Annotated in this window: 103 protein-coding genes and 2 pseudogenes; 37 read left to right on the top strand and 68 right to left on the bottom strand. The window is 68.2% G+C overall.

Translation table 11 applies throughout. The features are described from left to right. Window positions 1-20 precede the first annotated feature (20 nt). From ACIRRA_RS20375 to ACIRRA_RS20355, 5 genes are all read right to left on the bottom strand, one after another. Window positions 21-1,025: an aminotransferase class I/II-fold pyridoxal phosphate-dependent enzyme gene (locus ACIRRA_RS20375; protein WP_357001527.1), complete on the bottom strand. Its 1,005-nt coding sequence runs from the start codon at window positions 1,023-1,025 to the stop codon at window positions 21-23. A gap of 13 nt (window positions 1,026-1,038) precedes the next feature. After that, window positions 1,039-2,049 (bottom strand): 3-oxoacyl-ACP synthase III family protein, encoded by a 1,011-nt coding sequence (locus ACIRRA_RS20370; protein WP_402770115.1) that lies wholly within the window; start codon window positions 2,047-2,049, stop codon window positions 1,039-1,041. A gap of 2 nt (window positions 2,050-2,051) precedes the next feature. Beyond that, on the bottom strand, window positions 2,052-2,711 hold the full coding sequence (locus tag ACIRRA_RS20365; protein ID WP_402770113.1) for an SRPBCC family protein: 660 nt from the start codon (window positions 2,709-2,711) through the stop codon (window positions 2,052-2,054). After that, window positions 2,708-4,456, bottom strand: coding sequence for a thiamine pyrophosphate-binding protein (locus ACIRRA_RS20360; protein ID WP_402770110.1), 1,749 nt, complete (start codon window positions 4,454-4,456; stop codon window positions 2,708-2,710). The genes ACIRRA_RS20365 and ACIRRA_RS20360 overlap by 4 nt, the downstream gene beginning before the upstream one ends. A 232-nt stretch (window positions 4,457-4,688) precedes the next feature. After that, the gene (locus ACIRRA_RS20355) at window positions 4,689-5,900 is read right to left on the bottom strand and encodes a serine hydrolase domain-containing protein (protein ID WP_402770107.1); all 1,212 of its coding nucleotides are present in this window, start codon (window positions 5,898-5,900) and stop codon (window positions 4,689-4,691) included. A gap of 227 nt (window positions 5,901-6,127) precedes the next feature. On the opposite strand from ACIRRA_RS20355, the gene ACIRRA_RS20350 reads away from it, so the two are divergent. Both ACIRRA_RS20350 and ACIRRA_RS20345 read left to right on the top strand, forming a co-directional pair. After that, complete coding sequence (locus tag ACIRRA_RS20350) at window positions 6,128-7,351, top strand: MFS transporter (protein WP_402770104.1); 1,224 nt, start codon at window positions 6,128-6,130, stop codon at window positions 7,349-7,351. Between the two features lie 11 nt (window positions 7,352-7,362). Further along, window positions 7,363-8,565: an amidohydrolase gene (locus ACIRRA_RS20345; protein ID WP_402770102.1), complete on the top strand. Its 1,203-nt coding sequence runs from the start codon at window positions 7,363-7,365 to the stop codon at window positions 8,563-8,565. Window positions 8,566-8,819: 254 nt separating this feature from the next. On the opposite strand, the pseudogene ACIRRA_RS20340 reads toward ACIRRA_RS20345, so the two are convergent. From ACIRRA_RS20340 to ACIRRA_RS20320, 5 genes and pseudogenes are all read right to left on the bottom strand, one after another. Next, a pseudogene (locus ACIRRA_RS20340) lies at window positions 8,820-9,227 on the bottom strand (GtrA family protein); the annotation flags it as partial. A gap of 69 nt (window positions 9,228-9,296) precedes the next feature. Continuing rightward, window positions 9,297-10,364, bottom strand: a complete 1,068-nt coding sequence (locus ACIRRA_RS20335) for a 2Fe-2S iron-sulfur cluster-binding protein (RefSeq protein WP_402770099.1) — start codon at window positions 10,362-10,364, stop codon at window positions 9,297-9,299. Further along, entirely contained in the window at window positions 10,361-11,254 is an 894-nt protein-coding gene (locus ACIRRA_RS20330) for an SDR family NAD(P)-dependent oxidoreductase (RefSeq protein WP_402770096.1), read from the bottom strand. The genes ACIRRA_RS20335 and ACIRRA_RS20330 overlap by 4 nt, the downstream gene beginning before the upstream one ends. 47 nt (window positions 11,255-11,301) lie before the next feature. After that, window positions 11,302-12,183 (bottom strand): metal-dependent hydrolase, encoded by an 882-nt coding sequence (locus ACIRRA_RS20325; protein ID WP_402770093.1) that lies wholly within the window; start codon window positions 12,181-12,183, stop codon window positions 11,302-11,304. Window positions 12,184-12,213: 30 nt separating this feature from the next. Beyond that, a complete protein-coding gene (locus ACIRRA_RS20320) occupies window positions 12,214-13,074 on the bottom strand; it encodes a metal-dependent hydrolase (RefSeq protein WP_402770090.1) in 861 nt (286 codons plus the stop codon). 124 nt (window positions 13,075-13,198) lie between these two features. Between ACIRRA_RS20320 and ACIRRA_RS20315 the strand changes: the two genes are divergently transcribed. Beyond that, complete coding sequence (locus ACIRRA_RS20315; RefSeq protein WP_402770087.1) at window positions 13,199-13,903, top strand: TetR/AcrR family transcriptional regulator; 705 nt, start codon at window positions 13,199-13,201, stop codon at window positions 13,901-13,903. Here the strand turns inward: ACIRRA_RS20315 and ACIRRA_RS20310 are convergent. Next, window positions 13,893-14,435, bottom strand: a complete 543-nt coding sequence (locus tag ACIRRA_RS20310) for a TetR/AcrR family transcriptional regulator (RefSeq protein WP_402770084.1) — start codon at window positions 14,433-14,435, stop codon at window positions 13,893-13,895. The two genes, ACIRRA_RS20315 and ACIRRA_RS20310, sit on opposite strands and share 11 nt — an antisense overlap. 432 nt (window positions 14,436-14,867) lie before the next feature. Between ACIRRA_RS20310 and ACIRRA_RS20305 the strand changes: the two genes are divergently transcribed. Continuing rightward, window positions 14,868-16,667 carry an alkyl/aryl-sulfatase gene (locus ACIRRA_RS20305; RefSeq protein ID WP_402770081.1) on the top strand — a complete coding sequence of 600 codons (1,800 nt, stop codon included), beginning with the start codon at window positions 14,868-14,870 and terminating at the stop codon, window positions 16,665-16,667. 242 nt (window positions 16,668-16,909) lie between these two features. Here the strand turns inward: ACIRRA_RS20305 and ACIRRA_RS20300 are convergent, their stop codons facing one another. After that, window positions 16,910-17,866 carry an oxidoreductase gene (locus ACIRRA_RS20300; RefSeq protein ID WP_402770078.1) on the bottom strand — a complete coding sequence of 319 codons (957 nt, stop codon included), beginning with the start codon at window positions 17,864-17,866 and terminating at the stop codon, window positions 16,910-16,912. Window positions 17,867-18,322: 456 nt separating this feature from the next. Here ACIRRA_RS20300 and ACIRRA_RS20295 point away from each other — a divergent pair, with 456 nt between their 5' ends. Together ACIRRA_RS20295 and ACIRRA_RS20290 are read left to right on the top strand one after the other, a co-directional pair. Continuing rightward, entirely contained in the window at window positions 18,323-19,030 is a 708-nt protein-coding gene (locus ACIRRA_RS20295) for a hypothetical protein (RefSeq protein WP_402770076.1), read from the top strand. Between the two features lie 294 nt (window positions 19,031-19,324). After that, window positions 19,325-20,281: an oxidoreductase gene (locus ACIRRA_RS20290; protein WP_402770073.1), complete on the top strand. Its 957-nt coding sequence runs from the start codon at window positions 19,325-19,327 to the stop codon at window positions 20,279-20,281. A gap of 233 nt (window positions 20,282-20,514) precedes the next feature. Here the strand turns inward: ACIRRA_RS20290 and ACIRRA_RS20285 are convergent, their stop codons facing one another. Both ACIRRA_RS20285 and ACIRRA_RS20280 read right to left on the bottom strand, forming a co-directional pair. Further along, on the bottom strand, window positions 20,515-22,239 hold the full coding sequence (locus tag ACIRRA_RS20285; protein ID WP_402770070.1) for a GMC oxidoreductase: 1,725 nt from the start codon (window positions 22,237-22,239) through the stop codon (window positions 20,515-20,517). A gap of 32 nt (window positions 22,240-22,271) precedes the next feature. After that, window positions 22,272-22,415 (bottom strand): annotated as a pseudogene (locus tag ACIRRA_RS20280) (NAD(P)-binding protein); the annotation flags it as partial. 425 nt (window positions 22,416-22,840) lie between these two features. On the opposite strand from ACIRRA_RS20280, the gene ACIRRA_RS20275 reads away from it, so the two are divergent. Together ACIRRA_RS20275 and ACIRRA_RS20270 are read left to right on the top strand one after the other, a co-directional pair. Beyond that, window positions 22,841-22,990 carry a hypothetical protein gene (locus ACIRRA_RS20275; RefSeq protein ID WP_402770067.1) on the top strand — a complete coding sequence of 50 codons (150 nt, stop codon included), beginning with the start codon at window positions 22,841-22,843 and terminating at the stop codon, window positions 22,988-22,990. A gap of 52 nt (window positions 22,991-23,042) precedes the next feature. Continuing rightward, a complete protein-coding gene (locus ACIRRA_RS20270) occupies window positions 23,043-24,146 on the top strand; it encodes a YeiH family protein (RefSeq protein WP_402770373.1) in 1,104 nt (367 codons plus the stop codon). Between the two features lie 52 nt (window positions 24,147-24,198). Here ACIRRA_RS20270 and ACIRRA_RS20265 read toward each other — a convergent pair whose 3' ends face one another. Beyond that, window positions 24,199-25,356, bottom strand: coding sequence for a lipase family protein (locus ACIRRA_RS20265; RefSeq protein WP_402770064.1), 1,158 nt, complete (start codon window positions 25,354-25,356; stop codon window positions 24,199-24,201). A 226-nt stretch (window positions 25,357-25,582) separates the two neighbouring features. Here ACIRRA_RS20265 and ACIRRA_RS20260 point away from each other — a divergent pair, with 226 nt between their 5' ends. After that, window positions 25,583-26,152 carry an NADPH-dependent FMN reductase gene (locus ACIRRA_RS20260; RefSeq protein ID WP_402770061.1) on the top strand — a complete coding sequence of 190 codons (570 nt, stop codon included), beginning with the start codon at window positions 25,583-25,585 and terminating at the stop codon, window positions 26,150-26,152. Between the two features lie 146 nt (window positions 26,153-26,298). On the opposite strand, the gene fadD32 is transcribed toward ACIRRA_RS20260, so the two are convergent. Continuing rightward, window positions 26,299-28,179, bottom strand: coding sequence for a long-chain-fatty-acid--AMP ligase FadD32 (gene fadD32, locus ACIRRA_RS20255; protein WP_402770058.1), 1,881 nt, complete (start codon window positions 28,177-28,179; stop codon window positions 26,299-26,301). Window positions 28,180-28,343: 164 nt separating this feature from the next. Continuing rightward, complete coding sequence (locus ACIRRA_RS20250; RefSeq protein WP_402770055.1) at window positions 28,344-29,588, bottom strand: KasA/KasB family beta-ketoacyl-ACP synthase; 1,245 nt, start codon at window positions 29,586-29,588, stop codon at window positions 28,344-28,346. Window positions 29,589-29,888: 300 nt separating this feature from the next. Between ACIRRA_RS20250 and ACIRRA_RS20245 the strand changes: the two genes are divergently transcribed. Continuing rightward, window positions 29,889-30,887 (top strand): acyl-ACP desaturase, encoded by a 999-nt coding sequence (locus tag ACIRRA_RS20245; RefSeq protein WP_402770053.1) that lies wholly within the window; start codon window positions 29,889-29,891, stop codon window positions 30,885-30,887. A gap of 99 nt (window positions 30,888-30,986) precedes the next feature. Here ACIRRA_RS20245 and ACIRRA_RS20240 read toward each other — a convergent pair whose 3' ends face one another. The 5 genes from ACIRRA_RS20240 to ACIRRA_RS20220 all read right to left on the bottom strand — a co-directional run bounded on the left by ACIRRA_RS20240 (window position 30,987) and on the right by ACIRRA_RS20220 (window position 36,644). Further along, complete coding sequence (locus tag ACIRRA_RS20240) at window positions 30,987-32,348, bottom strand: MFS transporter (protein WP_402770050.1); 1,362 nt, start codon at window positions 32,346-32,348, stop codon at window positions 30,987-30,989. Between the two features lie 297 nt (window positions 32,349-32,645). Then, window positions 32,646-33,416 (bottom strand): ArsR/SmtB family transcription factor, encoded by a 771-nt coding sequence (locus tag ACIRRA_RS20235; protein WP_402770047.1) that lies wholly within the window; start codon window positions 33,414-33,416, stop codon window positions 32,646-32,648. 56 nt (window positions 33,417-33,472) lie between these two features. Continuing rightward, entirely contained in the window at window positions 33,473-34,306 is an 834-nt protein-coding gene (locus tag ACIRRA_RS20230; RefSeq protein WP_402770045.1) for a DUF72 domain-containing protein, read from the bottom strand. A 33-nt stretch (window positions 34,307-34,339) separates the two neighbouring features. After that, window positions 34,340-35,854: a glycerol kinase GlpK gene (gene glpK / locus ACIRRA_RS20225; protein WP_402770043.1), complete on the bottom strand. Its 1,515-nt coding sequence runs from the start codon at window positions 35,852-35,854 to the stop codon at window positions 34,340-34,342. A gap of 25 nt (window positions 35,855-35,879) precedes the next feature. Further along, window positions 35,880-36,644 carry an IclR family transcriptional regulator gene (locus tag ACIRRA_RS20220; protein WP_402770040.1) on the bottom strand — a complete coding sequence of 255 codons (765 nt, stop codon included), beginning with the start codon at window positions 36,642-36,644 and terminating at the stop codon, window positions 35,880-35,882. Between the two features lie 172 nt (window positions 36,645-36,816). Here ACIRRA_RS20220 and glpK (ACIRRA_RS20215) point away from each other — a divergent pair, with 172 nt between their 5' ends. The 3 genes from glpK (ACIRRA_RS20215) (at window position 36,817) to ACIRRA_RS20205 (ending at window position 41,212) form a co-directional block, all read left to right on the top strand. Further along, complete coding sequence (gene glpK, locus ACIRRA_RS20215) at window positions 36,817-38,343, top strand: glycerol kinase GlpK (RefSeq protein WP_402770037.1); 1,527 nt, start codon at window positions 36,817-36,819, stop codon at window positions 38,341-38,343. A gap of 54 nt (window positions 38,344-38,397) precedes the next feature. Next, window positions 38,398-40,074, top strand: coding sequence for a glycerol-3-phosphate dehydrogenase (gene glpD, locus ACIRRA_RS20210; RefSeq protein ID WP_402770034.1), 1,677 nt, complete (start codon window positions 38,398-38,400; stop codon window positions 40,072-40,074). A gap of 310 nt (window positions 40,075-40,384) precedes the next feature. Then, window positions 40,385-41,212, top strand: coding sequence for an MIP/aquaporin family protein (locus tag ACIRRA_RS20205; protein WP_402770031.1), 828 nt, complete (start codon window positions 40,385-40,387; stop codon window positions 41,210-41,212). Window positions 41,213-41,227: 15 nt separating this feature from the next. On the opposite strand, the gene ACIRRA_RS20200 is transcribed toward ACIRRA_RS20205, so the two are convergent. Both ACIRRA_RS20200 and ACIRRA_RS20195 read right to left on the bottom strand, forming a co-directional pair. Next, window positions 41,228-41,731: a PaaI family thioesterase gene (locus ACIRRA_RS20200; protein WP_402770028.1), complete on the bottom strand. Its 504-nt coding sequence runs from the start codon at window positions 41,729-41,731 to the stop codon at window positions 41,228-41,230. Between the two features lie 222 nt (window positions 41,732-41,953). Then, entirely contained in the window at window positions 41,954-44,563 is a 2,610-nt protein-coding gene (locus tag ACIRRA_RS20195; protein WP_402770025.1) for an ATP-dependent Clp protease ATP-binding subunit, read from the bottom strand. 196 nt (window positions 44,564-44,759) lie between these two features. Between ACIRRA_RS20195 and ACIRRA_RS20190 the strand changes: the two genes are divergently transcribed. Beyond that, window positions 44,760-46,040, top strand: coding sequence for a M20 family metallopeptidase (locus tag ACIRRA_RS20190; RefSeq protein WP_402770022.1), 1,281 nt, complete (start codon window positions 44,760-44,762; stop codon window positions 46,038-46,040). Between the two features lie 73 nt (window positions 46,041-46,113). Here the strand turns inward: ACIRRA_RS20190 and ACIRRA_RS20185 are convergent, their stop codons facing one another. Then, window positions 46,114-46,341: a hypothetical protein gene (locus ACIRRA_RS20185; RefSeq protein ID WP_354841370.1), complete on the bottom strand. Its 228-nt coding sequence runs from the start codon at window positions 46,339-46,341 to the stop codon at window positions 46,114-46,116. Between the two features lie 270 nt (window positions 46,342-46,611). Between ACIRRA_RS20185 and ACIRRA_RS20180 the strand changes: the two genes are divergently transcribed. Next, entirely contained in the window at window positions 46,612-50,226 is a 3,615-nt protein-coding gene (locus ACIRRA_RS20180) for a BTAD domain-containing putative transcriptional regulator (RefSeq protein WP_402770018.1), read from the top strand. A 120-nt stretch (window positions 50,227-50,346) separates the two neighbouring features. Here the strand turns inward: ACIRRA_RS20180 and ACIRRA_RS20175 are convergent, their stop codons facing one another. The 4 genes from ACIRRA_RS20175 to ACIRRA_RS20160 form a co-directional block, all read right to left on the bottom strand. Further along, complete coding sequence (locus ACIRRA_RS20175; protein ID WP_040860441.1) at window positions 50,347-50,694, bottom strand: Lsr2 family protein; 348 nt, start codon at window positions 50,692-50,694, stop codon at window positions 50,347-50,349. Window positions 50,695-50,829: 135 nt separating this feature from the next. Continuing rightward, a complete protein-coding gene (locus ACIRRA_RS20170; RefSeq protein WP_402770015.1) occupies window positions 50,830-51,177 on the bottom strand; it encodes an Rv3235 family protein in 348 nt (115 codons plus the stop codon). 404 nt (window positions 51,178-51,581) lie between these two features. Then, window positions 51,582-52,280 (bottom strand): hypothetical protein, encoded by a 699-nt coding sequence (locus tag ACIRRA_RS20165; protein ID WP_402770012.1) that lies wholly within the window; start codon window positions 52,278-52,280, stop codon window positions 51,582-51,584. A 31-nt stretch (window positions 52,281-52,311) separates the two neighbouring features. Then, on the bottom strand, window positions 52,312-53,808 hold the full coding sequence (locus tag ACIRRA_RS20160; RefSeq protein WP_402770009.1) for a flavin-containing monooxygenase: 1,497 nt from the start codon (window positions 53,806-53,808) through the stop codon (window positions 52,312-52,314). Between the two features lie 70 nt (window positions 53,809-53,878). Between ACIRRA_RS20160 and ACIRRA_RS20155 the strand changes: the two genes are divergently transcribed. Beyond that, window positions 53,879-54,889 (top strand): AraC family transcriptional regulator, encoded by a 1,011-nt coding sequence (locus ACIRRA_RS20155; RefSeq protein WP_402770006.1) that lies wholly within the window; start codon window positions 53,879-53,881, stop codon window positions 54,887-54,889. Between the two features lie 112 nt (window positions 54,890-55,001). Then, window positions 55,002-55,229: a hypothetical protein gene (locus ACIRRA_RS20150; RefSeq protein WP_402770003.1), complete on the top strand. Its 228-nt coding sequence runs from the start codon at window positions 55,002-55,004 to the stop codon at window positions 55,227-55,229. On the opposite strand, the gene ACIRRA_RS20145 is transcribed toward ACIRRA_RS20150, so the two are convergent. After that, window positions 55,226-56,032 carry a nuclear transport factor 2 family protein gene (locus ACIRRA_RS20145; protein WP_402770000.1) on the bottom strand — a complete coding sequence of 269 codons (807 nt, stop codon included), beginning with the start codon at window positions 56,030-56,032 and terminating at the stop codon, window positions 55,226-55,228. The genes ACIRRA_RS20150 and ACIRRA_RS20145 overlap by 4 nt on opposite strands. A 57-nt stretch (window positions 56,033-56,089) precedes the next feature. Further along, complete coding sequence (locus ACIRRA_RS20140) at window positions 56,090-56,956, bottom strand: LLM class F420-dependent oxidoreductase (RefSeq protein ID WP_402770370.1); 867 nt, start codon at window positions 56,954-56,956, stop codon at window positions 56,090-56,092. Between the two features lie 126 nt (window positions 56,957-57,082). On the opposite strand from ACIRRA_RS20140, the gene ACIRRA_RS20135 reads away from it, so the two are divergent. Both ACIRRA_RS20135 and ACIRRA_RS20130 read left to right on the top strand, forming a co-directional pair. Then, on the top strand, window positions 57,083-57,628 hold the full coding sequence (locus ACIRRA_RS20135; protein WP_402769997.1) for a YdcF family protein: 546 nt from the start codon (window positions 57,083-57,085) through the stop codon (window positions 57,626-57,628). 105 nt (window positions 57,629-57,733) lie between these two features. Next, the gene (locus ACIRRA_RS20130) at window positions 57,734-59,329 is read left to right on the top strand and encodes a GMC oxidoreductase (RefSeq protein WP_402769994.1); all 1,596 of its coding nucleotides are present in this window, start codon (window positions 57,734-57,736) and stop codon (window positions 59,327-59,329) included. Window positions 59,330-59,393: 64 nt separating this feature from the next. Here the strand turns inward: ACIRRA_RS20130 and ACIRRA_RS20125 are convergent, their stop codons facing one another. The 9 genes from ACIRRA_RS20125 to ACIRRA_RS20085 are packed head-to-tail and all read right to left on the bottom strand — an operon-like array spanning window position 59,394 to window position 68,026. Then, on the bottom strand, window positions 59,394-59,975 hold the full coding sequence (locus tag ACIRRA_RS20125; RefSeq protein ID WP_402769991.1) for a hypothetical protein: 582 nt from the start codon (window positions 59,973-59,975) through the stop codon (window positions 59,394-59,396). 23 nt (window positions 59,976-59,998) lie between these two features. Then, the gene (locus tag ACIRRA_RS20120; RefSeq protein WP_402769988.1) at window positions 59,999-60,955 is read right to left on the bottom strand and encodes an MlaD family protein; all 957 of its coding nucleotides are present in this window, start codon (window positions 60,953-60,955) and stop codon (window positions 59,999-60,001) included. Next, a complete protein-coding gene (locus ACIRRA_RS20115; RefSeq protein WP_402769985.1) occupies window positions 60,952-62,127 on the bottom strand; it encodes an MlaD family protein in 1,176 nt (391 codons plus the stop codon). Before ACIRRA_RS20115 ends, ACIRRA_RS20120 begins: the two co-directional genes overlap by 4 nt. Continuing rightward, a complete protein-coding gene (locus tag ACIRRA_RS20110; RefSeq protein ID WP_402769982.1) occupies window positions 62,124-63,206 on the bottom strand; it encodes an MlaD family protein in 1,083 nt (360 codons plus the stop codon). Before ACIRRA_RS20110 ends, ACIRRA_RS20115 begins: the two co-directional genes overlap by 4 nt. Next, on the bottom strand, window positions 63,206-64,216 hold the full coding sequence (locus ACIRRA_RS20105) for an MlaD family protein (protein ID WP_402769980.1): 1,011 nt from the start codon (window positions 64,214-64,216) through the stop codon (window positions 63,206-63,208). The genes ACIRRA_RS20110 and ACIRRA_RS20105 overlap by 1 nt, the downstream gene beginning before the upstream one ends. Before the next feature lie 29 nt (window positions 64,217-64,245). Then, the gene (locus tag ACIRRA_RS20100; RefSeq protein ID WP_402769977.1) at window positions 64,246-65,298 is read right to left on the bottom strand and encodes an MlaD family protein; all 1,053 of its coding nucleotides are present in this window, start codon (window positions 65,296-65,298) and stop codon (window positions 64,246-64,248) included. Beyond that, window positions 65,295-66,323 (bottom strand): MlaD family protein, encoded by a 1,029-nt coding sequence (locus ACIRRA_RS20095; RefSeq protein ID WP_402769974.1) that lies wholly within the window; start codon window positions 66,321-66,323, stop codon window positions 65,295-65,297. The genes ACIRRA_RS20100 and ACIRRA_RS20095 overlap by 4 nt, the downstream gene beginning before the upstream one ends. A 3-nt stretch (window positions 66,324-66,326) precedes the next feature. Continuing rightward, window positions 66,327-67,190, bottom strand: coding sequence for an ABC transporter permease (locus tag ACIRRA_RS20090; protein ID WP_402769971.1), 864 nt, complete (start codon window positions 67,188-67,190; stop codon window positions 66,327-66,329). Then, complete coding sequence (locus tag ACIRRA_RS20085; RefSeq protein ID WP_402769968.1) at window positions 67,190-68,026, bottom strand: ABC transporter permease; 837 nt, start codon at window positions 68,024-68,026, stop codon at window positions 67,190-67,192. The genes ACIRRA_RS20090 and ACIRRA_RS20085 overlap by 1 nt, the downstream gene beginning before the upstream one ends. A gap of 383 nt (window positions 68,027-68,409) precedes the next feature. On the opposite strand from ACIRRA_RS20085, the gene ACIRRA_RS20080 reads away from it, so the two are divergent. Then, entirely contained in the window at window positions 68,410-68,640 is a 231-nt protein-coding gene (locus ACIRRA_RS20080; protein WP_402769965.1) for a nuclear transport factor 2 family protein, read from the top strand. On the opposite strand, the gene ACIRRA_RS20075 is transcribed toward ACIRRA_RS20080, so the two are convergent. Continuing rightward, window positions 68,641-69,726: a calcium:proton antiporter gene (locus tag ACIRRA_RS20075; RefSeq protein WP_402769963.1), complete on the bottom strand. Its 1,086-nt coding sequence runs from the start codon at window positions 69,724-69,726 to the stop codon at window positions 68,641-68,643. A gap of 105 nt (window positions 69,727-69,831) precedes the next feature. Between ACIRRA_RS20075 and ACIRRA_RS20070 the strand changes: the two genes are divergently transcribed. Beyond that, on the top strand, window positions 69,832-70,572 hold the full coding sequence (locus tag ACIRRA_RS20070) for a VIT family protein (RefSeq protein ID WP_402769960.1): 741 nt from the start codon (window positions 69,832-69,834) through the stop codon (window positions 70,570-70,572). Here the strand turns inward: ACIRRA_RS20070 and ACIRRA_RS20065 are convergent. The 3 genes from ACIRRA_RS20065 to ACIRRA_RS20055 all read right to left on the bottom strand — a co-directional run bounded on the left by ACIRRA_RS20065 (window position 70,569) and on the right by ACIRRA_RS20055 (window position 72,786). Beyond that, a complete protein-coding gene (locus tag ACIRRA_RS20065) occupies window positions 70,569-70,997 on the bottom strand; it encodes a hypothetical protein (RefSeq protein ID WP_402769957.1) in 429 nt (142 codons plus the stop codon). The two genes, ACIRRA_RS20070 and ACIRRA_RS20065, sit on opposite strands and share 4 nt — an antisense overlap. Window positions 70,998-71,030: 33 nt before the next feature. Then, window positions 71,031-71,585: a hypothetical protein gene (locus ACIRRA_RS20060; RefSeq protein ID WP_402769954.1), complete on the bottom strand. Its 555-nt coding sequence runs from the start codon at window positions 71,583-71,585 to the stop codon at window positions 71,031-71,033. Between the two features lie 157 nt (window positions 71,586-71,742). Further along, on the bottom strand, window positions 71,743-72,786 hold the full coding sequence (locus tag ACIRRA_RS20055; RefSeq protein WP_402769951.1) for an NAD(P)-dependent alcohol dehydrogenase: 1,044 nt from the start codon (window positions 72,784-72,786) through the stop codon (window positions 71,743-71,745). Between the two features lie 132 nt (window positions 72,787-72,918). Here ACIRRA_RS20055 and ACIRRA_RS20050 point away from each other — a divergent pair, with 132 nt between their 5' ends. The 3 genes from ACIRRA_RS20050 to ACIRRA_RS20040 all read left to right on the top strand — a co-directional run bounded on the left by ACIRRA_RS20050 (window position 72,919) and on the right by ACIRRA_RS20040 (window position 75,853). Beyond that, window positions 72,919-73,716, top strand: coding sequence for a helix-turn-helix domain-containing protein (locus tag ACIRRA_RS20050; protein WP_402769948.1), 798 nt, complete (start codon window positions 72,919-72,921; stop codon window positions 73,714-73,716). 85 nt (window positions 73,717-73,801) lie between these two features. Next, on the top strand, window positions 73,802-74,464 hold the full coding sequence (locus ACIRRA_RS20045; protein ID WP_402769945.1) for a PadR family transcriptional regulator: 663 nt from the start codon (window positions 73,802-73,804) through the stop codon (window positions 74,462-74,464). A gap of 189 nt (window positions 74,465-74,653) precedes the next feature. Next, window positions 74,654-75,853, top strand: coding sequence for an FAD-dependent oxidoreductase (locus ACIRRA_RS20040; RefSeq protein WP_402769942.1), 1,200 nt, complete (start codon window positions 74,654-74,656; stop codon window positions 75,851-75,853). Window positions 75,854-75,906: 53 nt separating this feature from the next. On the opposite strand, the gene ACIRRA_RS20035 is transcribed toward ACIRRA_RS20040, so the two are convergent. After that, window positions 75,907-77,943, bottom strand: coding sequence for a DHA2 family efflux MFS transporter permease subunit (locus ACIRRA_RS20035; RefSeq protein ID WP_402769939.1), 2,037 nt, complete (start codon window positions 77,941-77,943; stop codon window positions 75,907-75,909). A gap of 96 nt (window positions 77,944-78,039) precedes the next feature. Further along, window positions 78,040-78,696, bottom strand: coding sequence for a TetR/AcrR family transcriptional regulator (locus ACIRRA_RS20030; protein ID WP_402769936.1), 657 nt, complete (start codon window positions 78,694-78,696; stop codon window positions 78,040-78,042). Between the two features lie 121 nt (window positions 78,697-78,817). Here ACIRRA_RS20030 and ACIRRA_RS20025 point away from each other — a divergent pair, with 121 nt between their 5' ends. From ACIRRA_RS20025 to ACIRRA_RS20015, 3 genes are all read left to right on the top strand, one after another. Then, complete coding sequence (locus ACIRRA_RS20025; protein WP_402769933.1) at window positions 78,818-79,693, top strand: oxidoreductase; 876 nt, start codon at window positions 78,818-78,820, stop codon at window positions 79,691-79,693. A 99-nt stretch (window positions 79,694-79,792) separates the two neighbouring features. Beyond that, on the top strand, window positions 79,793-80,251 hold the full coding sequence (locus ACIRRA_RS20020) for a transcriptional regulator (protein WP_402769930.1): 459 nt from the start codon (window positions 79,793-79,795) through the stop codon (window positions 80,249-80,251). A gap of 47 nt (window positions 80,252-80,298) precedes the next feature. Further along, window positions 80,299-80,664 (top strand): DUF3817 domain-containing protein, encoded by a 366-nt coding sequence (locus ACIRRA_RS20015; protein WP_402770367.1) that lies wholly within the window; start codon window positions 80,299-80,301, stop codon window positions 80,662-80,664. Window positions 80,665-80,888: 224 nt separating this feature from the next. Here ACIRRA_RS20015 and ACIRRA_RS20010 read toward each other — a convergent pair whose 3' ends face one another. From ACIRRA_RS20010 to clpS, 10 genes are all read right to left on the bottom strand, one after another. Continuing rightward, window positions 80,889-81,497, bottom strand: coding sequence for a non-canonical purine NTP pyrophosphatase (locus tag ACIRRA_RS20010; RefSeq protein WP_402769927.1), 609 nt, complete (start codon window positions 81,495-81,497; stop codon window positions 80,889-80,891). Continuing rightward, a complete protein-coding gene (gene rph / locus ACIRRA_RS20005) occupies window positions 81,494-82,264 on the bottom strand; it encodes a ribonuclease PH (protein ID WP_354850219.1) in 771 nt (256 codons plus the stop codon). Before rph ends, ACIRRA_RS20010 begins: the two co-directional genes overlap by 4 nt. A gap of 151 nt (window positions 82,265-82,415) precedes the next feature. Further along, window positions 82,416-83,180, bottom strand: coding sequence for a cyclic nucleotide-degrading phosphodiesterase (locus ACIRRA_RS20000; RefSeq protein WP_402770364.1), 765 nt, complete (start codon window positions 83,178-83,180; stop codon window positions 82,416-82,418). A gap of 68 nt (window positions 83,181-83,248) precedes the next feature. Then, on the bottom strand, window positions 83,249-83,953 hold the full coding sequence (locus ACIRRA_RS19995) for a rhomboid family intramembrane serine protease (protein WP_402769924.1): 705 nt from the start codon (window positions 83,951-83,953) through the stop codon (window positions 83,249-83,251). A 155-nt stretch (window positions 83,954-84,108) separates the two neighbouring features. Continuing rightward, the gene (locus ACIRRA_RS19990) at window positions 84,109-85,071 is read right to left on the bottom strand and encodes a PLP-dependent cysteine synthase family protein (protein WP_402769922.1); all 963 of its coding nucleotides are present in this window, start codon (window positions 85,069-85,071) and stop codon (window positions 84,109-84,111) included. A gap of 2 nt (window positions 85,072-85,073) precedes the next feature. Then, window positions 85,074-85,352: a MoaD/ThiS family protein gene (locus ACIRRA_RS19985; RefSeq protein ID WP_357001706.1), complete on the bottom strand. Its 279-nt coding sequence runs from the start codon at window positions 85,350-85,352 to the stop codon at window positions 85,074-85,076. 26 nt (window positions 85,353-85,378) lie between these two features. Beyond that, window positions 85,379-85,810, bottom strand: coding sequence for a Mov34/MPN/PAD-1 family protein (locus ACIRRA_RS19980; RefSeq protein WP_402769918.1), 432 nt, complete (start codon window positions 85,808-85,810; stop codon window positions 85,379-85,381). 115 nt (window positions 85,811-85,925) lie between these two features. After that, on the bottom strand, window positions 85,926-86,993 hold the full coding sequence (locus ACIRRA_RS19975; RefSeq protein WP_402769915.1) for a P1 family peptidase: 1,068 nt from the start codon (window positions 86,991-86,993) through the stop codon (window positions 85,926-85,928). Window positions 86,994-87,026: 33 nt separating this feature from the next. Beyond that, a complete protein-coding gene (locus tag ACIRRA_RS19970) occupies window positions 87,027-87,596 on the bottom strand; it encodes a DUF2017 domain-containing protein (protein ID WP_379387911.1) in 570 nt (189 codons plus the stop codon). Window positions 87,597-87,618: 22 nt separating this feature from the next. Then, window positions 87,619-87,975: an ATP-dependent Clp protease adapter ClpS gene (gene clpS / locus ACIRRA_RS19965; protein ID WP_379400645.1), complete on the bottom strand. Its 357-nt coding sequence runs from the start codon at window positions 87,973-87,975 to the stop codon at window positions 87,619-87,621. Between the two features lie 138 nt (window positions 87,976-88,113). Here clpS and ACIRRA_RS19960 point away from each other — a divergent pair, with 138 nt between their 5' ends. Then, window positions 88,114-89,424 carry a nicotinate phosphoribosyltransferase gene (locus ACIRRA_RS19960; RefSeq protein ID WP_402770360.1) on the top strand — a complete coding sequence of 437 codons (1,311 nt, stop codon included), beginning with the start codon at window positions 88,114-88,116 and terminating at the stop codon, window positions 89,422-89,424. On the opposite strand, the gene ACIRRA_RS19955 is transcribed toward ACIRRA_RS19960, so the two are convergent. After that, the gene (locus ACIRRA_RS19955; RefSeq protein ID WP_402769912.1) at window positions 89,354-89,605 is read right to left on the bottom strand and encodes a hypothetical protein; all 252 of its coding nucleotides are present in this window, start codon (window positions 89,603-89,605) and stop codon (window positions 89,354-89,356) included. The genes ACIRRA_RS19960 and ACIRRA_RS19955 overlap by 71 nt on opposite strands. Window positions 89,606-89,746: 141 nt before the next feature. Here ACIRRA_RS19955 and ACIRRA_RS19950 point away from each other — a divergent pair, with 141 nt between their 5' ends. Beyond that, window positions 89,747-90,316 carry an isochorismatase family protein gene (locus tag ACIRRA_RS19950; protein ID WP_402769910.1) on the top strand — a complete coding sequence of 190 codons (570 nt, stop codon included), beginning with the start codon at window positions 89,747-89,749 and terminating at the stop codon, window positions 90,314-90,316. A 104-nt stretch (window positions 90,317-90,420) separates the two neighbouring features. Then, entirely contained in the window at window positions 90,421-92,472 is a 2,052-nt protein-coding gene (locus ACIRRA_RS19945) for an ATP-dependent DNA helicase (RefSeq protein ID WP_402769907.1), read from the top strand. A gap of 159 nt (window positions 92,473-92,631) precedes the next feature. On the opposite strand, the gene ACIRRA_RS19940 is transcribed toward ACIRRA_RS19945, so the two are convergent. After that, the gene (locus ACIRRA_RS19940) at window positions 92,632-93,150 is read right to left on the bottom strand and encodes a DoxX family protein (protein ID WP_402769904.1); all 519 of its coding nucleotides are present in this window, start codon (window positions 93,148-93,150) and stop codon (window positions 92,632-92,634) included. Between the two features lie 160 nt (window positions 93,151-93,310). After that, on the bottom strand, window positions 93,311-94,672 hold the full coding sequence (locus ACIRRA_RS19935) for an NCS2 family permease (protein ID WP_402769902.1): 1,362 nt from the start codon (window positions 94,670-94,672) through the stop codon (window positions 93,311-93,313). A gap of 270 nt (window positions 94,673-94,942) precedes the next feature. Between ACIRRA_RS19935 and ACIRRA_RS19930 the strand changes: the two genes are divergently transcribed. After that, window positions 94,943-96,997 (top strand): AMP-binding protein, encoded by a 2,055-nt coding sequence (locus ACIRRA_RS19930; RefSeq protein WP_402769900.1) that lies wholly within the window; start codon window positions 94,943-94,945, stop codon window positions 96,995-96,997. A gap of 3 nt (window positions 96,998-97,000) precedes the next feature. Here the strand turns inward: ACIRRA_RS19930 and glgP are convergent, their stop codons facing one another. After that, on the bottom strand, window positions 97,001-99,568 hold the full coding sequence (gene glgP, locus ACIRRA_RS19925; RefSeq protein ID WP_402769897.1) for an alpha-glucan family phosphorylase: 2,568 nt from the start codon (window positions 99,566-99,568) through the stop codon (window positions 97,001-97,003). Between the two features lie 219 nt (window positions 99,569-99,787). Between glgP and ACIRRA_RS19920 the strand changes: the two genes are divergently transcribed. The 3 genes from ACIRRA_RS19920 to glgB are packed head-to-tail and all read left to right on the top strand — an operon-like array spanning window position 99,788 to window position 104,641. Next, window positions 99,788-100,447 carry a PaaI family thioesterase gene (locus tag ACIRRA_RS19920; RefSeq protein ID WP_402769894.1) on the top strand — a complete coding sequence of 220 codons (660 nt, stop codon included), beginning with the start codon at window positions 99,788-99,790 and terminating at the stop codon, window positions 100,445-100,447. Between the two features lie 22 nt (window positions 100,448-100,469). Beyond that, window positions 100,470-102,473, top strand: a complete 2,004-nt coding sequence (locus ACIRRA_RS19915) for a maltotransferase domain-containing protein (protein WP_402769891.1) — start codon at window positions 100,470-100,472, stop codon at window positions 102,471-102,473. After that, window positions 102,470-104,641: a 1,4-alpha-glucan branching protein GlgB gene (gene glgB / locus ACIRRA_RS19910; RefSeq protein WP_402769889.1), complete on the top strand. Its 2,172-nt coding sequence runs from the start codon at window positions 102,470-102,472 to the stop codon at window positions 104,639-104,641. Before ACIRRA_RS19915 ends, glgB begins: the two co-directional genes overlap by 4 nt. A 56-nt stretch (window positions 104,642-104,697) precedes the next feature. Here the strand turns inward: glgB and ACIRRA_RS19905 are convergent, their stop codons facing one another. Beyond that, window positions 104,698-105,318: a TIGR03086 family metal-binding protein gene (locus ACIRRA_RS19905; RefSeq protein WP_402769886.1), complete on the bottom strand. Its 621-nt coding sequence runs from the start codon at window positions 105,316-105,318 to the stop codon at window positions 104,698-104,700. 119 nt (window positions 105,319-105,437) lie between these two features. Here ACIRRA_RS19905 and ACIRRA_RS19900 point away from each other — a divergent pair, with 119 nt between their 5' ends. After that, entirely contained in the window at window positions 105,438-106,799 is a 1,362-nt protein-coding gene (locus tag ACIRRA_RS19900; protein ID WP_402769883.1) for a TrpB-like pyridoxal phosphate-dependent enzyme, read from the top strand. A gap of 72 nt (window positions 106,800-106,871) precedes the next feature. Here the strand turns inward: ACIRRA_RS19900 and ACIRRA_RS19895 are convergent, their stop codons facing one another. From ACIRRA_RS19895 to ACIRRA_RS19885, 3 genes are all read right to left on the bottom strand, one after another. Further along, complete coding sequence (locus tag ACIRRA_RS19895) at window positions 106,872-107,732, bottom strand: tetratricopeptide repeat protein (RefSeq protein WP_402770358.1); 861 nt, start codon at window positions 107,730-107,732, stop codon at window positions 106,872-106,874. Window positions 107,733-107,784: 52 nt separating this feature from the next. Beyond that, complete coding sequence (locus tag ACIRRA_RS19890; protein WP_379387895.1) at window positions 107,785-108,156, bottom strand: DUF3817 domain-containing protein; 372 nt, start codon at window positions 108,154-108,156, stop codon at window positions 107,785-107,787. Between the two features lie 138 nt (window positions 108,157-108,294). Continuing rightward, entirely contained in the window at window positions 108,295-109,479 is a 1,185-nt protein-coding gene (locus ACIRRA_RS19885) for an acetyl-CoA C-acetyltransferase (protein ID WP_402769880.1), read from the bottom strand. A 113-nt stretch (window positions 109,480-109,592) separates the two neighbouring features. Between ACIRRA_RS19885 and mce the strand changes: the two genes are divergently transcribed. Both mce and ACIRRA_RS19875 read left to right on the top strand, forming a co-directional pair. Beyond that, window positions 109,593-110,063, top strand: coding sequence for a methylmalonyl-CoA epimerase (mce, locus tag ACIRRA_RS19880; RefSeq protein WP_402769877.1), 471 nt, complete (start codon window positions 109,593-109,595; stop codon window positions 110,061-110,063). Window positions 110,064-110,149: 86 nt separating this feature from the next. Continuing rightward, window positions 110,150-111,121 (top strand): hypothetical protein, encoded by a 972-nt coding sequence (locus tag ACIRRA_RS19875; RefSeq protein ID WP_379387898.1) that lies wholly within the window; start codon window positions 110,150-110,152, stop codon window positions 111,119-111,121. Window positions 111,122-111,246: 125 nt separating this feature from the next. On the opposite strand, the gene ACIRRA_RS19870 is transcribed toward ACIRRA_RS19875, so the two are convergent. The 4 genes from ACIRRA_RS19870 to ACIRRA_RS19855 all read right to left on the bottom strand — a co-directional run bounded on the left by ACIRRA_RS19870 (window position 111,247) and on the right by ACIRRA_RS19855 (window position 113,576). Next, on the bottom strand, window positions 111,247-111,714 hold the full coding sequence (locus ACIRRA_RS19870; protein ID WP_402769874.1) for a hypothetical protein: 468 nt from the start codon (window positions 111,712-111,714) through the stop codon (window positions 111,247-111,249). Between the two features lie 110 nt (window positions 111,715-111,824). Further along, on the bottom strand, window positions 111,825-112,130 hold the full coding sequence (locus ACIRRA_RS19865; protein ID WP_402769872.1) for an ATP/GTP-binding protein: 306 nt from the start codon (window positions 112,128-112,130) through the stop codon (window positions 111,825-111,827). A 10-nt stretch (window positions 112,131-112,140) separates the two neighbouring features. Next, a complete protein-coding gene (gene nucS / locus ACIRRA_RS19860) occupies window positions 112,141-112,818 on the bottom strand; it encodes an endonuclease NucS (RefSeq protein ID WP_357001757.1) in 678 nt (225 codons plus the stop codon). Window positions 112,819-112,841: 23 nt separating this feature from the next. Then, on the bottom strand, window positions 112,842-113,576 hold the full coding sequence (locus ACIRRA_RS19855; protein WP_402769869.1) for a rhomboid-like protein: 735 nt from the start codon (window positions 113,574-113,576) through the stop codon (window positions 112,842-112,844). Window positions 113,577-113,797 lie beyond the last annotated feature (221 nt).

Here is a 113,797-nt window from a genome sequence, read left to right as displayed (position 1 = left end):
GGAAGGCGGATGTTCGTGCATTACTGCACTGTACTGCGGACCGTGGCGAGCACGGCGTCGGTGGCCGCGCGATCGCCGACGGTGATGCGGATACCGGTGGGATAGGCCTTGACGTGGATGTCCGCGCCCGCCAAAGCCGTTGCCACTCGATCGGCCTCGGCGCCGGACAGCGTGAGGTAGGAGAAGTTGGCGTAGCTGTCGGGAACGCACAGGCCGAGCTCGCGCAGCCCGGCGGTGAGATGAGCGCGATGTTCGCCCAGCACCGCCACCCGCGCCGCGATCTCGTCTTCCGCCTCGTAGCAGGCCCGCACCGCCACCTCGGCCAGCGCGGTCATGCCGAACGGCAGTTGCCAGCGGGCGATGCGCTCGATGAGCTCCGGCGCACCGAGCGCATAGCCGACCCGCAGGGCCGCCAGGCCGTACGCCTTCGAAAAGGTGCGCAGTACGAGCAGATTCGGGTGCCGGTCCAGCAGGGCGAAGACATCGATCCGGTCCGCCTCGGCGACGAAATCCACGTAGGCCTCGTCCAGGACGACGGTGACCGCCGCCGGGATCTCGTGCAGGAAGGCCTCGAATTCCCCTGCCGGCACCAGGGTTCCGGTCGGATTGTGCGGGCTGCAGACCACCAGCAGCCGGGTCCGTTCGGTCACCGCGGCGGCCAGTGCCGCCAGGTCCTGGCGGCCCGAGCCGGTGAGCGGCACCGTGACGGGCCGCCCGCCCGCCATGCTGGTCAGGATCGGGAACCCGTCGAAGGTGGGCGTCGCCATCACGACTTCGGCCGCGCCGGAACCGAATTCCTGGACGATGTGCATGATCACGCCGGTCGCGCCCGCGCCCACCACGATGCGATCGGGGTGGCAGCCGAGCCGGGCGGCGATCAGCCGCGGCAGCCGCTGCGGCAGGAATTCCGGATAGCGATTGGCCGAGGCCAGGGCGGCGCTCAGCGCCTGCTGGACCGAGGGCGGCGGTCCGTAGGGAATCTCATTGAGCTGCAACCGATGTCCGGCCGTGATCAGCGGACTCATCGCGGCCCGCCCCTCAGCGCCCGCCCCAGCGGACGGCGGCGGCCCCGGCGAAATCACCCGCGTGCGCGAAGCCCGCGAACATCACCAGCGACCCGGCCGGCACCCGGCCCTCGTCCACCGCCCGGTCGAAGGTGACGGGAATCCCCGCGCCGAACAGGTTTCCGCACTCGTCGAAGGTGTCCGGGTGCCGTTCGGGCGGCAGCTGCAGGGCATCGCGCCAGTTGCGCAGGAAGGCGCGGTTGGGCTGATTGGTGACCAGCAGATCAAGCTCCTGCGCCGACACCCCGATGCGACCGCACACCGCGTTCGCGACCTCGGGCACCAGCCGGTTGCCGCGCTGCAGCACCTTGGCGATCTTCGATTCGGTGAAACCCACGTGCATCTGGCCGGATCCGGCCTCCCAGTAACGGCGCGGCGGGTCGGCGATGACAGTCATCTGCCCGGCGAACTCCGGCAGGTGCCGGGTCTCGACATCCAGGATCGGCGAAGCATCGGACTTCACCAGCAGTCCCGCGCCCGCACCGTCGCCCGGTATCGCGGCCTGTGCCTTGCCGCGCACCTGCTCCTGGGTGAAGACCTGGCCCGCGACATTCTGGATGGTCACCACCAGCGCGGAGCGGGCGTCGGACGAGAGCAGGATCTGGCGGGCCAGCTTCATGCCGTACACGAAGGACGCGCAGCCGCCGTTGTGCAGGTCGATCAGCCACTCGGGCGCGATGCCCAGGCGCGCGGCCACGTCGCCGCCGCTGCCCACGATGCCGATGTCCGGGAGCTGGGTGTGCACGATGAGAACATCGATGTCGCGCAACGCATCCCGGCCCTGCCGGGCCAGGATCGGGGCCACGGCGCGCTCGGCCATATCGGCGGGCGTCTCACCGGGCGCGACATGGTGGCGGAACTTGGGGGCCTTGAACATGATGTTCGAGGTGACCTCGTCCGGATCCGCGTACTGCGCGAAATAGTCTGCCGGGACGATGTTCTCGGGCAGGTATCCGGCGACGTCGAGCAGGCTGACGGTGCTCATGATCAGGCCATCCATTCCGGCTTGATCGGCTGCCCGGCGGCGTGCCGATGTTCGCAGATCGCTTTGAGATTGCGCAGTTCCAGCAGGTGCCCGGCGGCGAAGAGGTGCCAGAAGTCGCCCACCCAGACCGGGCGGCCCTCCGGCTCGGTCTCGGGATAGCCGTTGTCCTCGTAGAAGGGGTGATGGCAATTGGTCCAGGTGACAACGGATCCCGGCTTGTTCAGCACGAGTTGCGCGTCGACGACCCGCATCAGGTAGATCATCCACAGGTGGTCGGCCTGATCCCAGGCGCAGTGGTAGTCCACGGTGCGGGCGTCGGGGTTGGCGACGGTGCGGGTGTAGATGCGGGTGTGCGAGCCGATCCGATCATCCGACACCCAGATCTCGGGATCGCCGGTGCGCTCGAAACCCCGCATGCTGTATGTCCATTCGCACAGGCTGCGCGTGTCGGCCAGATATCCGTACACCTCGTCCGGCGGGGCGGCGATGAATTCGGTGACGGTGCAGTAGTCCCCGTAGATCTGGTCGTGCGGGTACACGGCGCGGGTCATGTCGAGTACCAGCGGCATGCCCTCCTTGAGGGCCATGGTCTCGATGCGGTACACGCCCGGGATATCCAGCTCCGGGACTTCGATCGGCGCGTCGGTGACGGTCTCGGTCATGCGAGGGACTCCTTCAGGAAGGGGGCGAACGGTGGGATTTCGTCTGGGTCACACTGCAGTTCGATGAACGCGGGCCCCGCTACCGCCCGCGCCTTGTCCAGCGCGTTCTCGAATTCGGACAGCGTGCGCGCGGTCCAGGCGGGCAGCTCGGGAAACATGGCCGCGACCCCCGCCCCGATCTCCGCCGCCCGGAACCGGTTGAAGCTGTACTCGCCGGAATAGAAAACCTGCTCCCGCGTCACGCACATGGCGTGCGCGTTGTTGTTGAACACCACGAAGGTCACCGGCACCTGGTACTCGACGGCCGTGTGCACCTCGTGGCCGTGCATGAAGTACGCGCCGTCCCCGGCGATCACCACGGCCCGCCGCCCCCGCCCCAGCGCACACCCGATCCCCGCCCCGAACGAATACCCCATTCCGCCCATGCCGAGCGCGATGAGAAACCGTCCGTGCTCGGGGACCCGCAGGTAGTGCACGACAGCGGCACCTGTGTTCCCGGCATCCACGACCACATCGACCCCAGGCTCGAGCGCCGCCTCGATGGCCGCGACGGCCGGGCGATATCGCACACCCGGCCCGGACGCGGGCGGGACGGTCAGCTCGTGCGGTGGGCGGGGATTCGATTGCACACCACTCGATTCCAAGGTGGACACCGTGCCACCAGCCATCACCGAGGCACCTTGCGGGACGGCCGATTCCGCCAGGAGAGCACGCAGTTCCCCGAGCGATGCACCCAGCGGCCCTGGCGCCCCGGCATGGACCGGCACGAACGGCTGTTCCGCTCCCAGATACACCACGCGCGGACAGGCGGCCAGCGCCGCATCCAATCCGGCCCGGGCGGTCATCGACAGTGGTGCCCCCACCAGCAGGCACAGCTCCGCCGCCGCGACGAGCCCGGCGGCATCGGGGTGCCCCATGACCCCGACGACCCCGGCGAAGCGGTCATCCCGATTCGAGAAGGCATCCTTGGCATCCGGGGTGACCAGCACCGCCGCATCCAGCACACGCACCAACTCCGCAAGCTCGGCCCGTGCATCGGCCGCGGCAACCTCGGGTCCGGCAATGACGACCACCCGGCTACCGGAAGGCATATCGGCAAGCAGCGCCGCGATGTCCGCCGGCATTTCCTCCGAGCTCGCAATCGGCTCATCCCGGCCCACGTGGGCGGGTTCGTATCGCAGATCGGCCTCCAGGGTGGAGCCGCTGGATATCAGGGTTGCTTGAATGTCCTTGGGGAGCAGTAGGACTGCTGGGCCACCGGACAGGGCCGCGGCGATGGCACGATCCAGTGCGGCGGAGATGTCCTGGGGCCGAGCGACTTTGGCGCAGTGGCGGGAGACTGCGGTGAAAATGCGCTCGGCATCGAGGCGGCCGGGGTGGCCGCTGGTGTCCTGGAAGGCGCCGCGGCCTTCGAGGGTGGTCGGGGGCTGACCCACCAGGGCCAGGACCGGGACCCTGGAGTCGAAGGATTCGGTGAGGGCGGCGAGGAGATTCATGGCGCCGCCGCCGGAGGTGGCCGCCACCACGCCGAGGCGGGTGGTTGCGCGGGCGTAGCCGTCCGCCATGGTGGCCGCGCCGAATTCGTGTTTGGCGATGATGCCGGTGAGGCCGGGGTGCCGGTGGAGGGCGTCGTAGAGGTCCTCGATATTGGCGCCGCCCACGCCGAAGACATGGTCGGTGTGTGCCGCGATCCGCTCGGCGATGAGGTCGGCCACGGTTCGGAATTCGGGCTTTCTCTCGGGCACGATCCCCCGCTTCTCATTGCCTTGTCCACGATATATCGCACACAAGGTATCCATCCGGAGCGAACTCGATCAACGTGTCCCAAGTCACATCTAAGTCGGAAGATGCTGTTGGGAAGCACAATTAGCCACGCGAAGACCCCGCCGGGGATGCCTCGGCGGGGTCCCGGTCCGGACGCAGGGGGAGAACCGGACCGCATCTGGATGGCTACCGGCGTGGGGCCGGTCTATCCAGTCAACGATCGGCGGCCGGCCGGGGTTCAGTGCGAGCACCCGATCGGCGTGTCGGCCTTCCGAAGGCCGCGCGGGCCAGCCGGAGGCAACGCCGGTCGCCGTTGAGAGTGAGCCCGAGGCGGTTGGGAACGTAGGCGAAGGAGAGCCCGGTTTCCGGATCGGCGAACCCGAGCGAACCACCCATACCGGGCGTTCCGAAGGCGCGGTGGCCGGGCGAACCAAACGGGAAGGCCGGGCAGGACTTTCGGAATCCGAGGTGGAATCGGGTCGTGGTCTTGAGCACGGCATCGGGTGCGGGCACCGGCCCCGGATCGGCGATGCGGGCGCGCACATCGTCCGCGATCGACAGCTCACCGGTCAGCCCGGCCGCATAGATCCGCGCCAGGCCGCGCGCCGAGCCGACGCCATTGCTGCCCGGCAGCTCCACCGACATGATCTCGGGTCGCACGAAGTCCTCCGGCATGCCCAGGTCCGGAACCGTCAGCGCCCGGAAGAGCGGGCCCCGGCGCAGCAGCGCCGGAACCGCCTGATTCCAGGGCAGATTCCGCTCGTGGCGCAGGTCCAGCCCGGAAGTGCGGACCAGCCGGGCGATTCGCTGACCCCCGAGATCCGCATCCAGCCCGATCGTGAAATCGACGCCCAGCGGACCGGAGATCTCCTCGGCGATGAACCGCCGGATGCTGCGCCCGGCCGGATCGGCGCGACGCACCAGCTCATTGATGTACAGCCCGATGCTGACCGGGTGATAACCCTGCCGCGTACCCGGCGTCCACCCCGGCCGCTGTGCCGCCAGCACGCCGGCAACGCGATCCAGATCGAACAGGTCCGCCAGGGTCATCCGGGTATCGCGCAGAATGTGGAGGCCCACCTGATGATCGATCAGCTGCCGGACGGTGACCTCGGCCTTGCCTCGCGCAGCGAATTCGGGCCAGTACCGCGCCACCGGCTCGTCGTAGTCCAGCTGCCCGCGCGACACCAGCATGGCAAGCGACAGCGCCGCAATACCTTTCGTCGACGAGAACACCGGGGCGATGGTGTCCTGCTCCCACGGCAGCCGCCGGACCGCATCCCGCCAGCCGCCCCAGAGGTCCACCACGGGCGTGGCGCCATCGAACACCGCCACGGCCGCGCCGATCTCCCCGTGCTGGAAGTTGCGCCGGAACGCGTCCGCAACGCGCCCGTACCCGTCGGCCACATACCCGTGAACAGTCATATCCCTCATCGGACGCGAGACTACGACACGCCTAGCGCGACGCCGTACGCCACGGGTGCGGGCCGTGACTCGCGTCTCGAACCCCCGCCAGCCAATTGCAGAGCGTTCACCAACCGCGATCAGGGCGTCACCTCCTCGCATGGCGGCTCTCAGCAATTGCGCCGTATGCTCGGGCATCGGCACGAACGTGGCACCCAGCCACTACTCCCGCTTTTGAAGGGGCCTGGATGCCACGCACCACCCGGATAACCATCATGCTGCTGTTCGCGGCATGGGTGGTCGATTACATCGATCGGACCGTGATCAATTTCGCGCTGCCCTCGATCGGCGACGACCTGGGTCTCGACCACACGCGACAGGGTCTGCTGGTGTCGGTGTTCTTCATCGCGTACGCGCTCATCCAGGTTCCTGGAGGTTTGCTGGCCGATCGGTACGGGGCCCTGAAGGTCGGCATCGTGGGTCTGACGGCCTGGTCGATCTTCACCGGATTGACCGCGGTCGCCTGGTCTTTCGCGGTCCTGCTGGCCATCCGGTTCCTGTTCGGTTTGGTGCAGGGTGTTTTTCCGGCGGCCGCCATCAAGGCGCTGGCGGAACGCAGTCTGCCCGAGCAGCGGACGACCGCGGCGGGCTGGACGAACTCCTCGAACGCGGCCGGCCTGCTGCTGGCCGCGGTGATCGCGGGGGTCATGCTGCCCACGGTCGGATGGCGGGTGATGTTCGGGGTCATCTCGGTGCTCGGGGTGGCGGTCATCCTGGCGTGGCGGTGGTGGATGCCGGAACCGCTGGTGCAGGACGAGATTCCGGTCGCGAACGCCGGCACGAAGGCCGAACGCCGCGCCGTGCTGCTCTCGCCCGCACTGATCGGCTTCGCGGTCATCTTCTTCGGCTACGACATGCTGGTGTGGGGTGTCACGGCGTGGACGCCGACCTTCCTGCACGAGCAGCGCGGAATCTCCATGGGCGGCATCGCCATCGCCGCGGTGCCGACCACGCTGGCCGCGGCGGCCGGCGTCGTGCTGGGCGCCCGGCTCTCCGATCGGATCGGCGGGCGGCCTCGGGTGATCGTGGTGCCGGCCATGGCCTTCACCGCCGCCATGCTCTTCGCCCTGCCGCGAGCCGATTCCTTCCCGCTGTTCGTGCTGCTGGGCACGATGATGAGTCTGGTCGCCGGGATGGCCTACATGCCCGCGTTCTCGGTGCCGCTGCGGTCGCTGCCGAGCGCCTACATCGGCGCGGCCACCGGGGTGATCATCTTCGGCGGGCAGCTGGCGGGGGTGGCGAGCCCGCTCGCCTTCGGTGTCATCACCGATCATGTCTCGTACACAACGGCTTTCGAAGCCATGGCCCTCGGACCGCTGCTGGCGCTGCTGGCAGCGGCCGTGGTCCCGCAAACCGCCGACGCGTTCCGGGCGACGCTGGCCCGCCGCACCTCGGCGACCGTCCCGACGTAGGAGAGTCTCACATGACCGATCACTGGCAGCAGGTCTACCGCCATCTGCACGCCCACCCGGAGCTGTCGGGCCAGGAGCACGCCACCGCTCGCCTGGTGGCCGATGAGCTGCGCGCCCTGCCCGGCTGGGAGGTGACCGAAAACGTCGGTGGCACCGGCGTTGTCGGCGTGCTCCAGAGTGGTCCCGGGCCGGTGGTGTGGCTGCGCGCGGATATGGACGCGCTGCCGGTGCAGGAGGAGACCGGGCTCGACTACGCCTCCACGATCCCCGGCGTCATGCACGCCTGCGGCCACGACGTACACGTCACGGCGCTGCTCGGCACCTGCGCGGAACTGTCGGCGAATCCATTGCCCGGCACGGTGGTCGCGCTGTTCCAGCCCGCCGAGGAGACCGGTGCGGGCGCCCAGGGCATGATCAATGACGGTCTGCTGGAACGCTTTCCGCATCCGCGCATCGTGCTCGGCCAGCATGTGAGCCCGCTGCCCGCGGGCATCGTCCTGAGCCGGCCAGGCACCCTGATGGCCGCCTCCGACTCGGTCCGGATCACCTTCCTGGGCAAGGGCGGCCACGCCTCCCAGCCGCACACCGCCATCGATCCGCTGCTCATGGCGGCCTCCCTGGTGGTGCGGCTGCAATCGCTCACCGCCCGACAGACCGCCACCGCCGCCAGCCCGGTCCTCACCGCAGGCGCACTGCACGCGGGCACCCGGCCCAACATCATCGCGGACACCTCCGAGGTCCTGCTCAGCCTGCGTACCTTCACCGACAGTTCGCGCAACCACATGGTCGAGGGCATCCAGCGCATGGCCGAGGCCGAGGCGGCCGCCGCCGGCGCACCCCAGGAACCGAAAGTCGAGTTCTACGACCATTTCCCGGTCACCGAGAACACCCCCGGCGACACCGAACGGGTCCTGGCCACCCTCACCGCCGCCGGCCTCCCCGTCATGCCCATGGACAACCCCATCACCGGCAGCGAGGATTTCGGCGCCTTCGGCACCGCGGCCCACGCCCCCTCCGTCTTCTGGCACATCGGCGGCATGAACCCCGCCCGCTTCACCGAGGAGGACCAGGCCTACATGCTCACCGAAGGCGCCCTCCCACCCCACTTCCCGTCCAACCACTCCCCCCGATTCGCCCCCGACCCCGCCCAAGCCCTCCCCGCCGCCATCACCACCATGCTCACCGCCACCCGAGCCGAACTCACCCGCGCCTGAAAGCCGACCGATAGCAACACATACCGCGACAGGGCCGACGCGAGTTCAGCGTCGGCCCTGTCCTTTCGGGGACGATCGATACGCAGTAGTGGGCTGCCGAGGGGTTGGGAGTTACGCCAATATCGGCGCCATTGGAAAGGTCGACCGGGCGTCGCCGCTGGGCCGCGAATACCGAGGCCGTCTTCGGATTCCGTGGAATGACTTTCTCCGCGCTCCGCGGGGGATGCGGCGGACCGCGATCCGAAGACGAAGCCGCGCAGGGCCAGGAAGCGGAGGCCGCCGATGGCTGCGGTGAGGACGATGACGGCGGCCGCGCGGGTCAGGGGGCTGACGCCGGGCGCGTAGGAGTCGAGGGCGGCCAGGGCGGCCGTGCTGATCAGGAGGCCGATCACGGCCAGTCCGCCGCCTTCCCACTGGGCGGTGAACCAGGTGACGCGGCCGGCGGCGCGGAAGGTGAGGTGACGGTGGAGTTCGTTGGCGATCACGGTGCTGAGGATCGACCCGGCGATATTGGCGATCAGGGGGCCGGCGCTGTTCAAGGTCAGGAACAGTAGGAGGTAGGTGATATTGCTGGCGCCGCCGACCAGGGCGAAGCGGATCAGCTGGGCGAAGACGTGATCGCCGCGCAGGTAGCGCAGTCCGGGATCGGCGGTGCTGTTCACCTGATCACCGTCGCCGGCGCGACTGACATCGACCTGACGTCGACCTGACGCGCGGCTTGCGTCCGGCGCTCACTGGTCGAAGGCGATGTGGAGGTCGTCCGATTCGGGCAGGGTCTGGCAGGCGAGGGTCAGGCCCCGCGCCAGTTCCTCTTCGATCAGGGATTCGTTCAAGAGCATGCGGGTGCGGCCCTGCTTGACGCTGCAGACGCAGGTGGCGCAGGCCGATTCGCGGCACACGTAAGGGGCGTCGATGCCGTGGTTCAGCAGGACATCCAGGAGTTTCTCGGATCTCGGCCACGGCAGGGTGTGGGTTTCGCCGTCGATGTCGACCCGGACGGTCGCGACATCCGCGGCAGCCGCGTCCCGGGCGGTCGCCACGGCCCGCGTGGATTCGGATGCCACCGGGGTGTGATGCTCGAACGGGTTGCCGGTGAGCGAGCGGTAGTTCTCCCTGTGGATGGCCCGGCCGGGAATGCGCAGCTGACCGAGGCCCTGCTCCACCGAGGACGAGAAACCCGCGGGGCCGCACACGTAGACGTCATGACGCCGGTAGGGACGTGCCCACAACGCGAAGACACGCGCGGACGGCAGCCCCCGCTCGGATTCGAGCCAGTGGGTCACTGTCAGGCGGCGCGGGTAACCGCGGGCCAGCTGCTGCAGCCGATTCGCGAAGATGATCGATTCCCGGTCCCGGTTGGCATAGAACAGTGCGATATTGCCGCGACCGATGGCGAGCGCCGATTTGAGAATGGACATGACTGGTGTGATGCCGCTGCCCGCCGCGCAGAGCAGTAGATCCCGGTCCCACGCGCGCGGCACGAAAATGCCCGCCGGTTCGAGGACGGTGAGGATGTCGCCCGCGGAGACGTTGTCGCACAGCCAGTTCGAGCCGTAACCGCCCGGCGTGCGCTTGACCGTCACGGTGGGCCGGTCGTCGCAGTGCGGGCTGCTGGACAGGGAATAGCAGCGGGCGACCGAGCCGGTGCGTTCGCTGGGAACGCGCAGGGTGAGGTATTGGCCCGGCGCGTAGGCGAAGCGGCGGGTCAGGTCGGTGGGGATATCGAAGATCAGCGAGACCGCGTCGGCGGTCTCGCTGATGACTTCGCGCACCTTCAGCTGGTGGGCGCGTGCGTTCACCAGGGTCCTCCCCGGCCGAACGCCAGCTCCCCCAGGGACTGGATGCGCTCCATCGAAAGCGGTTGCGTCATCCGGCGATTGACGCCCGGCGCGATGCGCAGCATGAAGTAGCCCAGCCACGCCTCGGCGCGTACCGGAACCACCGCCAGGTCGTAGCGGACGGCGCGCACCACGGCCCGCGCCACCAGATCCGGGCTCAGCGGCGAGAACGGCAGCCGCTCGGCCAGTTCCTGAATCTGCGCGGTGAGCTGCTGCCCGCGCTCCAGCAGCCGCGGATCGACGCCCACGGCGATCGCGTGCCGGGCGATATTCGTATTGATCACGCCGGGACAGATCGCGCTCACCCCAACGCCTTTGGGCGCGAGCTCCAGCCGCAGGCACTCGGTGAGCATCTTCACCCCGGCCTTGGACACCGAGTAGGCCGACATCACCGGAGTAGGCGTGAACGCAGCCGCCGAGGCGATGTTCACGATGTGCCCGCGCTTGCCCTCGTCGATCATGAGCCGCCCGAAGGCGCGGCAGCCGAATACCACGCCGAGCAGGTTCACGCTCAGCTGATGCTCCCAATCCTCGGGCTCGAGATCCAGAAACGCCCCGCTGACCAGGATTCCGGCATTGTTGACCAGCACATCCGGCACCCCGTGATCGGCGTGCACGTCCCGGGCGAAGGCGGCCCACGCGTGCGGGTCGGTGACGTCGAGCTGCATGGCGACCGCCCGCTGACCCTGCGACTGGATGACGGCCACCGTCGACAGCGCCGCGTCCTTGTCGATGTCCGACACGATCACCCGGGATCCCATGCGCGCGAACCGCAGGGCCGTGGCCCGCCCGATCCCGCTGCCCGCACCGGTGACGACCACCAGCTTCGGATCGACACTGTTGAGTTTCACGAGACCTCCCGGCGCACCCTGTCACTGGCTCTCACGTCGCCAACCCCTCAGCCGATGCGGTCGAGCAGTTCGCCGTCCGTGCCGAACAGCTCCCGCCGCCACCGTTCGAGCAGCACGGTGGTGTCGATGTCGTCGGGATGGAACCCCGGCCGCAGGTAGGGCCGCATCTCCTTCAGCAGCCCCTGCACAATCGGCCCGCGGTACAGCCGAATCGACTGCCGCACCACCTGCAGGGGCCGCCAGCTGCGTGGATCACTGAGGATCGAGGCGAGCACGCCGAGCGAGACCACCGGAATGGTGAAGACGTACATCCCCGCCATCACACCGATGCGCACCATCTCGGTACCGCCGGTGCTCCGGAACACGTCGAAGGCCACCGACTTGTGCTCGAGTTCCTCGAAAGCGTGCCAGTTCAACAGATTCCAGACCTCCGGATCGCCCGGAATGTCCTGGATCTCCGGGGTGCCCAGTACTCGCTTGGCGAGCGTCGCCGTGTAATGCTCGGCGGCGGCGGTCACCGCCAGATGCACCTGCCGCGGCACCGCGTTCTCGATCGCGACCACGCCCTTCTCCCGTAGCGCGCCGGGCGCGAAGGTGAACAGGCGGACGATGGGGAAGCCGTTCTCGATGAGCTGCTCGTTCAACCGCCGATGCTGCTGCCCGTGCACCGCCTCCTGACCGATGAATCCGGCCACCCGCTTCTTGAGCACGGGATCGGTGATCTCACCGGAGAATTTGCGCACCGAGCGGATGAAGGATTCCTCGCCCGGCGGAAAGGCCGCCGAGAGCACCGCAATCAGGTGGGTGAGGGGGATGTCACCCTGGACGAACTGATGCGCCATCGGTTCGGGCTCGCCGAACCGGAATCGCATGCGCCGCACCTTCGGATAGGGCATGAGGGACGTGCTGTCCTGCCGACCGATCGCCATTGGCCGGTCCTTTCTTGCCATGGGTTGTGATCACTTCACGTGGTCGACGAGCTGACCGTCCGGCCCGAAAAGCTCCTGCTGCCACCGGGACAGCAGTGCCGCGGTGTCGATGTCGTCGGGGTGGAAGCCGGGCCTCAGGTACTTGCCGAGTTCCGGCATGAGCCCGCGGAAGATGGGGCCGGTGAACAGCCGATATGCCTCGCGCGCCACGCGGATCGGCTGCCGGCGCGCGGCCGGGTCGCGCCCGACGGACAGCGCCAGGCTCACGTAGGTCAGCGGCAGCGTCAGCGAGTACATGGCGAGCATGACTCCGATGCGGGTGCGCTCGGTACCGCCGGCCGCGCGGAACACGTCGAAGGCCACCGACTTGTGCTCGAGTTCTTCCAGCGCATGCCAATTCAGCAGATTCCACACTTCCGGATCACCGGGAATGGCCTGGATCTCGTCGCTGGACAGCACCCGCTGCGCCAGCACGGCGGTGTAGTGTTCGGCCGCCGCGGTCATGGCCAGGTGTACCTCGGGCGGGACCCGCTCCTCGATCCAGAGCATGCGCTCCCTGGCCCGCTCGGAGTCCAGCCAGGCGATGGGATAGCCCAGCTCGACCAGCTTTTCATTGAGTTTGCGATGCTCCTGGCCATGCATGGCCTCCTGTCCAACGAAACCGGTCACCCGCTTCTTGAGCATCGGATCGGTGACCCGGTCGGCCACCCGGCGCACCGAACGAATGAAGGACTCCTCCCCCGCCGGGAAGCCGCCGGACATGCCGGCCACGAAATGGCTGTAGACCATGTCGTTTTCGACGAAGTACTTGTCGCTGGAAGTGCGCTGATCGAATCGGAACCTGATGCGGCGGGCCTTGGGATAGGTCTGCGCCGGAAGGACATTCGCCATCTGGACCATCCTTGATGCAACACGAAGTACCTGGTACTGCATGTTCGATGTGATGCCCAGTGTAGGATTGTCCCAGACAGCATGCAAGACGTGCGCCGTAACGGATCGAATTACAATCTGCCGCATGGCCTCCCACCCGCGTCACGACCGCCCGGGCGAGAGGAAGGGCGATGCGCGCTACGACCGCTGGCACTCGCACCGCACCTCGGTCCGAACCGAACTCATCGAGGCCACCATCCGCGCCATCGACGCCCACGGCCCCGATCTGTCCATCGACGATGTGGTGAAAACCGCTGGTATAACCCGCCCCAAGCTGTATCGATTCTTCGGCGACAAGGTGGAACTGCTGGCCGCGGTGAGCGGGAGCGTCCAGCAGCTCATCGTCGAGCGGGTCACCCCGCACCTGAACCCCGCCGGACCGGTCCGCGACGGCCTGCGCACCGCCCTGACCGCCTACATCGACCTGGTAGCCGAGCGCCCCAACCTGTTTCGCTTCATTGTCAGCTCACATGTGGTCGCGGCCTTCGGCGCGACCCGCCTGATCGAGGATGGCCGTCCACTGTCCGATACAGTCGCGGACTTCTTCTCCGGCGTACTGCGCCTGCGCGGCGCGAACGGCGACCACACCCAGTTCGCTGTGGATGCCATGCTCGGCGCGATCGGGCTGGGCGTACTGCGCTGGCTCAACGAACCGGCAATCACCGCAAAGGAACTCGCCGAGGAGCTGACCGCCTTCGCCTGGGGCGCGCTCGCGGCCACCGCCGCCGCCCGCGGCCTCACCCTGGATCCGGACGCGCCGCTGCTGCCGCTGCCCCAGCTCAGCGAATGAAGCGCTCCACCATCCGCCGCTCGCTGGCGACATCGGCCAGGGGCCAGGTCAGCAACGACAGCACCATGCGCACAATCCATTGCGCCGCTTCGTCATCCGGCGCGATCCCGGTGAGCAGGGTGGCGATCCGCCCCAGCTCCGGCGAGCTCGCGAAGGCACCGTCACTGCCGCCTGCCCCGGTGCCCGCGAATCCGTTGGCCAGCACCGGATCCGAGCGTACCGCCGCCACCGACGCCAAGATCGCCTCCACGATCCGGCGCGAGCCCTCGTACCGCCGCACCGCCGCGGCCACCCGCTCCGCCACCGCGATCGCCGATTTGGCCATCACCGCGTCGAACAGTGCGGCCTTGCCGGGAAAGTGCCGATACAGCGTGGCCCGCGAGCATCCGACCGCGCTCGCCACCTCGTCCATCCCCACATGGTCGAACCCGCGCGCCTGGAACAGCTCCGACGCGACCCCGACGATCCGGTCCGCGGCGACCGACCGCCGCACGCCACCCGCCAGCCAGTCCACGCGCTGCTCGGTCACCATGCCCACTCCTCATCGATGAAGATCAGGTCTCATCCTGAGATGTGAGTCCGGATTCGTCCAGGGTCAATGCGGACATCCCGGGGTGCCCACTGGATATCCAGTGGATAGCTGAATATCCGCAAATGCACCAAATCACCTCGGATATCGATCTACAACAGACCCATCTCAAATTGCTGGAAGTTCACCTGTTCTGTGTGAGGCTGGCGGAAGACGTGGCGTGGACGGTGTCCGCGTACGGGCTCGAGAAACATGCGTACTGGATCGGGGATTGCGGTGGCAAACGGTCGGCGAGGAGACAACGCGCGGAGAAGAGGGTGGCGCGGCTCGGGCGCAAGCTCGACTACTACCGCCAATATTCGGGCCGGTCTCCAAGGCCGTCGACCTTGGAACCAACTGGATCGAGAGCCGGAAAGCCCAACAGTGAGGTGACACATGACAGTAGAACCTGCGGATCGCACCGATTTCGACAATGCCGAGCGCGGCTTCATCGCCCGCCTCTCTCCCGCCGTGATTCCCGGGAAGAACGGCGGCGTGGCCTACGACGCGGACTCCTTCGACTTCCTGAAGGCCGATGGCGCGGCCACCGTCCCCCCGAGTCTCTGGCGGCAGTCCCAGCTCACCGCGATGCACGGCCTCTACGAGGTGTGCGAGAGCGTGTATCAGGTTCGCGGCCTGGATATTTCGAACATGACACTGATCGAGTCGGACAATGGTGTCATCGTGGTCGACCCGCTGGTCAGCGCGGAGACCGCGGCCGCCGCGCTGGCGCTGTACCGCGCGAACCGCGGCGACCGCACGGTCACCGCGGTGATCTACACCCACCCGCACGCCGATCACTTCGGCGGCGTCCTCGGGGTGGTCGAACCGGACACCACCGTGCCGATCATCGCACCCGAGCACTTCATGGAACACGCCATCTCGGAGAACGTGTACGCCGGTACGGCCATGCTGCGCCGTGGCATGTACTACTCCGGCGCGAATCTGGCGCGCCACCCGAAGGGACTGGTCGGCATGGGACTGGGCCCGGTCGCCTCGGCGGGTGAATTCGGGCTGCTCGCACCGACACTCGACATCACCGACACCGGCCAGGAGGAAGTGTTCGACGGGGTGCGGATCATCTTCCAGATGACGCCCGGCACCGAGGCGCCGGCCGAGATGAACTTCCTGCTGCCCGACCGCAATGCGCTGTGCATGGCCGAGAACGCCTGCCACACCCTGCACAACATCCTCACGCTGCGTGGGGCACAGGTTCGCGATGCCCGCATGTGGTCGCGGTACATCGCCGAGGCGATCGAGATGTTCATCGACCGCACCGATGTCGTGTTCGCCTCACATCACTGGCCGACCTGGGGCCGGGACAACATTGTCGAGTTCCTGATCCAGCAGCGCGACACCTACGCCTACCTGCACGACCAGACCGTGCGGCGAATGAACCGGGGCGAGATCGGAATCGAGATCGCCGAGGACTTCCCGCTGGCCCCGGAGCTGGCCGCACAGTGGAACAACCGCGGGTACTACGGCTCCATCAGCCATGACGTGAAGGCCGTCTACCAGCGCTATCTCGGCTGGTACGACGCCAATCCGGCGCACCTGTGGCCGCACCCGCCGCAGGAGCAGGCCACCCGGTACGTGCAGCTGCTCGGTGGCGTGGACGCGACCGTCGCCAAGGTGAAGGAGTTCGTGGACCAGGGCGATCTGCGCTTCGCGGCCGAACTCGGCAGCCACGCGGTCTTCGCCGACCCGTCCCACGCCGAGGCCAAGGAGACCCTGGCGGCGGTGTTCGAGCAGCTCGGCCTCGGCTCCGAGAACGCGACATGGCGCAACTGTTTCCTCACCGGCGCACAGGAACTCCGCCGGGGTGTCACCCCCACGGCGATCGCCGCCAGCCAGGCGGTAGCCCTCGCCATGAGCATCACCCAGCTGTTCGACACCCTGTCGCTGAACATCGTCGGGTCCAAGGCGTGGGACGAGAAGTTCAGCATCGCTTGGCATTTCACCGACAGCGGCGAGAACTACCGGATGGAGCTGAGCCACGGCGCGCTCATCCACCATCCGGCCACCCGCAAACGGGATGCCGATCTCGACATCACCCTCACCAAGCTCGGCCTGCTGCAGCTGATGGCGACCGGTTCGTTCGACGGCCTGCGGACCAAGGGCGACGCCGGGGTGTGGAAGCGGCTCACCGGCCTGCTGGACAAGGCCGATCCCAATTTCACGGTCGTCGTTCCCTGACGCTCGGGAGACCGCCGGACCGCATCGGCACCCGCCGAGGCGGTCCGGATTTGCGCTACGGCCGGCGCGTCTACCGCAAGATCCGCGCCGCCGAAAAGAGACTCGGCTGGAGGCCGTCTCGCGCTGCACGGTGGTCGTGATCTCGGACGCGGTCAGGATCATGGCCGCCAGGAAGTCGATGAGCTGGGCACGGTCGATATGGAGCTCATCGCGCAACCATCGTTCACGCTACGGCCGATTTGTCAATTTCTAGCGGTCGGGTCGAAGTCGAACACGACCCCGGTAAGCCGTTCGGATGCCTCCCACAGCCCTGCGGCCAGCGTCAGATCGTGGGCCTGCTCCCCCGCCCCGCTCAGCACCGGATACCCCGTCACGCGTCCGGCAGGACCGAAGTACTCACCCCCGCGCACCGCGGGGTCGGTGGCCGCCCGCAGTGTCGGTAGCGCGCCCATTTCCGCGCTCTGAACGAACGGCCGTAGGAGCTTGTCCAGTAGCGGCGCCGTCAGCACCCGTCGTAGGGCCGGACTCAGATTGCGGCTGAAGTCGGTATGAGCGACTCCCGGGTAAGCCGCGACCGCGACCAGGCGGGTGTCGATGTCGTTGAGGCGCCGCTGCAGCTCGAACGCGAACAACAGGTTCGCCAGTTTCGACTGCCCGTAGACCCGCAAGGCTCGATATGCACGCCGCTCGTAGTGCAGATCGTCGAGATCGAGCTTGGTAGTGCGGTATCCGGAGGTCCCGCTGCCGACGGTCACCACGCGTCCGTCCGGCGCGGCCATGAGCAGGCTCAGGATCAACCCGGTGAAGGCGAACGGCCCGAGATGATTCGTGGCGAGGACAGTTTCGAAACCGTCCGCGGTAACCGACCGCGCCCGCGCGAGCGTCCCCGCGTTGTTGATCAGTAGATCGAGGTGCTCGTATCGCGCGTGCAGCCGATCGGCCGCCTCGCGTACCGACCGCTGAGATGCCAGATCCAGGCGCAAGATCGGCAACTGGGCCGCCGGCACCGCCTGTCGTATCGCCGCCGCCGCCGCGGCGGCGCGTTCGGTGCTTCGGCAGGCCAGTATCACCTCGGCACCACGTTCGGCGAGCAGCCTGGCCGTTTCGAGGCCGAGTCCCGCGCTCGCGCCGGTGACCACGGCCGTTCGCCCACGTAGGTCCGGGATATCCGCAGTCGTCCACGGTGTTGTTCCGCCCATCCTGCAATAGTGCAGGGCGCCTCGGCCTTTCGCAGACCAATCGCCGTCGGGGGAAGGCTCGGGTCGGTCCATGCTGGCGTTGAAGCCGCCCGGTCTCGACCACGACCGGGACGAACCACGATTGCCCCCACCGAATCGAACACCGCTCTCGTAGCGCGCCCGGACGACACATACCGCACGTGCGTCGTGCGGCGGCGAACACTCGGCGCTCCGACATCCGGTCCGGCCGTGTCGAGGCCCGTGTTCCCAGCTGGACATCGTCGACAATCGGGCATGCACCGATCACTGATCCGGCGGAGACCGCCGCCGGCAACGCGTCCCCGCAGGTACCGGCATTCGAATTGGGTTGGCCTTCACAACCATTCGGCCCACGATGATCCGCGACCGGACGTAATGACATCGGAGCCGCTGCGGTAGGGTCTCAAGCCGGCAACGCTTGAGATCGGAGTGAGATTCATGGATAGGGCGACTCCCGCGCCGACGCCGACACGAACTGTTCTCGGGTCACTCAACAGCAACTCGGTATCGTCGTCGAATGCCGTCACCGATGGCAAGCCGCGACGACCTCGACAGAAATGGGCCTTGATTGCCGGAGCCGTCGTAGTGGCAGCCGCGATCGGCGGTGGCACGGCAATTGCTTTGCACGGCAAGGATTCCGATCCGACTGCCACGGGGCCGACCTATCAGAGCCCGACCGACGAATGCGCGCTGATCTCGCCGGCAGTACTCACCACGTACACTCCCGGCGCGGCGTGCAAACACACCCCGACGGTCCCGATGGCACAGGGCGAATTCACCCGATCGCCCAGCTGGACAGTCGATTCTCCGACTCGCCCCGCGCGTATTCAGGTGGATCTGCGTATCACCTCGACTGCGGCGAAAAGCTATGCCAGCGCGAAGAGTTCGTTCCTGGACAGCTACGGTCCACAACTCACCAATCCGAAGTCGGCCGATATCAACCCATCCGACCTTGGGCCACAAGTTCAGGAAGCCTTCGTGATCAGTGGTGCTTCCGTGGGTTTCCCCGGCCGCGCCGACAGCCGGCTGATCATGCGAGCCGGAAATGCCGTCGCCGAAGTCGCGTTCAACGACTGGACCAGCCCTGATGCGTCAGAGGCCGCAGTCAAGGCGATCGCGGCCGACCTGATCACCAACCTGCGCTGATCCAAACCGGTCGTCCGCCGCCACACCGGCCGTGGTCGGTGTTCGATACCGGCGAGGGCCGTGATGCTGCTCCCGGGGGCAGGCCCACATCAAAGCCCCGCTGAAGTCGTCGAAGGCCCGCGGGCTTTTGGCGCCCTATCGCCCCGGCGGGCCGATCGCATGGTCCTGGCGGCGGTCCGACCCAGCGGGACGGCCCGTCCCACAGTGAGGTTCGCGACGCAGCTGGTACCCGCGTACAACTCGATCTAGGCTCCCTGGCGGGAAGTACTGGATCTGAGTAGTCAGGATCGCACCGTGGGTAGCTCAACGATGCCGTGGACCGCCGACGACATTCCGGATCTCAACGGGCGCACCGCGATTGTCACCGGGGCCAGCGCGGGGCTGGGGCTGGAGACCGCGCGGCGGCTGGCCGAGCGTGGAGCCCGGGTGGTGCTGGCCTGCCGGAATGCCGAGAGGGCCGCGGCGGCAGCGGAAGTCATTCGGGAGAGTGCGCCCGATGCCGAATTGCCGTTCGTGGAGCTGGATCTGGCGTCGCAAGAGTCGGTGGGGAAGGCCGCGGTGTGGGTGCACGACGAGTTCGAGCGGATCGATCTGCTGGTGAACAATGCGGGGACGCTGAACCGGGAGCGGTCGGTCACCGCGGACGGGTTCGAAAGCACCTTCGCGACAAATCATCTGGGACCGTTTGCGTTCACCGGCCTGGTGCTGGATCTGCTGCAGGCCGCGCCGCACGGGCGAGTGGTGACGGTGACCAGCGGGCTGTCCGCGCGGCAGGGGACCTCGTTCGAGCTCGACGATCTGTTCTACGAGCGGCGCAAGTACAAGGGGCTGTCGGTCTACGCGCAGTCCAAGCTGGCCAATGCGTTGTTCGCGTTCGAATTACAGCGGCAGCTCAACGGCACCGGGTCGAGGCTGATCTCGGTCGTGGCGCACCCGGGGGCGGCGGAATCGGACTTCGCCCAGAACCTCGGTCCCACAGTGGCTTTCCTGTCCCAGCCGCCGATCCGGTGGATGTTCCGGATCTTCATGCAGACCGTCGAGATGGGGGCGCTGCCGACGCTGCGCGCGGCCACCGATCCGGGGGTGCGCGGCGGGGAGTTCTTCGGGCCCAGCGGTGCCAGCAAGGGCTACCCGGTCGAGAACAAGATCGGCGAGCAGGCGTGTGACCCGGAGCTGGCGGCCGAACTGTGGGCCGAGTCCGAGCGGCTCACCGGGGTCACCTACCGGTTCGACGACGACATCGCGGAGTAGCCGAAGCATGCCGGGCGGATGTGCACCGGCGTCAGCCGCATCCTCGGACAGTCGAGAGACTCAGTGGTCCGCCGCTCCCATCGGGCACTCTCTCCCACGCACCCGTGGACGCCTTTCCTCGCGTCGGGCCGGGGGCGTCGGTGGCGTGTTCCTGCGCGCAGCTCGGTACGGGGTTCGCCGCGGCCCGCCGGTGGCGGGCCGGTCAATTCTCGGCCGCCGGATCGGCGGCCGGATCAGTTGTTCGTGTGTGTCTTCGAACCGTCGATGAAGCCGACCAGTGGGAGCCGCAGGGCTGCCGGGGCGGTGGGCGGGACAACGGGGTTGCGGGGCGGAATCGGGGGTACACGGCGGTAGGCCGCGCCGATCTCCGGGCGGGGGTCGGGCTCACCCTTGTTGGGCCACAACGAGAGTGCGCGTTCGGCCTGGGCGGTGATGGTGAGCGACGGGTTGACGCCGAGATTGGCCGAGATGGTGGAGCCGTCGATGACGTGCAGGCCGGGGTGACCGTAGAGCCGGTGGTAGGCGTCGACGACGCCGGTGGCGGGCGAGTCGCCGATGGCGCAGCCGCCCAGGAAGTGTCCGGTCATGGGGATCTTCAGGATGCTGGAGCTGGCGCCGATGGGGATACCGCCGATGGCATCCGCCATCCGGCGGGCGACCTCGTGCCCGGCGGGTACCCAGGTCGGATTGGGTTGGCCCTCACCCTGTTTCGTCGTCATGCGGCGGCCGAACAGGCCACGCCTGGTATGGGTGGTGATGGAGTTGTCCACCGACTGCATGACCAGCAGGCCGATGGTGCGCTCGGACCAGTGTCGCGAATTGTGCACCCGGACCGCATCGCGAGGCCGACGTCGGGCCGCTCGCAACCAGAGCCGCCAGCGCGGGGTGTCGCCCTCGTCGTCGACCATGAGGGTGCTCATCACGCCGAAGGCATTGCTGCCCTTGCCATAGCGGACCGGCTCGACATGGGTGTCGTGGTCGGGGTGGATCGAGGACGTGATCGCCACGCCCTTCGTGTAATCCGCGTGCTCGTCACGGCTGCGCACGCCGAGCAATTCCTCGGAGTTGGTGCGTGACAGATAGCCGAGGCGGTCCGAGATCCCGGTGAGCGAGCCTTTGTCCCGCAGCCGATGCAGCAGCCGCTGGGTCCCGAGCGAGGCGGCGGCGAAGATCACGTGCTCGGCCGTGAATTCGCGACGCTGCTTCCCGACCACGCGCCCGGTACGGACGGTCTCCACCGCGTAGCCGCCGCTCAGCGGTCGCACGTCGGTGACGGTGGTGAGCGGATGCACTGCGGCACCGGCTTTTTCGGCCAGGTACAGGTAGTTCTTGACCAGCGTGTTCTTGGCGTTGTGCCGACAGCCGGTCATGCATTCACCGCAGTGGGTGCAGGCACGCCGGTGCGGCCCCGCACCGCCGAAGAACGGATCCGGCACGTCCTCGCCCGGGCGGTGGCCGGGTCCGCCGAAGAAGACGCCGACCGGAGTGGGCCGGTAGGTGTCGCCGATTCCCATGCCATCGGCCACGTCTCGCAGCACGCGATCCGCCGGGGTGGTCGCCGGATTGGCCGTCACGCCCAGCATGCGCTTGGCCTGGTCGTAGTGCGGGGCGAGCTCGTCCTTCCAGTCCGTGATGTGACCCCACTGCGGGTCCGCGTAGAACCTGTCCGGCGGCTCGTAGAGGGTGTTGGCGTAGACCAGCGAGCCGCCGCCGACACCCGCACCCGCCATCACGAAGGTGTCCTTCAGTAGCGCCAATCGCTGAATTCCGAAGCAACCCAGGGCCGGGGCCCACAGATACTGTCGCAGCCGCCACGAAGTCTTCGCGAACTCGTGGTCCTCGAAGCGGCGGCCCGCCTCCAGCACGCCGACGCGATAGCCCTTCTCGGTCAGTCGCAAGGCGCTCACGCTGCCGCCGAAGCCGGAACCGATGATGAGGACGTCGTAGTCGAATCGCATTGCTACTCCTGGGATTCTGCGCCGACGACCGGTGTGTTCTCGCGCCACGCCACGCCGACATCGCCGCCGCGCTCGAGGATGACGAAGTCGTCGATCCCGGCGCGCGCCAGCTCGAGTGCCATGCCGAGGCCGCCGAAGCCGGTGCCGATGATGACGATCGACGAGCTGGTGGTCATGCGTCCCTCTCCTCACCTCGATGTTCGGTTCCGACGCTACGACCTGCGCATATCCGGCCATGAAAGAGCGACGGCCACAAAATCAATACTTTCGGCCATAATCGGTCCATCAGTACGGTCGAGGAGCCGGAGGTCCGGCGTGCGGCCACGGTTCGACTGCCCGCACACCGTTTTCGGTATCGACCCCGACCTGCTGGCCCGGCCGCTCCCGCAGGCCAACCAGCCCACCTGGGCCCTGTGCGTGGCCCAGTGCCGCGACCGGCTGCACCGCCGCAGCGCCCGCACCGGCATTGCTGGGATCAACACGACCGAGCCGAATCAGCACGGCGGAACTGGAATCAGACCGATTCCAACGCTGTCCGAAATCCGCCGGGCACCACATAGTGCAGACCTGCTGTACTGCGTGATTTCCCTGGAGGCCCCTGGTGAACAGTCCCAATCCCGCGCCCGCCGGTGCCCGATCGTCGAGGCTCAACGCTCTTGGGCGGCTCGGCGCCGACTGGTGGTCCGTGATCGTGTCGGGCATGGTGACCGTGCTCGCCGTGCTCGACGTGCTGCCGAAGATTCCGTGGTGATGACATGGGTGACACCGCCGTGAATCTCGGCAGGAACGCCGAAACAGATTCCATGACAACCGACTTCGACGAGTCCTCAGGTCCGCTCACCGTTGCCCGCCTGCTCGGCTACGTCCCCGGCATCCTGCTGCTCATCGCAGTCGGCGTGCTCGGCAAGTACGCGCAGATCTGGTGGAACGCCGCCGCCAGACATCAGCACTGGACCGTCCCCGATATCGAATACGTGCTGTGGGCCATCCTGATCGGCCTGCTCATCACCAATACCGTTGGCCTGCACCCGATCTTCCGGCCCGGTGTGGGCACCTACGAATTCTGGCTCAAGATCGGCATCGTGGCGCTCGGCTCGCGCTTCGTGCTCGGCGACGTGGCGAAGCTGGGCGGCACCAGCTTCATTCAGATCCTGGTCGACATGACCGTGTCGGGCGCGATCATTCTGGCGGTGGCGCGCCGGCTGGGCCTGTCCGGCAAGCTCGGATCGCTGCTGGCCATCGGCACCGCCATCTGCGGGGTATCGGCCATCATCGCGGGCAAGGGCGCGGTCCGGGCCCGCAATTCCGATGTCGGCTATGCCATCGCGGCCATTCTGGCACTGGGCGCGGTCGCGCTGTTCGTGCTGCCGCCGCTGGGGCACGCCATCGGGCTCAGCGATCACGAGTTCGGGCTGTGGGCGGGCCTGGCCGTGGACAACACCGCCGAGACCACCGCCACCGGCTATCTGTTCTCCGATGAGGCGGGCAAGGTCGCGGTGCTGGTGAAGTCCACCCGCAATGCCCTGATCGGGTTCGTGGTGCTGGGCTTCGCGGCCTACTGGGCGGCGCGCGGCGAGGCCGAGGCCATCGCGCCCGGGCTGCGGGCGAAAGCGGTGTTCGTGTGGTCCAAGTTCCCGAAGTTCGTGCTGGGCTTCCTGGCCGTGTCCGCGGTGGCGACCTTCCACTGGCTGAGCAAGCAGCAGGTCGCGAACCTGGCCAATGTGTCCAGATGGGCCTTCCTGCTCACCTTCGCGGGCGTCGGGCTCAATACCAATATTCGCGAGCTGGCCCGCACGGGCTGGCGGCCGCTGGTGGTCGCCGTGGTCGGCCTGGTGACCGTAGCGGTGGTGTCGCTCGGGCTGGTGCTGTTCACCTCACGCGTCCTGCATTGGGGTGTCGCGGGCTGAGATTCACCAGAAAGGGCCGGGATCCAACGGGATCCCGGCCCTTCGCCGATGATTACGCGCCGCGGCGCAACGCCGGAGCGTCGGCCTGCTCGGTGAGACGCTCGGAGAGGAATCGCATGGCCGGTCCGGCGAAGGCCATTGCGCCGCCGATGTGTTCGCGTCCCCGCATGGTGTGCATGGTGACGTCCGCGCCCACCGCCTCCCACTCCTCCGCGAGGCACACGGCCTGCGGATACGGGATGACCTGCTCGCTGGTGCCACCGGCGACCAGAACCGGTGCGGCGGGTGCGATTCCGCCCAGCCGGTTCTCCAGCAGCCGGGCCTTCACCTCGGGCACGTCGAACGGGGGCCGGTGGCAGAAGGTCGAAACTCTGGTGGGCACGATCAGACCCGCACCGATCCCGAGCACGGCCGCCGCGGCGACATGGGTGCGGCGGAACAGCGCGGCCAGGGCGCGGCCCTGCGGCTTGAGGTGCTGGAGCACATTCAGTTCCGGATAGGCGGCCTCGATGCCGAGCACACCGTAGAAGAGCAGGAAGGCGTAGGGCGTGCCGTCCAGGAACTTCACCATCTCGACCATGTCGGCGGGCGCCGAGCCGACCACGCCGCCGGCGAGCTGCAGGTCGGGGGCATAGTCGGGCTGCAACTGCAGCGCCCAGCCCGCGGCATTGCCGCCCTCGGAGTAGCCATAGACGCCCAGCGGGCCATCGGGATCCAGGTCCGCCTCGGGCAGCCGGCGCGCGGCCCGCATGCTGTCCAGGACAGCCGGGCCCAGGGCGCGGCCCATGACGTACGGGTGCAGGCCCGGACTGCCGAGGCCCGGATAGTCGGTGATGGCGAGCGCCCAGCCGCGGCGCAGCGCGGCGCGAAGGAAGATCGATTCGTATTCCAGCCCGAACCGCAGCTGCCAGGACGCGGCGGCGACCGTGCTCGCCAGACCCTGCGTGCCGACCGCGTACCCGACCAGTGGTCGCGAGCCGGGTCCGCGCCACGGCGTGTTCGGCACCAGCACGGTGCCGCTGACCTGCGTCGGAGCCCCGGCGGCGGTGGTCGAGGTGTATTTGATGCGCCAGGCCCGAGCAGGCAGCGGAACTCCGGGCAGCATCCGTGCGGTCATCGGTTCGGCGGCCAGCAGCCTGCCGGGTTCGAACGCACCGGGATGTCCGGCACCGACCGCCGCCTCGTCGAGGCGGTTGGTGTTCGCAGTCATCGTTGCCTGCCCTTCTAGCACATACTCGCGTTATGCAGTTGTCGCACAACCGGATCCGAGGGGAGGCGTCAGCTGTCCCGGACAGTCCGGTTGAACGAAACCATACCCACTATGAGAGATGGCGACACTTTTTGTCACAACAACTCCCATTCGGTGGGACGGCGCATAAGAGACAACAGCTCCGTGACGTCGAAATACTCCCGGCCCCATCCCCGTTGGCGCAGTTGTGACCATTCTCCGCATCCTCTTGATTTCGGGCAGCACTCGCGAGGGCTCGACGAACACCGCAGCGCTGCGCTCGATCGCCGCCGACGCCGGGCTCGATTTCGAGGCCGTTCGATACCAGGGCCTACTCGACCTGCCCGCTTTCATCCCCGGTGACGAGCCCGAGCCAGCCGTGGTCGAGTCCCTGCACCGGCAGCTCGCCGAGGTCGACGCGGTGCTGTTCTGCACCCCCGAGTACGCGGGCATGATCCCCGGCAGCCTGAAGAACCTGCTGGAGTGGACGGTCGGCAATGCCGATCTCGCCGACAAGCCGGTCGCCTACGTGAACGTCGCCTACGAGGGCCGCGGCGAGGCCGCCGTGGCCACCCTGCGCACCGTGCTCGGCTACGTCGGGGCCGAGCTGGTCGAGGCGGCCTGCGGCCGGATCACCGTACTCCAGAGCGGTATCGGTCCGGATGGCCTGGTTGCCGACGCCGATGCGCGTGCTCGCCTGAATGCCGCCGCGCGCACCCTGGCCGCGCACGCCGCCCACCCCGCCGAGCCACTCACCGCGGTACAGCTCGACAATTGACACATTGCACGTCGAAAAGAGCAGACAGACCGGGCGATTGCTAAATATTCGCTGAAGTCAGGTCCTCCGCCGCGGGCACTGACCCGAAACGTCGAGTGGCACAGCTCCGAGGTCTCTGAAGATGCGCCACGCGCCGAGGGACTCTGTCAGTCGGCCTCGTCCGGGAACGCCTGCTGGCGGTGGCCGCCGCGGAGGGTGCCCTCCAGATAGGCCGCCTTGCAGGCGCGGCGGGCGATCTTGCCGCTGGAGGTGCGGGGAATCGATCCGGCGGGAACCAGCAGCAGGTCTCGCACGGTGACACCATGGCGCTTGGCGATGGCCGCCCGCACGGTCTCGGTGATCGGCTCCGGGTCGAGCTTGGCCGCGCCGGTACCGCGTTCGGCCACGATGACCAGTTGCTCGCCGGCGGAGGCGGACGCGGCGGTGTCGACCGTGGCCACCTCGACCGGGAGCTGATCCCCCGCGACCGAGAAGGCCGCCACGAAACCCGGGCGCAGGGCGGTGCTGGACTCCTGGGCGGAGTACTCCAGATCCTGTGGATAGTGGTTGCGGCCGTCCACGATCACCAGGTCCTTGACGCGGCCGGTGATGAACAGCTCGCCGTCGTAGTACACACCGTAGTCGCCGGTGCGCATCCAGTTCCCGTCCGCCGCTGCGCCTTCCGCGTGGCTCGCGGGCTGCCGGGAGGTGAGCCTGTTGTGGAACGTCGCAAGGCTCTCCTCCGGACGGCCCCAGTAGCCACGGCCGATGTTCGCACCGTGCAACCAGATCTCACCGACCTCGCCCTCGGCCCTCTCCGCGCCGGTGTCCGGGTCCACAATGGCCGCCCACTGGGACTTCGCCACATAGCCGCAGGACACCTGGGCCACAGCGTTTTCCGCGTGCTCGTCGACCTCGACCATGTGCCCGGCATTGAGCTGGGTCCGGTCCACCCAGACCGTGCGGGCCTCGTCCTCGCGCTTGGTGGCGGAGACGAACAGCGTGGCCTCGGCCATGCCGTAGCAGGGTTTGATGGCGGTCTTGGGCAGGCCGTATGGGGCGAAGGCGCCGTTGAACTTCTTCATCGAGGTCACCGACACCGGCTCGCTGCCATTGATCAGTCCGATGACATTGGACAGGTCCAATTCCTCGCCGGCCTTGGGCAATCCGCGGGCCGCAGCGTGCTCGAAGGCGAAATTCGGTGCGGCGGCGAAGATCTCGGCACCGTCCTCCTGGGCGGCCAGCTCCTTGATCCAGCGAGAGGGTCGGCGCACGAAGGCGCTGGGCGACATGATGGTGATGTATTTGCCGCCGATGGTGGGCAGGATGACCGTCAGCAGCCCCATGTCGTGGAACAGCGGCAGCCAGGTGACGCCGCGGGCCTTCTCGGTGATGCCGATGGCATCGATCATCTGCAGCAGGTTGGTCCCGACGGCCCGGTGCGTGATCTCCACGCCCGCCGGGGTACGGGTGGAGCCGGAGGTGTACTGCAGGTAGGCCACATCGTCCATCTGCAGGCGCGGCCGCGCCCAGCTCTCCCCCACGCCGTCCGGGATCGCCTCGACCGCGATGATGCGCGGACGCTGCTGCGCCGGTAGGTGTTTGAAGATCTCGCGCACTCCGGAGGCAGCCGCACCGACCGTCAGGACGGCTGCGGGCGTGCAGTCCTCGAGTACGGCGTGCAGCCGATCGGTGTGGCCCTGCTCGTCCGGATCGAACAGCGGCACCGCGATATTGCCCGCGTACACCGCGGCGTACATGGCCACGATGTAGTCGAGTCCCTGTGGAGCCAGGATGGCGACCCGGTCGCCCGGCTGCGTGACCTGCTGCAGCCGGGCGGCTACGGCGCGCAGCCGGACGCCGAAGCGATTCCACGTGATGTCGTGGTACTCGCCGTCGCGTTCGCGTGAATAGTCGATATAGCGGTAGGCGAGCTCGTCCCCGTTGGCCGCGGCGTGCTTGTCGACCAGGTCGACCATGGTCTGGTTGTCAGGGATTTTGATGTTGCCGTGCTCGTCCAGATAGTCATCGAAGGTCTCGCCGATCATTCCCTATCCTTTTTCAACTCACAGCCGTCAGAACTGTGCAGTGACACCGAACAAAGATCGACACGAAAGCCCGAATGTTGCTGGGGGCTGGGGAACTCTAGCAGGTGCCGGAATCCCGCGTCACTGTCTACGGCCGATGGAGGTACCGCGTACGGCCGGAGCGATCAGTAGCGGCCGAAGGCAATGGCCACGTTGTGCCCGCCGAAGCCGAAGGAGTTGTTCAGGGCGTAGTCGTAGCGACCCGGCCGGGCCTGGCCTTTCACCACGTCGAGGTCGATCTCGGGGTCCTGATTCTCCAAATTCAGTGTGGCGGGGATGATTCCGTCCCGCACACTGAGAACGGTGATGACCGACTCCAACGCGCCGACCGCGCCGATGGAATGCCCGAGGGCGGACTTCGGGGCGTACACCGCAGCGTGATTGCCGACGGCTTGCTTAATGGCGTTCGCCTCCGCGGTATCGCCGATCGGCGTGGCGGTGGCGTGCGCATTGATGTGCGTGACATCGGATTTGGACAGGCCCGCGTACTCCATGGCGCGGGACATGGCCCGGGCCGCGCCGGTGCCCTCGGGGTCGGGGGCGACCAGGTGGAAGCCGTCGGAGGTGACGCCCGCACCCATGATGCGGGCGTGGATGGTGGCGCCGCGGGCCTTGGCGTGCTCCTCGGTCTCGATGACCATGAGCGCTCCCGCCTCACCGAAAACGAAACCGTCACGGTCCAGGTCGAACGGCCGCGAGGCGCCCTTGGGGTCGTGGTTGCGGGTGCTCAGGGCACGCATCATGGAGAACCCGGCGATGGGCAGCGCCTGGATGGAACCCTCCACGCCGCCGGTGACCACCATGTCGGCATCGCCCATGACGACCATGCGCCAGGCATTGGAGATCGCCTCCGAACCGGACGAACAAGCCGAAACAGGCGTGGACACACCAGCCCTCGCGCCCAACTCGACTCCGACGCAGGCGGCCGCGCCATTGGGCATCACGGCCTGCACGGTGTGCGGCACCACCTTGCGGTAACCGCCGTTGACCAGCTTGTCGCGGGCGGACATGAGCACCTCCGCGCCGCCGAGGCCGGTGCCGATGGAGACGCCGAGACGATCCTGGTCCACCTCGGGGCTGCCGGCATTGACCCACACCTCACGGCCCAGCACCACCGCCATCTGCTCGACGTAGGCCAGGCGCCGGGTCTCGGCCTTGGTGAGCTGGCTGGTGGGTGAGATCTTGAGGTGACCACCGATACGGACCGGTAAGCCGAGATCGTCGAGGAAGCTGTCCTCGAGGACGTCGATCCCGCTCTCCCCATTGAGTAGTCCCTTCCACGTCGAGTCGACGTCTCCCGCGATCGAGGTGGTCGCCGCGAGCGCGGTGACAACGACACTGGGGTACTGCCGGCGGTGGGGCGTCTGCATGTTCACTCTCCGTAGCAACGATTAGGCGAACCAGTGTGCGATCCGCATGGCTGTCAGGGACTGGTTTGGAACTACCGAGTGAGCCCGGCCGTGAACACATCGGCGGGGTTTTGAGCCAATATTCGGCGAACTGAGCTAGATTATCCGAGGCGGAGCCGACCAGTCTCATTAAGCGACACGCGAGCATCCCTTTTCAACTCCACGGATCCCTCTCGCCGCGGCGGCGATCGCCGGATCTCCAGCATTCTCTCCTACATCATTCCCCCAGCACCGAGCCATTTCGAGGGAGGGCAAAGGATCGTGGCCAGGAGTCTCACGCAGTTGGAGCTACTCATCGAGCTGGAGCCGATCGCCGAGCAGAACGTGAACCGTCACCTATCGATGGCCAAAGACTGGCACCCGCACGACTACGTGCCTTGGGATCTAGGTCGCAACTTTGCAGCTATGGATGGTGTGGACTGGGACCCGGAGCAGTCGAAGCTCAGTGAGGTCGCCAAGGCGGCCATGGTGACCAATCTTCTCACTGAGGACAATCTTCCCAGCTATCATCGCGAAATCGCCGAGAACTTCTCCCAGGACGGGGCTTGGGGCACCTGGGTGGGCCGCTGGACGGCCGAGGAGAACCGGCACGGCATCGTGATTCGCGACTATCTGGTGGTCACCCGGGGTGTGGATCCGGTGGCGCTCGAGCAGGCGCGAATGATTCACATGACCGAGGGGTACAACCCGGCGCGTCTGATCAAGAAGTACTCGAACACCGAGTTCATTCAAGCCGATGCCGGATTCATGCATTCCGTCGCTTATGTGACATTCCAGGAATTGGCGACCCGTGTGTCCCACCGCAATACCGGCAAGGTCTGCAATGATCCCGTCGCGGACCGCATGCTGCAGTGCATCGCCGCCGACGAGAACCTGCACATGATCTTCTACCGCACCCTGTGCGCCGCGGCCCTGGACCTCTCGCCCGACCAGGCCATGGACGCCATCACCAATGTCGTGACGAGCTTCCAGATGCCCGGCCTGGGCATGCCCAACTTCCGCCGCAACGGCGTGCTGATGGCCAAGCACGGCATCTACGATCTGCGCCAGCACCTCGACGAGGTGCTGGTCCCCAACCTCAAGAAGTGGAACATCTTCGAGCGCACCGACTTCGGCCCCGCCGGCGACCGGCGCCGCAATGAGCTCGGCGAATTCCTCGACAAGCTCCGCAAGGACGTGGTCCGCTTCGAGGAGCAGCGCGACCGCGCCCTCGCCCGCGAAGCCCAGCGCGCCGGCAAACCGCCGGTCCTCGTGGGCTGACTCAACCGGTGGCGCACGGTGGAATACGGGCCGGGCCCCGCATTCCACCGTGTGCCGTTCGGGCCGGCCCTGCCGCATTCAGGGACGACCGTGCCGCACTCAGGGACGACCCTGCGACGGGAGGAACGACCTGGCCAGGGCGGCGGCGACGAGGTAGACCGCGGCGGCGATCGCCAGCGGGATGGCGAGCGAATCGGGGGCGAGTGGAATCAGCGCGCCCAGGACCGCGACACCGAGCGCCGAACCCAGCTGCCGGGCGGCATTGAACGCGGCAGCAGCCAGCCCCGCGTTCGCCGGGCCCGCGGCCGAAACGGTGACATTGGTGGCCGCGGGCATGGTGTAGGCCATGCCGAAACCGATGAGCAGCAAGGGTATCGCGACCATCGGATACGGCGTGCGGGCGCTGATGCAGGCGAGGCCGATCAGGCCGGCCGCGCCGACCGTCAGGCCGGTGACGATGACCGTGCGGGGACCGCGGCGCGCGGCGTGCCTGCCGCCCAGGGCGGAGGCCAGAATGCCGACGGCCATTTCGGGCAGCAGTGCCGCACCGGCCAGCGCGGGTGAATAACCCAGGTGCCGTTGCAGGTACAGGCTGACCGCGAAGAGCTCGCCGTAGAAGCCGAAGTTCTGCGCCAGGCCGATCATCGCGCCGCCGGTGAAAGCACGTTCACGACGAAGTCCCCTGGGCAGCAAACCTTTACCCGCGCGTCCCGCCGCGGATCCCAGCAGCAGACCCGCCGATGCCACCACCACGGTGACCGTGAGCAGCTCCGGGCGTACGGGACGGGCACCGGCGAGAATCACGAAGGCGGTGACTCCCGCCATGGCGACGACGGCCGCGACGTGCCCGGACACCGGAATCGGCTGCGCCACTCCGGGTACAGATGGTGCCGCCCGATGGATCAGCACCGCCGTCACCGCGCATACCGGCACGTTGATGACGAAAATCGCGGGCCAGCCCAGGGTTTCGGACAGCACGCCGCCCAGCACCGGCCCGCAACTGGCCGCCGTCGACCCGATCGCACCCCAGATCCCGGTGGCCCTCGCCCGCGCCGCCGCATCCGGATACGTGAACCGGATCAATGCCAGCGACGCCGGGATCAGTAGCGCCGCACCGATTCCCTGCACCACGCGGGCCGCCACCAGCACCCCGACCTCCGGCGCCACCGCACACCCCACCGAGGCCACCGCGAAGAACCCCAGCCCCGCCTGGAACGAGCGCCGAGCCCCGAACCGATCCGCCAGCCCGCCACCGAGCATGAGCAGCGCCGCGACGGTGACGGTATACCCGTCGACCACCCACTCGAGTCCCGTCACCGTGGTATGCAGCCCGACCGCCATCCGATCCAGCGCGATGTTCACGATCGTGGCATCCAGAATGACAACGAAATATCCGGCGGAAATCGCCGCCAGCGCCAGCCCACCGCTCCCGGTCCGTGCCACTTCCAGTGTTCGAGTCATGCCCTCCACCCTGGCCCGCAACAACTTCGGCCCGGACCGAACCATCCCCGGCGTCGATCGACCGCCGCTGAGTTGATCGTCCGGCGCGCAGCCCGGACGCTGTTCTCGAGTTTCCTGCCCGAGAAAAGCCGTTACTCTCCGCTCGCTGCCGGATCGCCGCGGAGGCCTCCCGACCGCGTCGAAATCGCATCGGCCCCAATGAGTCACGACTTACCGCTGCAGTACGGACGCGGCGTTCGGGCTGACCGGTGTGCGCATCCCGGCAGCACTCCGTTTCAGGCGCGGCGGCTCGTTTCTTCATGCGCCGCGGGAAACGGCCGCTGCGGGGGCTCGGGTGGCGGTTCCGGGGATCTCGGAGCTGATGGCGGTCTTGTCGATACCGGCCGTGCGGCTGAGTGCCACCCAACCGGCGGGGGTGAATGTCATTGCGCGGGGGGTGGTTCCGGGGACACACCAGTGGTTGTCGAGCATGCGGCGCAGCATCAGTGCGCCGAGGCCGCCGGCCAGGTGGTAGCGGCGTTCGGACCAGTCGAGGCAGACCTTGACCGGTGGGCGGCGGCCGAAATGGCGGAGATCGGTTGGGGTTATGGCCAATTCGTCGAGGAGGGGGTGGGAGTGGTCGGCTGCGGTCCAGTGGCCGCCGATCACGTTCAGGAGGGCGGCGTCGTGCAGGGCGTCGAAGATCGCTACCCCGACGGCTCCGGCGAGGTGGTCGTAGCAGGTGCGGGCGAGCTTCAGGTCGCGGTTGGCGCGGGCGCCGCGTAGCGAACGGACCGGTTGGACCGGCGAGATCAGGGAAATGGCTTCCAGGACCTGGACCACCTCGGGGAGAGCGATGCGGTAGTAGCGATGACGGCCCGCCTTCTCGACGGCCAGCCAGCCCTGATCGACCAGCTTGCCCAGGTGCTCGCTGGCGGTCGCGGCCGTGACGCCCGCCGCCCGGGCCAGTTCACCGGCCGGCTGGGCGCGGCCGTCGGCCAGAACGGTGAGCATGCGGGCCCGGGCCGGGTCCGCCAGGAGGCGGGCGGCGCCGGAGATGTCCACATCGCCGTCTCTGATCGGTTCCATGGGTCCAGTGTCCCGCCGCCATCCTTCGGCCTGCGCCGAACCGTCCGCGGGTTCGGTCAGAACAGGGTCATGGGGTCGGTGGGGATGGGGTCCGGCAGGGGTTCCAGGTCGGGGAGGTGGGCGCGGACCTCGGCGTGGAATCGGCGCGCGAGGGTCCGGGCCGAGGCATTGTCGGGCGTGTGGATGAACACGGTCGGGGAGCGGCCTTCGCGCAGCCAGGCGACGGTGGTGTCGATCCAGGGCTGCCAGCCGGCGACGGTGGTGGCGATGTCGTCGCGGCCGTGATATCGCACGATCGGGAATGCGGTGAGGGCGCGGGTGCGGCGCGGGTTGTTGGGCTTCTTGGAGCGGGCCTCGTACTCGGCCGGGCTGGCGGGCGGGCCGTCGAACAGGACGGTGGTGTCGAACGGGATCCACTCCGCACCCGCTGCCGTCAGCACCTGTTCGAGTTGGGCGGTGGCGCGGGGGTTTTCGAAGAAGGCGGGATGGCGCACCTCGACGGAACAGCGGTAGTGCGACGGCAGGCCGGCGAGCAGCTCGGCGAGGGCGGGCAGATTGGTGAAGGAGGCGGGCAGCTGCACCCACAGCGAGTGCAGGCGGCGACCCAGCGGTTCGATGGCGTCCAGGAACGCCGCCATCTCGTCGTCGATGCCGGTGAGGCGGCGGTCGTGGGTGATGGTGCGGGGCAGTTTGATCACGAAGCGGAAGTCGGGATCGGTTTGGCGGGCCCAGGATTGGACGGTGCGCCGCTGCGGGACCGCGTAGAAGGTGGTGTTGCCCTCGACCGCATTGCACCAGGAGGAGTAGGTGCGCAGCCGTTCGGCCGGAGGTAGCGGCTTCTCCTGCCAGTCCGGGTGTGTCCACATTGCGCAACCGACGTAGAGCCGCATACCTGCCACGTTAGGTCAACGACTTCCGCGTCGTCAGGACACGGGCTTGTTGGGCCGCAGCCACCCGAAGGTAAGCTCCACGGCCCGCTTCCAGTTGTCGTACTCCTCGGCGCGCAGGTCCGCGTCCATGCGCGGCAGCCACTGCGCCGCGACGCGCCAATTGTGCCGCAGGCCCTCGAGATCCGGCCAGTAGCCGACCGCCAGGCCCGCCGCGTAGGCCGCGCCCAGCGACACCGTCTCCGCCACGATCGGACGCATGACCGGTATGTCGAGTACATCGGCGATGATCTGCATGAGCAGGTTGTCCGAGGTCATCCCGCCCGCCACCCGCAACGCCCCGGCCTGCAGTCCCGAGTCGGCGTTCATGGCCTCCACCACATCGCGCGTCTGCCAGGCCGTCGCCTCGAGCACCGCACGAGCGATGTGCCCCTTGGTGATATACGAGGTGAGCCCGATGAGCAGCCCGCGCGCATCACTGCGCCAGTGCGGTGCGTACAGCCCCGAGAAGGCGGGCACCAGATAGCAGCCGCCATTGTCCTCGACTGTGCCCGCGAGGGTTTCGATCTCCGGCGCACTGGCGATGAGCCCGATATTGTCCCGCAGCCACTGCACCAGCGAGCCGGTCACCGCGATCGGCCCCTCCAGCGCGTACACCGGTTCCGGCCCCACCTGATACCCGATCGTGGTGAGCAGTCCGTGCTCGGACCGCACCAGCTCCCGCCCGGTGTTCATGAGCAGGAATCCACCGGTGCCGTAGGTACATTCGGTCTCGCCGGGCGCGAAACAGGTCTGCCCGAACAGCGCCGCGTGCTGATCGCCCAGCGCCGCCGCGATCCGCACTCCCGGCAGCACTCGCCGCGCCGTGCCGAACTCACCGGTCGAGGGCTGGATCTCGGGCAGCATGGCCTTGGGAATATCGAAGAACCGCAACAGTTCTCGGTCCCATTCCAGGGTGGACAGGTTCATCAGCAGTGTCCGGCCGGCATTGGAGACATCGGTGACGTGCACCCCGTGATCGGCTCCTCCGGTGAGATTCCAGATGAGCCAGGTCTCCATGGTCCCGAACAGCACGTCACCGCGCTCGGCCCGCTCCCGCAGTCCCGGCGTGCGATCCAGCAGCCATCGCAGCCGCGGCGCGGCGAAGTAGGTGGCCAGCGGCAGGCCGCACAGCTCTCGAATCCGTTCCGCCCCGGGCGATTCCCGCAGTCGCTCGACGAGCTCCTCGGTGCGCACGTCCTGCCATACGATGGCCCGCCCGATCGGCGTCCCGGTGCGCCGGTCCCACACCACCGTGGTCTCGCGCTGATTGGCGATCCCCACCGCGGCCATCTGCTCCAGGGTGACCCCCGAATCCCGCAGTGCCGCGGGCACGATGCGCTCCACATTGCGCCAGATCTCGAGCGCGTCCTGCTCCATCCACCCCGGCCGCGGATAGTGCTGCCGGTGCTCGCGCTGCGCCACGCCGGTCAGGCGCGCGCGCTGATCGAAGAGGATGGCCCGGGTGGAGGTGGTGCCCTGGTCGATGGCGACCACGTAGCGTTGCGTCATCCGAGCCTGCTCCTGTCCAGGAAAATCATTGCGCACCACCGAGATCCCGCGACACCGCGGCGGCGGCGTCGCGCACCTGGGCGATGGGCGCGGACCGGAACCGCAGCTGCCCGTCGCAGAGCCGGTCGACCGGCCCGGTGATGCCGATGGCACCGACCACCAAACCACCCCGAGAGCGAATCGGCGCGGCGACGCCGGCCTCACCGGAACGGTATTCGCCGATATCCCCGGCCCAGCCGGTGCGCCGTACCTCGGAGATGGCCCGCCGCAGCTCCGCCGGATCGGTGAGGGTGCGGTGCGTGATCGCGGGCAGCCGGCCGTCGCGTGCCGCGTCGGCGAGCTCCCCGTCGTAGGCCAGCAGCACCTTGCCCAGAGCTGTTGCGTGCGGCGGCAATTCCTCACCCACCGCCAGTTCCTGCTCGGTATTGTCGGGCCGGAAGACGTGGTGGATCACCACCACTCCCCCGTTCACGGGCGCGGCGATCCGCACCGATTCCCCGCTGCGCGCGGCCAGCGCGTCGGCGCGATTGATGGCACGGGAACGCAGTTCATTCGCGTCCAGGTGCCCGGACCCGAGATCCTGCAGCGCCGGACTCAGCAGATACTTGCCAGTCACGGGATCCTGATCGACGAATCCCACCCCTTGCAGCGTCCGCAGGATGCCGTGCGCGGTGGGCTTGGCCAGCCCCAGCGCCGCGGCGATCTCCCCCACTCCCATCCGCCCGGGCCCGCGCGCGAGTAGCCGCAGAATGGCCGCGGCGCGCTCGATGGACTGAATCGGACCCGGCATGCCCGTAACCTACCAGCTAACCGTTCGGCATTGTCGAACGCACCCTCTGCCATACGCACGTTCCACTTCGTAGCGTGGAGCTCGGTCCGGGCCGGTCCCGGTCCCACCTCCCGCCAGCTGTCTGGGGACCCAGGCAAACGGACTCAATGACGAGCTTCCCGGAAGGACCGTGATGACGCAGTACGTCGGAGCCATCGATCAAGGCACGACCTCCACGCGATTCATGGTGTTCGACCACGGCGGCAGTGTGGTTGCCCGCCATCAACTCGAACACGAGCAGATTCTCCCGCAGGCCGGCTGGGTGGAACACAACCCGGACGAGATCTGGGAGCGCGCCCGCACCGTCATCAAGAGCGCCCTGGCCGGAGCCGGACTCACCGCGAGCGACCTGGTCGCCGTCGGCGTCACCAACCAGCGCGAGACCACCATCGTGTGGAATCGCCACACCGGACGCCCCTACTACAACGCCATCGTCTGGCAGGACACCCGCACCGACCGCATCGTCGCCGAGGTGGAGAAGGCCGGCCACGGCGATCTCATTCGCGAACGCGCCGGACTGCCGCCCGCGCCGTACTTCTCCGGCGGCAAGCTGAAGTGGATCCTCGACAATGTCCCCGGCGTGCGGGCGGACGCGGAGAACGGCGACGCCCTCTTCGGCACCTCCGACAGCTGGATCATCTGGAACCTCACCGGCGGCGTCCACGGCGGTGTGCACGTCACCGACCCGACCAATGCGTCGCGCACCATGCTCATGGACCTCGAAACCCTGGACTGGGACGACGAATTGCTCGCCGTGTTCGGGGTGCCGCGCGCCATGCTGCCGCGCATCGCGCCCTCGTCGAATCCCGAGGGCTTCGGCACCACCTACCCCGACGGCCCGTTCAAGGGCTCGGTGCGGATCGCGGGCGTGCTCGGCGACCAGCAGGCCGCCACCGTCGGCCAGGTCTGCTTCCGGCCTGGCGAGGCCAAGAACACTTACGGCACAGGGAATTTCCTGATGCTGAACACCGGCACCGAGATCGTGCACTCCAAGCACGGCCTGCTGACCACCGTCGCCTACCAGTTCGGCGACGACAAGCCGGTGTACGCGCTGGAGGGCTCGATCGCCGTCACCGGCTCGGCCGTGCAGTGGCTGCGCGACCAGCTGGGGATAATCTCGGGCGCGGCAAGGGTCGAGGCCCTGGCTCGTCAGGTCTCCGACAATGGCGGCGTCTACTTCGTGCCCGCCTTCTCGGGGCTGTTCGCGCCCTACTGGCGCGCGGATGCCCGCGGGGTGATCGTCGGCCTGTCCCGTTTCAGCAACAACGCCCACATCGCCAGGGCCACACTGGAATCCATCTGCTACCAGACCCGCGACGTGGTCGAGGCCATGCAGCAGGACTCCGGGGTGAAGCTCGACACCCTGCGCGTCGACGGCGGCGTCACCACCAACGAGCTCGCCATGCAGATCCAGGCCGACTTCCTCGGCGTGCCGGTCTCCCGGCCGGTGGTCTCCGAGACCACCGCCCTCGGCGCGGCCTACGCCGCCGGTCTTGCCGTCGGATTCTGGCGCAGCACAGACGAACTCGTCGCCAACTGGCGCGAGGACAAGAACTGGCAGCCCACCATGACCGACGAGCAGCGACACCGCGGTTACGCGCGCTGGCAGAAAGCCGTCTCGCGCACCCTCGACTGGGTTGATCTCGATGACGAGGACTGACCGGTGACCGCTGCACCCCACCAGCCTGAAAACACCGATAGCAAGGAGTATTTCGTGTCCGCACAACTGGATCCCGCCTACCGCGCCCGGGCGATTGATTCGCTCGGCGACACCGAAATCGACGTTCTCGTGATCGGTGGCGGAGTGACCGGAGCGGGCGCCGCCCTCGACGCCGCCTCTCGCGGACTGTCCGTCACCCTGGTCGAGGCGCGCGACTTCGCCGCCGGTACTTCCAGCCGGTCCTCCAAGCTCATCCACGGCGGCCTGCGCTACCTGGAACAGTACGATTTTGCCCTGGTCCGTGAGGCTTTGAAGGAGCGCGGCCTGCTGCTGAACAAGCTGGCCCCGCACCTGGTGCACCCGGTCTCGTTCCTGTTCCCGCTGCAGAAGCACTACGAGCGCTTCTATATCGGCGCCGGCATCGCCCTCTACGACACCATGGGCGGCGCGCGCTCGGTGCCCATGCACAGGCACCTGAGCCGTTCCGGCGCACTGGAATTGGCCCCGGCGCTCAGGGAAGACGCCATGACCGGTGCCATCCGCTACTACGACGCCCAGGTCGACGACGCCCGGCACACCATGATGATCGCCCGCACCGCGGTCCAGCACGGCGCGACCGTGCTGACCCGCACCCGGGTCACCGGGCTGCTGCGCGACGGCGAGAAGGTCGTGGGCGCGAAGGTCATGGATCTGGAAACCGGTCTGGAGCACAGCATCCGGGCCAAGACCGTGATCTCGGCGACCGGCGTGTGGACCGACGACATGATCAAGATGACCGGCGTGGACTTCCCGTTCCACGTGCGCATGTCCAAGGGCGTGCACATCATGGTCCCGCGCGAGAAGCTGGACCTGAACACCGGCATCGCCATGAAGACCGAGAAGTCCGTCCTGTTCGTCATCCCGTGGGCCGAGCACTGGATCATCGGCACCACCGACACCGACTGGTCGCTGGACAAGAACCACCCGACCGCCACCGCCGCCGATGTGCAGTACATCCTCGACCATGTCAATTCGCTACTGCGCGAACCGCTCACCCGCGCCGACATCGTCGGCACCTATGCGGGCCTGCGGCCGCTCATGACCGGCGCGTCGAAGGAGACCTCCAAGCTGTCGCGCGAGCACGCGGTGGCCGAACCGGCCCCGGGCCTGTTCGTCATCGCGGGCGGCAAGTACACCACCTACCGGGTGATGGCCGCCGACGTGGTGGACGCCGCCGCCGAGCGCCTCGGCAGCGATGTCGCGCCGTCGGTGACCGCGACCCTGCCCATCCTGGGTGCGGTCGGCTACCAGGACATGCTCGACACGATCGCCGAGGTGGCGGCGCGGGCCGGGCTGCCGGTCGAGACCGTGGCGCATCTGCTGGGCCGCTACGGATCGCTGACCGCGGAGATCTTCGACCTCATCGCCGCGGTTCCCGAACTGGGCCAATCGATTCCGGGCGCCGAAGACTATCTTGCCGCCGAGGCCGTCTACGCCGCCACCCACGAGGGCGCGCTGCACCTGGACGACCTGCTCACCCGCCGCACCCGCATCTCCATCGAGGTGCCCGACCGCGGCCTGCGGGCGGCCCCGGAGATTGCCCGACTCATCGCCCCGCATCTGGACTGGGACGATGAGCGCACCAATGCCGAGATCAACCGCTACTTCGACCGCGTGCACGCCGAATTGGCGGCCAACGAGGAGAAGGACGACGAGGCCGCCAACGCGGCCCGCATGGTCGCCCTCGGCTGACCCCCTCACCTGAATCGGGAGCGGTTCGAGGGCCCAGCCCTCGACCGCCCGGAGAACAGCGATCGGCTGTGGTTCGCGCGCCGCGGAGCGATTTTCCGCGACGCGTCGGAGCCATATTCGTTTCACGAAAAGCGCCGTGCCGGAATCAATTCCGGCACGGCGTTGGTGTTTTCCAGGTCACGAATTCACCCACCTGTCGGCCTTGTTTCCGATGTCCGCCTACCTCTAGCGTGTTTCTAGAGATTTGCTGGACGAGAGACCTCAGAGTCTGGTTCAGAGTTGCACCGACGGCCGATCGAGAGGCGAATCAATGGACTTCAGCTCTATTTTTATCAGCGAGGCATTGGGCACCGGGATTTTGATCCTGCTGGGCGCAGGGGTGGTAGCCAATGTTGTGCTGGCCAAATCGAAGGGTTTCGATGGCGGGTGGCTGCTCATTACCTTCGGGTGGGGTATCGGCGTATTCGCGGGCGTTTACGTCGCTTACAGGACCGGTGGCCACCTCAATCCCGCGGTCACCATCGGCAATCTCTTCGCCGGCGTGGAGGAATACGCCCCCGGCATTCCGGTGAATCTCACCGATACCGTCGCCTATCTCTCCGGCCAGCTGATCGGCGCGTTCCTGGGCGCGTGCGCCGCCTACATCGTCTACAAGCGGCACTTCGACGAGGAGCCCGACGAGGGCAAGAAATTGGGCGTTTTCGCCACCGGCCCGGCCATCCGCTCCTACACCTGGAACTTCCTCACCGAGATGGTTTCGACCTTCGCCCTGGTGTTCGTGATCCTCGCCCTCGGCAAGACCCCCAGCGGCCTGGGCCCGCTGGCCGCGGCCCTGCTGGTGGTCGGCATCGGCGCCTCGCTGGGCGGCCCGACCGGCTACGCCATCAACCCCGCCCGCGACCTCGGTCCGCGCATCGCCTACGCCCTGCTCCCCACCCGCCGCACGGCCAACGTTCTCCCACAGCGGATTCCAGCCGAGGTGACGGCGGGCGGCGTCCGCCCGGTCATCGACGAGAGCCCCGGCGCACCCCTGCCGTCCACGAAGAAGAACGCCGACTGGGCCTACGCCTGGGTCCCGGTTCTCGGTCCCCTCGCCGGTGGCGCGCTCGCGGGCCTCGTCGCCCAGTGGTACCTGTAGCCCCGCCGCGCCAGGTCACAATCCGATGCTGGGCATCTCCCCGAGGGTCGCTCCGAGACTCAGGAAGTGCTCGGCGGCGACCTCGACGAAAATCGCACGGCCGGTGGCGATCACGGTGTCGCCATCGGTCAGCGTGGTGTCGATGTAGAGTTTGCGGCCCTCCCGGGCGGCGAGCACCGCGGTGACCACGAATTCGCGGTGCAGGCGGGCCGGGGCACGGTAGGTGACGTCGAGTTTGACGGTGACGGCGGGCTGACGCAGGGGGACCAGGATCGCACCGCAGGCGTCGTCCAGGGCCGCGGCCACGACACCGCCGTGGGCAACGCCGGGCGCGCCCTGGTGCCGTTCGTCCATGGTGAAGGTGCCGCGCACAGTATCGCCCAGTCGTCCGAAGGCGATCTGCGGGGAGGCCGGATTGGCGGGGCCACAGCCGAAGCAGCCGGGGTGATGCGGCGGGAAGGGCCCGTCGGCGACGAGGTCGCCCAGAGGTAGCGGCACAGCGTCGCGATTGTGGTCCATGCTCAGAAGTTAACGCACATTCAGAACCGACTCGCAACCACCCCAAAGCCGACATGCCGCACTACCCCGCCGGCGCCGGCGGCCTTCCCGCTCGATCGCCACACCATCGGCCACTGCCGCATGACCGTCATCGCCCAGCAGCAACCGGAACCGCACCGTAGCCCGGACAGCAGCGCCGCGCCGGAATCGGCTCCGGCGCGGCGCTTTTCGTGTGCGACGTGCTCAGTCCCCGGCCGAGGAAGCCTTGCCGCCCGATGCCTTCGTGCCGTGCTTGCCGTGGCCATTTCCGCTGGCGTGCTTGGCATCCGGCTTGTCGGACTTGACCTTGCCGCCCTTGCTGACGGTCATGACCGATTCCTCGGTGATCTTGGCGTCGGTCTTCTTCCCGCCGGTGTGGTGGATCGCCTCGATCTGCAGACCGCTGCCGTCGGCATCGATGCGCACCGTGTCACCAGGCGCCAGCGCGCCCTCGAGCAGCTTCTTCGACAGCGCGTTGTCCAGCTGCTTCTGCACGGTCCGGCGCAGCGGACGGGCGCCGAACTCGGGCTGATATCCGTTCTCCGCCAGCCAGTCCATGGCCCGGTCCGAGACATCCAGATCGATGTCCTGGGCGTGCAGCCGCCGCTTGGTGCCGTCGAGCACCAGGCCGACGATATTGCGCAGCTGCGACCTGTCGAGCCGGTGGAAGATGATCTGCTCGTCGAGCCGGTTGAGGAACTCGGGCCGGAACTGCTTGCGCAGCCTCTCCTCCAGCTGCGGCGTGATCGAGTCCAGGTCGCCGTCCTTCGCGGACAGGATCAGATCGGAGCCGATATTGCTGGTCAGAATCACGATGGTGTTCTTGAAATCCACCGTTCGACCCTTGGCATCGGTGACCCGGCCGTCGTCGAGCAGTTGCAGCAGCACATTGAACACATCCGGATGCGCCTTCTCGACCTCGTCGAACAGGATCACCGAGTACGGCTGCCGGCGCACCTTGTCGGTGAGCTGGGCGGCGTCGTCGTAGCCCACGTATCCGGGCGGCGCGCCCACCAGCCGCGAGACCGTGTGCTTCTCCTGGAACTCGCTCATATCGAAGCGGATGAGCCGGTCCTCGTCGCCGAAGACGGCCTCCGCCAGGGCTTTCGCGAGTTCGGTCTTGCCGACGCCGGTGGGGCCCAGGAACAGGAACGAGCCGATGGGCCGGTTGGGATCCTTGAGCCCGGCGCGGGCGCGGCGCACCGCCTCGGCCACCGCGACGATGGCCTCGTCCTGGCCGACCACCCGCCGGTGCAGATCCTGTTCCAGCTTCAGCAGTTTCGCCCGCTCCTCGGTGGTGAGGTCGGCGACCGGGATGCCGGTCTGCCGCGACACCACCTCGGCGATATCGGTGATCTCGACCGTCGGGATCTCGGTGCGGTCCACCTCGTCGGCGGTCTTCCGCTCCAGCTTCGAGATCTCGGCCTTGATCTTGTTGGCCCGCTCGTAGTCCTCGCCGGCGACCGCCGCGTCCTTCTCCCGATTCAGGTGCGCCAGTTTCTCTTCCAGCTCACGCACCTTGGGATCCGGTGTGCGCGTTCGCAATCGAACGCGCGCGCCCGCCTGGTCCACCAGGTCGATGGCCTTGTCGGGCATGAAGCGGTCGGTGATGTAGCGGTCGGACAGCTCGGCCGCCGCGATCAGCGCCTCGTCCAGGTAGCGCACCTGGTGGTGCTCCTCGTACACGTCGGAGAGCCCGCGCAGGATCTCGATGGTGTCGACCACCGACGGCTCGGACACCATGACCGGCTGGAAGCGGCGCTCCAGGGCCGCGTCCTTCTCGATGTACCTGCGGTACTCGTCGATGGTGGTGGCGCCGATGGCATGCAGTTCGCCACGGGCCAGGGCGGGCTTGAGCATATTGCCCGCGTCCATGGAGCCCTCGCCACCGCCGCCCGCGCCCACGATGGTGTGCAACTCGTCGATGAAGACCACCAGTTCGTCGGAGTGCGCGCGCACCTCGTCGAGCACCTTGGTGAGCCGCTCCTCGAATTCGCCGCGATACTTGCTGCCCGCCACCATCGAGCTCACGTCCAGCGCGATGACGCGGCGGTCGGTCAGGGTGGCGGGTACGTCGCCATTGACGATGCGCTGGGCCAGACCCTCCACGATGGCGGTCTTGCCGACGCCTGGATCACCGATGAGCACCGGATTGTTCTTGCGCCGCCGCGACAGGATCTCCACGGTCTGCTCGATCTCCTCGGCGCGGCCGACCACCGGATCGACCTTGCCGGCCCGGGCCTCCGCGGTGAGGTCGCGGCCGTACTCGTCGAGGGTCGGGGTGTCGGATGGCTCCTTGGCGGTCTGGGCGGCGGGCATCTTCGCACCCGAGAGGGCCTGGGCGGCCGGGCTGTCGTGCACGCCCGCGATGCCGAGCAGAATGTGCTCCGGCCCGATGTAGCTGCTGCCCGCCTCCGCGGCGCTGCGCTGCGAATTGCGCAGGGCCAGCTTGGCGCCCGGACTCAGGACCAGGGCGTGCTCGCTGCCGTGCGCGCCGACGCCGCTGCCCGCGGCGGTGCGCATCTGCTTGCGCAATTGTTCGGGGTCCCTGCCGATTTCGGCGATGATGCGCTGGGACGGCTCGATGGCGGCGGCCGCGTAGAGCAGGTGCTCGGGGGTGATCTCGGCGCTGCCCCATTCGTGGGCGGCCTGCCGGGCGGAGTCCACGACCTGTTTGGCGCTCTCACTCAGCAAACGACTCAGGTCGATGCGCTGCACCGGCGGCTGGCGGGACATTCCGGATCCGAAGAATCGGTTGAAGATGTCGTCGAAGGAATCGAAGGAACCCATCGAACTGGGCCAACCCTGGGTCATGGTCACCTCGTAGCTTCGGGTGACGCTCGGAAGGACTCGGGTTCGCAACGAGCCTGCCGACGCGTCAGTTAACGGATGGCGAACTCGGGGTCCACAGTAGTAGCCTCGGCGCGGACGGCAAATGGCCGTAACGACTTTGTTTTGGATCGGTTCGGCCCTTGCCCCGTCGTCGGAGTACCGACCGAACGGAGTCCTGATGCGTGCGATCCACGACGAACTCGACGCCCGCGCGGCTGCGGTGGCCGGACAGGTGGTGCACTGGCGGCGGTATCTGCACGAGCATCCGGAGCTCTCCAATCGCGAGGTGAACACCGCGGCGCTGATCAGCGATCACCTGAAAGCATTGAGCCTGGACGAGGTTCGCACCGGCATCGCCGGGCACGGCGTGGTCGGCGTGCTGCGCGGCGGGCAGGCAGGCGACCGGGTGGTCGCGCTACGCGGAGATATCGACGCGCTGCCGGTGCCGGACCTGTGCGGGGTACCGTTCGCCTCGCACGTGGTCGATCAGCAGTACCCCGGCGGGCCGTTCCCGGTGTCACACGCCTGCGGGCACGACTGCCACACCGCCATGCTCATGGGCGCGGCCACGGTCCTGGCCGGCGTCCGCGAAAAACTGCCGGGCACCGCGCTTTTCGTGTTCCAGCCCGCCGAGGAGGGCCCGCCGGTGAACGAAAAGGGCGGTGCGCGTGAGATGCTCGCCGAGGGAGCGCTAGACGATCCCGCGCCGACCATGGTGTTCGGATTCCACGTCACGCCATATCCCAAGGGCTACATCGGATATCGGGTCGGGAACCAGTTCGGGGCGTCCTGCCTGACCAGGATCACCCTCGCCGGCCAGCAGGTGCACGGATCCATGCCGTGGATGGGCATCGACCCGATGCCGGCGGCCGGGGCGATCCTGACCGGGATCGGGCAGCTCTACCGGCAGGTCAGCGCGTTCGACCCGATCACCGTGAGCATCGGACACGTCGAGGACGTCGGGCGGTTCAATATCATCGGCCAGACCGTGACGCTGTGGGGCACCATCCGCTGCGCGGTCGAACACGACATGGGTACGGTGCAGACGCGGCTGCGGAAACTCGCCACCCACACCGCGGCTGCCTACAACTGTTCGGCCGCAGTGGATTTCCTTCAGGACGTGCCCGCGGTGCACAACGAGCAGGCGTGGATGGATGCCGGGCTGTCCACCTTCCGCCGGGTGGCCGGGGACGACCGGGTGGTACCGACGGGGGCCACGCTCGGATACGACGACGTCTCGGAGTTCGTCAACAGGTATGGCGGGCTGTACGTGACGCTGGGTGTGCAGGACGCGCAGCTCGACGCGGCGGGTCTGCCGACGCCCATGCCCGGCGGGCGCGGGCTCTTCATGAACCACAACCCGCACTTCTACGCCGACGACGACACCCTCGTCACCGGCGTGCGACTGCACGCACAGGTGGCCTACGACCATCTGAGCGGCGCGCTGGCACCCGAATAGATTGTGCCGCAGTCAATTCAGCTGCGGGCGGCAAGAGTGGGGTGCGCCGCGATCACCCTCGCGGCGGAAACCGTCAGCGCCCGGCGACGACCGGCATGAACGGTGCGTAGTCGCGGACGTGGCCCTCGGTCCAATCCCAGAGGGACTTCGGGTCCACGGACACGCCGCGCTGCAGGATCAGCCGCCAGCCGTCGTCCTGCTTCTCCCAGATATCGCCGTCACGGTCCACGTACATGCCGGTGCTCTCGGGCTCGATGCCGGTCTCTCCCAGACCTCTGGGGAAATCCACTGGCTTCGTCACACCAACCACCCCTTCAACTTCAAGGTTGCTTCCAGTCAGAAGTATTCTCCCCGCCTACTCTTGCGATCCACTTCCGGCGGGGTTGTGTGACGCATTCGCACTGTTAGCATTGGAAACAAAATTCCGTACCACACGGTCTTCTTTATGGCGGCGATCGGCCGTAACTATCCGACAACCATTTGGCTACCTTTTGGCATCTTCAGTTTTTTGAGGGATAGTGCACTTCTTGCGGCGAATGACCAGTTCGCTTCCAGTCGCAGGAGGACACCGATGGCAGGCGCGGAGCTGAGAGTGCTCGGCCCCCTGCAGCTGTCCGTCGACGGTCGCGACATCCCCTTGGGCACCCCCATGCAGCGCGCCGTCCTGGGCCGCCTCATCGTCGGACACGGCCAGGTCGTGAGCACCGAACGGCTGATCGACGACCTGTGGTCCGGACATCCGCCACCGAAGGCCACCGCCGTACTGCAGGTGCACATCCACAATCTGCGGCGACTGTTCGAACCGCAGCGCCCACGGCGTGCGCCCTCCCGCTTCATCGTGTCCGAGTCGCCCGGGTATGCCCTGAAGATCCCCGAGAACGCCGTGGACGCATGGCATTTCGAGCAGCAGTTGCGGACCTATCAGGAACTGGTCAGCAACCCCGAGATCCACACCGACCCCACCGAACGCAATGCCCTGCTGGAGGCCGCCCTCTCACTCTGGCACGGTCCCGCCCTGGAGGCCTTTGCCGAGGCCGACTGGGCCGTCGCCGAGGCCGACCGGCTCACCGACCTCTACCTCACCGCCGTCGAACTCAATGCCCGCACCGAATTGGAACTGGGCCGCTCCGGCGAAGTGGTCCGCGAACTCCGCCAGCTCTTCGAGGACAATCCCGGCCGCGAGGAAATCGTCCGCCTGCTCGCCCTGGCGCAATACCAGCTGGGCCAGCAGCTCGAGGCGCTCACGACCATCCGGCGCTCGCGCGAATTCCTCGGCGGACTGTTCGGTGTCGATCCCTCCCCCGCGCTGCGCCAACTCGAAATAGCGATTCTCAATCACTCCGCCGGCCTCGCCCAAACCCCGCCCTTGCCGGCTCACCACCGCCACCCCACCGGCCCTGCCGCACCCCCGGCCACCACCACGAGTACGGCCGCTCCAGCGCCGGTCTCCAGCCCGGGCATCGAGACGGCGAGAACCAGCACCGCCCGCGAGGCCGCCGACGGGTTCCATTGCGCTACCGGCTATCTCACGGAGTTGTCGGAGCTGCTGAACGCCGCCGAGGCGGCGCGAGCCGGGCAGTTGCGGGTCGCCTGGGTCGCCGGGGAGGCGGGAATCGGCAAGACCGTGCTGGCGGAGGCAACCCTCGCCACGCTGTCCACCGCGGGCTGGACCGCGGCGACCGGAACCTGCCCGGAGATCGACGGCGCGCCCGCGGCCTGGGCCTGGACCGAAATCAGCACCGCCCTCGACGTGACCGAGCCGAGCCGGGCTGCGGCCGCACAGCTTTCGGAGGGCACGGTCGGCGCACCGGGCACTCCCGCCGCGGCAAGGCCGGATACCGGCTCCTCCCAGCCGATTTCACCGGTCGCAGAGCAGCCGAGCGCGATCGACGCGGGGACGCCGGCCGAGGACACATTCACGCTGGCGCGGGTCATCGCGGAAAAATGTAGGCGCGCGGCCGGTTCCGCGCCGGTGGCACTGCTGCTGGAGGATGTGCAGCGGGCCGATCCGGGGACCTTGCAGGTATTGCGGCAGGTGGTGAGCTGGCTGCGGGACGAGCCGGTATTCGTGCTGGTCACCATGCGGCGATCGGAGGCGGGGCAGGGGGCCCACAACACGGTCGCGGCGCTGGCCCAGCATACGGGGGCCTGGCTGGAGCTCAATGGACTGGACGCGGAGGGGACGCGGCGAGCCGCGGCGGCCGCCGGGTTGACGGGGATCGAGGCCGAGGCGCTGGAGCAGCTGCAGCGGCGGACGGGCGGGAATCCGCTGTTCGTCCGGGAGGTGGCGAAAGCGGCTGCTGCACAGGGGAGTTTGGACGATGTGCCGGACTCGATCCGGGAGCTGATCGAGGATCGGGTGGCGCAGCTGCCCGACGGGGTCGCCGAGGTGCTGCGGCAGCTGTCCATCTGGGGTGAGAGCGTCGATCTGGCGATCCTCAGTGCGGCGGCGGGGCTGGCCGAGGACACCGTGATCGATCTGGTCGCGGCGGCCGAGGCGGCCGGACTGGTGGGCTCCGGGAGCGGCGGGAGTATCCGGTTCGCGCACGGGCTGATTCGCGACGCCGTGTATCTGGGCATACCGCCGCTGCGGCGGGGCCGGATGCACTGGGCGGCACTGGAGCTGCTGGAACAGCGTGCCGACGCCTATCCGGCGGTGGCGCGGGACCCGGATGTGCTGGCCCGGCACGCCCTCGCGGGCGCGACTGCCGAAACCGCCTCGCGCGCTATCGAATACGTGGAACGGGCGGCCGAGCGGCGCACCAGCCGCGGGATGCGCAGTGCCGGTGTGCGGCTGCTGCGCTCGGCGGTGGACCTGCACCGGCTGGCCCGCCACGACGCCGACCACGCGCCCGCCGGCGACCGCATCGCACTGCTGCGCACCCGCTGCGCGCTGGTCACGGCGCTGGCCTACGACAATCGGCATCGGGAGGCCCGCGTCGAACGCGACCGGGCCCTCACCCTCGCCGAGCAGCTGGGCGATCCGAACCTGGTGGTCCGGGCGCTGACCTGCTGGCGCGCCCCGATCATCTGGGCGATTCGCAACTGGCGCAGGCCCGATCAGCACATGAGGCGGGCGCTGGCGCGCGCCCTGGCCCGGCACGGCGTCGGCGCGTCCACCCTGGCCCTGCTGGTGAGCGAGGTCCCCGACCCCTCGGTACCGGCCGTTGATGACCCGAATATCGTTGCGGTGCAGGATGATTCGAACAATGTGGCAGATGCCGATCTGGTGCGCCTGCTGGTCGCGGCGACCTTCGAGACGGGACTGGTGGAGTCGGCCGCCGGGCGGCGGCTGGCCCGGCTGGCCCTCGAGGCGGCGCGGCGCACCGGCGATCCCGAATTGCTGTGTGCCGCCATCAATGCGGTGACCTATCTCGCATTCGAGTACGACACGGAGTACTCGGCACTGGTCGACGAACTGGAGCGGCTGGCCACCGCCGCCGGCCTGGCCGAGTACCGGGCGCTGGCGCATTATCTGGGATATCGGGCCGCGGTGGCCCGGGCGGATCTGCGGGAGGCGGGGCGGCGGGCGACGGCCGCGGTGGAGTTCGCCGACGAGGGCCAGTTGCAGCCGCTGCTGGATATGGTCAGCTGTCTCGCCGCGACCATGGAACTGCTGCGCGGGAACATCGACGCGGCCGAGGAGCTGTACCACCGGTTCACGGCCCGCACCCGGCTTTCCGGCGTGGCCAATCACGCGGAAGCGGAGTTGTTCTGCGCGCTCTCGATCGACTGGGCGCGAGGCGAGCTGGGCGGCCTGACGGATCGGCTCGCGAACGCCTATGCGGCTCTGCCCGCGGCCGCCGCCCCGGCCTACACGCTCGCGCTGCTGCAGAGCGGACAACGCGAGCGCGCACGCGGCGTGTACGAGGACTCGGATCCGATTGCGGCGGGCTTCTATCCGGTCCTCATGTCGGCATTGCGGGCGGTCGCCGCCATCGAACTTGGCGACACTCCAGCAATTCAACGGCTCTACGAATACCTGGCACCGTACAGCGGCACCCTGATCGGCCTCGAAACCGGGATGACCGAGTTCGGCCCGATGGACTCGATCCTGGCGGCGCTGGCCGCCGCCCAAGGCGACACCGAGGCGGCCGCGGCGCATCGCGACCGCGCCGAACGCCTGCTGGAAAGGATTCGAGCCGAACTTCCCGAGTGCGGCGCCGCACTACTGCGCGCGGCTTGACGCACGAGAAATCCGGATCGAGTCATTGGCCTGAAATGTCGCTCCGCCTCCCCGCGCTTGGAGCCGATGCCCGCAGACTCTCGACTCCCAGCGAATTTCCAGCGCCTTGATTTACGCTGGTTAATTCTTGGCGCGCTGGTAAGCGTCAACGATCTCGGCCGGGATACGGCCGCGCGAGGAAACCTGGTGCCCCTGAGCGCGCGCCCATTCGCGGATCGCGGTGCTCTCCTCGCGGTCCACCGCCGGACGGGTGCGGCCGCCCGCGGCCACCTTGCCGGTCCGCTTGGAACGACCGACCTTGCGGGCCTTATCGGTCCACGGTTCCAGGGCCTCCCGCAGCTTGCCGGCGTTCTTGTTCGACAGATCGATCTCGAAGTCGTTGCCGTCGATCGAGAAAAATACCGTCTCGTCGGCCTTCGATTCGCCGTCGTAGTCGTCAACCAGAGTTACGGTGACTTTCTTCGCCATGGACTGCCCTTCCACGTGTGAGGTGCCGCTATTCGCCGAAATGTTAATGCCGCGCGATGCAGGATTCAAACCAGGCGCGAATCGAATTAGGGGCAACCAGACTATTCTGCTATTACCGCAGAGACCGTCCGGTCTTCAGCACACCCGGAATGCGGCCAAACGCCACCCGGAACGACCATGGACAATACGGGCGGCGAGCGCGAAACGCCGCCCGCCGCGGTCGTAACCCGCGCAAACTTCCGCCTGCCCCGGTCCGGCCATGATCACATCCACCCTGGTGAGGGTGGCGGTGCCGAGCTCCCGCCCGGGTAGCCGGCCCGCCCCCGCCAGGGTGCGCATCGCGGCCGCCACCGCCGGCTCGGCGAGCGGGCCCAGCTGCCTCACCGGACGGCGGCCGTCCAGCACCTCGAGCGCCAGCCGCAGCGCGGTCCCCGCGAATTGCCTTGCCGCAGTGTTGCATTCATCAGCACCCCGGGTTTTCACAGGGTGCGAAGAACGCAGAAACCGTTGCAGGCCGACCGATCCGGGCACAGCAGAAACCGATCGGCGATCCACTCGATTCCGGCATCCCGGCGATCGGTTCGCGGCGGCGGCCGGCCACTGATCGGGCCGCGGAACCCGGCCGCCCATCCCTGGTGCCCGGCGGCCCGCCTCTGGAGCGTGGCGGACCGGCCCCGGCTTACGACGACACTGCTCCAACGGCGGCTCGAATCGTGGTGCGGGCAGCAGGAATCCGCCCGCCGCCGTCCTCGAGTCGGCCGCCGTCCTCGAGTCGGCCGCGGCCCGCGACTCGACCACTGCTCTCGTCTCGACTCGTCCCATGGCGCGAAAGCATGGCAGCCCAGCCGGGCGCGGGCGGCAGGAAATCGGGGTTCGCACCCCTCGGGCTACTTCAGCAGCGCGAGCCGCCCCAGCAGGTCGGTGGGCAGGTAGAGCAACCGGCTGGTGGTCCACAACTGCCCGGACCGGGGGTCGTACTGATCGGGCATGGCGACACCGGCCGGGGCGAAGGCCCGGAAACCGTGTCGGGCGGTCGTTCTGGTGGCCCGCCACTGATGGTCCGCGAAGGCCACCACCGCCGCTGCGTCGTCCGCGATCGCCGCGCCCCGGAGGGCGGCGACCTGCGCGGCCACCCCGTCGGTGGACAGATAGATCAGGGTCCCTTCGGCATTGCGCACCGGATCGATGGACACCACATCGGTCATGCCGTACCGCGAGGAGAGCACCTGGGCGATTTCGGTCTGCGCGTACACCGGGAGGTCGCGATCGCCGCGCGTGGCGACCACGGCCGCGGCGAGGGCCTCGTTGACCGGTCCCGGATCGCCGATGGTGCGCGCCGGATCCGCGCCCGCCGGAATGCGATTGCCGAAGCTGTAGGCCACGATCAGCGTGGCCGAGTCGGCGGGCGCGGTGGGGATCGTCCAGAGGCCCTGCGGCGCTTGCTCGCTCGCCGACGGCTCGGCCGGCGACGGCGCGGCGGCCGCCTGGGTGCACAGGCCGCCGGCCACCGCGAGCAGGGCCGCGGAGACCGCCGTCACCGCCACTCGCACCGACCGCATCGGACCACTGAACCGCGTGGATGTCATGGCGGCCATGCTAGCCAGCAGCAGGCGAATTTCAGTGGACCGGTTCGAGCAGCTTTGCGGCCGCGACCGGCCGCAGCGTCTTGCCGAGGTCGGTGCGCATGACCGTCGCGGTGTCCAGCAGGTAGTTCTGCCGTACCTGCCACGGGTGCCGATCGCCCTGGCGCGGGAAGTCGCCGATCGAGCGCTGGACGTACCCGGAGGCCAGATCCAGCAGTGGCCGCTCCTGCAGGGTGTGCTGCGGCTGCGGGACCACCGCCCGGTAGCCGTTGCGGTCCATGTACCCCAGCACCTTGCAGACCAGTCGCGAGGTGAGGTCGGCGCGCAGCGTCCAGGAGGCATTGGTGTAACCGATGCACACCGCGAAGTTGGGCACGCCGGTCAGCATGGTGCCCTGCCAGACGAACTGCTCGGACAGCTCCACCGGCGCGCCGTCGACCACCAGGTCGACGCCGCCGAAGGCGAGCAGCTGCAGGCCCGTGGCGGTGACCACCACATCGGCCTCGAGCACCTTGCCGGACTTCAGCCGGATGCCCTCGGGCACAAAGGTTTCGATGTGATCGGTGACCACCTCGGCCTTGCCCTTGCGCATGGCCTTGAAGAAGTCGGCGTTGGGCACCGCGCACAGGCGCTGATCCCACGGGTTGTATTCGGGCGTGAAATGCTCGGCGACCAGCTTCTCGTCCTTCAGGATTCGCGTGGTGAGCCCGGTGAGCAGCTTGCGGGCGGCCTCGGGCCGACGCCGGCAGTACTGGTAGAAGCCGATGTTGAACAGGATGTTCTTGGTGCGGATGAGCCGGTGCGCCAGGTTCGGCGGCAGCAGTTCGCGCATCCGGTCGGCCACCTTGTCGCGGCCGGGGACCGCGGAGATCCAGGTGGGGCTGCGCTGCAGCATGGTCACCAGTTCGGCCTGCTCGGCCATGGCCGGGACCAGGGTGACCGCGGTCGCGCCGCTGCCGATGACCACCACGCGTTTGCCGGTGTAGTCGAAGTCCTCGGGCCAGAACTGGGGGTGCACGACGGTGCCGGCGAAGTCGGCGATGCCGGGGAACTCGGGCTCGTGGCCGTGGTCGTAGTTGTAGTAGCCGGAGCAGGAGTAGAGGAAGCCGCAGGTGAGCGTGCTGCGCTCGACACCGTCGGCACTGCGCCGCTCGACCGTGAGGGTCCACCGCGACTCGCCGCTGTCCCATTCGGCGCCAACGACTTTGGTGCCGTAACGAATGTGCTTGTCAATGCCGTTCTCGGTGGCCGTCTCGGTGATGTAGCGCAGGATGGCCGGCCCGTCGGCGATGGACTTGGCGTCACGCCAGGGCTTGAACGGGTAGCCGAGGGTGAACATGTCGCTGTCGGAGCGGATGCCCGGGTAGCGGAACAGGTCCCAGGTGCCGCCGAGCGCGTCGCGCGCCTCGAGGATGGCGTAGCTGCGGCCCGGTTGTTCGGCCTGCAGGCGGTACGCCGCGCCGATGCCGGAGAGCCCGGCTCCGACGATGACGACGTCGAGGTGTTCGGCAAGTGGTTGCGCGGCGTTCATGACTTCCAGTCTGTTGGGCCTGCCATCCGGTTTCTTGACTCTGTGCGACAAGTATTTGATTCTGGACGACATGTCGGTGATCAGATCCGCGGGCTTGCGGGGCTTCCGAGCCACCGTAGCCGAGCTCGGCGGGGACGCCGAGGAGCTGGCCGCCGCCTGCGGACTGCCTCTCGCCGCCCTGGACACCGACGATCTACTGGTCCCCGACCACGCGGTCGGGGCGGTGCTGGAGCTGGCGGCGCATCGGCTCGACTGCCCGGATCTGGGACTGCGGATGGCGTCGCGGCAGGACCTCGACATGCTCGGCCCGCTGGCGTTGGCCATCAGGAACGCCACCACCCTGGCCGCCGTGCTGGAGTGCACCTCGCGGTATCTGTTCGTGCACGCCCGCTCGCTGAGCCTGACCTTGGAGCCCGACCCGTACGGCGATCGCGGCGTCCTCGCCCTGCGCTACGGCATCACCGCGCCCGGCCTGCCCACCCCGGTGCAGGGCACCGATCTCGGATTGGCCTTCGTGCACAGGACGATTCAGCGTCTGGCCGAGGAGCGCTACGGGTTGCGCTCGGTGGAGGTCCCGTACCGGCCCGCCGCCCCGATCCAGGCGTACGAGGAGTTCTTCGGCGCGCCAGCGCGAATCGAGCGCCCGGCCGCGCTGCTGCGGATACCGGCCGCGCTGGGCAATCGGCCGCTCTCGGGCGGCGACGAGAACCTGCACCGGCTGGCCATGGCGTTCCTGGCCGAGCAGTCCGGCGGCGCGGCCACGGCCATCACGCCGCGCGTGCGGACCACCCTGCAGAAGCTGCTGGGCACCACCGCCCCCGAAATCGATGCCGTGGCACGGCTGCTCACCATCCATCCGCGCACCCTGCAGCGACGGCTGGCCGCCGAGGACACCACCTTCGCGGCGATTCTCGACGAGGTCCGGCGCACCGAGGCGCGGCGCTACCTGACCACGACGGATATGCCGATGAGCCAGGTCGCCTCGCTCATCGGATTGTCGGAACAGTCGGTATTCACACGTTGTTGCCAGCGCTGGTGGGGTGCAACACCGACTGCGGTGCGCAAGGGCAAAGCGGGCTGACCACACTGGATGTCAACGGGGTGCTGCCGAGTTCCGATGGGCCCATTGGCAAATCACGCACGGCGAGTCACTCATGACACGCCCGCGATTTGCGGGTCACCGCGTGTCGATCATGGTCAATCGACGCTCCCGCGTCCAGGATGTCCTGATGATCGCCGAATGCCCTTCCTGCGCTTGGCCCTCTCCCACAGCTGTCTCCTCCCACCGCGGGGTGCAGTACCTGCGCTGCGTGTGCGGCCAGTGGCTGATCAGCGTGCACGGGAAGGTGGTCGGCGCGGCCGGGGGCACCACATTCAGCGGGAACAATCCCCTGGCGGAGATCGCCGGGATCCGGGATTAGCTCGCCGGCACGAAGATTCGCGCCGACTCGATGCGCAGCCCGCGGTCGGCGAAGTCGAGTTCGGCGATGCCGCGGCCCTCGCGGGTCTCCACCGACACCGTCACCGAGTGCCCGGCGGCAATGGCCTTGCTCCAGCGCAGGCCCTTCACCCGGGTGGTGAAGTCCTCCAGCGACATCGCGCCGTCCACACCCCACTCCAGGCGCGGGACCGGAGCCAGAACCGCACGGGCACTGGACGAATTACCGGCGGCCACGGCATCCAGCAGCTGCCCGGCGGCCTGCTTGCCCGCCGCGCCGACACCGCGCAGGCCGGACATGAAGCCCATCGCCCCGCCGACGCCCTGATTGCCGAGCAGCTGCGGGCCCAGCTTGGCACCCGCCAGCAGGCCCTGCATGCCCGATCCCAGCAGCTGGCCGATCATGCCCGCCAGCTCCCAATGTGCGCGCAGGGCACGGATTTTCAGCGCGCCGTCCACCTCGGCCAGGTCATAGCGCAGATGCATGGGCACATGCAGGGTGACCCCGGTGGACATGGTGGTTGCGATGGTGAGATCGCGGAAGACGGTCATGCCACACACCACGTCGCCGGTCACATCGAAGACGATCCCGTTGGGCGCGATGAAGGTGTCGTAGAAGCGCTCGATGGCCGCGCGCCCGATGTGCGGGCGCGAGCCGACCGGGTCCTCGACACTGCCGTTGTCGGCGAAAAGGCCCACCCAGGCGGCCTTGTCGTGCGCGCCGACCGCCCGCGGTGACGCTTCGACGGTCGCCAATAGTTCGGCGGCAGTGGGATTCGCGGGCACAGTGTCCTCCAGATGTTGGCAAGCGCGCGCGATGATACCGAACGCCCCGGCCCCGGACTAGATGGCCGCCAAGCGCGGGAGCAGGCGTTCGGCGAATTCGGTGGCGAAGACGACGGGATCGCCATCGGGCATGAAGTCCAGCTCGGTGATGCCCAGGGCGGCAAGCTGCTCGGCGTCTCGCAGCACCCGATCCGGATCGCCGAGGGCATCGGACACGTAGACCGCGGTCTTGCGGATGGCGTCGTAGTCGCGCCCCTCGGCCTCACAGTGCGCGCGCAACACGGCCAGCTTGGCGTCGACCTCCTCGGGGCTGCTCGCGAAGAGGTTGCAGGCGTCCGCGTAGCGGGCCACCAGCAGCAGCGTCTTGCGCTCACCGCCACCGCCGATCCGGATGGGCGGGCGCGGGCGACTCAAAGGCGCAGGCACGCACAGGGTCTCGGCCAGCTGGTAGTGCTCGCCCTTGTACGGCCCGTTGTCGGGACCCCACATCTGCAGGCAGATCTGCAGCGTCTCCTCGAGCCGTTCGAACCGCTCGGCCATCGGGACGACCGGTACGCCGAGGCCGCGCTGCTCCCGCTCGTACCAGGACGCTCCGATGCCCAGTTCGGCCCGGCCGCCCGAGAGCACGTCGAGGGTGGTGACGATCTTGGCGAGCAGGCCGGGATAGCGGTACATCACCCCGGTCACCAACAGCCCCAGCCGCATACGCTCGGTCAGGGCCGCCAGGTAGCCGAGAGTGGTGTAGCCCTCCAGCATGGGTTCCTCGGCGGTGCCGCGAAGCTCCATCTGGAAGTAGTGGTCCATGACCGTGAACTGCGCGAATCCGGCCTGTTCGGCAATGCGGGCGGTATGCGCCAGCGTCGACGCGATCCGATCGGTCGCGGCGGGGTGCGAGTAGTTCCAGTAGTGCAGGCCCAGCTCCATGGCGGACTCCTCCGTTGGGGACGACATGCCTTGTGTTCGTGCGTGATGCCGTGCGTTCGTGCGCAATACAGTCTGCCCCACGATCACGCCGGGAAGGTCGACTCCGTAGTCGGTACCGTCGGAGGCGTGCCTGCACTCCGGAGGGTCATCGCAGGGGTCGTCACCGTGACGGCACTGATCGTCGCTCTCGCGTTCGCGGGGCTGCCGGTGTTCGTGCACCCGCAGGTGGATCCGCTGCGCCGGGCCGACGCCATCGTGGTGCTCGGCGGGACGGCCTACGCACGCTACGACGTCGGGCTGCGGCTCGCCCAGGAGGGCTATGCGCCCGAGCTGCTGATCTCGCGATCCACCGGCCAGAACGACCCGGTGATGGACCGCTATTGCGACGGCGGGTTCGCCTTCACGGTCTCCTGCTTCGTGCCGAATCCGTGGACCACCCAGGGCGAGGCCGAGGAGATCCGCCGCCGGGCCCAGGCTGGACACTGGCAGCACATCATCGTGGTGACCTATACACCGCACGTCTCTCGCGCTCGATACATCGTGGCGAAGTGTTTTTCCGGCCAGATCACCATGGTCGCCAGTCCCAGCGATTCGGGGCTGTTGTTCTGGTCCTGGATGTATGTGCGGCAGTCGGCGGGTTATGTGCGCGCGTTTCTGCAGCGCGGATGTTGAGCCGAAAGATGCCCCACGGCCGCGCAATTGAACGGTTACGATGAGGTCCGGGCAAAGGGAAGCGCGTCCGTCGCGGGGGTGGATGCGGGTGCGGGAGGATTTCCGGTGCGTATCGACGACCTTCGTGCCGCGCGGGACAGCGAGCTGACGGCCGACCTGTGCATTATCGGGTCCGGACCGGCTGGCCTGACCCTGGCTGCCGAACTCGCGGAAAGCTCGCTACGAGTGCTGGTGCTCGAGAGCGGCGGGCGCGAACTCTCCCCCGGCACCGATGCGCTCAACGACATCGAGAATGTCGGCGCCGCGCGGGCCCAGCCGTATCGCAATGCCCGCAATCGCATTCTGGGCGGCAGTTCGCACACCTGGAGCGGACGCTGCGCGCCCCTGGACGACCTGGATTTCGCGACCCGCGCCTGGGTCCCGTTCTCCGGCTGGCCGATCGGATTCACCGAGGTCGAGCCGTATCTGGATCGGGCGGCAGGACATCTGGGACTGGGGTACGGAGCCGGGTTCACCGGCGACCGGTTCTGGGAGCTGGCCGACCGGATTCCGGCCCATCCGGAGGTGGACCGGCGCTGGCTGCGGCCCTACTTCTGGCAGATCAGCAAGGACCCGGCGGATCCGTTCGACTCCAAGCGATTCGGCATCCACGCCGGGGAAATCTCCGCAGCCAATGTTCGAATTCTGCTGAATGCCACCGTTTCCCATATCGATACCGATCCGGACGGCAGCCGAGTCGAGGCATTACGGGTGGTGGATTCCGACGGAAATACCCGTGTCGTACGTGCGGCGCGAATTGTGCTGGCCGCCGGAGGAATCGAAAACGCGCGCCTGCTGCTCGCGTCGAATCACATTGTGCCGGAAGGTATCGGTAATCGTCACGACGTGGTGGGCCGGTATCTGCTGGATCATCGCTGCGGTGTGGTGGGCGCGCTGGACCCGCACACCTCCGCCGCCGCGCGCGACCGATTCGGCAAATACGTCGTGAAAACCCGCGGCGGTAAGCACACCTTCCTGCACGGGCTGGCACTGTCGCCGGAAATCCAGGCCGACGAGGGACTCCTCAACTGCGCCCTGTGGATTCAGGAGGTGCCCTCCGAGGACGACCCCTGGGAGTCGGTGAAGAACCTGCTGCGCGGGCACATCAACCTGCACGACGCCCGCACCGTCGCCAGCCATCCCGGGCTGCTGCTCTCCGGAGCAAAACGCCGCCTCATCGACCACACCGGTCTGCCGCGCAAGCTCGAACACGTGGAACTGCGCTGCATGGTGGAGCAGACCCCGGACCCGCGCAGCCGGATCACGTTGAGCGACACCGTGGATCGCCTCGGCATACCGCATCCGCGCATCGACTGGCAGGTCAGCGCCCTGGAGGACGCCACCGTCCGCCGCGCCGCCGCCCTGGTCGCCGGCGAGTTCGCCCGCCTCGGCTATCCCCCGCCCGCCCTGGACGAATGGGTCCGCGAGACCAGTGATCTCCCGGCCCGGCTGACCGACTGGGCGCACCCCACCGGCGCGACCCGCATGTCGGCGGACCCGCGCACCGGCGTCGTGGACGGCGACTGCCGCGTGCACGGCGTGAGCAACCTGTATATCTCCGGCAGCTCGGTCTTCCCCACCAACGGCCACGCCAACCCCACCCTGACCATCGTCGCGCTGGCCGTGCGGCTGGCCGACAAGCTGCGCGGCACCGCCGCCTGACGGGTGCACCGGAAGGCCCGCCGAGCTCGAAAGCTGCGGCGGGCCAGGGTTTTCCGGGACACGGTTACTGCTTGGGCAGCGGGAGGTCGATGCCGCCGACGTCGGTGACCCTCCAGTCGCTCTTGGGGTCGACGCTCACCGTGTAGTAGATGGTGGTGAGGACGCCGTCCGGGTTCTGCGCATTGGTGGAGTTGACGTTCAGATAGACGTTCACCTTGTAGGCGCCGTTGTCGCGATTGGTGACCTGCGAGCTGAGCAGGGTGGGGCTCGAGGTCCACTTCAACGGAACCAGGATCTCCCGCAGCTTCGAGGAGGTGGCGTCGAACTTGCTCGCCAGCGCCGGGGTGGTGTTGGACTCGAGGCGAGCGGTCCAGGCGTTGAAGTCGGAGAAGTTGAGGTTGGCCGCGCCCATGGCGTAGTCGGAGGCCACCTGCTCGGCGTGCTTGTCGTTCGCGGCCTGGGTGTCGCGGTCCTTCAGGTCGCCGCGCGCGGACTGCCACAGCACGGTGACCGTCACCAGCGCGCCGATGAGCAGCACCGCGGCGACCGCGGTCACCAGGGTCGAGACCTTCAGCTGCACTGTCTTGCCCGGGGCCGGCGCCGATTCCGGGTCGACCGGCTGCTTCGATTCGGTGTCCTGAGACACGGGTCTCCTCCTTGGTGGTACTGCTACTTCACGCCGACCTGCACGCGCACGGCACCGTCGCCGGTGGACGCGAGCGCCTGCGAGATCAAGCTGCTGATATTGAGCTGAGGCCCGGCGGTGCGTGCCGCGTCGGCGAGCGGCTGCAATTGGGGCGCGAGGGTCTTCAATTCGGGTCCGGCCTGCTGCAGCCATCCGGTCAGCTTGACCAGGAAGGGCGCCAATCCGTTGCCGGAGACGTATGCCTGCGGCCCGGGGGCACGGTCGACCAGTCTACCGACGGCATTGATGAGCTCCTTGAGCGACTGCTCGAACTGCACGAACGCCGGTGCTGCGGCCGCTGTAGCCTCGCCCATTCCATCGATATTCGAGGCGGCCGCCTGGAAGCTGTTGAGTAGCTGAGCAATCTTGGGTTCGCGGCTCATCATCGCCGCGGCCAGCAGATCACCGGCGCGGGTCAGGTTCGGCATGGCCGAATCCGTGTCGTGGAAGGCCGCTCCCAGCGTGCTCGCCAACGAGGCCGCCACTTTCGGATCGAGCTGGTTCATGACCTTGTTGACCAGTCGCGACACCTCGGGGATGGACAGCGGCGACTTCACCGCGGCGGCGTCCAGGCGCTGGCCGTCCTTCAGGTACGGCCCGCCCGCGGTGCGGGGCCGGAATTCCACGAACGGCTCGCCCAGCGCGGACAGCTGCTCGATGGTGACGTCACTGTCGGTGGGCAGCCTGCGGTCCCCGTCGATGCGGAAGCCCACCTCGACGCCGCGCGCGGTGGAGTCCACCGACGTGATCTTGCCGACCCGCATGCCGGTGAGCAGGATGGGCGAACCCACGCTCAGCCCACCGGAATTCGCCATCACCATGGACCCGCCGGTGTAATGCGCGAACGGATCCGCCCGCACCACGCCGAAGGTCAGATAGCTCGCGCCCACCACGGTGACGGCCGCGATGCCGCCCAGCGACGCCAGCGAACCCCACTTCATCGCACCGCTCCGATCATGCGCAGCCCGGCCAGAATGTTGGTGACCTGATCGTCGCGGGACACCGAATCCGCCTGAATGCCGGTGATGTTCACCTTGGGCCCGTTCTCGACGAACGGAATCAGCTTGTCCCGCAGCAGCGAGGTCAGCAGCGACAGATTCGACGGCACCGACAGGTCCAGCGGCTGCCCAGAAAGCGCCAGCGGCGCAAAGGATTGCGTCACCGGATCCAGCGCGGTGGCCAGCGGAGCCAGCCACACCAGCGACTGCCCGAGCTGGCCGAGCACGGCGAAGATCTGGGTGACGCCCTTGATCGAGCCGGTGATCCCGGCCATGGCGTCCACCGACTCCTGGCTGAGCTCGTGGTCCAGGAAGTCCGCGCGATCGTGTAGCACCTGGGCGTTCACACCCAGACCGTCGAGCAGCTTGTCGACCTGGTCCAGATTGGCCGCCAGATCCACCGCGTTCCCGGCCGCGTTCTGCGCGATCCGCTTGGTCTCCTCGGGATCGCGGGGCAGCACCGCGTTGAAATGGTTGATGATGTCCTGCAGCTGATTCACCGCCCCGCCCTGGGTGAAGGCGGCCAGCGCGGCCATGGTGTCCTCGAGCTGCACCGGCGGGCGGGTGTGGTCCTGGGTGATGGTGCCGCCGTCCTTCAGCAACGACCCGAAACCGTCCGGCGGCGTGGTCAGCGCCAGATGGATGTCACCGAGCACCGTGTTCTGCCGCAGCTCGGCCACGGTGGTGGCCGGCAGCGGCACCTTGGACGAGATGTCCGCGTCCACCACCACATAGCCGCCGCGCCCGCCCGTGTGAGCCGAATCCACCACGCGCACACCGCTGACCGAACCGACCTGCGCGCCATTGGCGATGACCTTGGCCTTGGCGGGCAGATTCAGCACATTGCCGAACTCGACGTGGATCCGATAGGTCGGGCCCGAAATCGTGGTCCCCGGTACCGGCACCGAAGACGGATCGAAGGCGCAGCCCCCCGCCCCGGCCAACAACCCGGCGGCCAACACAGCGGCTCCGGCACGCCTGGCCATGGCCGCACGTCCCCGCGGACGCATGCCGGAGCCGGCCCCCTGCGCAGGCTTCGACCATGCCGAGCTGCCCTCTCGCGCACCGGAACCTGGCCGGGTGGCGACGACGATCTCCCAGCGTCCGAACCTCATCGCGCACCTGCCATTCCGAGCACCAACGGGACCAGCGGGACGTTCACCATGCCGTTGGCGGCGTCGGTGCAGCTACCCGGGGTGACGGCGTTGACGGCGGCGCAGACCTGTTCGGCCTGCGGGGCCGGCAGGGCCGCGCGCGGAGAGCCGTAGGTGATGCCGTTGCCCATGATCTTCTGGGCCGCATTGGTCAGCACCGGCAGCTTCAGCATGACCTCGGAGAGCGAGCCGACATTGGCGCGCAGCAGGCGGACCAGCGGGAGGGTGTCGTCGAGGCCCCGCATGATGGGGTCGCCCGCGATGGTGACCAGATCATTGAGCATGGGCAGCACCTCACCGAGCCGGTCGATGAGTTGCGCACCGGGACCGAGCAATTCGGTACTGGCATTGTCGAGGGCGGGAGCCAGCCGCAGCAGCATGGAGCGCAGGTCGCCCCAGTGCTGCTCGACCTTCGCACCGACCGCGGCGAAGGCGTCGAAGATGCCCGCCAGGTGCCCGATGTCGGCATCCGGCTGGGCCAGAGCCGAACCCAGCTCCTTGACGATCTCGTTGATCTGCGGGCCCGCGCCCTGGGTGGCCGAGTCCAGCGCGGACAGGCCGTGCGCCAGCGCATCCGGGGCCTGCGCCTGCTGCAGCTGCGAGGACAGATCGGCCAGCGCCGTCAGGGTCTCGGTAATGCTCTTGGGCGTCAGGGTTTTGGTGATGCACTGCGACGAATCCCAGTGCGCCAGATCCTTACCGCTGTTGAGCACCGCCAGATTACGGTCGGCCACAATGGAATCCGAGACCGTGGTGGCAGCGGCGTCCGCGTACACGGGATACTTCGCGTCGACCGAGAACGTCACCTTGACCTTGGTGCCGTCGGAATCGATGGAATCGACGGTGCCGACCGGGATTCCGCGCATGGTCACCTTGTTGCCCGCGTACAGACCGACGGCATCGGGCATCACGGCGCAGTAGGACACGGTCTTCTTCATCGGGTTGAACCACAGGAGGTACCCGACCACCGCCAGCAGCACGACCAGTACCGCACCGCCGACCGACATGAACGCCTGCGATCCGAGCATCCGCTTGAACATCAGCAGTCCTTCCCCGGCACCGGAATGCACACCTGCGGCTGTGCCACGGGCTGCTGCGACAGCGTGACGGTCTGCTGCGACTGGTCGATCTGACCGCCGTCCGGAATCACCAGGTCCGACAGCTTCTTCTGCAGGTCCTGCGCGGCGGTCAGGGTCGGGGTGAATTTCTGGCCGAGTTGTTCGAGCTGGGTGATCGCGTCGGTCAGCTTGGGCTTCAGATCCGACCAGGTGGGTTCCACGCCGCCGAGCCGGCCGAGCACATCACCGAGCAGCCAGATGGCCTCGGCCATCTCGGCATGCTTGCCGTCGAGCACGGTGACCAGCAGGTTGGCATTGTCCATGAGCCGGCCCAGATCGGACTTCGCGCCGTCGTACATGCGCACGTACTCATCGGCCACGGCCACCGCGTTCGACACCTGGCTGCGCTGCTTGTCCAGCGCGTCCACATAGGTGTCGACCGTGGCCAGCGTGGTGCGCAGGGTGTCGGGCGAGCCGTCGATCGAATTGCCCAGTGCCGCAAGGTTCTTGTTCAGTGTGGAGCCATCGATCTTGGAGAGCGGGGTGGCCGCGTCCCGGAAGGTCTCGATCAGGCTGTAGGGCAGGCGAACCCGGTCCGCCGGAATGGCCGCCGACCCCAGCGGCTTGCTCCCGGCCGGGAACACCGCCACATAGTGGCCGCCGACAATGGTCAGCATGCGAATGTCGAGGGAGGTCTGATCACCCAGGAACACATCGGATTTCACCGTGAAGCGCATGACGACCTTGTCCGGCTTCAGCTCCAGCGACTTCACCTCGCCGACCGAGATGCCGGCGATGCGCACGTCGTCGCCCGCCTTCACCGACTGCGCCTCGGACAGTTCCGCGGTGTAGATGTGCTTGCCGAACGGGATCACGTACAGCGCACCGGCGGCCGCCAGGCCCAGCACCACCAGTACCGCGCCGATGACGCCCTTGCGCAGGTGCCGCTTCTGCTTGGTGGCGTCGTCGACCACCCGGTCATCACGTCTCATGCTGAACCAGCTCGAGAAGCGGGGCAATGTCATCCGTTGCATATCGCCACCTGCTGTCCCGACACGAGCACCCTGACCACCGCCGGTACATCGGCGGTTCCCTTGCTGCACACCGGCTTCCAGCCGCTCGGACTGGTCGGCAGGGCCGCGTCGGCCGCACCCAGCACCGCGGGCAGGCGGCCGAAGGCGTCCACCGCCTCCTTGGCGTCGGGGAAGATCTTGCGGATCAGCGCGTCCACGTCGGAGCCGCTGTCGATCCCCAGCGAGCGCAGCAGATTGTCGATGGGCCGCAGCACCGAGGGCGCGGTGACCGCGAATTGCGCCAGGCCGCCGATGTTCTGCTGCAGCGCCTCGAAGATGTCGGAGAGCTGCTTCAGCAGCGGCACCAGGTAGTGCACGCGCCCGCCCAGCCGGTCCGACAGATCCGACATGTTGTGGATCAGCGTCGAGATCACCTGCTGCCGGTTGTCCACGTACGACGCCAGTTTCCCGATCGCGTCCATGGCCGGGCCGATCCCGCTGCCGTCACCCTCGATCAGGGCCACCATGCTGGCGCTGAACTGGTTGATGGCCTCCGGGGAAATGGTCTGCAGCACCGGCTTCAGGCCGTTGAACAGCTGCGTCACATCGAAGGACGGGACGGTGTGGTCCTCGCCGATGCGCGCCCCCGCCGGAATCCGGGTGCCCGGCTGCGGCTGCTGCTGCAGATCGATGTACCGCTGCCCGGTCAGATTCTGATAGCGGATGGCCAGCTTCGAGTTGTCGTAGACGGGTGCATCGGTCTTGACCGACAACTGGACCCGGGCCTTCGCCCCCTCGAGGCTGATCTGCTTCACCTTGCCGACCTGCACGCCGAACATGCGCACGTCGTCGCCGACCTTCAAACCGTTGGCATCGGTGAAGATGGCATCGTGGGTCTCGGTCTTCCCCGACACCGGACGCTGAATCGCGGTGAGCACCAACATGAGCACCACCACGATGACGCCCCCGAACAGGGCCAGCCGCCAGGCTGCGGCTTGCACATGCCCACCCGTCGCCCCACCGCCGCCCCTGATGGAATCGCTGCGCGATGCACGCCTCATTTGGCCCCTCCCAGCAGCGGCACCGCGATGGCCGGCACACCCTTCAGGTCGACCTCCACATTCAGCACAGGCCCCTGCCCGGTATCCGGCATGGCCGCGCGCAAACGCTCCAGCAGCAGGCGCAATTCGGCCGCGGACTGCTGCGGCTGCGGCACCATCTGGGCCAGCGCGGTCAGCACCGGCACCAGCATGTCGGTGGTACCGGAAAGCTGATTCCCGGCCTGGGTGAAGGTGGTCGCCAGCGCCGGCAGCAGCTGGCCGGTGACCGTCGCGACACCCCTGTCGTAGGCGGCGCGGTCGGCCTGGAGCCGCTGCATGCTGCGGATCAGATCCACCACCTGCACGGTCGCGCCCGCGAACCGGCCGCCGCCGTCGAAGGCCGGGCCGAGGTTGCCGACCAGCTCCGACATCGGCATCTTCTGGTTATTGGTAACGGTGCGCTGCGCGGTGATGAGCGCCTGCGCCAGTGGCATGAGCGCCTGGGTGTCGGCCGCGGCCTGGGCGATCACCGACGCCATCTGAGGCGTGAGCACCGAACCGCCCACCTGCGAGGCGCTGCGCAGAATCGAGCCCATGGTGGCGTCGTAGATCGCGGCGGCCCGGCTGCCGGTGAAGTCCAGCACCGTACCCGAGCGCAGCGGGGAACCGCCTGCGCCCTTGCGCAATTCGATCTCGCTGATGCCGAAGAGGTTGGCGGGCGCGTAATCCACCTGCAGGCTGTCGTCCAGGCCGAACAGCTCGGCATCGTCGAGCCGCAGCGAAATCTGCTGTGTCCCGTGCTGATCCGGCGCGATCTCGGTGACCTTGCCGATCACCACGCCATTGGCCCGCACATCGGTGCCGACCAGCACGCCGTCACCGATCTGCTCGGTGCGCAGTGAAATCGGCAGTCCGGCCTCGGTTTTCTGTGACCGGTACAGCGCCCAGCCCGCCACCACGGCCACCACCAGCGCCAGCGCGACGGTGCCGACCGTCATCGCCCGCTTGCGATCGACGGCCACACCCGGCATTCCGTAATTCGGCATCCCCTACCCCGTGAACGTAATCGCCGAGTTGAAGCCCCACAGGGACAGCGACAGCACCATGTCCATGGCCACGATGGCCACCGAACTCGCGCGCACCGCCTTACCCGAGGCGATGCCCACACCCTCCGGCCCGCCGGTCGCGAAAAAGCCGAAGTAGCAGTGGATCAGGATGACCACCACCGCGAACACGGCCACCTTGACCACCGCGGCGATCACGTCGAACCCGGACACGAACTGGAAGAAGTAATGGTCGTACACACCGGCCGAGGCCCCGTGCACCAGCGTGATCAGCCCACGGCAGGCCGCGTAGGACAGGATCAGCGCGATGAGGAAGGTCGGCACGATGGCGACCGCGCCCGCGAGCACACGGGTGGTCACCACGAAGGGAACCGAACGCAGACCGAGAGATTCGATGGCGTCGATCTCCTCGGAGATACGCATCGACCCGATCTCGGCGGTCATGCGGCAGCCCGCCTGCGCGGCGAACCCGATGGCCGCCACGATCGGCGCCAGCTCACGGGTGGTGGCGTAGGCCGACACCAGGCCCGACACCGGGCCCATGCCCAGCATGTCCAGCGTGGTGAACGACTCCACCGCCACCGACGCGCCCATGACCAGGCCCAGCACGATCATCATCGGCACGGTCCCGCCGCCCACGATGACCGAGCCGCGGCCCCAGGTCATATCCGAGATGGCCCGCATGGTCCCGCTGCGATACCGCCCGAGAGTCAACGGAATCGACGCCAGCACCTGCCAGACGAAGGCCAGCGTGAAGCCCAGGTTCTCCACCCGGCGCAGGATCAGGCCACGGCGGCGATAGGCGCGCGCGGCCCAGCCCAGCCCCTTGGGCACGTAGGTTGCCGACATCAGGCCAGCCTCGTGGGCAGGAAGAGATCGGTGATCTGGGTGGCGACCAGGTTGACGGTCACGATCGATACCACCGACAGCACCACCGCGGCGTTCACGGCGTCGGCGACACCCCGCGGGCCGCCCTTCGCCTCGAGCCCGCGCTGGCAGGCGATGATCACCACGAGGAAGCCGAAGATCACGGCCTTCAACAGCGACACCCACACATCGGCGGTGGTGGTGAAGGATCCGAAGGTGGACCAGTACGAGCCCGGCGTCACGCCCTGCCCGCCGATGGCGACGCCGTAGCCGGCGAGCACGCCCACGAAGATGATGAGCACGTTCAGCAGCGGCGCGACGAAGACCATGGCCACCAGGCGCGGGATCACCAGCCGATGAATCGGGCTGATGCCCATGGTGTTCAGCGCGTCGATCTCCTCACGAATGGTGCGCGCGCCCAGATCCGCCGCCAGTGCCGCGGCGCCCGCGCCGCCCAGCAGGAAGCCGGTGGCCAGCGGCGCGCCCTGTTTGATGACACCCAGGCCGCCGGTCGCGCCCAGCAGTGAATCCGCGCCCAGGGTGTGAATCAGATTGCCCACCTGGACCGAAACGATGACACCGAACGGAATCGCGATGAGCACGGCCGGAATCGCGGTCACGGTAATGAGCCGCCAGGCCTGGAGAATGGCTTCTTTCCATTGGAATTGGCGGCGCGCGATATCGGTGACGGTGCCGACCACCGCTTCCTCGGCAATTCCGACCGCGCGACCGAAGGTGCGCAGCGACGCCACCGAGGTGCTGGAGAAGTTGTCACGCACGATGCGCACGGCGGACCGACTCTGGACGGCCCGGGTCATCGCAGGACCGCTTCTTCGAGACGCCGGAACCGACGTGTGGTGGCGAGCTTCAAATTTCTTCTCCGTGATCGGCAACACTGCCTGCCATCAAAGCTAATGGTTACCCGGAGTTACAACAAATCGGTTCGAGTGTGATCGAAACCTCTAAGTTATCAACCGGTACACCCGAGGCTGGTCCCGGTCAGCGGAACGAATAGGCACGTGACCTGCGGATCTAGAACGTGTTATCAGAGCGGATCTGCTATCAATATGACGCCAGTCACGCCCCGGGCGAACCTCCGGCGAGACCGTTTCGAACCCCTCGGCCATACCCAAGGACGAATTGAGTGATCTCGCAGCAACCCCCTATTTCACCGCGAACCCACGCGTAACCCGGACAGTGCGTGTTCACTGTCGCTGTGGACAACACGGTGTCGGCGGTCCTGCGCACGATCGAAGCCGGCGACTGGGCGGAATTCGCGAAACTGGTGCACCCCTATGTGCATTGGACCGAGGACGGCGTCACCACCCGCGGACGAACCCGCGTCATGGCGCTGCTCTCCCGGCACGATGCCACCAATCCCGCGACGACCTACGAGCTGCGCGACGGCCAGGTCTATCGCTGGAATTCCTGATTACGGGCTGACCGCCAGAAAAACGAAGGCCGAGAACAACACCAGGTGCACACAGCCCTGGAGCAGCGTCGCGCGTCCGGGCACCACGGTGAGCGCACCGACCACCACGGTCAGCGCCAGCAGCACCATCTGGGTCGCGCCCAGGCCGAGCTCGAGCGGGCCCTCGATCCACACCGAGGCGAGCGCGATGGCCGGAATGGTCAGGCCGATACTGGCCATGGCCGAACCCAGCGCCAGATTCAGCGAGATCTGCACCCGGTCGCGGCGCGCAGTACGCACGGCCGCAATGGTTTCGGGCAGCAGCACCAGCATCGCGATCACCACGCCGACCGCGGACTGCGGCAGCCCGGCTGCGGCGATACCGGATTCGATATTCGGCGTATCCACCTTCGCCAGCCCGACCACGCCGATCAGGGCAACCAGCAGCAAACCCAGACTCAGCAGCGCCTGCCCGCGGGTGGGCGGCTCCTCGTGCTCATCGTCGACGGCAGCGACCCCCTCGACGGGCAGGAAGTCGTCGGGATGCCGGACCGTCTGCACCATGACGAAGACGCCGTAGAGGACCAGCGACGCCACGGCGGCGAAGGCCAGCTGCGAGGCCGAGAACACCGGGCCGGGTTCGCTGGTGGTGAAGGTCGGCAGCACGAGACTCAGCGTCGCGAGCGTCGCGACGGTGGCCAGCGCCGCGCCGGTGCCCTCGGCATTGAAGACCGCCACCCGCCGCCGCAGCGCGCCCACCAGCAGCGAGAGGCCGAAAATGCCGTTGCACGTGATCATTACGGCGGCGAAGACGGTGTCGCGGGCCAGCGAGGCGGACTTCTCCGGACTGGACACCATGAGCGTGACGATCAGCCCGACCTCGATGATGGTCACCGCCACCGCCAGGATCAGCGATCCGAACGGCTCACCCACCCGGTGCGCGACCGTCTCCGCGTGGTGTACCGCGGCCAGCACCGCGCCGATCAGCACGGCTCCCACCAGCACCGCCGGGACCGGGCTCAGCTCCCGGCCCCAGGCCACCGCCAGCACCGCGGCGCCCAGCACCGGGAGGATGGCCGACCAGTACCGCTTGCCGAAACCCACCATGACCCCATCGTTGCAGCAAACCGTCCGCACACCACGCAAATGGGAGCGATGCCTCCCCCGAACGCGTTACCGCATGAGTGGGTCCCGGTGAATTAGGCTGCCCACGTGGACGACACCGGAGCCGGAGCCGCGGACGCCGCGCTACCGCACCCGCACGAGCCGCACGACGAGAGCCTCGCCTCCCGCCTCAACTGGTTGCGGGCCGGCGTGCTGGGCGCCAATGACGGCATCGTCTCCACGGCCGGTCTGGTGGTCGGTGTCGCCGCCGCCTCCACCGACTCCAGCGCCATCCTCACCGCGGGCGTCGCGGGCCTGGCCGCCGGCGCCCTCTCCATGGCGGTCGGCGAATACGTCTCGGTCAGCACCCAGCGCGACTCCGAGCGCGCCCTGCTGTCCAAGGAGAAGCGGGAACTGGCCGAGGAGCCGGAATACGAACTGGCCGAACTGACCCAGATCTACCGGGCCAAGGGCCTGTCCGCCGAGACCGCCCGCCAGGTGGCCCAGGAACTCACCGCGCACGACGCCTTCGCCGCCCACGCCGAGGCCGAATTGGGTTTGGACCCACACGCTCTCACCAATCCGTGGCATGCCGCGCTGTCGTCGGCCGTCTCCTTCACGATCGGCGCCATCCTGCCGATCCTGGCCATCCTGCTGCCCCCGACCCAGTGGCGCATCCCAGTCTGTTTCGCCGCCGTGCTGGTGGCGCTGGCCCTGACCGGGTCGGTGAGCGCCCGGTTCGGTGGCAGCAATCCGCGCCGGGCCGTGCTCCGGGTGGTCATCGGCGGCGCGCTGGCCATGGCCGTCACCTACGGAATCGGCCAGCTGGCAGGGATTTCCGGACTCTAGTCGGAGGGTTGGCCCGAATCCTCCGGCGGCGCGGGCGGATTCACCGGCCCGCCGCCCGGGCCCACCGGCGCCGGGATATCCACCGGATGCGGTGCCACGGGCGCCGGAATCACCATTGGCGGAGCCGGAGCCTGAGCCGGAGCCGGTCCCGGAACGGACGGAACCTGTTCGGCGGGAGCGACATTGGGCGGGTGCGGAGCGGGAGCGACATTGGGCGGGTGCGGACCGGGGGCGAAACGGTCGTGACGCGGGCGGGGGACATTCACGATCGAGGTGCCGGCGATCGGGCGATCACCGGACGAGGTGAGCCATATGCCCGCCCCGACAGCCATCGCCAGGAGGACGGCGGCCAGGACCACACGACCCAGCCGCCGGGGGTTGATATCACCTTGGTCGCGCCGGATCTCGTCTGCCGTGCCGAGCATGGCTGTCCTCCTTCGGATTCCGGGCCGCGACTACTAGGGAGCGGGCGGCGGGGGCGGGGGTGGCACCAGGAACGGGAGGATCGGGGCCAGAATGTCCGGTAGTGAGGGGGCGGGTGGTGGGGCCGCCGGCGCGGGAGCGGGTGCGGGCGGCTCGGGAGCCGCCTCGACCGGCGCGGGCGGAGGGACGTATTGCTGAGTTTGCGGGGCGGTTTGCTGAGTTGGCGGGGCGGTGGAGGGTGCCGGGGCGGGCGCGGGATTCTGTGCGGCCGCCGGGGCGGGCGATGGTGGTGCCGGGGCGGCGGAGGTGGCGGGCGGGGGCGCCTGGGGCTGCGCCTTGACGGACTCCGGTGCGGTGGACGTGGAAGCCGGTGGAGTGTCCGGTGTTTCGACGCCACCGGGTCTGTCGAGGGCGGCCCACAGGGCGCCGCCGATGAGGGCGAAGGTCACGCTGATCGTGAGGACCAGTAGGCCGCCGAGCACCCCGAAGGGCATCGCCCCCGCCGCGGTCAGACCGGGGGTCCCGTCATTCGATGCGGCGGGCTCCTCCCCCGCCCTATCGGGTCTCTCGCGTACCGCGCCCACCGCCACCGGGGAACTCCTTCGGCTCGAAGCACACGCCCGTAGATCCGAAATGCTTCTCCTTCAAGGCACGGTACACAGATTTGCTGATTATCTGAACCGGCTACACGGTAAGGAAATAGTTCCAGGTGGATATCTATCCGAACCGATTGCCAATAAGTTGCTATCAATCCAAGGTGAGCACCACCTTGCCGAACGGGTCACCGGTCTCGAAGTATTCGAACGCCTCGACCGCCCGGTCGAACGGATACACCCGATCAATCACCGGCCGCATGTCGTGCTCGGCCATGGTGCGGTTCATGAACTCCAGATCCGCCCGGCTGCCCACCGCGATGCGGCGCAGGCCGACATACTTGCCGCCCAGCGGATCGGCGGGCTGCTGCCCCGGATCGGCCGGAAAGGCCCCGATCAGCACGACCTGTCCGTTGTAGGCCGTGGCCGCAAGGGATTTCGCCAGCGTCCGCTTGCCCACCGCCTCCACCACGAGCTGCACGCCCAGGCCCTCGGTGAGCTCCAGCACCACCCGCTCCCAGTCCGGGGTCGCGGTCCGGTCCACCACCTCGTCCGCGCCCAGCTTGCGCAGGCGCTCGCCCTTCTCCCGCGACGAGGTGAGGGAGATGACCTGCGCGCCCAGCATTTTCGCGTGCTGCACCGCGAAGAGCCCGACCGGACCGGACCCGACGGTCAGCACGGTGTCGGAGGGCCCGACGGGCACGGGCTTGGTCACCGCGGCCCAGGCCACCAGACCCGCGCAGGTGAGGGCGGCAGCTTCCGCATCGGTCAGATACGGCGGCACCTGCACCACCGAGTCCTCTTCCAGCAGCACATAGGTCGCGAGCCAGCCGTCATGGGTCACGCCGTACTGCTCATTGCTCAGCGCCCGGGTCTGCGGGCCGTCGTTCCAGCCGACGAAGTAGGTGCTCATCACCCGGTCCCCCAGCGCCGCGCGGGTCACGCCCGCACCCAGGCCGATCACCTCACCGACGCCGTCGACCAGCGGCACCACGCCCGGCCGGGCCGGCACCGGGTAGGTGCCCTCCATCAGCATGATGTCGCGCCGGTTCAGGGAGGCGGCGCGCGCCCGCACCAGTACCTGGTGCGGTCCGGGGATCGGCGCCGCCTGCACCGCGGTACTCAATCCGGCCGTACCGCGCAGCGGATCAAGGTGGTAGGCAACACCATTCGCGTTCTGCTCGTGTCCATCGCTCATGGCCCCGAGTCTGTGCCGCGCCGGCTGCCACCGCGATTCCCCGTGGGGAATGATCGAGGCCCGGCTCCCCGGCCGTGTGACGATTCCCTGGAGGGAATCGCGATGCGACACCGCCTCGAACACAGTGGAGGTATGACGACCATGGCCCCGGCGGCGACCACACCGTTCGCACAGCAGCTCCGCGGCTGGCGGACACGGCGGCGGTTGAGTCAGCTCGATCTGGCCATCGCCGCCGAGACCAGCCAGCGGTATCTGAGCTTCCTGGAGCAGGGGCGCTCGCAGCCGGGGCGGATCATGGTGGTCCGCCTGGCCGAGGTGCTGGGGCTGTCGCTGCGGGAGCGCAACGCAATGCTGCTGGCGGCGGGCTATGCGCCGATCTTTCCCGAATCCTCGCTGGACGCACCGGAACTCGACGCGGTCCGGCATGCGCTCGACACCATCCTGCAGGGGCATCTGCCGTATCCGGCCGTGGTGACCCGGCCGTTCGGCGTGCTGGTGGCGGCCAATCCTGGATTCGAGCTGCTGACCGAGGGCTGCGCGCCGGAACTGCTGGAGCCCCCGATCAATGTGCTACGGCTGGCCTTGCATCCGGATGGGCTGGCCCGGCGGGTGGAGAACCTGCCGGAGTGGGGGCGGCATGTCACCGACAGCCTCCGCAATCGCGCGGGCCGCAGCCCGGATCCCGCGCTGGACGCGCTCATCGCCGAACTCGACGGCTATCTGCCGCCGGTGGAGCCGGGCCCGGGGCATCTGGGTTTCGCGGTGCCGCTGCGGCTGCGGTCCGAGGCGGGCGAGCTGCGGCTCATTACCACTGTCACCTCGTTCGCGACGGCCACCGATATCACCCTGTCCGAGCTGCACCTCGAGGCGTTCCTGCCCGCCGACCAGGCCACCTCCGACCACCTGCGCGCCCGCTTCGCCCGCGCGTAGATGCCGATCGGAGCACGATTCCGGCCGAATACTTGTCGCCGAATACTCGTAGACGTATATTCGTAGACGAGTAAGGAGGCGCCGGATGGCTCGCAAGCGCAAGGTCGCCAATCTGATGGGGCTGGCTGTGCTGTCCACCGTCGTCGTCAAACCCATGCATCGATACGAGATCGCCGCGCAGTTGCGGGCATGGGGCAAGGACAACGACATGAGCGTCAAGTGGGGCTCGCTCTACACGGTCGTGGACAACCTCACCAAGCACGGCTTCGTCGAGATCGCCGGCAGTGAACGCGACGGCGCCCGGCCGGAACGGACCATCTACCGGATCACCGATGCCGGGCGCGCCGAACTCACCGACTGGACCAGGGAACTCATCGCCGACCCCGAGCACGAGAAACGCCGCTTCACGGCCGGGCTGTCCGTTGCCTCGGTGCTGCCGCCCGACGAGGTCATCGACCTGCTCACCCAGCGAATCACCAAGCTGGACCGCACCATTGCCGAATCCCGCACCCAATTGGCAGCCCTGGACGGCACCGTGCCGCGGCTGTTCCTGATCGAAGATGACTACCAGCTGGCCATGCTGGCGGCGGAGTCCGAATGGGCACGCGCACTGCGCGATTCGCTCGCCGACGGCAGCTTCCCGGACGTGGAGGGCTGGCGGGCCTGGCATCGCGACGGCATCATGCCCGCCGACATCGACGAGCCGGCGGAAGGGGGAGCCGACACACCGCAGTCCCAGCACAACTGATCCATTTGGACCGGGCCCCGGCGAGGGTGCTGCAACACCGCCGCCGAAGCCCGGGAACACACCGTCTCGAACCGCGTCCGTGCAGGCGAACCCGGCACCGAGTTTGGCAACTACAGGATAACTGGGTTCTCCACGCGCGGGACGGTTCGGGGATTTCGACACCCTGCGAACACTTCTCGGGAGAGAACCATGTCCATTCGTTCCGCACTCGTCATCGGTGGCGGCATCTCCGGCCCCGTCACCGCCGCCGCGCTCCACCTGTCCGGAATCGACGTCACCGTCTTCGAGGCCTACCCGGGTCCCGCCGACGGCATCGGCTCCAACCTGGCACTCGCGCCCAACGGCGTGGCCGCGCTGGACATCGTCGGGGCCGGCGACGCGGTGCGCGCCCACGCGGTGCCCATCAGCCGGTCCTCGATGTCGGTCAACGGCAAGCGATTCGAACTGCCCGGCATGACCGACATCGAGCCGCTGCGGGTGATCGACCGCGCCGACCTGCACCGGGTACTGCACGACAATGCCGTCGCCGCCGGGGTGAGCTTCGAGTACGACAAGCGGCTCATCGAGGTGGAGGAGCACGCGGGCGGGGTGACCGCCATCTTCGCCGACGGCAGCAGCGCGACCGCGGATGTCCTCATCGGCGCGGACGGAATCCGCTCCACCGTGCGCACCCTGGTCGATCCGAAAGCCCCCGGGCCGACGTACCTGCGCATGCTCAGCTTCGGCGCGTACACCGACTGCCCGATCGACCTGGAGCCGGGCATGATGACCTTCGCCTTCGGACGGCGCGCCTACTACCTGTACTGGGCCATGCCCGACGGGCGGGTCTCGTGGGGCGCGAATCTGCCCAGCGAGCAGTACTATTCGCTCACCGAGGCCCGGACCGTCCCCGCCGAGCAGTGGCTGCGCACGCTGCGCGAGACCTACGCCGGGGAGGATCCGGGCGAACAACTGGCCCGCAGCACCACCCCGGCGCAGCTCGCCGTGATCGGCGCGCTGCACATCATGCCGCCGGTGCCGCACTGGTACCGGGGCCGGCTGGTGGTCACCGGCGACGCCATCCACGCGCCCAGCAACACCTCCGGGCAGGGGGCCTCGCTGGCCATCGAGAGCGGGATCGAGCTGGCCCGGTGCCTGCGCGATATCGACGATCCGGCACGGGCTTTCGCCACCTACGAGGCGCTGCGGCGGCCGCGGGTGGAAGGCGTCGCGGCCCGCGTCGCCCGGATGAACCAGACCAAGGCCGCCGGGCCCATCGCACGCAAGGCCATGCAGCTGATGATGCCGCTGCTGTTCAAGCGGATGGATCCGGAGAAGATGCTGGGCGGCGAGCAGCGATTCCGGATCGACTGGGACGCCACCGTGCGGCCCACCACCGTATCCGTCTGACGCCCGAAAGCACGACGCCCCGCCGCGAATTCCGCGGCGGGGCGTCGTGATCGTCAGTGCACCGGCAGGACATCCGGGCGGTCGGCCTCGTCGAGCAGTTTGGTGGCGATATTGTCGATGGCCTGATCCAGCAGAACCCGATCGGCGGCATCGGCGGAATCCCAACCGGTGAGCTGGGTTTCGAGCCAGCGCTTCCACGCGCCGCGCACCCGGTCCACCTCCTGCGCGCCCTTGTCGGTAAGTGCGAGCTCGTCACCGTCACGGCGCAGCAGACCCGCGCGTTCGGCCTTGTCGTACACCGGGCCGATCAATTCCGCCGGGATCCAATGGGTTCGGGCGATGTCGTCGATCGTCGCCGTCCCGCGCAGGCGGTTGTACATGCGCACCTGCTCCAGCGCCCAGGCCTCGTCGCGGCCCAGCGAACTGCCCGCCGCCGCCAGGATTCCCGCGTCCGGCACGGCATTGTCGCGCTGCTTGCTCAGCACCCGCGCGACGCACCGCTCGAGTTGCACCAATCGGTCGGCGGAGTCCGGCACCGAGAACTGCTCCCCCACATCGGTGGCCTCGGCCCGCGCGCTGTCGCGGAGTTTCACCTGCCTCAGGAAGAACGCGACCACGAAACCGAGCAGCGCCACCGGCACCACCCAGCGGAAGACGAAGTCGATGGAGTCCGCGTAGGCGTGAATGATGGGCGCGGACTGCCGCTTCGGCAGATCCCGCAACGCCGCCGGATTCTGCGCCACCTGCGGCGGGACCCGCGCCTCGATCAGCGCCGCCTCCAGATTCGGGCGCAGCCTGTTCGAGTACAGGGTGCCGAACACGGTGGTGCCGAACGCGCTGCCGATGGTGCGGAAGAAGGTGACGCCGGAGGTGGCGGTCCCCAGATCCGAGTACGGGACGCTGCTCTGGACGGCGATGGTCAGCACCTGCATGGCCAGACCGACACCCAGGCCCAGGATCAGCATGTACACCGACATGATCCAGAAGCTGGTGTTCGCGCCCATCGTCGACATCAGGTACAGGCCCAGCGCCATCACCGCGCAGCCGATGATCGGGAAAGCCTTGTAGTGCCCCGTCTTTCCGACGATATTGCCGGACAGGATCGACGTGAAGAACAACCCGACCACCAGCGGCAGCGTGCGCACCCCGGACGCGGTCGCCGAAACACCCTGCACGTATTGCAGATACGCGGGCAGGTACGTCATGGCGCCCAGCAGCGCGAAGCCGACGATGAAACTCAGGATCGAGCACACCGTGAACACATTGCTGCGGAACAGGTGCATGGGCAGCATGGGTTCGGGCGCGCGGAACTCCGCGGCCACGAAGGTCGCCATGAGCGCCACCGCGGCCGCGAACAGGCCGATGATGGTGGGCGAGCCCCACGCGTATTCCTGCCCGCCCCACTCCAATCCGAGGATCAGGCAGGTGACGCCGACCGCGATCAGCGCGATGCCGAGGTAGTCCACGATCGGCTTGACGACCGCTCTGGTCATCGGAATGGTGCGGGCCGCCAGCGCGATCATGACGATGGCGAGGGGGACATTCACGTAGAAACACCAGCGCCAGCTCAGGTGGTCGGTGAACAGCCCGCCCAGCGTCGGCCCGATGACGGTGGTGATACCGAAGACCGCGCCCAGCGCGCCCTGGTACTTGCCGCGTTCGCGCAGCGGGATGACATCGGCGATGAGAGCCATCGACGTGACCATGAGCCCACCCGCGCCCAACCCCTGCACCGCGCGCGCCACGATGAGCAGCGTCATGCCGTTCGCGAGCCCGGCGACCATCGAGCCGATGATGAACACGGCGCCGCTGACCTGGAACACCAGCTTGCGGCCGAACAGGTCGCCGAACTTGCCGGACAGAGCGGTCGCGATGGCCTCGGCCACCAGATAGGAGGTGACCACCCAGGCCATGTGCCCGGCCCCGCCCAGGTCCGCCACGATGGTCGGCAGGGCGGTGGAGACGATGGTGGAATCCAGCGCGGCCATGAGCATGCCGAGCGCGACGGTTCCGAAGATGACGTTTCTGCGGGCCCGGCTCAGCGGACGGGGCGGAGCAGGCTTCTCGGCGGTGGCGCTGGCACCGGTCATCGGGTCAGTATGTGCCGCTCACCAGCCACTCTGTGGCAACGACACGGCACCGCGGTATTCCGACGGAGCGACCGATCAGTTCGTGTGCGGCACCGGTCAGTTCGCGCGCACCGCGTACCCGCCGAGCGCAGGCTCGAGGGTGCCGAAGGCCGCGGCCACCTGTTCGCCCAGCACCGCGGCGATGGCGTCGTTCGACTCCCCCGCGACCGTGCGCCGCAGCACCTCCTCGAACAGGGTGCGATGCACGCCGCCCAGCAGCGCGGCCGCGATCCTGGACGTGAAATCATCTGCGGCACAACCGGTTTCCCCCGCCAGCACCTCGGCGAGCCGGCGCTCCCGTTCCTCGTGGAACTCCCGCAGCCGCGCCACCAGCGCGGGGCTGCCGGTGATCAGGGCGGCGAAGTCCGGCCCGGAGAATCCGGCGAGCACGGCATCCTTGTCCGCGACCGCCGCCAGATATGCCCGCCGCAGCGCGGCCAGCGCCGACTCGCCGGCCCGCCGCTCGCGCACCGTGACCGCCGGACCCGCGACGAAGGCCTCGTGAATATCCAGCACCAGGTCTTCCTTGCGTGGGAAGTAGTTGGTCACGGTCATCTTGGCGACCTCGGCCGCCTCGGCGATCTCGGCGATGGTGACATTGTCGTAGCCGCGGTCCAGGAACAGCCGGGTGGCGGTGTTCGAGATGTTCTGCCTGGTCTGCAGCTTCTTGCGCTCGCGCAGCCCGAGCGGCGCGGCGGCGGACGAGGATGCCATCGAATCATTATCATCACTATTTTATGACTGTCACAAGTTCATCCCCGCCCACGAGGGCTACCACCGTAACTTACTCTGAAGTAAGGTCGAACAAACGACTCGAATTGTGAGGTCAGCAGTCATGGCATGGAAGCCAAGCGAAATCCCGGACCAGACCGGACGCACCTTCGTGATCACCGGCGCCAACGGCGGGCTCGGCGAGCAGACCACCAAGGTGCTCGCGGGCAAGGGCGCCACCGTCATCATGGCCTGCCGCAATGCCGCCAAGGCCCAAGAGGTGGCCGACCGCATCGACGGTGACGTGCGGGTGGCGAGCCTGGACCTGGCCAGCCTCGACTCGGTGCGGCAGTTCGCCGAGGGCACGGGCGAATTCGACGTGCTCATCAATAACGCGGGCCTGATGAACATCCCGTTCTCCCGCACCAAGGACGGCTTCGAAACCCAGTGGGGCGTCAACCATCTCGGCCACTTCGCCCTGACCGGGCTGCTGCTGGACCGGATCGGCGACCGGGTGGTCACCCTGGCCTCCATCGCCCACAAGCAGACGCCCAAGCTGTGGATCGACGACCTCAACTACGAGCACCGCCGCTACCAGCGCAATCTCGCCTACGCGCAGGCCAAGCTCTCGAACCTGATGTTCGCCCGCGAACTGCAGCGGCGGCTGACCGAGGCCGGTTCGGCCAAGCGCTCCTACGCGGTGCACCCGGGCGTCTCGGCGACCGACCTGTTCGCCCACACCGAAACCGCCCTCGACAAAATCTCGAAACCGTTCATCCGGATCGTGGGCCAGTCCCCGTACCACGCGGCATACTCGTCGCTGTTCGCCGCGACCGAGACCGACGCCGACCCGACCATCTACTGGGGTCCCACCCGCTGGTTCGGCAGCCAGGGCCCGGTCGAGCCCTCGCCGTCCAGCAAGATCTCGCAGGATCCGGAACTGCTGCGCCGGCTCTGGACCGAGTCCGAGCGTCTGACCGGGGTCACCTACAAGTTCTGAGTCTCGCGCCCGGGGCCCCTCGCATCATCCGGTGCGACGGGCCCTGCTGTTACCCACCTCCTACTACGCAGTGCGTAGTCCCCAGGTACCGTGGAGTGCGTGCCCGCTCCCCATCGCCGCCCGGCCCTGATCGTGTTCGTGGTCGTGGCGTTCGCGGCGTGCCTGGGGCTGGGCTATTGGCAGTGGACCCGTTTCGAGTCCGGCGGCGGCACCTATCAGAATCTCGGCTACGCGCTGCAATGGCCGTTGTTCGCGGGATTCGTGGTGTGGGCCTACGTCCGATTCGTGCGCTTGGAACAGGAAGCCGAGCAGGACGACGCTCCGGTGTCCGAACCGGCCGCCGCGTCCACGCCGACCAGCGCTCCCGCCGCCCGGCCGCGCCGGTCGGCGCAGCGCGAAATCCCGGCGGGCCTGCTGCCGGAGCGCCCCACAGCCGCCCGGGACGAGGATCCCGAGCTCGCCGAATACAACAGGTACCTGGCCGATCTGCACGCCCGCGACATGGACGACGAGGTCCGTGACGCCGGTCTGCACCACACCGAGAGGAGCGCCGGTTGAGCACCCGCGACAACTCCGCACCATCCCCCGTCGCCGGTGATACCACGCTGGCACCCCGCCCGCTCGGCGCCGCCGCGCCCGCGAAGATCCGCGGCGCGCTGACCCGCTACCGCGCCCTGGCCTATATCACCGGTGTCTGGCTGCTGGTGCTGTGCGGTGAGATGGTCTACAAGTACCTCATCCTCGACAACAGCAGCACCGCCCCGCACTGGCTGTTCTACATCGGTCAGGTGCACGGCATCTTCTACATGATCTACCTGGTCTTCACCATCGACCTCGGCATCAAGGCCCGTTGGAAGCCCGCCACCACGGCCCTGACCTGCCTCGCGGGCACGATCCCGTTCCTGTCCTTCGTCTTCGAGCACTACCGCACCCGCGAGGTGAGGGCTCTCACCGCCTCTCCGGGACGCTGAACCGCCTCTCCGGGACGCTAGCGGGCGGCTCGGGAGCCGTCGGCCGTCGCGCACCCGTGCCGGCGGTCGGGTGCCGAAACTATCTTCGGCGTACCCGGGGAGTTACCCCGAACGGCACGAGATCAGTTGCCGGCCTCTCGATCGAGCTACGTCAACGGCCGGACACGAACGGCCGAAAGGGGTTCGGGGACCAGGTCCCGAACCCCTTTCGCGTCTACAGGAATTCAGTCGCCGGCGAGGGCCGCCAGCGCCGGGAGGAGCTGACGCAGGGCGCGGCCGCGGTGCGAGGCGGCGTCCTTCTCGGCCGGGGTGAGCTGGGCGGAGGAGACGTCGCCGCCGTCCGGGAAGAACAGCGGGTCGTAGCCGAAACCGCCGTCGCCCACCGGCTTCCGGCCGATCACACCCGGCCATTCGCCACGCACGACCTCCTCGACGCCGTCGGCGACCAGGGCGCAGGCGGAGACGAAGCGGGCGCCCCGGCGCTCGTCGGGGACGTCGCCGAGCTGGGCCAGCAGCAGGGTGTTGTTGGCCCCGTCATTGCCGTGGGCGCCGGACCAGCGCGCCGACAGCACGCCGGGCATGCCGTTGAGGGCATCCACCTCGAGACCGGAATCGTCTGCGACGCAGGGCAATCCGGTGGCGGCGAAACCGTCGCGGGCCTTGGCGACGGCATTGCCCTCGAAGGTGGCGGCGGTCTCGGGGGCCTCGTCGTAGGGCGGCACGTCGTTCAGCCCGACGATCTCGATGCCCACGATGCCGGCCTCATCCAGGATGCGGCGCAGCTCGTTCAGCTTCTTGGCATTGCGGCTGGCGACCAGGACACGGCGGGTCATCGCTTCTTGGACTCCCCGGGCTCCGGCAGCACGCCCGGGTACGGCAGCGCGAGCGCTGCCTTCTGCACCACGAACAGCTGCTCACAGCCCGCCAGCGCGGAGTCGAGCAGTTTGTCGAGGGTGGAGCGCGGGAAGGTGGCGCCCTCGCCCGTGCCCTGGATCTCGACCAGGGTGCCGGTATCGGTGGCGACCACGTTCATGTCGACCTCGGCGCGCGAATCCTCCTCGTACGGCAGGTCGAGGCGCACCCGGCCGTCGACCACGCCGACGCTCACCGCGGCGATGGCGCAGGAGATCGGTTGCGGGTCGGTCAGTTTCCCGGCCGCGCCCAGGTAGGTGATGGCGTCCGAGAGCGCGACATACGCGCCGGTGATGGCGGCGGTGCGGGTGCCGCCGTCGGCCTGCAGCACATCACAGTCCACCGCAATGGTGTTCTCGCCGATGGTCGACAGGTCGATGCAGGCGCGCAGCGAACGGCCGATCAGCCGCGAGATCTCCTGGGTGCGGCCACCGACCTTGCCCTTCACCGACTCTCGTCCCGAGCGGGTGTGCGTCGCGGCGGGTAGCATGGCGTATTCGGCCGTCAGCCAGCCCAATCCGGACTCGCGCCGCCACGGCGGCACCCCGTCGGTGACGCTCGCGGTGCACATCACCCGCGTCTGCCCGAACTCCACCAGCACGGACCCCGCTGGGTGCGTGGTGAAGCCGCGGGTGATCCGTACGTCGCGGAGTTCGTCATCCGCCCTGCCATCGGCTCGTTTCGACACGGCCCACAGCCTAGCTCCCCCGCCTCCCCGGAACTTCAGCGGACAGCGGCGTGCCGCTGACCGTCGCACACCCGTGCCTGCGGTCAGGTGCCGAACCTATTTCGGGCGTACCCGGGGAGTTACCCCGACCGTCACGAAATCAGTTGTCGCCTCAGATATCGAAAACTTCACCCGGGGACACCGCGTGCACGGGACCGTCGAAAACCGCCTTGGCTTCGGCGATGACGTCCTCGCGGGAGGTCCACGGGGGAATGTGGGTGAGGAGAAGTTCGCCGACACCGGCCTGGGCGGCGATTAGGCCCGCCTCATGGCCGGAGAGATGGATACCCGGCGGGCGGTTGGCCGGGTCGTGGGTCCAGGAGGCTTCGGCGAGCAGAACGTCTGCGCCGCTGGCCAACTCGAAGACCTCGTCGCACAGGGCGGTGTCGCCGGTGTAGACGAGGGTGCGGCCGGCGGCGGTGGAGATGCGCAGGCCGTAGGACTCCGGCGGGTGGTACATGCGGCGAGCCTCGACGGTGTGGCCGGGGCCGAAGGGCGCCGGGACGCCCGCCTGCCAGACCCGCATGTCGATCACGTCGGACCAGTCGTCGGTCTCGCCGCCGATCTCCGCGGAGGCGTTGCCGATTCGCAGCGCGGAGTCGGTGGGGCCATAGACGACGGCCTTACCCGTGGGCGGATTGGGGTGGTAGCGACGCCACACCAGCAGGCCCGGCATATCCAGGCAGTGGTCGGCATGCAGGTGGGTCAGGAAGATGTCGACCTCGCCCGGATCCAGGTGACGCTGCAGGGCGCCGAGTACCCCGGGGCCGAAATCGATGACGGTCGGTGTCATATCCGGGCCGGTCAGCAGGTAACCCGACGCCGGGGAATCCGGGCCGGACACGCTGCCCGAGCACCCGAGGACGGTGAGGCGCATTCCCCCATGCTGCCACGCTGCATTCTCACTCAAGGAGGGATCCCCCAAATCGCCGGCCGCGTCCAGCGTCACCCCTGCGACGTGAGACGGCCGGCGTCAGTCCCGCGACGATGACGACGTTCATTCCCAGAGAGTACCCATCCGGCAACCACTCCACCTATCGCCCCGAAAAGATGTCCTTGCCAAGAGATTTCCGGGTTGCTGGGCAGGACGCCCCACAGGATCGAGCCGTAGAACACCGCCACCGCCACTCCGACAGCGATCTGCAACACATTTCGCGAGAACCAGCCCCAGCAGATCAGATATGTGAGCCAGCCGAACACCAGCACCGAGGCGCCGACCGACACGCTGTGCGGCGGTGCCGTGAACCACTGGCCAACCCCGGCGATCACCCAGATGATGGCCGTCGCCGTCAGCCCCCGCCCGATCCCGGTCAGCAGGGTGAGCAGCCCGAGCACGATCACCGGCAGCGTGTTCCCGAACAGATGCCCCCAATTGGCATGCAGCACAGGCGCGAACAGAATGCCGGCCAGCCCGTCCTCGCTGCGCGGCTTCACCCCCGCCTGATCGAGCTCGTTGTTCGTGAGGCTGTTGACCCCCTCCACGGTATATAGCAACGCCGTGAATCCCATGGTCAGCGCAATGGCGCGCTGCCACAGCAACTTCAGAGCACCATTCCCGCCCGACCCGCCCGCCGGCTTCGCCAACTGCCCCCGCAACCGCGCGATCCGATCCGGATCGAACGACGCGCCCATCCCGCTCCCGCCGCTCATAGCAAGACCTCCTAGCCGCCCTACCCCGAGCCTACCGCCGCGATATGCCCGACCGCCTCGGGGAATTCCCCGATCCGCGAACCACATATCGGCCTGCTCGTATGCCGCGCGCCCGCAGCGGATTCGCAGCGGGCGCGGGATGGCTGTGCGCGGAGTCAGGCCCAGAGCTGGCCGTCGAGCTTCTCCTCGGCCTCTTCGAGGGTGCCGTCGTAGGCGCCGGTGGAGAGGTATTTCCAGCCGCCGTCGGCGACGATGAAGGCGATATCGGCGCGCCGGCCGGCCTGCTGGGCCTTCTTGGCGACGCCGAGTGCGGCGTGCAGGATGGCGCCGGTGGAGATGCCCGCGAAAATGCCCTCTTCGAGGACCAATTCGCGGGTGCGGCGGACGGCGTCGTAGGGGCCGACCGAGAAGCGGGAGGTCAGGACGGACTCGTCGTAGAGCTCGGGGACGAAGCCCTCGTCGAGATTGCGCAGGCCGTAGACCAGTTCGCCGTAGCGCGGCTCGGCGGCGACGATGTCGATTCCGGGGACCTTCTCACGCAGGAAGCGGCCGGTGCCCATGAGCGTGCCGGTGGTGCCCAGACCCGCCACGAAGTGCGTGATCTCGGGCAGGTCGGCGAGGATCTCGGGGCCGGTGGTCTCGTAGTGCGCCAGCGAGTTGGCCGGATTGCCGTACTGGTAGAGCATCACCCAGTCCGGATTCTCCGCGGCGATCTGCTTGGCCAGCGCCACAGCCTGATTGGAGCCGCCCTCGGCCGGGGAGTCGATGATCTCGGCGCCGAACATGGTGAGCAGCTGCCGCCGCTCCACCGAGGTGTTCTCCGGCATCACGCACACCAGGCGATAGCCCTTGAGCTTGGCCGCCATGGCCAGCGAGATACCGGTATTGCCGCTGGTGGGTTCGAGAATCGTGCAGCCGGGCGTGAGCCGCCCGTCGGCCTCGGCCTGCTCGATCATGCGCAGCGCCGGGCGGTCCTTGATGGATCCGGTCGGATTGCGGTCCTCGAGCTTGGCCCACAGCCGCACGTGCTCGTCACCGTCCCACCGCGGGGACAGGTTCTTCAACCCGACCAGCGGGGTGTTGCCCAGTGTCGCGATCAGCGACTCGTAGCGCGCCACGGTTAGCGCGCGCCGCCGGCGACCGCCGGGAGGATGGTGACGGTGCCGTCCTCGGGCACCTCGGCCTCGAGCCCGCCGGTGAAGCGCACATCCTCGTCGTCGACGTAGATGTTGACGTAGCGGTTGAGCTTGCCGTCCTTGAGCAGCTTCGCCTCCAGGCCCGGGTAGTTGGCCTCCAGGTCGGCGATGAGGGCGGCCAGGGTCGCGCCCTGGGCCTGAACCCGCTTCTCGCCCTTGGTGATCGGGCGCATGATGGTCGGGATGGACACGGTGACCGGCATGAGGGGGGACTCCTTGTGTATTTCGTTCAGGCTCGGGCGGATTGGCTGTAGGCGGGGACGATCTCGACGGGCTCCTCGGTGACCTCGCCCTCCAGGATCCGATAGCTGCGCAGGTCGTGTCGCTCGGGATCGCGGGTGGAGATCAGCACGTAGTGGGCATTCGGCTCCGACGCGAACGAGATGTCGGTGCGGCTCGGGTACGCCTCGGTGGCGGTGTGCGAGTGGTAGATGACCACCGGCTCCTCGTCGGCGGCATCCATCTCCCGCCACAGCCGCAGCTGCTCACCCGAGTCGAACTCGTAGAAGGTGGGCGAGCGCGCAGCATTGATCATGGGGATGAACCGCTCGGGCCGATCGGAACCCTCGGGACCGGCGATGACACCGCACGCCTCGTCGGGATGGTCGGCGCGCGCGTGCGCGACCATCGCCTCCACGAGGTCGGCCCTGATCACCAGCACAGTCGCATCCTTCCGCTCGACGCCCACGGCCGAACGGCCGAAACGCTGTCGTCAACAGGTGAGACTAGGCGGCTATTCCCGATGAACCCGGTCACACCCCGGCGCCCCGCACCCGTCACGGCAGCGGTCCGAACAGGTCACGGTAGGCGGGGATGCCCGCCACCGAGGTCGCCGACAGGATCGCGTCCACGATCGCGCGCTCCACGCAGACCGCCGCGGCCGTGCACAGCTGGTCCAGGATCAGCAGATCAGCGGGGAAGGCCGGGGGCATGGGAATCGCCGGCGGCTGCTCGGCGGTGCCGGTGGCCAGCGCGAACAGGGTGTCGCCGTCCAGCGGCGAATGTGCGGGGCGGACGGCCCGGGCCAGCCCGTCGTGCGCGGTCGCGGCCAGCCGCTTGCAGGCCGCGGGATCCAGCGCGGCATCGGTCGCGACCACGCCGATGGTGGTGTTGAGCACGGTTCCCTTCACCGCGAGGGCATTCGCGGCCGCCAGCTGTTCGGCGGTGGCCGGGCGCAATCCGAAATGCTCCGGGCCGTCGGTGCCCGCGCCCCACGGGAGTCCGGTGCGCGGGTCGAAGACCGAACCGACCGGATTGGCGACGATCACCGCGCCCACGGTGATACCCGCCGCCGGGCCATCGGTGAAACGCACGCTGGCCGTGCCGATTCCGCCCTTGAGCGAGCCCGCCCGCGCGCCCACGCCCGCACCGACCGACCCGCGCTCGAACTTCGGGTCCGCGGCCTCCGCCGCCAGGAAACCGAAATCGGCGTCGGGCCGAATGTGCCACGCGCCCACCGGAAGATCGAAGATGACCGCCCCGGGCACGATCGGCACCACGCGGGACGGGTCGGCGGGATCCATCGGGATCCCCTCCCGGTGCTCCTCCAGCCAGCGCATGACGCCGTCGGCCGCGGCCAGTCCGTAGGCGCTGCCGCCGGTGAGCAGGATCGCATTCACCTGCCGCACAGTGTTTCCCGGGTCCAGCAGGTCGGTCTCGCGGGTGCCCGGACCACCGCCTCGCACGTCCACCGCGGCCACGGCCCCGTCCGGCACCCGCACCACCGTGCAGCCGGTGGCCGCGCCCGACCCGAGGGTGGCGTTCGCGTCCAGCACGTGGTGCTGGCCGACCAGGACTCCGTCGACGTCGGTGATCGAATTACGTGGTCCCGCAACACTGTTCACGGCAGCTTCTCCTCGGTGGCCCCGCCCGGTGCCCTAGGGCGCGAGCGCCTGGATCAGGGAGTCCTGCATCCAGGTGAGCCAGTGGTAGACCTCGAGGCTCGGCCCGCGCGGATCGTCGTCCGGAAAATGGTCGGGCGTGTCGGTGGTTATGTCCAGGGCTGTGCCGAGGGCCAGCCGCACGTCGTTGAGCGCGGTGAGCCAGGCGTGCGCCTGTTCCTGGCTGATGATGATCTTGCCGCCCTGCGGCGGCAGCGTTTCCAGGATGACCAGCCCGGCGGCCACCTTGGACTCGATGATCTCCGGCTCGTGCAGGCTGCGCAGGGCGCTGTTGAGGCCGGCGCGCTCGGCGTCGGGGGAACCGGGCTCGGGGCGATGGAAGTCCGGCAGCAGCCGGGCCAGCCGCGGATCATCGGGCGGTTCGGTGTTGCCCGTCTGTAGCCCGGTCAGCTCCGCGAGGTCGTCCTCGGGTGCCGAACGGGCGCGATCGGTGAGCAGTCCGGTGACAGCCCCGACCAGCGAACGCAATACCTCCGCCTCGTGGGCGTCCATTTCCGAACGCAGTTTCAGCCCGCCCAGGGAGGTCTTTCTGCTCCACTTCCGCACGGGGTTACCGTAGTCGTCCTGTTCACTCGTCACGTTGCATGGTGGCCCACAGCCCGGCCGCGTGCAGCCGCTGGACGTCGTGCTCCATCTTGTCGCGCGAGCCAGCGGACACCACGGCCTTGCCCTCGTTGTGGACCTTCAGCATCAGCTCGGTTGCCTTGCCTTTGCTGTAGCCGAAGAGCTTCTGGAATATGTAGGTCACGTAGTGCATGAGGTTGACCGGATCGTCCCATACGACGGTCACCCACGGCCGGTCCTCGGCCTCCAGAATCTCGGAGTATTCAATGGCCTCCGGTGTCGCCTGTGCCGCCGACATAGTCACGTTGACGCCCGCCGGACCGGCGGCGACCCGGACAACGTCCTGATTACACAGACCCATAACAACCAGGGTACGACCTGAGAACTCAGAAACAACAGCCTGCGCGACACGCCGTCCTGACGTGGAAGTGAGATCGGCGCCCGGGCGTGGCGCACGGTCGGTGGGACGGCGGTCGATGTGCTTAGAGTGGTTTCCGTGATGATCGCGGACGGACTGACCAGTACGGCCCTGCTGACCGACCAGTACGAACTCACCATGCTGGCGGCGGCGCTGGCCGACGGTTCGGCCCAGCGGCAGTGCACCTTCGAAGTATTCGCCCGAAGGTTGCCAAACGGCCGGCGCTACGGCGTGGTCGCGGGGACCGGGCGGTTGCTGGCGGCCTTGGGCGAATATCGTTTCGGCGAGCCCGAACTCGCGGTCGCCGAACGCTTCCTGGACAGCCGCACGCTGGAGTGGCTGCGCGACTACCGCTTCCGCGGCGAGATCGACGGCTATCGCGAGGGCGAGCTCTACTTCCCCGGCTCCCCGATCGTCACCGTGCGCGGCACCTTCGCCGAATGTGTGCTGCTGGAAACCCTCATCCTGTCCATCTACAACCATGACAGCGCCATCGCCGCCGCGGCCGCCCGTATGGTGAGCGCCGCCGGCGGCCGCCGCATGATCGAAATGGGTTCGCGGCGAACACACGAACTCGCAGCCCCCGCCAGCGCCCGCGCCGCCTACCTGGCCGGCTTCGACGCCACCTCCAACCTGGAGGCGGCCCGCAGCTTCGGCGTCCCCAGCGCCGGCACCAGCGCACACGCCTTCACGCTGCTGCACAGCGGCGCGGACGGCGCGCACGAGGCGGCGGCCTTCCGCAGCCAGGTCGAGGCGCTGGGCGTGGGCACCACGCTGCTCGTCGACACCTTCGACATCACCCGCGGGGTAGCCACCGCCATCGACGTGGCCGGGCCCGAATTGGGCGGCGTGCGTATCGATTCCGGCGATCTGGGTGTGCTGGCCCGGCAGGTGCGTGAGCAGCTCGACGCACTGGGCGCGGTGCGCACCCGCATCGTGGTGTCCGGCGACCTGGACGAATACGCCATCGCCGCGCTGCGCGCCGAACCGGTTGACGTCTACGGCGTCGGCACGTCACTGGTCACCGGCTCCGGCGCGCCTACCGCGGGCATGGTCTACAAGCTGGTCGAGGTGGAGGGCATCCCGGTGGCGAAACGCAGCTCCCACAAGGAGTCTCGCGGCGGCACCAAGCGCGCGGTCCGGCTGGCGCGGCGCACCGGCACCATCGTCGAGGAAATCGTCTACCCCGCTGCCGCGGCCCGCCCGGACCCGGACGGCTTCGACATCCGCGACATCCAGGTCCCGCTGGTCCGCGACGGCGAGGTGCTGACCGACCAGCCCACCCTGGTACAGAGCCGGGAACTGGTGGCCAAGAGCCTGATCAGCCTTCCCTGGGAGGGCCTGAAGCTGTCGGCGGGCGAACCCGCGATTCCGACGACGTTCCTGAGCTGACCCGCCACCACAGGCCCGCCGCGATCACCGCGGCGGGCGCGACGAACAGGGCCGTGCGCACCAGCGCGCTCAGCAGATCGTCGGCCGCGAACGCGATCTCGTGCCACGCCAGATTCGCCACCACACTGGCGATCTCGAACGCCACGAAGAAACGCAGGGCCATCAGCGCGGCACTCTTCATAATTTCCCCCGGTATGTCTTTCGTCTCTTCCCGCGATGCAGCGACCGATGTCGCCGTGGACCGGCCGGGCGCCGGGCGGCACAATGCAATACGAGCGGCGCGCCGTCGTGGTTCAGCCGCCGATTTCCAGGAGGTCCGCTCATGAGCCGAGCCCTGATCGTCGTCGACGTGCAGAACGATTTCTGTGAAGGCGGATCACTGGCCGTCGCGGGCGGCGCGGCCGTGGCCGAGCGCATCACCGAATACCTGGGCGTCTCCGACTACACCGCCATCGTCGCCACCCGCGACTTCCACATCGACCCGGGCGCGCACTTCTCCGAGCAACCCGACTACGTCGACACCTGGCCCCCGCACTGCCGTGTCGGCACCCCCGGCGCCGACTTCCATCCCAGCCTGGATACCGGGCCGATCCAGGAGATCTTCTCCAAAGGCGCGTACACCGCGGCCTATTCGGGCTTCGAAGGCACCGCCGCCGACGGCTCGACCACCCTCGCCGACTGGCTGCGCGCCCACGCCATCGACGCCGTCGACGTCTGCGGCATCGCCACCGACCACTGCGTCCGCGCCACCGCCCTGGATGCCCGCGCCGCCGGCTTCGACACCCGGGTCCTCCTCGGCCTCACCGCCGCCGTCTCACCCGCAACCCTGGCCACCGTCCTGGACAAACTCCGCGCCTCCGGAGTCGAACTGGCCGGAACACTGGAGAACTGACTCACGACCCGGGCGAGTGCCCTGATCGGCGGAAATCGGTCCTGGCGGGCAGCCCGGAGAGGTTTGCGCGAGGGTTGTCGGGGCGGCGCAGTAATCTGGCCGCCGTGCCTGAACTGCCTCCCGTTCCGAAGCTGTTGGCCACCGCTGTGCAGGCGTTGGGGGGTAGGGAGCGCAAGGGGCAGCAGACGATGTCGGCGGCTGTCGCGCACGCCATCGACACCGGGGAGCATCTGGCGGTGCAGGCCGGGACGGGGACGGGTAAGTCGCTGGCGTATCTGGTGCCGAGTCTGCGCCACGCGGTGCGGACCGGGCGGACCGTGGTGGTCTCGACCGCGACCATCGCGCTGCAGCGGCAGCTGGTGGACCGGGATCTGCCGCGGCTGGCCGACGCGCTGGCGACACCGCTGGGCCGCGTGCCGCAGTTCGCGATTCTCAAGGGGCGCAACAACTATCTGTGCCTGAACAAGATCAACAGCGCGATTCCGGAGGAGCCGGAGGCCGAACTCTTCGACGCCTTCGCCATTTCCAAGCTGGGCCGGGAGGTGCAGCGGCTGAACGAGTGGGTCTCCGACACCGAGACCGGCGACCGCGACGAGCTCGCCCCCGGCGTCAGCGATCGGGCCTGGCGGCAGGTCAGCGTGAGTTCCCGGGAATGCCTGGGCAAGTCGCGCTGCCCGTTCGGGCAGGACTGCTTCGCCGAGAAGGCGCGCGCCGAATCCGGGCAGGCCGATGTGGTGGTCACCAACCACGCGCTGCTGGCCATCGACGCCATCAGCGGCATCCAGGTGCTGCCCGAACACGATGTGGTGGTGGTCGACGAGGCGCACGAGCTGGTGGACCGGGTGACCGGCGTGGCCACCGCTGAACTGTCCACCTCGGCCATCAGCGCCGCCGCCAAGCGGTGTTCGAAACTCATCGACGAGCAGGAGGTGGACCGGCTCGAGGGCGCGGCCGAGGCCTGGCACGAGCTGCTCGACGACCTGCAGCCCGGACGCTGGGACCGGATGCCGGACGGCGCGGCCCCCGTGCTCGCGCTCATCCGCGACGCGGCCTGGAACGCCCGCACCGCCCTGGCCCCGCAGGGCGGAAGTTCCGCCACCGGCGACCCGGAATCGGCGGCGGCCCGCAATCAGGCGCTGGCGGCCGTCGAGGAGGTGCACGACGCGGCGGTGCGGGTGCTGACCGCCTTCGAGGAGTCCGATCCCGCCGCGCATCGCGATGTCATCTGGCTGGCGTCGGAGGATGTGCGCGGAATCGCGCGCCGCACGCTGCACATGGCACCGCTGTCGGTGGGCGGGCTGCTGCGCAGCCGCCTGTTCGGTACGGCCACCGTGGTTCTCACCTCGGCGACGCTGCAGATCGGCGGCTCGTTCGACAATCTGGCGGTGACCTGGGGCCTGCCGCCGCAGTCCTCGGCGACCGTGGACCCGGCCCTGGCCACCGGCACCGAGGCCCCGTCGGACGAGAAGGCGCTGCGCTGGAATTCGGTCGACGTGGGTTCGCCCTTCGACCACGCCAAGTCCGGAATCCTGTATGTGGCAAAGCATCTGCCCGCACCGGGCCGGGACGGGCTGCCGCAGTCGTATCTGGACGAGATAGAACGCCTCATCCGCGCGGCGGGCGGGCGCACCCTCGGGCTGTTCTCGTCCATGCGAGCGGCCAAGGCGGCCACCGAAATTCTGCGGGAGCGTCTCGACACCCCCATCCTGTGCCAGGGTGACGACGCCACCGGCGCCCTTGTCCGGAAATTCGCCGAGGACCCGGAAATCTCGCTCTTCGGGACACTTTCACTGTGGCAGGGCGTGGATGTTCCCGGTCCGTCGCTGAGTCTGGTGATCCTGGACCGGATTCCGTTCCCGCGCCCGGACGATCCGCTCCTGGTGGCACGTCAGCGCGCGGTGGAATCGCGAGGTGGCAATGGATTCCTGTCGGTCGCGGCCAATCATGCGGCGCTGCTGCTGGCGCAGGGAACGGGCCGTTTGCTGCGCAGTGTGGACGATCGCGGCGTTATCGCAATTCTGGATTCGAGACTGGCCACGGCGCGCTATGGCGGTTATCTCCGAGCATCATTACCACCATATTGGGAAACATCCGATCCCCAAGTTGTGACAAAAGCTCTCGAAAGACTGACAAATAGTGTCGCGCAAATGAAATGACCTTGTGAGAACAGTCACAAGGGTGGTTCCTACTTCCGATCAGAAGTAAATTAGCTTTCGATACTCCGGTGAACCCCCCAATTCCCACATCGGACGTGTCCGTCGTCCCCGCGCCAAGCCCTGCACGCGGCGCGGGGACACCGAGACTTTCTTCCCGGCCTACTTCACCGCGAGGGTGATGAGCGCGGCCACCACGCCCAGCGCGACCGCCCCGGCGCCCCAGACCAGACCCTGGCGCTGCCACGGGCGACCGGAGTCCAGCGACACCCGGCCCGGCCCCGCGAAGGCGAAGGCGGCGGCCGCCACGGCGTACACCGCCGGCAGCTCCCACATCGCGAATCCGCCACTCCAGGTGACGTGCACGGCATTGATCATGGTGCCCAGCGCGATGGCGCCGGCCAGCGGCGTCAGCAGGCCCAGCATCAGCAGCAGCCCACCGGTGAGCTCGCTCAGGCCGGCCAGGGTGGCGAAGAACTTGCCCGGGTCGTAGCCCATGCCCTTGAAGCCCTGCGCGGTCGCGTCCAGGCCGTAGCCGTCGAACCAGCCGAACAGCTTCTGGGCGCCGTGCACGGCCAGTCCGCCGCCGAAGCCCAGCCGGGCGACCAGCAGGCCGATATCGGTGCCACTGAGGCCGTTCGAGGCGGTGGCTCGGGCGGCGGCATTCACGGTTGCGGTCATGTCGGGTCCTCATCTCTCGGTCTGTACGGCTCGGCGGCGATCCTATCCGGACCATGGTCCGTTTTGTAGCCTACAGCAGGTCCCCAACGAGACCGGGCGCGAGGCTGTTCCGCCTCGCGCCCGGGAAAGGGATTTCAGGGCCGACCCCTGAGAGCCGGCCCTACTTGGCCAGGTACCAGAAGTAGTAGAGGAACACGGCCATCAGCGCCCACATGACCGGATGCACCTCGCGCGCACGCTTCTTGGCCACCATGACGATCGGGTAGAACAGCAGGCCCATGGCGATGCCGTTCGCGATCGAGTAGGTCAGCGGCATCATGATCACGGTGATGAACGCCGGGACCGCGTATTCCAGCCTGTTCCACTCGATTTCACCCAGCGCCCGGGACATGAGCACGCCGACCACGATGAGCGCGGGCGCGGTCACGGCCGACACATCGGCGAAGGTGGCGAAGATCGGGAAGAAGAACAGGGCGATCAGGAACCAGCCGGCCGTGGTGACCGCGGTGAGGCCGGTGCGGCCGCCCGCCGAAACACCCGCGGTGGATTCGACATACGCGGTGGTCGAGGAGGTGCCGATGATCGCGCCTGCGGCGGTGCCGACCGAGTCGGCGGCCAGCGCCTGGCCCGCGCGGTCCAGCTTGCCGTCCTTGGTCAGCAGCCCGGCCTGGTTGGCGACGCCGATCAAGGTGCCGGAGGCGTCGAAGAAGTCGACGAACAGCATGGTCAGCACGACGACCACCATTTTCCCGGTGAAGGCGTCGGGCAGGTGGATGATGGCCTGGCCGAACGTCTGATCCAGCCCGTGCGGCATGGCGGCGACCGAATTCGGCAGCTGCACCAGACCGGTGACGATGCCGAGCACGGTGGTGCAGAGGATGCCGTAGAGCACCGCGCCGTGCCAGCCGAGCGTCAGGAAGACGACGGTCACGACCAGGCCGAAGAGCGCCAGCAGGGTGGTGCCGTGGTGGAAGTTGCCCAGGTGCACGAGCGTGGCCGGGTCGGAGGTGACGATGCCCGCGCTCTTGAGGCCCAGGAAGGCCACGAACAGGCCGATGCCCGCGCCGACCGCGAGCTTCATCTGCATGGGGATGGCTTCGATGATCTTCTCGCGCACCTTGGTGACGGCGAGGACGAAGAACACGACGCCGGAGATGAGGGTGCCCGAAAGCGCCTGCTGCCACGGGATTCCCATGTGCAGGACGACCGTGTAGGCGAAGAAGGCGTTGAGGCCCATGCCCGGTGCGAGCGCGACCGGGTACTTGGCCCACAGGCCCATGACCAGGGTGCCGAAGATGGCGGCGACGGCGGTCGCCGTGAAGACGGCCTGGAACGGCATGCCCTTGTCGCCGAGGTCACCGTGGTCGCCCAGGATCCGCGGGTTGACCGCGAGCACATACGACATGGCCAGGAACGTGATGGTTCCCGCCATGACCTCGCGCTTGAAGGTGGAACCGTGTTCGCTGATGCCGAAGTACGCGTCGACGCGCCCCTTGGTGCGTGTGAGGACGTCGGTGGTCATGTGGGGTGTCTCCAGTCGGCGGGAGGGTAGAAGGCTGCCGTGGGCACGGTACTGGTCCGGTTGGCACGATCTGTCACTGGGCTCGCGAATTGTGGGCAATCCCACCTGCCTGATCGCTGTTTTCCCGATGCCGCCAGCGCAATTGATCGGCTATTCAAATAACTACCGGCCGGTAATTCAAGAGTCTTGACCCCTATTGCCTGGAACGTTACAAATACGTATTCCGCCGGAGGTGTTCAGGGGAACCGGCCAGGCAGAAGTAGTACGCCAGTGGTAACCGATGTCATCGACGCGGTCGCGAACTTTGCGATCGACCGCCAAGCGATCTGGGATGTCCTGGTCGACCCGCAGACCTACCCCCGGCTATTTCCTGGAATCGGCGCGTGCGAACAACTCGACACCGTCGATGTGCATCCGACGCTGAATATGCGCGTCGGGGGCAATGGCATCGAAATCCTGGTGCTGCGAGTACAACTGCACATCACCCGCACCGGCGAGAGCTTCGAGCTGCACTGCCCCGAACAGGGCAGCTTCGCGACCGTGCGCCTGCGCGGCGACACGCGGCACACCCGGATCTACGTCACCTACTTCAAGGCCGGGCTGGTGCATCCGCTGCCCGCGCAGCTGCCGAACTCGGCGGTGGTGGCCTGGACGCTGGCCGGGCTGAGGCGGGTGGGCGACCTGGTCCAGGGCGCGCCGTCCTCGCTCATCGTCAATGGCGAGGATTCGCGGATGCGGCTGCAGGCCGGGGTGGTCAAGCGGATGGTGGCCTCCGGCGTGGTGCGCACCTACCGGCCGGATGTGGGTCTGCGGCAGATCGGCGGACTGGCCAGGTGGGGCTTCAGCCTGGCCGGTGGCTACGCGGCGGGGGCCGCGCACTCGCCCCAGCGGCCGGCCGTCATCGACGACCGGTATTCCAGCACCTTCGACCAATTGCATGCGCGCAGCAGCGCTCTGGCGGGGGCCTTCGCCGCGCTGGGGTTCGGGCCCGGCACCGCGATCGGGCTGCTGTGCCGCAATCACACCGGCATGGTCGAGTGCATGGTGGCGGCGGGCAAGTCGGGAGCCGACGCGGTGCTGCTCAATACCGGGCTGCCCGCCCGGCAGGTCGAGGAGATCGTGGGGCGGCATCGGCTGTCGGCGCTGTTCGCGGACAGTGAATTCGAGCATCTGGTGCGGTATCTGCCCGCCGAGCTGCCGCGCTTCACCAGTGACGACGCGACACCGGATCCCGGGCGCACCACCATCGAGGAACTCATCGCCATGCGCCAGGAGCCGCCGCGCAAGCCGCCGCGGCCGGGCCGCCTGGTGGTGCTCACCTCAGGGACCAGCGGAACGCCGAAGGGCGCGCGGCGGCGGCATCCCAAGGGTTTCGGGACGGTGGCGGCGCTGCTGTCGCGAATTCCGTTCGGCACCAACGAGACCATGTTCATTCCGGCCCCGCTGTTCCACACCTGGGGGCTGGGTGCCCTGCAGATCTCCACGGCCGTCCGGGCGACGGTGCTGCTGGGTGACCGCTTCGACGCCGAGGACTGCCTGCGCCGCATCGCCGAGCACAAGGTGACGGCGTTGATCGTGGTGCCGATCATGGTGAACCGGATCCTGGATCTGCCCACGCATGTTCGCGCCCGCTACGACCTGTCCACCCTGCGCATCGTGGCGAGTTGCGGGGCGCCGCTGGCCGGTGCGACGGTGCTGGCGTTCCTCGACGCCTTCGGCGAGATCCTCTACAACGTGTACGGCTCCACCGAGGTGTCGTGGGCCTCCATCGCCGATCCGGCGGATCTGCGCATGTCCCCCACCACCGCGGGGCGGCCGCCACTGGGCACGAAACTCGCTGTGCTGGGCCCGGATCGGCGTCCGGTGCCGGTGGGGGCGACCGGGCGCATCTTCGTCGGCAATCACATGCTGTTCGACGGCTACACCGACGCCACCCCGCCCGACGAGGCCGACGGCATGCTCGACACCGGCGATATCGGCTACCTGGACGCCTCCGGCAAGCTGTTCGTGGCCGGCCGCGACGACGAGATGATCATCTCCGGCGGCGAGAACGTCTTCCCGCGCGCCGTCGAGGAGGCCCTCTCCCATCTGCCGCAGGTGAGCGAGGTCGCCGTGGTGGGCGTCCCGGATCACGAATTCGGCCAGCGCCTGGCCGCTTTCGTGGTCAAACGCCCCGGCTCGGGCCTCGACTCCGACATGGTCCGCAACTACATCCGCCACCGCGTCAGCCGCTTCTCCGTCCCCCGCGACGTCACGTTCCTGGATGCGTTGCCCCGCAACCCCACCGGGAAGATTCTCAAACGCGCGCTGATCGCGCCCACCTGATCGTCAGGGGCTGGGCGTCGCGATCAGGCCGAGTTCGGCATCCGCGGCGAGGAGCGGGTGGTGCGGGAGGATGCGGATCGTGTATCCGACGGCGCCGGACAGCGGGACCGGCGCCTGGGTGGTGAAAATGTCGGCGCCGGAATCGGTTCCGGCGTGGCGCATGGGGAAGGTGTGGACGTGGGTCAGGTCGTCGGTGGGTGAAACCCGGCCGAGCACGGCCTGCACGCTGACGTCGGCGGGGGTGAGGCCGCCGAGGTCGATGCGGGCGCGCAGGTCCAGGTCCGAGCCGATGACCGGGGTGTCGGGCAGGCCGGAGCTGTCCACCTGCAGGACTTTCACTGTGGGCCAGGCGGATTCGACGCGGCGGCGGTACACCGACAGGTCCTGCGCGCCCTTGAAGTCGTCGGCGGACACCGCTTCATAGGCCGCGGCGGCGGGCGCGTAGTAGTCGACGGCGTAGTCGCGAACCATGCGGGAGGCCAGCACCTTCGGGCCCAGCGTTCGCAGGGTGTGGCGGACCATTTCCATCCAGCGGGCCGGCACGTCGTCGTGGTCGCGGTCGTAGAAGCGCGGCAGCACAGCGCGTTCCAGCAGGTCGTAGAGGGCCGAGGCCTCCAGGTCGTCGCGGCGATGCTCGTCGCCGACGCCGTCTGCGGTGGGAATGGACCAGCCGTTCTCGCCGTCGTACATCTCGTCCCACCAGCCGTCGCGCACGGACAGGTTGAGGCCGCCGTTGAGGGCCGACTTCATCCCGGAGGTACCGCAGGCCTCGAGCGGGCGCAGCGGGTTGTTGAGCCAGACGTCGCAGCCCCAGTACAGGTAGCGGGCCATGGACATGTCGTAGTCGGGCAGGAAGACGATGCGGTGGCGCACGGCCGGATCGTCGGCGAAGCGGACCACCTGCTGGATGAGCGCCTTGCCGCCCTCATCGGCCGGATGGGATTTGCCGGCGACCACCAGCTGCACCGGGTGCTCCGGGTCGAGCAGCATGGCGCGCAGGCGTTCCGGGTCGCGCAGCATGAGGGTGAGGCGCTTGTAGGTGGGGACCCGCCGGGCGAAGCCGACGGTCAGCACGCCCGGGTCGAAAACCTCGTCGATCCAGCCGAGTTCGGCGCTGGCGGCGCCGCGTTCGAGCCACGAGTCGCGCAGCCGGCGGCGCACCTCGTCGACCAGGATGCCGCGCAGGGCATTCCGGGTGGACCACAGTTCACGCAGGTCCACATCGCACAGCCGCTCCCAGCCGCGGGCCTCCTCGACCAGTTCGGCGCCGATGAGTTCGCGGGCCTTGTCGATCCATTCGCGCGCGGCCCAGGTGGGGGCGTGCACGCCATTGGTGACCGAGCCGATCGGGACTTCGCTCGCGTCGAAACCCGGCCACAGCGGCGCGAACATGGCGCGGCTGACCTCACCGTGCAGCTTCGACACGCCGTTGGCACGCTGGGCCAGACGCAGGCCGAGGTGGGCCATGTTGAACACCGACGGATCGGCCTCGCGCCCCATGGCCAGGATGCGGTCCACCGAAACGCCCGGCAGCACCGGTGATTCCCGCTCGCCGTGCGCGCCGCCGAAGTACCGGCGCACCAGGGCGCCGGCGAAGCGGTCGATGCCCGCGGGGACCGGGGTGTGGGTGGTGAAGACCGTCCCGGCGCGGACCGCGGTCAGCGCGGAGTCGAAATCCATTCCGGCGGCCATGAATTCGCGAATGCGCTCGATGCCGAGGAATCCGGCGTGGCCCTCGTTCATGTGGAAGACGTCGGGATCGGGCAGGCCGTTGGCGCGGGTGTAGGCGCGCACCGCCCGGACGCCGCCGATGCCGGCCAGGATCTCCTGCTTGATGCGGTGGTCCTGATCGCCGCCGTAGAGCCGGTCGGTGACGGCCCGAAGTTCGGGGTCGTTGTCGGCGATATCGGAGTCCAAGAGCAGCAGGGGAATCCGGCCCACCTGGGCGATCCACACCCGGGCCCGGAGCACCCGCCCCTCGGGCATGGCCACGTGCACGAGCACCGGCGCGCCCCCGTCGGTGAGCAGCCGCAGCGGCAGCCCCATCGGGTCCAGGGCCGGATAACGTTCGGCCTGCCAGCCGTCGGCGGTCAGCGACTGCCGGAAATAGCCGGAGCGGTACAGCAGTCCGACGCCGATGAGCGGCAGGCCCAGATCCGACGCGGCCTTGAGATGGTCGCCCGCCAGAATCCCGAGCCCGCCCGAATAGTTGGGCAGCACCTCGGTGACGCCGAACTCCATGGAGAAGTACGCGATCCCGCGCGGCCCGCGCCGCTGCTTCTGGAACCAGCGGGGGCGGTCCAGATAGTCCTGCAGATCGGCCGCCGCGGCATCGACCCGCCGCACATAGCCGTCGTCTCCGGCCAGCTCGTCGAGCCGGGCCGCGGGCACCTCCCCCAGCATCCGGACCGGATCGTGCCCGACCTCCACCCACAGGCGGGGATCCAGCTCCGCGAACACATCCTGGGTGGGCCCATGCCACGACCAGCGCAAATTGGTCGCCAGCTCGGTCAATGCGGACAACCGCTCTGGCAGATGGGCTCGAACGGTGAATCGACGCAATGCCTTCACGGTGCCTATTCTGCCCTCCGCTTCGCTCCGGGCGGGTTCGCGGCCCCCAGGTCTCGATTCTTCCCTCCTCCGCTCCTCCGCTTCGCTCCCCCGCTCCAAGCGCGGGGAGGCGGAGCGCAGTCCAGAATCGAGACGGCCGCGAACCTTTGGGTGCGTCTGATACTGGTCAGGGCATCCCCCGCGCGGAGCATCCTGTCGGCAACCGATAACGTGTTTCAGATGAGCGAGCAGCAGATCGAGGCGGTCGAGGGACAGCCCACCCAGGAGCATCACGAGGGCGGGTTCCGGCCGATCCGAGAACTGGGCCGCGACAACACCAAGGGCGGGGTGCACTACGGGGAGTTCATCGACCAGGTGCGCGGGCTGATGGACCGGGTGCGGCTGGCCGACCCGTCCGACGCGCTGGCGCTGGATGTGATCGCCACTCTGCAGGAGCTCAACGACAAGCTCGACGCGGCGGTCGTCGACGAATGGGACGCGCCGCCGTGGCATCGCAACGACCTGCCCGCGCGCGGCAACATCACGCTGCCGCCGTTCGAGGTCGACGCGGCGGGCAAGGACGGGGTGCGGGCGCGCATCACCTTCCGTACCTTCCACCTGGGCGGCAACGGTGCCGCCCATGGCGGCCACATCGCCCTCGGCTTCGACGACCTGCTCGGCATGACGGCGGCGCTGTACACCAGGCAGGCCACCCGCACCGCCTTCCTGCACGTCGACTACCGGTCCATCACGCCGCTGAACACCGAACTGGTGCTGCGTGGCTGGGTGGAGCGGCAGGAGGGCCGCAAGGTGTTCGTGCGCGCCACCCTGCACGACGGCGACCGGCTCTGCGCCGAGGCCCACGGCCTGTTCGTGCTCCTCAAGCCGGGCCAGCAGTAGCCACTCCGGTAAGTTCGAGGGCGTGACCGGCCGCATCGCCATCGATGACACCGCCCCCGTGATTCCCGGCGGCCGGCCGTCCAAGGCCGTGGTCGGCGAGGTCGTCCCCGTACGAGCGGTGGTCTGGCGCGAGGGTCACGAGGCGGTCGCCGCCACGCTGGCGGTGCAGGCCCCGGGTTCGGCGCGCACGCAGCGCATTCGCATGAGCCCGGAGTACGAGCCGGATGTTTTCAACGCGGTGTTCACCCCGACCATGCCCGGCCGCTGGACCTTTCGGATCGAAGGCTGGAGCGATCCCCTCGCCACCTGGCGGTCCGGGGTGGAGGCCAAACTCGCCGTCGGGCAGAGCGCCGTCGATCTGGCCAATGATCTGGAGACCGGGGCCCGGCTGCTGGAGCGGTCCGCCCTCGCGGTGCCGAAGCGGCAGTGGGAGATCCTGCGCGCCGCAGCCGCCGCGCTGCGCAGCGACGCGCAACTGCCGGCCCGGGTCGCCGCGGCCTTCGGCGCCGAGGTCGGCGAGATCCTGCGGGCAACGCCGTTGCGGGAGTTCGTGACTCACGGACCGTTGCACACCGTGCAGGTGGAGCGGCAGCGGGCGCTGGTCGGGGCCTGGTACGAATTCTTCCCGCGGTCGACCGGCGGCTGGGACGCCGAGGGCCGGCCCGTGCACGGCACCTTCGCCACCGCCGCCAAGGATCTGCCCCGCATCGCCGCCATGGGCTTCGACGTGGTGTATCTGCCGCCGATCCACCCCATCGGCACGGTGAATCGCAAGGGGCCCAACAACTCCCTGACCGCCGGGCCCGCGGATGTCGGCTCGCCGTGGGCCATCGGCTCGGCGGAGGGCGGGCACGACGCCATCCACCCACTGCTGGGCACCGAGGCCGACTTCCTCGACTTCGTTGCGGCCGCACGGGAATTGGGCATGGAGGTGGCGCTGGACCTGGCGCTGCAGTGTGCGCCCGACCATCCGTGGGTGGCGGCGCATCCGGAGTGGTTCACCACGCTGCCCGACGGCACCATCGCGTACGCGGAGAATCCGCCGAAGAAGTACCAGGACATCTATCCGCTCAATTTCGACGATGAGCCCGACGGGCTCTACGCCGAGGTACTGCGGGTAGTGCGGCATTGGATCGGCCTGGGCGTCACCGTGTTCCGGGTCGACAATCCGCACACCAAACCGGCGGACTTCTGGGAATGGCTGATCGCCGAGGTGCACCGGAAGAATCCGGAGATCATCTTCCTGTCGGAGGCGTTCACCCGCCCCGCGCGCATGTACGGCCTGGCGCGGCGGGGATTCAGCCAGTCCTACACGTACTTCACCTGGCGCACACACAAACACGACCTCGAGGAGTTCGCCCGGGAATTGGCCGCCAAGGCCGATGAGGCCCGGGCCAACCTGTTCGTGAACACCCCCGACATCCTGCACGAGAGCCTGCAGCACGGCGGGCCCGGCATGTTCGCGATTCGCGCGGTGCTGGCGGCGACGCTCGGGGCCACCTGGGGCGTGTATTCGGGCTTCGAGCTGTACGAGCACCAGGCGGTGCAGCCGGGCAGCGAGGAGTACCTGGATTCCGAGAAATACCAGCTGCGGCCACGCCGTTTCGCCGAGGCGGCCGCGCGCGGGGAATCCCTGGAGCCGTGGCTGACCCGGCTCAACGAGATCCGGCGCGCGCATCCCGCGCTGCAGCAGGTGCGCTGCATCCACTTCCATTACGTGGACAACGATGCGCTGCTGGCGTTCTCGAAGTTCGACCCCACCACCGGCGACGCCGTGCTGGTGGTGGTGAACCTGAACCCGTTCGGCGCCGAGCACGGCATGGTCTCGCTCGACCTGCCCGCCATCGGCCGCGAATGGCACGACCGGCCGACGGTGTACGACGAGGTCACCGGCGAGGAATACCACTGGGGCCAGAGCAATTACGTGCGGCTGGACCCGGCCCGGGCGGCGGCCCACATTCTCGCGCTGCCGCCGGTTCCGGCCGCCGCGCGCACCGAGCTCGCCCATCGCCGATCGTTCCGATGAATCGGCGCGACCTCCTGCTGCTGGCGGCGGGCACGCATCCCGATCCGCACACGGTGCTGGGGGCGCACCCGCATCCCGACGGGACCGTCATCCGGGTGCTGCGGCCGCACGCGGAGACGGTCGCGGCCCGGATCGGCGGCGTGGATCATCCACTGGCACACCGCGAGCACGGCGTGTTCGAGGCCGTGGTGCCGTTCCCGCAGCTGTGGGACTACCGCCTGGTCACCTCCTATCCGGGCGGGCGCACGGTGGTGGACGCGGATGGGTACCGCTTCCTGCCCACTCTCGGCGACGTCGATCTGCACCTGCTCGGTGAGGGCCGGCACGAACGGCTCTGGGAGGTGCTGGGCGCGCACCCGAAGCGCTACCCCACCCTCGACGGCGAGGTGTCCGGCACGGCTTTCGCGGTGTGGGCCCCCAATGCGCGGGGCGTAGCGGTGATCGGGGATTTCGACGGGTGGAGCGGAAACACCGCCCCCATGCGGAAACTCGGCGATTCCGGAGTATGGGAGCTGTTCCTGCCCGGCATCGAGGCGGGGGCGCTGTACAAGTACCGCGTGCACGGGGCGGACGGACGCACCGTCGACCACGCCGATCCGATGGCCTACGCCACCGAGGTCCCGCCCGCGACCGCTTCGATCGTCACCGCGAGCGAATTCGCCTGGGGCGATACCGAATGGCTGCGGGCACGGGCCCGCACCGATCCGCTGCGCGCGCCGATCAGCGTCTACGAGGTGCATCTGGGTTCATGGCGGCCGGGGCTCGGGTATCGCGAGATCGCCGAGCAGCTGGCGGAATACGTTCTCGCCCAGGGCTTCACGCATGTCGAGCTGCTGCCGGTGGCAGAGCATCCCTTCGGCGGCTCCTGGGGCTACCAGGTCACCTCCTATTACGCGCCGACCGCCCGCTTCGGCTCCCCCGACGACTTCCGGTTCCTGGTGGATCACCTGCACCGCACGGGAATCGGCGTCATCCTCGACTGGGTGCCCGCGCACTTCCCGCGGGACGAGTGGGCGCTGGCCAGATTCGACGGCACCGCCCTCTACGAGCACGCAGATCCGCGCCGCGGCGAGCAACTCGACTGGGGCACCTATGTTTTCAACTTCGGCCGCCACGAGATCCGCAACTTTCTGGTCGCCAACGCGCTGTACTGGATCGAGGAGTTCCACATCGACGGCCTGCGCGTGGACGCCGTGGCCTCGATGCTCTACCTGGACTACTCCCGCCCCGACTGGGAGCCGAACATCCACGGCGGCCGCGAGAATCTGGAGGCCGTCGCCTTCCTGCAGGAAATGAACGCGACCGTGCACAAGCACCATCCGGGCGTGCTGACCGTGGCCGAGGAGTCCACCTCCTGGCCGGGGGTCACCCGCGCCACCGAGGTCGGCGGCCTGGGCTTCACCATGAAATGGAATATGGGCTGGATGCACGACACGCTCGGGTATCTCGCCCACGATCCGGTGTACCGGGCCTGGCACCACAATGAGGTCACCTTCTCGCTGACCTACGCCTGGAGCGAGAACTATGTGCTGCCCATCAGCCATGACGAGGTGGTTCACGGCAAGGGGACGCTGTGGACCCGCATGCCGGGCGATGATTTCGCCAGGGCGAGTGGGGTCCGCGCGCTGCTGGCCTACATGTGGGCGCATCCGGGCAAACAGCTGTTGTTCATGGGACAGGAATTCGGTCAGTTCCGGGAGTGGGACCACGATCGCGGACTGGATTGGCACGAGCTGGAAAACCCACTGCACCAGGGCGTTCAACGGCTGGTCGGGGACCTCAACCGGTTGTATTCTGCCAATCCCGCACTGTGGAGCCAAGATACGTCGCCGGGCGGCTACTCCTGGATCGAGGCCGACGACCGCGACAACAATGTGCTGTCGTTCCTGCGCTACGGCACCGACGGATCCATTCTCGCCTGCGTCTACAACTTCTCGGGCCGTCAGCTCAGCGGCTATCGCATCGGATTGCCCGGGCCCGAACCGGATTCGTGGTACGAGGTGCTGAACACCGATGCCATCGGCTACGGCGGCAGCGGCACGGGCAATGCCGACGCGATCGCCGCCGAGCCCGTGCCCTGGCACGGCCGCCCGGTGTCGGCCGCCCTGACTCTCGCACCGAACAGCGCCCTCTGGTTGTCGAAGACGCCACCGGCCGGCACCGGGTAGAGTGCCCGGTTCCTCACCGGGTGGGAGTGGGGAACACGTGTGGGAGAGCTCCCCGATCACTCCGGCCAGCCGGGCGAGCGCCCCAGCACGGCCAGGATCCGATCCAGCCCGGACGCCTCCAGCGCGGTCACCTCGGGCGCGAACGATGCGCCGGGCCGCTCCCGATGCGGACCGCGCGGCACCGCCTCGGCCACCGGCAGCCCCGCACCGAGAAGATCCGCGTCGAATTCCACGGTCTTCCCGAGCGCCCGCGCCACATCCCAGGCGTGCACGATGTAGTCGATGAAGTGAAAGCTGATGGCCAGCGGCGCGGGAATCACGATGCCGTCGCGCACCTCCGGCAGCGGGAACTGCCGTTCCAGGACGCCGGGCCCGGCGAAGGTGGTCAGCACGTGCTCGGCCGCCGCCCGGTATTCACCGACCGGATCGTCGCCGAGCGGCTGTGGCTTCCACAGCGCGAGATCGCTCTCGCCGCGGGCGGCGGCCGCGAAGCCGTAGTGCTGAACGATCATGTGCTCCAGCAGGTCTCGCAGTGTCCAGCCCGCGCAGGGCGTGGGCGCGTCCAGGTCGGCGATGGCCAGGCCCGCCACCACCTCGATGCTGGTGCGTACCGCGCGGGCGTCCAGCGCGAGCAGTTCGGTTCCCGAGGCCAGCAATTCTTCGTACGTGCTTATCATAAGCACTAGCTTACTAAATTTCGAGCGACCGCGACAGTGACAATCCGGCGAATTCCACACCAGGGGGTCCGCTGCGGGAGCAGTCTGGACAGACAGCTGTTTCGAGCCGGGAGGGTCTTGTGGACGAGCGCACCAAGATCACACTGGACGAATCCGAGATACCGAGGCGTTGGTACAACGTCATCCCGGACCTGCCCGCACCACCGCCGCCCCCGCTGCGTCCTGGCACCGGACAGCCGGTCGGGCCCGAGGATCTGGCCCCGCTGTTCCCGATGGAGCTCATCCGGCAGGAGGTGAGCGGCGACCGCTACCTCGACATTCCGGACGAGGTCATCGACGTCTACCGGCTCTGGCGGCCGACGCCGCTGTTCCGGGCGCGACGGCTGGAGAGGGCGCTCGGCACCCCGGCCCGAATCTTCTACAAGTACGAGGGCGTCTCCCCCGCCGGCTCACACAAACCGAATACCGCTGTGCCGCAGGCGTTCTACAACGCCGCCGAGGGCACCCGGCGGCTGACCACCGAGACCGGCGCGGGCCAGTGGGGCAGCGCGCTCGCCTTCGCCTGCGCGCAGTACGGCATCGACTGCGAGGTGTGGATGGTGCGCGCCTCCTACGACCAGAAACCGCACCGGCGCACGCTCATGCAGACCTGGGGCGCGACCGTGCACGCCAGCCCCTCGCCGATCACCGCCGCGGGCGCGAAAATCCTTGTCGACCATCCGGATTCACCCGGCAGCCTGGGCATCGCCATCAGCGAGGCGGTGGAGGTGGCCGCGGCCGATCCGACAACCCGCTACGCGCTGGGCAGCGTGCTCAATCATGTACTGCTGCACCAGACCGTCATCGGGGAGGAGGCGCTGAAACAGTTCGCCGCGGCGGGTGAACGCCTGCCCGATCTGATCGTCGGCTGCACCGGCGGCGGCTCCAACTTCGCGGGACTGTTCTTGCCCTTCCTGCGCGAAAAGCTCGCGGGCCGATACGATCCGGTGATCCGGGCCGTCGAGCCCGCCGCGTGCCCGTCGTTCACGCGCGGCATCTACGCCTACGACTTCGGCGACACCGCCGGCTTCACCCCGCTGATGAAGATGCACACCCTGGGTCACGACTTCATCCCCGATCCGGTGCACGCGGGCGGCCTGCGATACCACGGCATGTCGCCGCTGCTGTCGCACATGTACGAGCTCGGATTGTTCGAGGCGGTGGCGAAGCAGCAGCGCGAATGCTTCGCCGCGGCGGTCACTTTCGCGAAGGCCGAAGGCATACTCCCGGCCCCCGAGCCCTCCCACGCCCTGGCCGCCGTCATCGAAGAGGCCAAGCGCTGTACCGAATCAGGTGAAGAGAAGGTCCTGCTGACCGCCCTGTGCGGCCACGGCCACTTCGACATGACCGCCTACGAGCGCTATCTCGCAGGCGAAATCCCCGACTTCGAACTCCCTCAGCCCCGTATCGACGCCGCCCTCGCCGGCCTCCCCACGGTCTGAACACGATCAGGGAGCTCTCACTACGGGATTTCGACCGAATCCCCGCGGTGAGAGCTCCCTGATCTTCAGTCGTCAGTAGAGGGCGGCGGCGAGCTTGCGGCGAGCGGCGACCACGATGGGTTCGGCGGGGTCGAAGAGTTCGAAGAGTTCGAGCAGGTGGGTGCGGGCCTTGGTGCGGTCGTCGCCGGCGGTGCGCTTGACCTGGGCGACGAGACGGTCGAAGGCGGCCTCCGGCTGCTGGTTGAACATCTCCAGGTCCGCGGCGGCGATGGCGGCGTCCAGATCGGCCGGGTCGGCGTCGGACTTGGCGACGGCGGCCGGGTCGAGATCCTGTACGCGGGAAAGGAATTGGACCTGACGCAGGGCGGCCTTCGCCTCGGCGTTGTTCGGCTCGGCGGCCAGGATGGCCTCGTACGCGGCGACCGCGTTGTCGAATTCGCCACGCTCCAAGGCCTCTTCGGCGGCGACGAAGCGGGGATCCTCGGGAGCCTCGGGCTCGGCGGCAGCGGTCTCCGCGCCGACGCCGGGGAGCTTGCCGCGCACGGCATCCACCACGGCGGCGATCCACTGGGTCACCTGCTCCTCGGGCTGGTTGCCGGTGAAGTCGGCGAGGGGCTGGCCCGCGGCCACGGCGACCACGGTCGGAATGCCCTGCACGCCGAAGGCCTGCGCGATGCGCATATTGGCCTCGGCCTCGACGGTGGCCAGATCCCAGTCACCGCCGCTCCGGCCGACCAGCTGCTCCAGCAGCTTCACCAGCTCGATGCTCCCGGGGCTGCGCTGCGAGTACAGCGCCACCACCACCGGCACCTGGGTGGAGCGCCGTAGCACTCGATCCTCGAAATTGGCCTCGGTGACGGCATGGTCACCCGGGACATCTCCCGCGGCGGCGGCCGGCTGCTTGAGAGCGGACAGATCCACCGCGCCCGACATGGCGGCGGCGGCGGAGGGACGGCGTGCAGGTCGAGTCACGACATCCAGTTTGTCACGAACGTGCGGCGGCGGGTGTCGCGGCTTGGCTCAGTTCACCCAGCTGACCGGAGTTGATCGCCCACCGCTCGAAGAACACGGACGTGAACGGGACCACAGACGACAGCAGCGCCAGACCCGTGGTCTTGCCCGGCCATTCGAACTCCCGCGACGCCAGCAGGCAGTTGATGGCGTAGGCCAGGAACACGATGCCGTGCAGCATGCCGAACACCATCACCGGCCACTTGATCGGCTGATCGGCGATCCCCAGCGCATCCGCACGCTTCAGGGCCGAGCCGATGAACAGCAGCACCCACGAGGGCACCTCGAGCAGGCCGAAGAAACGCACGCGCTTAGCGACCGTGGACAGGTCGAACAGATCACCCATGGCAACCATTCTGCCCGATACCTACGACACCCTGTAGTGGACCTGGTCACATCTGGGACGGGCGCGCTGGATTCCTGGTATGAGAACCGGAACAGCCCCGGCTCACGAGCCGGGGCTGTTCCCCATGAGCAGTTGCTCCTACTTCACGCGGACGATGAGGGCGTCGCCCTGGCCGCCGCCACCGCAGAGCGCGGCCGCGCCGACACCGCCGCCGCGGCGCTTCAGCTCGAGCGCCAGGTGCAGGACAATGCGGGCACCGGACATGCCGAGCGGGTGGCCGATGGAGATGGCGCCGCCATTGACGTTGACCTTCTCCGAGTCGATGCCGAGCTTGCGGGTGGAGGCGATGCCGACCGCCGCGAACGCCTCGTTGATCTCGACCAGATCCAGGTCGGCGGGCGAAATGCCTTCCTTGGCACAGGCTTTGGCGATGGCGTTGGCGGGCTGGTCCTGCAGGGTGGAGTCGGGGCCGGCCACGACGCCGGCCGCGCCGATCTCGGCGATCCAGCTCAGGCCCAGCTCCTCGGCCTTGGCCTTGGACATGACGACCACCGCGGCCGCGCCGTCGGAGATCTGGGAGGCGGAACCGGCGGTGATGGTGCCGTCCTTGCGGAAGGCCGGGCGCAGCCTGCCCAGCGACTCGGCCGTGGTGTCGGCGCGGATGCCCTCGTCCTCGGCGAACTGGATCGGGTCGCCCTTGCGCTGCGGGATCGAGACCGGGGTGACCTCGTCGGTGAAGACGCCGTTCTTCCAGGCGGCCGCGGCCTTCTGGTGCGAGGCGGCGGCGAAGGCGTCCTGCTCCTCGCGGCTGATGGCGTCGGCATCGTTGCGCTGCTCGGTGAGCGCGCCCATGGCCTGGTCGGTGAAGATGTCGTGCAGGCCGTCGTAGGCCATGCTGTCGCGCAGGTTGACGTCGCCGTACTTGTAGCCCTCGCGGCTCTTCTCCAGCAGGTGCGGGGCGTTGGTCATGGACTCCTGGCCGCCGGCCACCACGATCTCGTACTCGCCGGCCCGAATCAGCTGGTCCGCCAGCGCAATTGCATTGATACCGGACAAGCAGACCTTGTTGACGGTGAGCGCCGGGACATCCATCGGAATACCGGCCGCGACCGCCGCCTGCCGGGCCGGGATCTGGCCCGCGCCCGCGGTGAGCACCTGGCCCATGATCACGTAGTCGACCTGCTCGGGCGCCACCCCGCCCTTCTCCAGCGCCGCCTTGATGGCGAACCCGCCCAGGTCGGAGCCACTGAAGCCCTTCAGCGATCCGAGCAGCCGGCCCACCGGGGTGCGCGCGCCGGAGACGATGACGGAGGTGGTGGTCACGATGAGCCTCGCTTACGTCGTATGGTGACTGCTCCGCCAACCATCGGAGCCGTACTCAAAGGTAACGTGCGGCGCTCCGGCGTCCTTCCGAGGGGCGCGCTACCGTCACTGGTGTGAGCAACACAGAGAACACCGAATTCATCCCGTCGGAATACGTCACCGCCGTCGATCACGTCGGAATCGCTGTGCCAGATCTCGATTCGGCGGTGGCCTGGTACCGGGACAATCTCGGTATGGTCGAGACGCATCGCGAGATCAACGAGGCGCAGGGCGTGCACGAGGCCATGCTGTCCGTGCCCGGCACTCCGGCCGGATCGGTCGCTCTGCAGTTGCTGGCTCCGCTCAACGAGGAGTCGACGATCGCGAAATTCATCGACCGAAACGGGCCCGGCCTGCAGCAGCTCGCGTATCGTGTGACCGATGTCGAGGCTGTTTCCGCGCAGCTGCGTGACCGGGGCTTGCGTTTGCTGTACGCAGAGCCGCGGGGCGGCACCGCTGGTTCCCGCATCAATTTCATCCACCCCAAGGATGCTGGCGGTGTGCTGGTAGAACTCGTCGAACCGGCGGCGAAAACTACCCACTAGTACCGCGTTCCGCCCTACTAAAGAGGGCGTAACAACATTCGCGGTCGGGTCACCATCGGGTGTCGTCAGGCTGTAGTTTGTGGGTCATGTCGTCCACTGAGCCCGATCGTAATCGCTTCGTCGCGCTGCCCTTTACCGTTGTGCGGAAGGGCTATGACCGTGACGAGGTGCGTAACTACTTCGACCGTTTCGATGCCGAGCTGAGGGTCACCGCCACCGACCGCGATGCCGCCGCAGCCCAGGCCCGCAACCTGGCGGCCCAGCTCGAGGATGCCCGGGACGAGATCGACGAGCTCCGTAAGGAGGTCGACCGGCTCTCGGTGCCGCCGACCACCGCCGAAGGCATGTCCGATCGCATCTCCCGCATGCTGCGTCTGGCCTCGGATGAGGCCTCCGAGGTCCGCGCCCAGGCGCAGGCCGAGGCCGCCGAGATGATCTCGATTGCGGAGCAGCAGGCCACCGAAATGCGTGGGAAGTACGAATCGCTCCTCTCCGAGACCAAGGAGAAGCGCGAAGCGCTCGAAATCGAATTCGAGCAGACTCTCGCGAACGCCCGCTCCGAGTCCGCCAAGATCGTCGAAGCCGCCAATGCCGAGGCCGACCGCCTCACCAAGGAGTCCGAGGCCAAGCGCAAGGCCACCCAGCAGGACTTCGAGGTCACCATGGCGGAGCGGCGCACCAAGCTGACCCGCGCCATGGAGGAGCTGGAGGCCACCTCACGCGCCGAGGCCGCCCAGCGCATCAAGGATGCCACCGACGAGGCCAACCGCCTCATCACCTCGGCGACCAACACCGCGGATCGAAAGATCGCGCACGCCAAGGAACTTGCCGAGGAGATGCGTGTGCTCCGCGGCCGTGTCCTGGCTCAGCTGCTCGGCATCCGCGGCCAGCTCGACTCGGTCCCGGCCATGCTCGCCGCCGTCAACCGCGAGAGCGAACTGCTCGACGGCGCACCGGAACAGCGCTCCATCCAGAAGGGCGGCCGCAAGGCCATCGCTGACGCTCGCGAAGACGACGAGATCGTCGACGAGCGCGAGAACGCTGACGTCTCCAGCTGATTCACCGACCGGGCGACAACCCGCATCCGTTCGAAGGCCGCTTCCCCTCCGGGGGAGGCGGCCTTCCTTATGTGTATCGGCAGGTCATCCTCGCCTGCGCCCGAAACCGCTGTCGCAGTACGGGATCAGGACCCGGTGGTCGACTTGCACTGCATGGCCGCGCTGCCGGTGGTCGGACACGGCGTCGACGGCAGCACCGTGACATTCACGTCCCTGGCGATCGTGCTCAGGACCGATCCGGCCGGGTTGTACTGTGTCGCGACGATGTGATGCACGCCGAGGGTGGTGGGCAGGAAGGCAATCACGCTGCTGGTCTGCGAGACCCCGCCAACGGTGACGCAGGCACCGGTTGTTCCAGGGCTCCCGGGCAGAGCCTTCCCGTTGTCGGTGAAATGGACCGGCGGTGCAACGGGAGTGCTGGCCGGATTACATGTGATGTACGCGTCGATATTCCAGGTATCGACGTCTCCCACACCGGAAGTCGTGTGCACCGCCATGTCGGTGATATCAGCGGTGGCGAGGGGGCTGCCCGCCATACTGACGGCGACCGCCGCGAATGCGCCCAGCGCCAGGCCGATTCGACCAGAACTCATTCCGAACTCCTTGTAAAACGTTAGTACTTCAGTTCGGAAGAGTAGCCATCCGCACCGGCAGAACGCTGTCGTCGAGACCCCTCAGTTCCAGGGCCGATAGTTCCCGGGGCTCAGGACCAGCGGCGGGTGATGGTGCGGGTGTTGCGGCCCTTCCAGCAGCCGGTATGCCAGTGGCGGCGATCGTCCTCGCCTCCGTGGACCGCCCAGGCGACGATGTGCGGTGTGCCCGGCGGGATGACGTGGTCGCAGCCGGGGCAGCGGTAGGGCTTGGTGGCGCGGGTGCCGGGGACCGTGCGGACGACGAAGGCCTCATCGGTGCCGGGACCGTGCTCGGTGCGGCCGAAGACGTCGCCCAGGGGGCGCGGGTCCGAGTAGGACCGCGCCGAGTCCTTGGGGCGGGGTTTCCGGCGGGGCATGGTACGAAGGTTAGAACAGCCGGAATTCGTCGGAGTCCGTGCCGCGCAGGGCATCGTAATCCAGCGTGACGCAACGGATGCCGCGATCGGCGGCGAGAGTCTTGGCCTGCGGCTTGATCTGCTGGGCGGCGAAGACGCCGGCGACCGGGGCGAGCAGCGGATCGCGGTTGAGGAGTTCGAGGTAGCGGGTGAGCTGTTCGACGCCGTCGATCTCACCGCGGCGCTTGATCTCCACCGCCACCGTCGCACCGTCCGCGTCCCGGCACAGGATGTCGACCGGACCGATGGCGGTCATGTACTCGCGGCGGATCAAGGTATAACCGGCGCCGAGGGTTTCGATGTGCTCGGCCAGCAGCTCCTGCAGATGCGCCTCGACGCCGTCCTTCACCAGACCGGGATCCACGCCGAGCTCGTGCTTGGAATCGAGCTCGATGTCCTCGACCGTGATGCGGAGTTCCTCACCGGCCTTGTTGGCGACCACCCAGAGTTGGCTTGTCTCGGAATCGGTTTCCCGTTCCTCCAGCCAGCACGGCGGACTCATCCAGTTGAGAGGCTTGTAGGAGCCGCCATCGGAATGGACCAGCACCGAACCGTCGGCCTTCATCATGAGCAGACGACGGGCCATGGGCAGATGGGCGGTCAGACGACCAACGTAATCGACCTGGCAACGAGCAATCACAAGGCGCACCGGTCGAGTCTAGTGACCGGGCATCAGCCCAGCAGCATCAGGCAGGCAAAAACAGAACCGCCCGCCAGCAACAGGTATTCCGGCACATTCAACGGCCGCACCGCCCCGCCCTGCCGGCGGATCGTCAGCCGCCCGATGCCCAGACCCAGGCACAGCGCCAGGAAGTGACCCACATTGGTGAAGGTGTGCCAGAGCGCCACCCCGCCCAGCGCGAACGCCAGCCAGGTACTCGCCCACACCCACCGGCGATGCGGCGGCAGCACCGCAACCAGCGCACCCACCACGGCCATCGCGCCATAGCTGACGCCGACGTCCTCGGCCATGGCGATACTGCCCGGCACCAGCTGCGACTGCACCGCCACCCACAGGCCGACCGCCACCAGCACGGTCGCGCCGACATGGCCGACGAAGAAGGTGTGCACGAGCTTCACGGTCCCGAAGCGCCGCTCCGCCAAGGCGAGCAGGCAGGCCAGCATCGGCACGATCAGGAACACCGTCGCCGCGCCCTCACCCACCAGGAAGGCACTCGAGAACAGCGTGCCGAGGCGGCCCCTGGTCAGATTGTGCAGGTTCGTGCTGGCATGCAACACAATTCGCGACTCCCGCGGCGCGCTGACCATGGTCAGCGCCACGGCGCCCAGCAGCAGCACACCCACATAGCTGTAGGTGGCGGGCAGCCACAGAGCAGCCCACCGGAACCGGCGGGCCGTGTCGGCCGGCCGCTGTGGCGCGAGCTGGTGAATCATGCTGTCGATCATTGCCTCCCCGCCCCCATTGGAACTGCTTGTCCGCTGCGAGCTTCCTGTGTATCCATACCCTATCCATAGGGATCCGGGATACACGCACGGACCCCGGATACGCAGAAGGCCCCGACCAAATTGGTCGGGGCCTTCGCGAAGGATGTTCCGGCGGTGTCCTACTCTCCCACACCCTGTCGAGTGCAGTACCATCGGCGCAGGTGGCCTTAGCTTCCGGGTTC

This window comes from Nocardia sp. NPDC101769, from assembly GCF_044766925.1.
Lineage (GTDB): Bacteria > Actinomycetota > Actinomycetes > Mycobacteriales > Mycobacteriaceae > Nocardia.
Note: the sequence above shows the minus strand (reverse complement) of the source record. Positions and strands in the feature narration are given on the sequence as shown.

What these genes read in the sequence shown, in the direction of transcription:
- ACIRRA_RS20110 (WP_402769982.1), bottom strand. Translation starts at nt 63,206, where the DNA reads ATGTTCAAGCGGATGCTCGGATCGCAGGCGTTCATGTCGGTCGGCGGT.
- ACIRRA_RS20295 (WP_402770076.1), top strand. Translation starts at nt 18,323, where the DNA reads ATGGATAGGGCGACTCCCGCGCCGACGCCGACACGAACTGTTCTCGGG.
- ACIRRA_RS20180 (WP_402770018.1), top strand. Translation starts at nt 46,612, where the DNA reads ATGGCAGGCGCGGAGCTGAGAGTGCTCGGCCCCCTGCAGCTGTCCGTC.
- ACIRRA_RS20350 (WP_402770104.1), top strand. Translation starts at nt 6,128, where the DNA reads ATGCCACGCACCACCCGGATAACCATCATGCTGCTGTTCGCGGCATGG.
- ACIRRA_RS20375 (WP_357001527.1), bottom strand. Translation starts at nt 1,025, where the DNA reads ATGAGTCCGCTGATCACGGCCGGACATCGGTTGCAGCTCAATGAGATT.
- ACIRRA_RS20090 (WP_402769971.1), bottom strand. Translation starts at nt 67,190, where the DNA reads ATGTCGGCAACCTACGTGCCCAAGGGGCTGGGCTGGGCCGCGCGCGCC.
- ACIRRA_RS19995 (WP_402769924.1), bottom strand. Translation starts at nt 83,953, where the DNA reads ATGAGCGGCGGGAGCGGGATGGGCGCGTCGTTCGATCCGGATCGGATC.
- ACIRRA_RS19875 (WP_379387898.1), top strand. Translation starts at nt 110,150, where the DNA reads ATGTCGTCCACTGAGCCCGATCGTAATCGCTTCGTCGCGCTGCCCTTT.
- ACIRRA_RS20325 (WP_402770093.1), bottom strand. Translation starts at nt 12,183, where the DNA reads ATGGCGATCGGTCGGCAGGACAGCACGTCCCTCATGCCCTATCCGAAG.
- ACIRRA_RS20140 (WP_402770370.1), bottom strand. Translation starts at nt 56,956, where the DNA reads ATGGAGCTGGGCCTGCACTACTGGAACTACTCGCACCCCGCCGCGACC.
- ACIRRA_RS20190 (WP_402770022.1), top strand. Translation starts at nt 44,760, where the DNA reads ATGCGTGCGATCCACGACGAACTCGACGCCCGCGCGGCTGCGGTGGCC.
- ACIRRA_RS19905 (WP_402769886.1), bottom strand. Translation starts at nt 105,318, where the DNA reads ATGATAAGCACGTACGAAGAATTGCTGGCCTCGGGAACCGAACTGCTC.
- ACIRRA_RS20030 (WP_402769936.1), bottom strand. Translation starts at nt 78,696, where the DNA reads ATGGCATCCTCGTCCGCCGCCGCGCCGCTCGGGCTGCGCGAGCGCAAG.
- ACIRRA_RS20200 (WP_402770028.1), bottom strand. Translation starts at nt 41,731, where the DNA reads ATGGACCACAATCGCGACGCTGTGCCGCTACCTCTGGGCGACCTCGTC.
- ACIRRA_RS20365 (WP_402770113.1), bottom strand. Translation starts at nt 2,711, where the DNA reads ATGACCGAGACCGTCACCGACGCGCCGATCGAAGTCCCGGAGCTGGAT.
- ACIRRA_RS20000 (WP_402770364.1), bottom strand. Translation starts at nt 83,180, where the DNA reads ATGCGCCTCACCGTCCTCGGGTGCTCGGGCAGCGTGTCCGGCCCGGAT.
- ACIRRA_RS19920 (WP_402769894.1), top strand. Translation starts at nt 99,788, where the DNA reads ATGAGCGAGCAGCAGATCGAGGCGGTCGAGGGACAGCCCACCCAGGAG.
- ACIRRA_RS19950 (WP_402769910.1), top strand. Translation starts at nt 89,747, where the DNA reads ATGAGCCGAGCCCTGATCGTCGTCGACGTGCAGAACGATTTCTGTGAA.
- ACIRRA_RS20165 (WP_402770012.1), bottom strand. Translation starts at nt 52,280, where the DNA reads ATGACATCCACGCGGTTCAGTGGTCCGATGCGGTCGGTGCGAGTGGCG.
- ACIRRA_RS20115 (WP_402769985.1), bottom strand. Translation starts at nt 62,127, where the DNA reads ATGAGGTTCGGACGCTGGGAGATCGTCGTCGCCACCCGGCCAGGTTCC.
- ACIRRA_RS20055 (WP_402769951.1), bottom strand. Translation starts at nt 72,786, where the DNA reads ATGAGCGATGGACACGAGCAGAACGCGAATGGTGTTGCCTACCACCTT.
- ACIRRA_RS20175 (WP_040860441.1), bottom strand. Translation starts at nt 50,694, where the DNA reads ATGGCGAAGAAAGTCACCGTAACTCTGGTTGACGACTACGACGGCGAA.
- glpK (WP_402770037.1), top strand. Translation starts at nt 36,817, where the DNA reads ATGACGCAGTACGTCGGAGCCATCGATCAAGGCACGACCTCCACGCGA.
- ACIRRA_RS19895 (WP_402770358.1), bottom strand. Translation starts at nt 107,732, where the DNA reads ATGTCGGGCGCGGTGGATCTGTCCGCTCTCAAGCAGCCGGCCGCCGCC.
- glgB (WP_402769889.1), top strand. Translation starts at nt 102,470, where the DNA reads ATGAATCGGCGCGACCTCCTGCTGCTGGCGGCGGGCACGCATCCCGAT.
- ACIRRA_RS20220 (WP_402770040.1), bottom strand. Translation starts at nt 36,644, where the DNA reads ATGCCGGGTCCGATTCAGTCCATCGAGCGCGCCGCGGCCATTCTGCGG.
- ACIRRA_RS20240 (WP_402770050.1), bottom strand. Translation starts at nt 32,348, where the DNA reads ATGACTCGAACACTGGAAGTGGCACGGACCGGGAGCGGTGGGCTGGCG.
- ACIRRA_RS20265 (WP_402770064.1), bottom strand. Translation starts at nt 25,356, where the DNA reads ATGACTGCGAACACCAACCGCCTCGACGAGGCGGCGGTCGGTGCCGGA.
- ACIRRA_RS20045 (WP_402769945.1), top strand. Translation starts at nt 73,802, where the DNA reads ATGGCTCGCAAGCGCAAGGTCGCCAATCTGATGGGGCTGGCTGTGCTG.
- ACIRRA_RS19855 (WP_402769869.1), bottom strand. Translation starts at nt 113,576, where the DNA reads ATGATCGACAGCATGATTCACCAGCTCGCGCCACAGCGGCCGGCCGAC.
- glpK (WP_402770043.1), bottom strand. Translation starts at nt 35,854, where the DNA reads ATGACGCAACGCTACGTGGTCGCCATCGACCAGGGCACCACCTCCACC.
- clpS (WP_379400645.1), bottom strand. Translation starts at nt 87,975, where the DNA reads ATGGGTCTGTGTAATCAGGACGTTGTCCGGGTCGCCGCCGGTCCGGCG.
- ACIRRA_RS19940 (WP_402769904.1), bottom strand. Translation starts at nt 93,150, where the DNA reads ATGACCGCAACCGTGAATGCCGCCGCCCGAGCCACCGCCTCGAACGGC.
- ACIRRA_RS19870 (WP_402769874.1), bottom strand. Translation starts at nt 111,714, where the DNA reads ATGAGTTCTGGTCGAATCGGCCTGGCGCTGGGCGCATTCGCGGCGGTC.
- ACIRRA_RS20025 (WP_402769933.1), top strand. Translation starts at nt 78,818, where the DNA reads ATGGCATGGAAGCCAAGCGAAATCCCGGACCAGACCGGACGCACCTTC.
- ACIRRA_RS20205 (WP_402770031.1), top strand. Translation starts at nt 40,385, where the DNA reads ATGGACTTCAGCTCTATTTTTATCAGCGAGGCATTGGGCACCGGGATT.
- ACIRRA_RS20065 (WP_402769957.1), bottom strand. Translation starts at nt 70,997, where the DNA reads ATGCTCGGCACGGCAGACGAGATCCGGCGCGACCAAGGTGATATCAAC.
- ACIRRA_RS20305 (WP_402770081.1), top strand. Translation starts at nt 14,868, where the DNA reads ATGACAGTAGAACCTGCGGATCGCACCGATTTCGACAATGCCGAGCGC.
- ACIRRA_RS20075 (WP_402769963.1), bottom strand. Translation starts at nt 69,726, where the DNA reads ATGGTGGGTTTCGGCAAGCGGTACTGGTCGGCCATCCTCCCGGTGCTG.
- ACIRRA_RS20250 (WP_402770055.1), bottom strand. Translation starts at nt 29,588, where the DNA reads ATGCAGACGCCCCACCGCCGGCAGTACCCCAGTGTCGTTGTCACCGCG.
- ACIRRA_RS19890 (WP_379387895.1), bottom strand. Translation starts at nt 108,156, where the DNA reads ATGGGTGATCTGTTCGACCTGTCCACGGTCGCTAAGCGCGTGCGTTTC.
- ACIRRA_RS20235 (WP_402770047.1), bottom strand. Translation starts at nt 33,416, where the DNA reads ATGGAACCGATCAGAGACGGCGATGTGGACATCTCCGGCGCCGCCCGC.
- ACIRRA_RS20085 (WP_402769968.1), bottom strand. Translation starts at nt 68,026, where the DNA reads ATGACCCGGGCCGTCCAGAGTCGGTCCGCCGTGCGCATCGTGCGTGAC.
- ACIRRA_RS20105 (WP_402769980.1), bottom strand. Translation starts at nt 64,216, where the DNA reads ATGAGACGTGATGACCGGGTGGTCGACGACGCCACCAAGCAGAAGCGG.
- ACIRRA_RS20285 (WP_402770070.1), bottom strand. Translation starts at nt 22,239, where the DNA reads ATGCGATTCGACTACGACGTCCTCATCATCGGTTCCGGCTTCGGCGGC.
- ACIRRA_RS20300 (WP_402770078.1), bottom strand. Translation starts at nt 17,866, where the DNA reads ATGGGCGGAACAACACCGTGGACGACTGCGGATATCCCGGACCTACGT.
- ACIRRA_RS20310 (WP_402770084.1), bottom strand. Translation starts at nt 14,435, where the DNA reads ATGGTGACCGAGCAGCGCGTGGACTGGCTGGCGGGTGGCGTGCGGCGG.
- ACIRRA_RS20010 (WP_402769927.1), bottom strand. Translation starts at nt 81,497, where the DNA reads ATGACCCGCCGTGTCCTGGTCGCCAGCCGCAATGCCAAGAAGCTGAAC.
- ACIRRA_RS20150 (WP_402770003.1), top strand. Translation starts at nt 55,002, where the DNA reads ATGGTCAATCGACGCTCCCGCGTCCAGGATGTCCTGATGATCGCCGAA.
- ACIRRA_RS19985 (WP_357001706.1), bottom strand. Translation starts at nt 85,352, where the DNA reads ATGCCGGTCACCGTGTCCATCCCGACCATCATGCGCCCGATCACCAAG.
- ACIRRA_RS20050 (WP_402769948.1), top strand. Translation starts at nt 72,919, where the DNA reads ATGACGACCATGGCCCCGGCGGCGACCACACCGTTCGCACAGCAGCTC.
- ACIRRA_RS20355 (WP_402770107.1), bottom strand. Translation starts at nt 5,900, where the DNA reads ATGACTGTTCACGGGTATGTGGCCGACGGGTACGGGCGCGTTGCGGAC.
- ACIRRA_RS19960 (WP_402770360.1), top strand. Translation starts at nt 88,114, where the DNA reads ATGATCGCGGACGGACTGACCAGTACGGCCCTGCTGACCGACCAGTAC.
- fadD32 (WP_402770058.1), bottom strand. Translation starts at nt 28,179, where the DNA reads ATGATCGGCGAGACCTTCGATGACTATCTGGACGAGCACGGCAACATC.
- ACIRRA_RS20195 (WP_402770025.1), bottom strand. Translation starts at nt 44,563, where the DNA reads ATGACCCAGGGTTGGCCCAGTTCGATGGGTTCCTTCGATTCCTTCGAC.
- ACIRRA_RS19865 (WP_402769872.1), bottom strand. Translation starts at nt 112,130, where the DNA reads ATGCCCCGCCGGAAACCCCGCCCCAAGGACTCGGCGCGGTCCTACTCG.
- ACIRRA_RS20160 (WP_402770009.1), bottom strand. Translation starts at nt 53,808, where the DNA reads ATGAACGCCGCGCAACCACTTGCCGAACACCTCGACGTCGTCATCGTC.
- ACIRRA_RS20270 (WP_402770373.1), top strand. Translation starts at nt 23,043, where the DNA reads ATGACAACCGACTTCGACGAGTCCTCAGGTCCGCTCACCGTTGCCCGC.
- ACIRRA_RS20120 (WP_402769988.1), bottom strand. Translation starts at nt 60,955, where the DNA reads ATGAAGTGGGGTTCGCTGGCGTCGCTGGGCGGCATCGCGGCCGTCACC.
- ACIRRA_RS19955 (WP_402769912.1), bottom strand. Translation starts at nt 89,605, where the DNA reads ATGAAGAGTGCCGCGCTGATGGCCCTGCGTTTCTTCGTGGCGTTCGAG.
- ACIRRA_RS20230 (WP_402770045.1), bottom strand. Translation starts at nt 34,306, where the DNA reads ATGCGGCTCTACGTCGGTTGCGCAATGTGGACACACCCGGACTGGCAG.
- ACIRRA_RS20095 (WP_402769974.1), bottom strand. Translation starts at nt 66,323, where the DNA reads ATGCCGAATTACGGAATGCCGGGTGTGGCCGTCGATCGCAAGCGGGCG.
- ACIRRA_RS20100 (WP_402769977.1), bottom strand. Translation starts at nt 65,298, where the DNA reads ATGAGGCGTGCATCGCGCAGCGATTCCATCAGGGGCGGCGGTGGGGCG.
- ACIRRA_RS20345 (WP_402770102.1), top strand. Translation starts at nt 7,363, where the DNA reads ATGACCGATCACTGGCAGCAGGTCTACCGCCATCTGCACGCCCACCCG.
- ACIRRA_RS19935 (WP_402769902.1), bottom strand. Translation starts at nt 94,672, where the DNA reads ATGACCACCGACGTCCTCACACGCACCAAGGGGCGCGTCGACGCGTAC.
- ACIRRA_RS20315 (WP_402770087.1), top strand. Translation starts at nt 13,199, where the DNA reads ATGGCCTCCCACCCGCGTCACGACCGCCCGGGCGAGAGGAAGGGCGAT.
- ACIRRA_RS20155 (WP_402770006.1), top strand. Translation starts at nt 53,879, where the DNA reads ATGTCGGTGATCAGATCCGCGGGCTTGCGGGGCTTCCGAGCCACCGTA.
- ACIRRA_RS20035 (WP_402769939.1), bottom strand. Translation starts at nt 77,943, where the DNA reads ATGACCGGTGCCAGCGCCACCGCCGAGAAGCCTGCTCCGCCCCGTCCG.
- ACIRRA_RS20370 (WP_402770115.1), bottom strand. Translation starts at nt 2,049, where the DNA reads ATGAGCACCGTCAGCCTGCTCGACGTCGCCGGATACCTGCCCGAGAAC.
- ACIRRA_RS20320 (WP_402770090.1), bottom strand. Translation starts at nt 13,074, where the DNA reads ATGGCGAATGTCCTTCCGGCGCAGACCTATCCCAAGGCCCGCCGCATC.
- ACIRRA_RS20040 (WP_402769942.1), top strand. Translation starts at nt 74,654, where the DNA reads ATGTCCATTCGTTCCGCACTCGTCATCGGTGGCGGCATCTCCGGCCCC.